The organism is Citrobacter sp. Cf132 (assembly GCF_030333885.1).
GTDB lineage: Bacteria > Pseudomonadota > Gammaproteobacteria > Enterobacterales > Enterobacteriaceae > Citrobacter > Citrobacter freundii.
In genome coordinates this window covers 57,672-171,336 of record NZ_JAOWFA010000031.1, presented here as the reverse complement: position 1 = coordinate 171,336, position 113,665 = coordinate 57,672, and the positions used below count along the sequence as shown (strand labels likewise).

Here is a 113,665-nt window from a genome sequence, read left to right as displayed (position 1 = left end):
GAATCCTCGTACAATAACTTCACAGGACAATCGCTTGAAGAACGAGGATATAAAATCAAAAAAATTGTCGAAAATAATAAGGAACTATCTGGAGCACTGTTATTTCTTAACATTCATCTTCATAATCAGATAATTGATACACTATCAACCACTGGTTGGTTAGGCGTAATATTGAATATCCTATTCTTAATCTCTATAATTACATTCATACACAAGAAAAATATACCGATGATGTATACTTATGTGGTGGCAATAGTATTATATGGATTAAGTGACATTTTGACATACGCAGTCCCAGTACCACTCGCATGGTTATTAACATTAACATTAATATGCTCACTAGTTAATAAAAAAGAAAAAATCTAACAAAAAAAGCCAGAATTATAAAATCCTGGCTTTTTATTATATAAAGCAACCAAGTAACACCCTAAACTTATATCGCCACAATAGCAATTTGGAAATTAAATAGTTTCTTTTTTTTACTTTAGTTTGGTTTTTTTTATTAATACGACTATTTTCCAGATGTGAGTTCAATGAGTTAACCAAGGGATGAGAAACTATATCACAAAAATAAATATCATTCATCACACCATTATCTAATAGAATTTTTCTATCATCGACCAAATAAAAGCCATGGGTGGAGAGTAATAATAAAGCTCGTTGACAGTATTGTCTATCAACAATATAACAGCACGTCCGCGTTACTTTGTGCTTCTTATATGTTGCCTTCCGAAAATTAACAGGTCCAATCTTTGAAACATTAAGTAAACTTAAACCAAAAAGCTGATGGTCAGAAGTTCCCTGTTGACCACCAAGTACATATGAGCAACCATTCTTAAGTATATCCGTTGATTGAGAAAGTGTGTGTACCACAGCAGCCAACCTGGAATCAAATGAGACATCATCTTCAAGTATAAGAGCCCACTTGAAATTGTTATCTAATATTTTTTGATACACACTGAGATGGCTTAATGTACAAGCCATTTCTGGTTCAGTCATCTCACCATATACTTTCCCTGAGTTAATAGGGACGTTCCTTTTTTTATCTTGAAATAATTCGCTCCGGTAATCAATTGCATCAAAGAATTCATAGCCAATATTTACATTGGCAAGAAGCCTCGAGATATTTTCTCTTCGCTCAACATCATTCTTAAGAGAAATGATAAAAATAGGAAAGTTATTATTCATAGGTATAGTATTCACTGCATTACAGCCTAATTAAAAATCTTAATTTTTTGATATAGAAACAATGAACATAAAGCTTTTATATAACTCCTTTGATATATATAGTGCTTATACTCTTCTTTATATTCAGGTTTCGTCTTTGCCTTCAAATACCTGTCATTTTTCCATGGTGTTAACTCATAAACAGTCCGGAAATAACTTGAGGCGTCATATGCTCCCCATTCATGCCATGGTTTCGTGACACCTGTATAATGAATAAAGACGGTTTTTTCTGTAATGTATTTTTTATAATTACTTTTATCTTTTTTTTCAAACTCAGACTTCAACGGATAAATTGAATTATATATTCTATCGAGATAGACCAACCGCCCGCGGAAAATTATATTTAATGCATCTTGATCAGGATATTTTAAATTATTCCCCTCATTTCTAATTAGAGAAAATATTTGATCTGAGATATTTTTTTCTTTCCACTGCTGCAAGTTAGCAAGAATAACACCTGAATTAAAATATTTACCTTGAAAATCAATATTCAATCGCTGCTGGTTCCGTTTCTGCGTAGATTCAATATCAGGGATAACAGCGGCAAACTTATCGCCTAAATACAACTCCTCTAACTCTGTCAGTTCATTTTTACAAATTACATCAGAATCAAGATAGAGGAGCGCATTCATACTTTGAGATAGATAATCAAATGCCAATAACCGGTAATATATTGACAATGGCCATATTGCACTTACTGGCAATTTACCGAGAACTCTCTCATCAATCGTATAAATATTAATGACGGCATCAAACTGCTCCGAAATTAACTTCAAGCGCCTAGCGTATTCTTCTGATATAGTATTAGTAAAAACATGGAAACAATAATTTCGTTTTCTTTTTTTATTATTTTCGAGAATAGATGCTATGGAAATTGCAGCTCCCATCTGGTAATTAGCATCTGTACCATATGCAATGTTAAAGTAACCATCTTGAACCCGTAATAGATTATTATTAGTAAATGAATACTCTTTCTTAATATATTGTGTTAATACATCCATATTTTCCACCCAAAAGAAATCAAGCAAATCGTTGGATTTGAGACTACCAAATTACTTGATGATTGCTTTTACTTTATAGGCATAGTATTTTCCCCAACAGAGAAATGCTTGAGTAAATTTTTTCTGTTTCAAAAAATGCTTAGCTGCATACCTACTTTGCACTGTATTTTGAGGTTCAAAAAGTTTTGTATTCTGCCACGGTGAAGCATCTTTTGCCTGATAGAAAAAACTTGAGACAGGATAATCTCCCCATGAATGCCAAGGCTTCGTTGGCCCGATATAGTGTACAAGCACAGTTGAATTTCGTACCGGGTTTACAGTAATGTCTTTCAATTCGTAGTTAATACTATATTGAGTATTAAATTTCCTATCTATAAATTTGATTTTACCCGTTAGCAAAATATTCAAAACATCCTGATCAAAATGTGTAATTTTGTTCGTTATTTCTTGATCATTCAACAGTTCAATAGCATTTGAGGATATTCTTTGAGCAGCCCAAACAGGTGGCTGAATTAAAAGAAAACCGGAATTAAAATACCCATCAACTAGACCCGGTGTTGATAAATGCTCTGCCCTCCGTTTCCACCATTTTTCATCGCCCTCAGCAACAACAGCAGCAATATCATCAGGATCAAAGTTGAAGTCAATTAACTCTTGAATGCTTCCTTTACAGACAATATCAGCATCAAGATACAGAATCCTATCAAGTTTATCAGAAAAATAATCAGCAATAATAAACCGAAAATAGATCGCATAAGACCAACTTCTTGTACTAGGGAGTGTTTTTAGCGTATCTCCGTTTATTAAGTATATAAAAATACGAGTTTTGTATTTTTTGGCCAACATTTCAAATTCTTCACGAAAATCCGTTGAAAAATAGTCCGTGAATACATGAAAAGCAAGTTTTTCTTGTGGATTATTAATCAAAATTGAGGCAATAGATACACCACATCCAAATAAGAAATTTTTGTCCAATCCATAACAGACATTAAAACATTCCGTCTCATCATATCCAGAATAATTATAATCTATTTGAGAAAGGATAAATCTATTATCATTTAAGCACATACGATTTACTTCTCACTTTTATGGACTACAGATAAGATGGTCTCATTCATATTTTTATAATATACAGAATCATAAAATTCAAACATTGATTCTTTGATTTCTTTCGCAGATATAGTAAGAGGTTCAGAAATAATTTTATTTAATAGCATAGTAAATTCAGTTAGGTTACCCGGTGAATATAAAAAACCATTTATACCATTCTTTATTATATCTTCAGGACCAGACTCACAATCAGAACTGATGCATGGTATGCCATATGACATAGCCTCTAGCAATGTCATAGGGAATCCTTCAAAGGATGATGTTAGTAATAATGCACTAACATATTTTATCTCATTTTTTACCAGAGCCCAGGGATCCGATTGCCAACCGTGCCAAGTAATATGATTATCAATTTTAAGCTCCTTAGCATAACTCTGGCACTTAATAAAATCTGAACCATCACCGATGACATGAAGCTTCCATTTTCCGTTCGCATTAGAAAGCCCATCAAGTAAATCTTTTATTCGCTTCTGTCCTTCAAATTTCATACGGCCGATATAGAGGAAGGTTGTTACATCTTCTTTACCTGGTGATGGAATTGTTTCTTCTTTCCTAGCGATTGGATTGTAAATGAGACTGACCGAGTCTTCTGGTACACCTCTCGCCATAATCTGCCGTTTAATACCAGAACTGATTGCCAGATGATGATCGGCATAGACTATGTTCTCAGCATACTTCTTATGATCAAGAGAAAAATGTGGCCATGAAAAAAGTTTAAAATTTACCCCTGACTTCAATCTGGCCTTATTTACTAGAAGACAGGATAAAACATCGATACAAATAACAGCATCAGGATTATTTTTTTTAAGCCATTTTTTAAAATCAGAAACTTGTTTCATCCGTCTTAAAAAGGAAATTTTTTGCCTGGAGAGAGAGTATTCGACATTAATTCCACGCAACCAATTTTTATCCATTTTATCATTTCGACAAAAAAAGAAAACACTGCACTCATCAGGCTGTGATTTGGTCTGAAGAGTACTGATGACATTTTTAATTACTGTCTCCATTCCACCGAATCCGGAAACAGCTTCACCGACGAATGTTATTTTCATAAAGTTAGTTTATTATATTTTAAAGAGATTTTCGTTGTGTACGTTCACGAATTTTTTCAGCTTTCATCTCTGTTTGGGTCAGCAATTTTTCTTCCCGAGAAAGAACATTTCTTAGAGATATGCCAAAGTAAGTTTTCATAAACCGGAAAATATCGCGCTGCGTCAAACCAATATTCATTGATGAAAAATAGAGCCCTATCAGGTCTTTATCTCGCCAGCGGCGAGGAACCTTACTGCGAATCTGAGCACGATGCAGGTCAATAATAGAAATCTTTAAATCATCCTCATAACCAGTGAAGGGTAAATGCAGTAGGAAATGACAAATATAGCAATCACGATGGTTAATCCCTCCTGCGTGCATCTTACGGACCATCGTGGCGACACGATTTATAATTATCCGCTTCACTTTGATATCAGGAGGATTCATCGCCCAATCGGCACAATAATCTTCCAGACTAATCGTTGGCGTCAGATCCTCTGTAATAATGAACGACGTTCTGGTCAGAGGATTCAACCCCTTTTCGCCAAAACCAACGCCATGCATCGTATCTACGCCTAAATTACTAAGCCGGTGAATAGCATTCCACTCTCGATCCGCACCTAAAACAGGCATGCGAAAAGAGAGCAGATTTTTCACGATCTCTTTAAGAGAAGTACCCCGATGCCATTTGAGGAAATAGCTTCTTTCAGCTAGTTCAAATCGCAAAGTTCGGCGAGTTTCCAGCTCTCTGAATACTTCACCCTGCAATGTTTTGACTTCCTCAAAAGCATCTTTGCCGCGCCAAAGTGTGGTCAACGGCTCTTTCAACTCAACCATTCAAACCACCTGTAATGAGGTCTGCCGCTTTTTCCGGCAAACTATACAAATCCTGTGTATCCGCATAATGCCGTGCATTTTCTGCCCACGCAGCACGCAATGAAGGTTGCGTCAGCGCTTCACATAAAACCTTGTTTAACATGTCCTGCCGGAAGGGCTCTTCAATTACCACACCACAATTTGCATCCTCAATATAGTGCGCATATCCACATACCGACGATGTCAAAACTGGCAACCCCGCAGTAATTGCCTCCAGAAGCACAATACCCGCAGCCTCCTGGTACGCTGGATGCAAGAGCAAATCGGCAGCAGCCATTAATTCTGCGACATCATTCCGCCCAGAGAAAAAATGGACATTAGCCTGAACTCCATGCTTTTCCGCCAACACTCCAAATTTTCGCGGTTTATCCTGCCCAACAATGAACAACAACGTATTATGCCGCAACATTTCGGGCAGGGATGCCAACGCCTCAATAGAACGGTCAACCCCTTTGCGGGTAAAATCAGACCCCACCTGCAGCAATAAATTCTGCTGCTCCGTTATGCCGTTTTTCTGGCGATAAACTTCACGGCTATTTGGGATCTGTTGGCTATATTTTCTGTCCGGATAAATTCCCGGAGGGAGAATATGAAAACGCCCAGCCTCGGTCTGATAATGCTTCTGGAAATCAGCAATCTGTTTGTCAGTTAGCATTAATAGCTGTGTCGGTTTACCCTGCGCAAACGTCGCGCGTTCAAAAGCAGCATAGTGACGATAACGTGACGTTAGACGGTAGAAAAAACCTTTTTCTTGTGCCACTTTCTCGGCATAGCAGACGTCTGCAGCATAGTAAACGTCCAGCCCCGGCATTTTATTAAACCCCACAACGCGATCGACAGGATGTTCACGTAAGTGCACTTGTACCCATGAATAATACTCAGCATTACGACCATGATTCGTTCGCGATTTAACCGGAACCCGAATCAATTCAAAAACATCAGGGCATTCCCCTTCCCAAAACTGAGTGTAGATCCGAACGTGGTGTCCGCGGGCGGCAACAGTTTGAGCAATTCGCATAAAATCCCGCTGCAAGCCACCAAACGGGAAATATTTATATAAACAGAAAGCGACGATCATAGCGGTACATCTCGGATGTCGGTTTGCACATTTTGCGGTAACATTTTTTCCGTAGCAGCAATCACATCTTCGGCGGGAATAACGGAAAGATATCTGTTATTCCGATCGAGCTCGTTTCTCTGTGGCATAGGTTGATAATTGCCTGCCCAAAACTGAATAATATCGTCAGTCCAGGGACGCCAGAAAATATGATCGGTGGCACCAAACAGGCAAATCACTGGCGTTTTTACCGCTGCAGCAATATGACCAGGCGCAGAATCGACGCCAATGAAGAGATCCGCATGGTCAATCAATGCTCCCAACTCGGGGAAAGTGGTTTTGCCAGCAAGTTCCGTAACGGGCCGGGTTTCGCATGCCTGTGCAATTTCTTCCACACAAGCCAGGTCATCTGCCGAAGGGCCTGACGTCAGAATAACCTTGTATCCACGACGATGTAGTGCATCAATTACACGAGAAAATTTGTCGTTATCCCAGCATTTAAATTGCTGTCTTGCGGTTGGCTGAATAACCACATAGCGCCCTTTAATTCCCAAGGTATCCAAATTTTTATGAATTTTCTGCCAGTGCTCGGGAGCATAGCTCATAGTAGTATCTTGATAAAAATCAGTGATACCTAAAGGCTCCAGCACAGATAAATTACGCTCAACAATATGAGCACCATGAATAGGTGCTAATTGTGTGAAACTATTTTTCCAAAAACCATGCTGTCGGTGGCCATAAAGCTGTGAGATTTTCACACGAGCAGAAAGACAACGAACAATGACTGCAACCATCCACTGATCGGTGAGATTGACGACAAGATCATACTGGTTGGCGCGCAAAGTTTTGATCAGCGAAAGGGCATTTTTAATCTTATCTGTGGTTTTTACCCCCTTATTACTGATCCCATAAAGTGCATTAATTTCAGGGTTTTCAGATAAAATTGGGATCGTATCCTGGTAAAGCAGCACATCGATTTTAGCGTCAGGATAATTCTGCTTTAGCGTACTAATAACAGGAGTTGTTAACAACATATCTCCGTGAAAACGCATTTTTATGACCAGGATTTTTCGAAATTGCTTTTCCACAAGCGACTCTTTTGTTGTGATTGTCTGGTTAAGTTAAGCAGAAAAAAGCACGCTACCGCCCCAGGCTCAACAGCTACCTGATTACTGATATCGCACTGATTTTTACGTGCTAGTGTATCACTTCTTTTGCCATGTTCCGACTCGAATAATCTTTGCACAAATAATGTTCTTTATTCTTTTAAATCAATATGTTGATATGTTACATGTTTTTGAGTTTTAGCACTATATCTCGACTAAACCTGAAAATTTCAACAGAAAACGTAAAGATGCAAAAGATGTTGTTCCCATTGGCAGTTCCCACAAAGGGCGCTATTTAATTTAAAAATAGGAAAAGTATTGGTAAAGCCACAGCTAAATACATAGAATCCCCAGCACATTCATAAGTCAGCTACCATTATGCTCGAATTGCTTTACACCGCCCTTTTCTACCTTATTCAGCCTTTGATCTGGATACGGCTTTGGGTGCGCGGACGTAAGGCTCCGGCCTACCGTAAACGCTGGGGCGAACGCTACGGCTTTTATCGCCGCCCGCTAAAACCCGGCGGGATCATGCTTCATTCGGTTTCTGTGGGCGAAACACTGGCTGCAATCCCATTAGTTCGCGCTCTGCGTCACCGTTATCCCGACTTGCCGATCACGGTCACCACTATGACGCCAACCGGTTCCGAGCGCGTACAATCTGCTTTTGGCACTGACGTTCAGCATATTTATCTGCCTTACGATTTACCGGATGCCCTGAACCGTTTTCTGAATAAAGTTGACCCCAAGCTGGTGTTAATTATGGAAACCGAGCTGTGGCCAAATCTGATCGCGGCACTCCATAAGCGTCACATTCCTCTGGTTATTGCCAACGCACGTCTTTCTGCTCGTTCAGCAGCTGGCTATGCGAAATTAGGTAAATTTGTTGGCAGACTACTGCGTCGAATTACGTTAATTGCCGCACAAAACGAAGAAGATGGCGCACGTTTTATTACACTTGGTGCCAGAAGCAATCAGGTCACCGTTACTGGCAGCCTGAAGTTTGATATATCCGTCACGCCACAACTGGCCGCAAAAGCGGTGACATTACGTCGTCAATGGGCTCCTCACCGTCCGGTATGGATTGCAACCAGCACCCACGACGGCGAAGAAAGCATCATCATTGCCGCCCATCAGGCGTTATTAAATCAGTTCCCGAATCTTTTACTAATTCTGGTTCCCAGACATCCTGAACGGTTCCCGGATGCAATTAACCTCGTACGCCAGGCTGGGCTAAGTTATACCACTCGTTCTTCGGGTGAAGTTCCGTCCTCAGGCACTCAGGTTGTGATCGGCGATACCATGGGTGAGCTGATGTTGCTGTATGGCATTGCCGACCTTGCTTTTGTCGGCGGTTCACTGGTTGAACGTGGTGGGCACAATCCACTGGAAGCCGCGGCACATGCTATTCCAGTGCTGATGGGACCACATACGTTTAATTTTAAAGACATTTGCGCCCGCCTCGAACAGGCAAGCGGATTGATCACCGTCACCGACGCACCTACGCTGGTAAAAGAAGTATCTTCTTTACTGACCGATGCAGATTATCGTAATTTTTATGGCCGTCACGCAGTTGAAGTTCTGTATCAAAATCAGGGCGCGTTACAGCGTCTGCTGCAGCTGCTGGAACCTTATCTGCCACCCAAAACGCATTGAGGCAAGTCATGCAAAAACGGGCGATTTATCCAGGAACCTTTGATCCCATAACTAACGGCCATCTTGATATCGTGACGCGTGCGACCAGCATGTTCGATCACGTGATCCTGGCGATTGCTGCAAGTCCCAGTAAAAAACCGATGTTTACCCTTGAAGAGCGCGTCGAGCTGGCGCAACAGGCAACGGCGCATCTCGGCAATGTGGAAGTTCTGGGATTCAGCGACTTAATGGCAAATTTTGCCCGTGATAATCAGGCTAACATTCTGATCCGAGGCCTACGCGCGGTAGCAGATTTTGAGTATGAAATGCAGCTGGCGCACATGAACCGCCACCTAATGCCGCAACTGGAAAGCGTCTTTCTGATGCCGTCTAAAGAGTGGTCATTTATCTCATCGTCACTGGTGAAAGAAGTCGCCCGCCATCAGGGTGATGTGACGCACTTTCTGCCGGAAAACGTCCATCAGGCGTTAATGAGTAAGTTGAAGTAATGTGCCTGGCCGGATGCTGCATCCGGCCAGCAATGACACTATTTCTGACAGCGACGGCAATAGAACGTTGTACGCTGGGCGTGTTTTGTCGCAACAATCGGTGCGCCACATGCACGGCAAGGTTCACCTTCTCTCCCATAGACCTGCAGCTCCTGGGCAAAATAGCCAGGCTTACCGTCACTTTGCAGAAAGTCTTTCAGCGTCGTCCCGCCCTGCTCGATAGAACGCAGCAAAACCGCCTTGATAACGCGTACCAGCAGTTCACACTCGTCCTGCGACAGCGATGACGCCAGACGGTCAGGATGGATACCAGCCGCAAATAGCGACTCACTGGCGTAGATATTACCCACCCCCACCACCAGCTTGTTATCCATCAGCCAGGGTTTAATCGCCGTTTTCTTCTTTGCACATTTCTGCTGTAGATAACCGGCGTTGAAATCGTCACTCAGCGGCTCAGGGCCAAGATGGGCGAGGACATTATGTCCATCCAGCTCTTTAGTCCACAGCCAGGCACCAAAGCGACGGGGATCGGTATAACGCAGAACTTTGCCATTGCTCATCACTAAGTCAACGTGGTCGTGCTTATCTGCCGGAAGCTCTTCAGGAAGGATACGCAAACTACCCGACATCCCCAGATGAATGATTACCCAGCCATCCGGCAGCTCCAGAAGCAGGTATTTTGCGCGCCGCTGTACGCTCAGGACAGGTTTATCGCTCAGGCGATAGATTTCCTCTGATACCGGCCAACGCAAACGACCGTTACGCACAGTCGCGTGCATAATCGTTGCCCCCACCAGATGCGGCTCAATCCCACGGCGACTGGTTTCGACTTCAGGTAATTCAGGCATAGTATCTCCGGCGGTGTATCAGGTCTCATTAATATGGGGACGGCCAGAAAACAAAAAACCCCGCCGAGGCGAGGTTTTTTGCTACATCAAAACTAAAATTATTTGATTTTAGCTTCTTTGTACAGTACGTGCTGGCGTACAACTGGATCGAATTTTTTCAGTTCCAGTTTTTCCGGCTTAGTACGTTTGTTCTTCGTAGTGGTATAGAAATGACCAGTACCAGCAGAAGAAACCAGCTTGATTTTCTCACGAATACCTTTAGCCATGATTTATTTCCTCTTAGTACTTAGTACTTTTCGCCACGGGCACGCAGTTCAGACAGAACTGTTTCGATGCCTTTCTTATCAATTACACGCATACCTTTAGCAGATACGCGCAGGGTGACAAAACGCTTCTCGCTCTCAACCCAGAAACGGTGAGAGTGCAGGTTCGGCAGGAAACGGCGTTTAGTCGCGTTCAGTGCGTGGGAACGGTTGTTACCGGTCACCGGACGCTTGCCAGTAACTTGGCAGACTCGGGACATGTCTATTCTCCAAAAATCAAATTAGCTCGAGCTTCGTATGGGGTATCGGCGCCTCGTCAGGCTTTACAGCCCGGTCATCGCATAGTTCTAAGTGAACTCTCGATTGCCAGGCCCAAATGCCAAACCCGAGATTCTCAAAGGTGGCGTAGTATACGCTGACCCGGCGTTATGCTCAAGTCCCGAACAGACAAAGATCCCGATGGATCGCGTAAAGTGCGTTAAATCCAACCGCGTTCCGCAAAAGAAACGTACTCTCCGCGCCCAATGACCAGATGATCAAGCACCCGGATATCCATGAACTGACAGCATTTCACAACACGCTCGGTGATGAGTTTATCTGCTTTACTCGGCTCTGCACACCCCGAAGGGTGATTATGCGCAAGGATCACGGCGGAAGCATTCATTTTTATCGCTTCGCGGACAATTTCTCGCGGATGTACCTCGACGTGGCTTAGTGTCCCGGAAAAAAGTTTGCTGTGTTTAATCACTTGATGTTGAGAATCCATAAAGATCACCAGAAAGATCTCGCGTTCCTCTTGCGAGAGCTGGCTTTGCAGAAATTCACGCGCCATTTCCGGGCTAAGTAGAGCACGCTCCTCTATCACTCGCACGTTGTAGTAGCGTCTTGCCAGCTCCGCAATACCCTTCAACTGTGCATACTTCGCGATACCGATTCCCGGAACATAGCTAAAATCCATGTAATCAGCAGACAACAAACCATACAACGACTCAAAATGCTGAAGCATCTCTTTCGCCAGCGTAAGCACATCTTTACCCTGAATGCCGGTACGTAAAAAAAGCGCCAGTAACTCAACATCGGTCAGCGAACTGGCCCCCTGTGCCAACAGCTTTTCCCTGGGCATCATACTTCCTGTATTGTCCATACTTTTCCCTCCTTTCGCGTCCGCATAGTGGCATAACACCGACGGTGAATCGACGCGCTGTTTTCACTTCTTCGTAGTGCCTCGCAAAGTAGAAGGCGGTCAAAAGCACGACAAATTGCGTATTGTGATAAAATATCCGCCTTCTGGTGAAACCCAACAGGAAAGATCATGATGAGCCTGGCCGGTAAAAAAATCGTACTTGGCGTCAGTGGCGGTATTGCTGCGTACAAAACCCCTGAGCTGGTGCGTCGTTTACGGGAACGCGGCGCTGACGTCCGCGTGGCAATGACCGAAGCGGCAAAAGCATTTATTACTCCCCTGAGTTTACAGGCAGTTTCAGGTTATCCCGTTTCCGACAGCCTGCTTGATCCCGCAGCCGAAGCTGCGATGGGCCACATTGAGCTGGGAAAATGGGCCGATTTGGTCATCCTGGCGCCCGCTACAGCAGACCTGATTGCTCGTGTCGCCGCAGGTATGGCCAACGACCTGGTGTCAACGATTTGTCTGGCAACGCCTGCTTCTGTTGCTGTACTGCCAGCCATGAACCAGCAGATGTATCGCGCTGCCGCGACCCAGCACAATCTGGGTATTCTTGCCTCACGCGGTTTGCTCATTTGGGGCCCAGACAGCGGTAGCCAGGCATGTGGCGATGTCGGTCCTGGACGTATGCTGGATCCGTTAACGATTGTGGATATGGCGGCAGAACATTTTTCGCCTGTCAACGATCTGCAACATCTCAACATCATGATTACGGCGGGTCCAACGCGTGAACCGCTTGATCCCGTGCGTTATATTTCCAACCATAGCTCCGGGAAGATGGGATTTGCTATCGCGGCCGCTGCAGCAAAGCGCGGGGCAAACGTCACACTGGTGTCGGGTCCGGTTTCGTTATCCACACCACCATTTGTTCAGCGGGTTGATGTGATGACCGCGTTGGAAATGGAAGCCGCTGTGCAGTCTACAGTGCAACAACAGCATATTTTTATCGGCTGCGCTGCAGTCGCTGATTATCGCGCTGAAACTGTCGCCCACGAAAAAATAAAAAAACAAGCGACGCAGGGTGATGAATTAACTATAAAAATGGTCAAAAACCCGGACATTATCGCCGGTGTTGCCGCACTGGATGCTAACCGTCCTTTTGTCGTTGGGTTTGCCGCCGAAACAAATAATGTGGAAGAATATGCCCGGCAAAAACGCATCCGCAAAAACCTTGATGTGATCTGTGCGAACGACGTTTCGCTGTCAACTCAAGGGTTTAACAGCGATAGCAACGCATTACACCTTTTTTGGCAGGATGGAGACAAAGTCTTACCGCTTGAGCGTAAAGAACTCCTGGGCCAATTATTACTCGACGAGATCGTGACCCGTTATGATGAAAAAAATCGACGTTAAGATTCTGGACCCGCGCGTAGGGCAACAATTTCCGCTCCCGACGTACGCCACTTCTGGTTCTGCCGGACTTGACCTGCGTGCTTGTCTTGATGACGCCGTAGAACTGGCACCGGGCGCAACAACGCTGGTGCCAACCGGGTTAGCTATCCACATTGCCGATCCTTCTCTGGCAGCGGTGATGCTCCCGCGCTCCGGATTGGGCCATAAGCACGGTATCGTGCTGGGCAATCTGGTTGGTTTGATTGATTCCGACTACCAGGGCCAACTGATGGTGTCCATCTGGAACCGTGGTCAGGACAGCTTCACTATTGAGCCGGGCGAACGTATCGCGCAGATGGTATTTGTACCGGTCGTGCAGGCTGAATTTAATCTGGTGGAAGAGTTTGAAGCCACCGATCGTGGCGAAGGTGGCTTCGGCCATTCCGGGCGCAAGTAACCCGCAGAAAAGTATCCCATAGCGTAATAACGCAATAACACACCGCAAACAACAGTTTGCGGTCGCTGTGTGGATGCCTGCCTGGCAAGAGCTTATTTTCAGGGGTATTTTGTAACATGGTAGAAAAGCAAACTGCGAAAAGGAATCGTCGCGAAGAAATACTTCAGTCTCTGGCACTGATGCTTGAGTCCAGCGATGGTAGCCAACGCATCACCACAGCAAAGCTGGCAGCCTCAGTTGGCGTATCCGAAGCGGCATTGTATCGCCATTTTCCCAGCAAGACTCGCATGTTCGATAGCCTGATTGAGTTTATCGAAGATAGTCTGATTACCCGTATCAATCTGATTTTGAAAGATGAAAAGGACACCAGCGCGCGTCTGCGTCTGATCGTTCTGCTGATTTTAGGGTTTGGTGAGCGTAATCCGGGCCTGACGCGAATTCTGACCGGACACGCGTTGATGTTCGAGCAAGACCGTCTGCAAGGTCGTATTAACCAACTTTTTGAGCGCATTGAAGCGCAGTTGCGCCAGGTTCTGCGAGAAAAAAGAATGCGTGAAGGTGAAGGCTACACCGTGGATGAAACGCTTCTGGCCAGTCAGTTACTGGCTTTCTGCGAAGGTATGCTATCCCGGTTTGTACGTAGCGAATTTAAATACCGCCCAACGGATGATTTTGACACCCGCTGGCCGTTGGTTGCCGCTCAATTGCAGTAGCGATTTCGTCTTGTCCGGCCTACGTAAACCGTAGGCCCGGTAAGTGCGTAGGCCGGATCAGCGCAGCGCTATCCTGCTGTCCTTATACACCGTATGCTTCGCGATAGGCTCGTACTGCCGCCAGGTGCTCCGCCATCTCCGGTTTCTCTTCCAGATACGCAATCAGGTCTTTCAGGGTGATAATAGAGATCACTTTGCAACCGTAATCACGTTCCACTTCCTGAATAGCGGAAATCTCGCCGCGACCGCGTTCCTGACGATCGAGAGAAATCAGTACCCCCGCCAGAGTGGCGCCATTCGCCTGGATAATTTCCATCGACTCACGAATCGCCGTACCTGCGGTGATAACATCATCCACCAGCATCACGCGCCCCTCAAGTGCACTACCGACCAGATTGCCACCTTCACCGTGGGTCTTCGCCTCTTTACGGTTAAAGCAGTACGGCAAATCTTTATCGTGGTGTTCAGCCAGCGCAACGGCCGTTGTAGTCGCAATCGGAATACCTTTGTACGCTGGGCCAAACAGCAAATCGAACTCAATACCGGAATCCACCAGCGCTTCGGCGTAAAAACGGCCTAACAGAGCCAGGTCGCGCCCGGTATTAAACAGTCCGGCGTTGAAGAAATAGGGGCTTTTACGCCCGGATTTCAGCGTAAACTCGCCAAACTTTAGTACCTGCTTGCTAAGCGCAAACTCAATAAACTGGCGCTGATACGGTTTCATGGATTCGCTCCTCATCTCACTTTATTACAGACAAAAAAAAGGCGACTCATCAGTCGCCTTTAAAATCAATTTTCTAACGCCGCCTTCTGCGTCGCTACAATGGATTCGATTCCCCCTCGGGCTAACGCCAGTAGGGTGAGAAGTTCTTCATGGCTGAATGGCTCACCTTCCGCCGTGCCCTGAACCTCTATAATGCGACCGTCTTCAGTCATCACTACGTTCATGTCGGTTTCTGCAGCAGAGTCTTCAACGTACTCGAGGTCACAGAGCGCTTCACCGTTAACAATGCCCACGGAAACCGCGGCGACCATCCCTTTCATCGGGTTAGTTTTCAGTTTACCGCTCGCGACCAGCTTGTTCAGCGCATCCGCCAACGCAACGCATGCGCCGGTAATTGATGCGGTGCGGGTACCGCCATCTGCCTGGATAACATCGCAGTCCAGCGTAATGGTGAACTCACCGAGCGTCTTCAGGTCAACGGCAGCGCGCAGCGCACGAGCGATCAGACGCTGGATTTCCATGGTACGACCGCCCTGCTTACCTTTCGCCGCTTCACGGGCGTTACGGGTGTGTGTGGCGCGTGGCAGCATGCCATATTCTGCGGTGATCCAACCTTGGCCCTGACCTTTCAGAAAACGCGGTACGCCTTCATCAATAGAAGCGGTACATAGCACTTTGGTATCACCAAATTCGACCAGCACGGAGCCTTCAGCGTGTTTTGTATAATTACGGGTCAGGGTGACGGGACGCACCTGATTGGCACTACGACCTGCTGGACGCATGATAAAATCTCCGGCTTGAAACGAATGTGGCTGCGCATTATACGGACTTCCGACTGTTATTCCTATCCTGACAAGACGTGGATGGCTATAATCCTCCCATCTCATCTTTAAAAACAGGAACGTCTATGATCCGCAGCATGACCGCTTACGCCCGGCGTGAAATCAAGGGTGAATGGGGTAGCGCTACCTGGGAAATGCGCTCGGTAAACCAGCGTTATCTGGAAACTTATTTTCGCCTGCCGGAGCAGTTCCGTAGTCTCGAACCCGTAGTTCGCGAACGTATTCGCACGCGTCTGACGCGCGGTAAAGTCGAATGTACGCTGCGTTTTGAGCCTGATGCCAGTGCACAAGGCGAGCTGATTCTGAATGAAAAACTCGCTAAACAGCTCGTTAGCGCTGCTAACTGGGTCAAAATGCAGAGTGATGAAGGTGAAATTAACCCGGTTGATATCCTGCGTTGGCCAGGCGTAATGGCAGCCCAGGAGCAAGATCTGGACGCCATTGCCGCCGAAATCCTCGCCGCGCTTGACGGTACGCTGGATGACTTTATCGTTGCGCGTGAAACCGAAGGTCAGGCACTGAAGGCGTTGATCGAGCAGCGTCTGGAAGGCGTCAGCGCTGAAGTCACAAAAGTGCGCGCACATATGCCGGAAATCCTGCAATGGCAGCGCGAGCGTCTGGTAGCCAAACTGGAAGATGCTCAGGTGCAGCTGGAAAATAACCGCCTTGAGCAAGAACTGGTGCTGATGGCACAGCGTATCGACGTGGCTGAAGAACTGGATCGCCTGGAAGCTCACGTCAAAGAAACCTACAACATTCTGAAGAAAAAAGAGGCGGTTGGCCGTCGTCTGGACTTCATGATGCAGGAATTCAACCGTGAGTCGAATACTCTGGCATCGAAGTCTATCAATGCCGAAGTGACTAACTCCGCAATTGAACTGAAGGTATTGATCGAGCAAATGCGCGAGCAAATTCAAAACATAGAGTAAAATTTCAGAAAAACTTTTTAAGTCTCACAACATCTCACCGACACCAACAAGCCTGTGTAATAACGGGCTTTTCTAATACCATAGAATCTCACACGATCTCAATACAGCGCACATTTATCGTGTACATAGTTGTGTATATACTCATGTTATGTACACGCACATCTATGTACACAGTAAGAACTTCATTGAGGACGAATTATGGCAAAGCTAACGGACATTCAGATCAAAGCATGGGTGAGGGCTGGGGAACGATTTAATGGTCGATCTGATGGCAATGGCTTGTATCTATGCTTTCCTAAAAACTACGCTATACCATTCTGGCGTTTCCGCTATCGGTTTGTCGGGAAACAGAGGGCAATGGTTATTGGAACCTACTCTGAATTTTCACTCGCTAAAGCGCGAGAAACGGCGAAAGAGCTTTCCGCACGTGTTGCCTTAGGCTATGACGTTGCAGGAGAAAAGCAGGAACGTAAGGCCGAGGCTATCAAAAAGATTGAAGAACAAAAAAATGCGTTGAAGGTTTCAGATCTGGCCCACGAGTACTTCGAACGCCAGATCTTAGGGAACTGGAAACATCCAGATATCCTGCGCCGTCGTATCGACAAAGACATCAATCCTAGTATTGGGCATCTTAAAATCGAAGATGTTCGCCCCCGCCATATTGATGATATGTTGCAGAAGATCATCGCACGAAACGCCCCTACAGTGGCTAATGATGTCCTCCGCTGGACCCGCCGCATTTTCAACTATGGTATCAAACGCCATATGCTGGAGAGTAACCCCACAACAGCGTTTGAGATCGCTGATGCTGGAGGTAAGGAGAAATCCCGTGAACGCTGGCTGAGCAGAGAAGAATTGATTAAATTCTTTCAGGCCATGCGGGTGACTCAAGGATTTTCCCGGCAAAACGAGCTGACTATGAAACTTCTGCTTGCACTCTGCTGTAGGAAAATGGAACTCTGCGCTGCTCAGTGGGCTGAATTTGATTTAAATAACTCAGTCTGGCATTTACCTGCCGAACGGGTAAAGAACGGTGATGCTATCGATATCCCCTTACCCGCGATAACCGTTGAATGGTTGAAGGAACTACACCAGATGTCCCTCAATAGCCAGTGGGTGCTACCTGCGCGTAAAATGCAACACAGAATGATCCCTCATATACAGGAAAGTACACTGCCCGTAGCACTGGCAAAAGTGCGCAGCAACCTTCCTGATATACCAAATTTCACCATCCATGATTTCCGACGTACAGGGCGCTCACACTTAGCTGCTTTAGGCGTTGACCCTGTTGTTGCAGAGCGTTGTTTAAACCACCGTATCAAGGGTGTAGAAGGCATCTATAACCGTTATGAATATTTTCAAGAACGTAAAGCAGCCTTAGAGCAGTGGGCAGCATTACTGGCCTCACTGGAACGCGGTGAGGATTACAATGTGATGCCGATAAAAAACAACAAAAAAATCAGTTAGCCTGTACGGCGATAAAATGTTTCATTGATTTGTTAGGGGATTAACAGACTGGAATGACCCCAGAGCAATAGGCAATTCCGGTCCTCACGACTAGTTCTGTGAGGAATCCCCCATACTGAGGTTGCTTGGGTAATTGTGTATCGTGCCAATATGGCTACTATCGTTAACAACTGGGTGCCTGTAAGAGTCGTTGCCGCTTTCTGCGCACAGATTTAGCAAGTAACCGATGAATTTTACTGGGGGGATATGCCTCTCCGTGAAATGACAAAATACTCATACAGGGCCAGAAACTATTTTTGATGACTCACAGGCTCGTCTGAAGGCCATTTTGGCGCGAACGTTCACCGATGAACAATGGTCATGATTCAGCGCCCTAAGTGCCCCTGTATGAGTAACAAGGGCATCTGGAGTATGTTTAACCAAATCGGCGTATTCTGTTGCTGTTGACCCACAACGGCGCGTTGCTTAACAGGCCGAGTTTAGCTACGCAACTGGGCCAAGCACACCATATTTCAGACTTATTCAGAAGATCATATTCATACATTCTGAACACATTCTCAAGACGCTTCGGCATTTTCCTGAGATTAACAGACTTCAAAAAGTCGTGTTTATTTTTCACCAGATTATGCCCCTTTTCATATTTAAAGCGACTCTCAGTGAGATACAGCGTTTCGTTCAAACCTTTCTGATAGATCTGTAGATCTTCATACGGGTTCTCTACTTTGCCTATATCAGCCAGAAGCAGAGCATTCTTACTCTGCTTTGAGTGAGGTATACTTTTTGGGCGAATTCTGGCCTCGATACGAAGGAAACCCGCGAACTGATCCACGCTGAGAGTGTTTTTGCCCTCGGCTTTTACTGTTTTAAAGGATGTCTCAGCATCAGACAGATCAATTTTCTCATATATAGACATCTGAATATGAGAATTTACTGTTCCCAGCGTTAATCCCCTAGTTTCCGTGCCAAGGTTCATTTTCCCTGTATAGCAGCGTTTCATCCCAAAAAAATAGTCCTCAAGGGTACACTTATACAAATCTAGAGCCACGTCTAAGCGTGTAATCCACGCTCTTTTTAAGAGTTTGAAAATAAACTCACCGAGGCCACTTTCAGCCATCCAAAGAATAAGGCTGTCCATGCCCTTTTCATCCAAATGCTGAGGGCGAAACTCCATTCTTATGTTGCCAACATTTCTTCTTACTGGTTTATATTCAAACCTCAGCAGCATGGTATTTCCAGAGTATATAACAAACCCCTTTTGATAGAGTTTTTTTCCATTCTTCGATATTGTCGCAGGTCTTAAAGAATAGGGCGTTGGATCTTCAAAAACACTCTCAACCCAACGTTTAATAAGTATTCTCTCATTCTTGTTTTCTGCCATGGTTACAATAGTAATCGCATCCACACGCATTCTCAGTGGGTGCCCATCTTTGCTTACCCCAATTTTTAATGACTTCTTCCCATTGTCGATATTATTCATGTTTATCTCCATGCCACCCACCATCGTGAGTGGCTATATCAGTTAATCCAATTACATGCTTCTCACTGGTTATATTCCCCAGTGGCAATATGGTTCTAAGTGGGCGCATATGTGGCTTATAGACGGGCTGAAAACACGCCCATAAGCCATCCACCTGCTACTTTCGCTGCCCTGTGGGTACCCTGGAGGCAATCCACGCCTCAACGTCGTGTTGCAACCATGCCACCGCACGCCCTCCTGTTAGCGATACCGGACGCGGGAATGTGCCTGCTGCAACCATTCGGTAGAGCGTTGCCCGGCTGACGGCGCAGCGCTCCAGTACGGCCTGACGTTTGATCAATTTGAGTTCGTTCATCGAAGTGCTCCTTCAGTTAATGAGGAGCAGGATTTACAAGATGCAATTTCTCTCATTTTTCGAAAAAGAAGCGTGACAGTTCGCCTTGAATTTGTGACAGTCACATAGTCAATGGCGAACTGTACATTTGTCGTAGGAGGTATGATGAGGAACCCGCAGGTAAAAAAGCGTGAGGCTGCCAAGATCAGGAAAAAAATTCAGCGTGATACGTTGGTTAAAAAATTTGGTAGGTTAATGGAAATTTATATCCATAAAGATATGGAGAAATGTCTTGAGGAAATTATCAGGGGAGGAGGGTTTCCCGCTTTAGATGTTGATATGTTGAAAACAACTGAAGGACGTTGTTTTGTTATAGCAGAATTGATTGGATTCACTTATTTGCAACAATGTTCTACCGTCAAAAATAAGAATGAAAAAATAATTCGTGAAATTCATCAAAAGGTATGCAAAGAGAGAGTTAGAAAAGATAAAACAGTCAAGGCCGTTGCGTTGGAATTGAATAATAATAGCGTTTTTTCAATAGGTAAAAAAGACGGTGATATTATAATAGATGACGGGGAGTGGACTGATGCCAAGGTTAAAAAAATGAGTGAATTTTCAACGGTAGCTAAGATTATTATTAATCTGGATAAAAATACATGATTAGTATTTGCGAATATACGTCATTGGATTGGGTATATATTTGGATGAGATATTTTATTATCTCATTTATCACATATTCAATATTTGCATACATCATTAAGAGAATATTATACCCGTTCAGAAAAGAGTTTTCTTCTCCTCCTATTGCAAGATGGCAGAATGGACATGAAAGCACATTTTTTATCAGTCCTGATTACTGGTGGGCATTTCGCTTCAAATCCCGACTAAAGGCAAACGTTACGGGTGAAAAAGTGAAGGAAGAGTTAAAAGATTATGTGGATATAAACAATAAGGTTAACTTTTGTATTAGTGTTATTATCATGGTGCTTAATTTTCTTGTTTATGAATATGCTCATGATTACTTTTATTCAAAAGCGTTAATGTGTATAGCTTTTATTCGATTTATTTCTAGAAGTTATGAGATCACATATGCTTTTGTTTGTGACATATTTCAGCAGCATGAATCCGTTACGGGGTTAAACAAACATGAACGTATTCGGTTAGCTCTATTTAGCTATTTAGAGATATTTTTTTATTCAGCGGCGGCATATATGCTATTACCGCAAATAAATTCTGTATATGATGCCGTTACAATGTCGTTGAGTGTTGGCACGCTAACGAATGTGGGGTATGCATTTAATTTTTGTGGGCAAAATACACCTTTCATTACAAACATTGTGTTTGTTCAGGTTTTTGCTACATTAAGTCTTGTAGTACTAAGTCTTGCAGTATATCTTTCTAGGAAGGATGGTGACACGTAATTACCTCTATTCAATATCTTAGGCGGAAAATATCATCACAAAAGTGAAGTATTAAAACTGAAATAAAACCACACGTCAGAAACATTATCGCTGCCGTATGGTTTTTTTATTTGAAAGGACGGTGTTCTACTTTATTAGATATTAAGTGCTTTAGCATCCTTTAAAATAACAAAGAAATATAGTTAGCATTAGTTCAGCCCTTTAGGTGCGTCTTCCCCGCCAGCATATCAATCATTACGAGATAAATTTTCTCGCACTGAGCCCCGCTATTCTGTACAGCGAACTTCCATCCTTCATCCATAGCCGCAGCAACCTCTGTTGTTGAGGCTATGGGCCAGTCGCTTACGGTGTCGTAGACTCTACCGATCGCCGTTTTCTTATCAACGCCTGTACGTTGCTGTAGACACATCCTGACCATCACTTCTGCGGCCTGAGCAGGCTGGCTTGCCGGGTAAGTTGCCAGCGCCGGGGCGGATGCTGTTGTGACGAGTAGCGCAGTAATAATACGCTTCTTCATTGTGTTACCCCTCACTGAATTGGAATACCCTGAACCGGGCTGTTTTCCCATTTCATCGGGCGGTCTTCCGGCTCGGTAGGGGCGGGTGCTAAAGCAGGGGATTCGGTTTGCGGCGAGTTCGTGGCTGAGATCTTTTCCTCAAGCTCATCGAACCGGTCAGTGAAATCTTTAAGCACTTTATTGCATACAATGGAGGCCTGATCCTGCTGACCAAGCATTCGTGCATTCAGTACGTCTATATCCGCTCGATTGTGATATTCCTGCTCCATTGCCGGGGTGATGCGGGTTGTGGTACCGGAGGCATCCTGGTATTCAAAGCGTTTGATGAGTTTATCAAGCCGCTTAAGTACTGCTGTATCGACAATATATCCCTCAGCTCTGCAAGTGTTCAAAAGACTGAACTGCTCCGTTAAGACGTTGTATGACTGGATCGGTAACACTTTGGCTTCTGCTGATAATGTAAGCAGTAGGATACTCGGTAGTGAGACCATCAATGTTTTTTTCATAATTTCCTGTCCTTAATACTTAAAAATCATGTAGTTGTCAGACTGGTTCTGGTTTGTGATATCAGAATCTGTCGGTTTTACTTCTTTACTTTCCCCCATAGCGCTGAGGCCAGATGGATTCAGGTGTGGTACCCAAAGCGTCTGCAATAATTTTTTCAGCCCGTGGATAATGACGTTCGAAGGCATTATTTAGTGTCCGTGAAGCCAGCCCATGCTGCCGTGAGAGGGAAGACAGAGAAAGCCCCTGTTTGTGCAGGGCCGCGATAATATCGGCCCGGTGCCAGTTAACAGCACTTCCCTTACTTCGCTTTTTTTGCGAATCTGTTGAGTTACTCAATGTATTCACTCCGGGTTGTTAGTACTGGAGATATTAAAAGCGAACAAAGGGAAGTTATCAAGTTCCCTTTTTGTGGTTATTTGCGCTCATTTAACTAACGCTTTGATCAGAGGTGAAATTTTTATGAGTAATGAACAGATGACTGGGCCCAGTGATATCGGTGCGATAGAAAGTGGAGAGTGGCTAACAGCAGAGCAGTTTGCCGGAATGGAAGGGATGCCGGGAACTGCGAAAGGGGCACGGCTACGTCTGGAAAAACTCACAGCTCTGCACCCGGAAATCCGCCGCAAACGCACGAGTGGGAAGGGATTTCTGTACCATATCAGCGCGGCAGGGATGGCGCTGAAAAGTGAGAGGGATGCGACAGATGCCTCAGCAGACGAGCAACTTAACCTGTGGATACAACTGTTTCGCACAATGAAACCGGCCTCCAGGGATAAACTTTTACAGCAGGCTCTGACTCAGGTTGCGAGGGACCTGGCTGAAGGAGACGTTAACCAGTAATAAGTGATGGAAGCCTTGACTGTGTTGGATAAGTGATAATAGGAATCATTTGAATTAACTGTTTGATTTTGCTATAATTAATATAGTGGCAGTCATTACGTACTCAGCCACTGTATTAACCCATCTTGGCTGGTTCACGGCCATCACCTATTCTGGAATCACTACAATGACACTTCCCCGAGACGTCCATGCGTCCCGTCAGGGCCAGCATGACTACTTGTGTGGCATCTACAGCCTGATTAACACCCTCAGTTATCTTTATGACGGCAGAGTTCGGCGAGAAAAATTGATGTACCACCTACTTAGCAGCTATAAACGACGATGGGATTTATTTGATCTACTGACGCTTGGCTTGGATGAAGAGCAAATGGACCACCTGATTGGTGATGTCCTGTTGAAAGGGCATTACGCCCGACATTATCCTCTCAATATTCATACCCCTTTCCGTTACCGCTCCCGACGTACCCGACAGATTCTCAGCGACATCAACGACTGGCTGGCACCATCGGAAAATCAGGCGCAGCGCGTGGTGATTCTGGGCACCACCTGGCACTGGTCTGTGGTTATTCGCACGGATTCCACCCGGCTGTTCTTGTTTGACAGCTTGGGGATACATAGTCAGCGCAGGGACACCTTCTCCATTCAGCCAGAGCTGAAACGGCATACGCTGCTGACGGATGCAATTTACTTTGTTGAACGTGAATTCTGACCTGTACGAGAAGGAGTTGAGCATGACATCTATCGCCAGTGATCGCAGCGGTTACAGACAGACAGTTAAATCATTTACCTGCATGGAGATTATCTCGACATTGATATGAATATTAATCAGTGGCATAGCTCTCAGGAATAAATTTTATTAATTGATCAATTTCTACCAATCAAGTAGATTACCTTCACTGAACTATTTCTCGAATATATTTTGTATTTTTATCTTTAAAGGATACTACGATGCTTGAGAAGTTAGAATTAACCAAAAATGCACAATTTTATATTTCCAAGGGAAATGAACCACTACCTCCAATAGAAGATGTATTTATCTTGGATATATTAAATGCTTCTGATGACAATATTGAACCTGATGCTCTATATATACTAAATGAATTTAGAACTCGAAGCCATTTAATTGATGAAGATATCCCTTATTTATATTCAGTCAGGATATTCCCCACGATCAGGCCAGTTTACTTCATTGGGAAAGATGAAGGTGAGCTTGGCCTATATGACAGAATTCATGCGTTTATTATTATTTTTGAATTTGAAAATCACATTAGTATAATCAAAAAAAGCTGCTCTAATATATCTGAAAAAATTGAGAAAAACTTTGACCTGATTACTAACACAATGATAGCTGAGACTTTCAATGATTCTGATGTTTCTTTCCAAAGAATATCCTTAAGAAACATGACGGTATCGGACAAAGCAATAAGGCAGCGATCTTATGAAGCTCCGGATTTAAAGGGCACTTTCTCTACTCATGCTGCTGGAAGATCAATACCGCTATTCTTGAAATTCAGACAAGGATCAACTGTAAGAACTATTTCAGGAACCGGGCGTTTAGTCGAGTCATCTAATAGAATTAACTTTGATAACTTAGCTCTTTGGGTTTACAATCAACTTTCTCTAATAAAAGATGGTGGGGGCGAAAAGGATTTTTTAGATGCATTTGCTAAGCAGAAGAAACTTCATGAAGTGCTTGAGCACTCAAAACCAAATGCAATTTTAATTGAAAGCTCATCTTTATATGACCAACTCATCGAAGATGATATTAAAATTAGATATGAAAACAAAAAAGGAATAGAGGTTGAACTAAAAACGAAGGAATTAGAGCGATTGATAAAGCATCTCGAAAGAGTTTACGCCATCGATTCAGAAGGAAAAATAACAACTAAATTTGGCCGGGCATTTATCAGAATAAATAATAAAACTTTAACCTTCGACTCCTCATTCTTGAGATCATTAAAAGTAAATGTATCAGGAAGTAATGTTACGCTACAAAGCTATATAATTAAAAATGGATTTTATAGTATAACTTTTGATGATCCCCGCTATATGTATTTTATTGGAAACTGTTTTCAAGATGATTCAGGCATCGCAGAAATAAATAGTATATTAGATATGTTAAGACCCGTGGAAAATATGGATTCCGTAACTAGTGAAAAAGGTAATTTCAGGAAAACCAGTGTCCAATTTTCGAAAGGGTCAATGTTTAATCTAGTTGAGAAGATACATAAAAATGATGACTATGTTTTTTGCGATGATTTAGGTAATGAATGGGCTGATCACATAACCTTTAATAAAGGTGACTCATGCATCAATTTCATTCATTCGAAGCATGGACCGGTTAGTACTTCCGCTAGTAACTTGCATGATGTTGTCGGACAAGCGGTAAAAAACTTAGGTTACATGAATTTTAGTAAAGCTGATTTTATGAAAAAATTCGAAGCTAAATTTGTAGAGAAATATAATTCAACTAAAGGTGAGACAAATATAAAAAGGACCAGAAAAGGCAACTCAAATGGTCTGGATGAATATATTTCTAATCTTTTAAAGGATTTTAAATTGCATAGAAAATGCATTCTGAGCTGTTCCTTTGTATCAAAGAATGAAATAAAGGATGAGTTTAATAAAATATCCAGAGGTGAGAAGGTGAATGGGCACATTACTCAATTGCTATGGATATTGTCATCTTTTTCTCATGCAGTAAAAGAAGTAAACGCAATCCCAATTATCTACTGCTCAGAGTGAGAGAGAAAGTTTAGGCCCTTAAATATTAAGGGCCATAGAGGACAATAAAACGTCAAAACTTGAATGGAACAACAATATCGTCATAGCCATCATCTATGTCAGGTACGTATTTAACACCTGATATATCTGCCAATAATTCTGGTTTGATTTTAATCTTTTCAGCTAACATGCCGAAAGATATACCCAGATGTTCTTTCAAAATAGTTAAACTTTCCTCAAGAACATGAGGTTCTTCTAACGGAATTTGATCGTCCAGTTTTTCTTTTTTTGTTTGTCGTGTTTGACTGAACCAAACATTAGCGCTTCTATATTGCTGGGCGTTAATAAATCCCAAGAAATGTGCTCTATAAATAATTGCTTTAGCACTAACTTTCCATCGAGCTTTTAAAGCATACACTTTTTTCCAGTCAATCATTCCGCCAACACCTAAGCAGGACGGAAATTCTCTGGCAAAAGACTTTCTAGGAAATAAGAAAGCACTAGCAAAAGCATCAGCCTCTCGCTCTGTTTTTTTACATCCAGTCTCAATACCATCATGCATTATTAAATGACCACATTCATGAGCCAAGTCAAAACGCATTCGGCAGGCACTTTCTTTCGCAGTGTTGCGAATTATTATAGGGAATTTTCTATTAACAGATAAAGCATCAACTTTTTCAGACACGCCATCAAAACAGGTAACAATTGCTCCCTGATTTTCAACAACATTAACCATATTATCTATAGGGGCATCAGGTGTTAGCCCCCAACGAATACGGGCCCCCTCAGCAATCTTTTCTATCAATGGAGGTGTTAATTCTACAATCTTACTATTATCAATCAAATTAAAACCGTTCTCGGGCATATCTAGGTGTTCATGCAGCTCAGCAACGAGTTGCTCAAGAATAGTACTGTATGCCTGAACCCGCTCTTTAACACCTGCAGGCGTTGTCTGTCTTTTGCGAAAATGGCATTGCTCTGGCTTAACGTCACCAGAAAGAGGTATCCCGAAGAAATCGGTGGAAACCTGAAGAAACTCTGCCAATGCATTCCGCACGTCATCAGCTGGTGCCCGAACGTCACTTTCGTACTGATGTATACTTTGCCGGGTCACGCAAACAGCATCACCAAGCTCTTGCAGAGTATACCCTTTTAACAAACGAGCGAGCCGAAGCCGCTCGCCATAAAATTCTATAGCCATAACTTACGAACCATTATTCGAGTCATCATTCTCGGCCTTTTTATCTTTCCTTTTAACAGAGATTGATGCTTTCTGAGTTTTGACTGGCTCAGGTAATTCGGTATCAATGGAGCTGAAAGCAGGAACCCTTTCATCCAAAGGAATTTCCCAGCATGAAACCTGCACGCCTTCTAAAAAGCCAGTAAAGGTTACACGCTCAACATAGCGGAAATCATCAACTTCAACAGCAAAAAACCAAATAACTGAAGCAGCGTTGCCTACTTCAACAGGCAATAAACTCATCTGACTCAGCGCTTCTACGCAAGGTATCAGCCTACGCTCTTCCGGGCGATTAGGGCCTCCCCGGTACAAACGGACTGGCACTGAATCAATAGAAAAGGTAAATTTCCCATCGTCTTTCACTATGCCAAGCCAGGGCCACTCTTCATATTGAGTTGCAGCACGAATTATCCTCGTTCGGCAACATTCATAGGCCCTCAACCCAGTTGAACGAGCAGAATCACCAAGCTCTTCATTATGTAAATCAATCACATCATCCCTGACATTTCGAATTAGGGATGCAAGTTGTTTAAGTCGCTCTATTGTTAGAGCTGGGTTTAGCTCCCACGGTTGCTTCATTATAAAAAAGACCTCATGCGTAGAGTTACGTAGCCCTTGATGGGATTTGGTGAAATACCTAGCAATAATCTTGCATTTTTCGATATTTGTCAAGTGACATTAAAAAAGTAACCGATTCGCAATCTTGTCAATACTGATGATAAACATATAATTAATAGCCGTTTTTATGTTTTAGTCAGAACAATACACACTCAGAAACTGAATTCGAGCAGAACCTGATACCGATATGACCAAAGCACTCATCGATCGAGTGCAAAACCATACGATTAGGTAAGAAAACGTTGACCAGTTAGTGCAGCACCTACAAAATCTCATGGTGCAAACTAAATTCGTTAAACACGATTCTGCTCTGAGAGCATTAAGCTACGTGCTAAGGAAGACATTTGGGAATCATAGATAAATCGACATATACACTAAAATGTCCGAATTGCGAGATTGTAGAAACTCTGGCAATACTAGATAAAGGTTCTAACTGGGGCGGCTCTCATTGGCAAAGTGGAGGCTCTTTCCAACATTTTCATACAGAATGGCAAGGAGGAGGCCTTACTGAGCCCTCTCTTAAAATTGCAAAATGTAAAGTATGCCAACAATCCGCACTTGTTACTTCATCTTACTGAACCGATTTCCCCAACTGCAATGAACACTTTCTTTTCTCGTGTACTTAAGAGTGTACTTAACGAAAAAATAGATTATTAAAAACATAATAAAATCAACGCAAACACACAATCACTCAATATTCAGATTCAATCGAGTAAGTCACCATCTCACGTAGCCCGTCAATAAACGGCGGCGCTACGTGCTTTTCCCGACGCTATCAGTTCTCATCTATGCGACAAGAATTATATTTTCTCATCATTTATTGTCACCACTCATATCACAAAGCGCATGCCATAACGTGTTTACAACAATTTCGCATTAGCTGTAGTAATTAAAATCACTTCACCTTAGAAAATCTCAATCGTGACAGTGCGCACAAATCGTTAACCTTAGCCCCCAGCAAATCAGGGGGAATACATGCTGTTACACGTTTTATACTTAATTGGTATTACTGCCGAAGCCATGACCGGTGCGCTTGCGGCTGGGCGTCGTCGTATGGATACGTTTGGCGTCATTATCATTGCCACCGCGACAGCAATTGGCGGTGGTTCAGTACGCGATATTCTTCTCGGCCATTATCCGCTCGGCTGGGTAAAGCACCCTGAATACGTTATTATCGTAGCCACTGCCGCGGTACTGACCACTATTATTGCTCCCGTGATGCCCTATCTGCGCAAAATATTCCTCGTACTGGATGCGCTGGGCCTGGTGGTCTTTTCTATTATCGGGGCTCAGGTGGCACTGGATATGGGCCATGGACCGATTATCGCCGTGGTCGCTGCGGTCACTACCGGGGTTTTCGGCGGCGTATTACGCGATATGTTCTGCAAACGCATCCCGCTGGTGTTCCAGAAAGAACTGTATGCCGGCGTATCATTTGCCGCTGCCGTGCTGTACATCGTGCTGCAGCATTATGTCTCCAGTCATGATGTAGTAGTTATCTCTACCCTGCTCTTCGGCTTTACCGCCCGACTACTGGCGCTGCGCCTGAAGTTAGGTCTGCCTGTATTTTACTATCGCCATGAAGGCCATTAAGGCATAAAGCCCGCGATCCGCTGAGCAGCTAACCAGTTGCTCAGCGCTGTGACCTCTCGATCCTCCAGCCACTGAATAACCTGCCGTGCCCGCTGCTCCCCCATGAAAGGAAGCTGCCGCCAGCTTTGTTCATCGCGTTCTTGCAATTGCTGCCACGAACCATCCCTGCTGGCATTCAGCGTTGCCTGTGTTAACGGTATTCCCATGGCAATCACCCAGCGCGTGAACGGAAGATCGCGTGACAGGTTGAATTGATGCCATAACTTCTCCCCTTTGCTTATACCAAATGTCGACTGTAGTTGTTCCTGAGTTAGCCCGAGCCAGGAAAAGATATGCTCAAAGCGATACACCTGGTGGAGCTCCCGCCATCCCGCCTCGCCGATGCCCTCCAGCCCCAGCACCTCATTGGCCCCCAGCCAGACCAGTCTGGCAACAAACTGTTCCTGGCACTCCGCTGTGGCATAAAAACAGGTTAATGAATTGAAGCGCCCCTCAGGTGGCACTGGCTTACTACGCTGGGTACTGCGCCAGACCACCTCATCTATACGGGGGATCCCTTGTCCGGCCAGGCTCACCAGAATCTGATCGCCAGGCGCGATATCCCATTCATTCCAGCGTCGAACGGAGCCAATATTGACGCGCTGTACGCGTTTATCATCCAGCATGACGGGAGTCAGCAATGCTACCACCGCAATTTTCCCGCTTTTACCAACGGAGAACTGAATACCGGTTACCTCAGATACCCTGGCCACGGGAGGATATTTCCACGCAGCCAGCCAGTCTCCCTGTCCGGGTAGCCAGTATCGCGCCTGCGGCTCTTTTCCTGTTCGCACGACCACGCCATCAGTGACAAAAGGTAATGCTGAAGTCCACCACTTTGCTCGCACTTGCTCTACGTCATCCGCACTCTTCACAGCCTTGGTAAAATGTTGCGTGAAACTGAACCCGGCAGCAGTGAGCTGCTCCAGTCTTTCAGACATGACCGCAGGACCATCGGGCCAGGCCCAGATAAAAATAGCCAGCGAGCCTAATAATTCCGGATTGCTCTGGCGCATCATCAATCCAGCAACCTTCGAGCGGGCGTTCATTCCCCCTCTCTGCTTCTGAATATGCCCCTCTTGCTGCAAAAAAATCTCACCCTGCAACGTACTGTTAGCGAGATTCCCCTTGGTGGAATGTGGTACGGAAGGGATCTGAAGAAACTTTTGCGTCCAGTCTTCGCCTTTCAGGCCATTACCACGGCTAATCGCCCGTACCAGATTGCCATTGCGATAGACTAACGTCACTGCCACGCCATCCACCTTCGGTTGCACCCAGAGATCGCTGCGCGCGTGCATCCATTGCTGTAGCGCTTGCTTATCGGCAAGTTTTCGAACTCCCGTGTGGGGAACGGGGTGCGATACTGTGCCACCCATTGGTGGCGCAGACAGATCTGGTGGAACTTCATCGCCAAAACAGCGCTGCCATTGAATTAGTTGCGCATTGAGCTGGTCGTAAACGCCGTCATCTACGGCACTTTCACCCTGTTTCCAGTAACTGTCATTCCACTGTGTTATCTGCTGCTGTAGTCGTGAAATTTCCTCGTTTGCCCTGGCAGGCGACCAGACGGGGCATACCGCCCATGCGGGTAGATACCCCATTAGCAAAACCAGCCCTATGCCTTTCCATAATCCCATGTTACCTCCGCTGAGCACTGCATTTCCTGGCAGGTATAGCGCGAAATAATAGGGAAACAGAGCGGCAAAAAAGCATCCTGCGAGCACCGTTCCTGACATTTGCACGTATTGCTGCAAATCATCGATAAAACAGGAAACTGATACGCAAAACGCAATAAACATGCGCAAAAAGTGTGACAAGGGCTACGTCACATAGCGGCTACGTGTATAATAAGCCCGTATGTAGGCTCTCTTTCGACAATCACATACATTAAGATACTCATGGCTCAAGGCACGCTTTATATTGTTTCTGCCCCCAGTGGCGCGGGTAAATCCAGCCTGATTCAGGCTTTATTAAAGACCCAACCGTTGTATGACACCCAGGTTTCTGTTTCGCACACCACGCGCGCACCGCGCCCGGGGGAAGTGCACGGTGAACACTATTTTTTTGTGAACCATGATGAATTCAGAACCATGATTGGCAGAGATGCGTTCCTGGAACACGCGGAGGTTTTCGGTAATTACTACGGCACCTCACGTGAAACCATTGAGCAAGTATTAGCATCCGGCGTAGACGTCTTTTTAGATATCGACTGGCAAGGTGCGCAGCAAATTCGCGAAAAAATGCCGCATGCGCGCAGTATTTTTATTTTGCCGCCATCTAAGATTGAGTTGGATCGCCGTCTGCGTGGCCGCGGTCAGGATAGCGAAGACGTGATCGCAAAACGTATGGCGCAAGCTGTTGCAGAAATGAGCCATTACGCCGAATATGATTATCTTATTGTGAACGATGATTTCGATACCGCCCTGGGCGATTTGAAAACCATCATTCGCGCCGAACGTCTGCGCATGAGCCGCCAAAAGCAGCGTCATGACGCTTTAATCAGCAAACTGTTGGCAGACTGAACCCACATTCAGTATCATGCCCAGTCATTTCTTCACCTGTGGAGCATTTTAAGTATGGCACGCGTAACTGTTCAGGACGCTGTAGAGAAAATTGGTAACCGTTTTGACCTGGTACTGGTCGCCGCGCGTCGCGCTCGTCAGATGCAGGTAGGCGGAAAGGATCCGCTCGTACCGGAAGAAAACGATAAAACTACCGTTATCGCGCTGCGCGAAATCGAAGAAGGTCTGATCAACAACCAGATCCTCGACGTGCGTGAGCGCCAGGAACAGCAAGAGCAGGAAGCCGCTGAATTACAAGCCGTTACCGCTATTGCTGAAGGTCGTCGTTAATCACAAAGCGGGTCGCCCTTGTATCTGTTTGAAAGCCTGAATCAACTGATTCAAAACTACCTGCCGGAAGACCAGATTAAGCGTCTTCGGCAGGCGTATCTCGTTGCACGTGACGCTCACGAGGGCCAGACACGTTCAAGCGGTGAACCCTATATCACGCACCCGGTAGCGGTAGCCTGTATTCTGGCCGAGATGAAACTCGACTACGAAACGCTGATGGCTGCACTGCTGCATGACGTGATTGAAGATACCCCAGCCACCTATCAGGACATGGAACAGCTTTTTGGTAAAAGCGTTGCAGAGCTGGTAGAAGGGGTATCGAAGCTTGATAAGCTTAAGTTTCGCGATAAGAAAGAGGCGCAAGCCGAAAACTTTCGCAAGATGATTATGGCGATGGTGCAGGATATCCGCGTCATTCTCATCAAACTTGCCGACCGTACCCACAATATGCGCACGCTGGGCTCATTACGCCCGGACAAGCGTCGCCGCATCGCCCGTGAAACCCTCGAAATCTATAGTCCGCTGGCACACCGTTTAGGTATTCATCACATTAAAACCGAGCTGGAAGAGCTGGGTTTTGAAGCGCTGTACCCGAACCGCTATCGCGTGATTAAAGAAGTGGTTAAAGCCGCTCGCGGCAACCGCAAAGAGATGATCCAAAAAATCCTCTCGGAAATCGAAGGACGTTTGCAGGAGGCAGGTATTCCGTGTCGCGTAAGCGGGCGTGAGAAGCACCTGTACTCTATTTACTGCAAAATGGTGCTCAAAGAGCAGCGTTTTCACTCCATCATGGATATCTACGCATTTCGCGTCATCGTTCATGATTCCGATACCTGCTATCGCGTACTCGGCCAGATGCACAGCCTGTACAAACCACGTCCTGGCCGCGTGAAAGACTATATTGCCATCCCAAAAGCGAACGGATATCAGTCTTTGCACACCTCAATGATCGGCCCTCATGGCGTCCCGGTTGAAGTACAGATTCGTACTGAAGACATGGACCAGATGGCAGAGATGGGTGTCGCAGCGCACTGGGCTTACAAAGAGCACGGCGGCGAAAGCAGCACCACTGCGCAAATCCGCGCTCAGCGCTGGATGCAAAGCCTGCTGGAACTGCAGCAGAGCGCCGGTAGCTCGTTTGAATTTATTGAAAGCGTTAAATCTGATCTCTTCCCGGATGAGATTTATGTTTTCACACCGGAAGGGCGCATTGTCGAACTGCCCGCCGGTGCAACGCCTGTCGACTTCGCCTACGCCGTGCATACCGATATCGGTCACGCTTGCGTCGGCGCGCGCGTCGACAGACAGCCTTACCCGCTTTCACAACCGCTCTTTAGCGGTCAGACAGTTGAGATTATTACCGCCCCGGGTGCGCGCCCGAATGCCGCGTGGCTCAACTTCGTCGTCAGTTCGAAAGCGCGCGCCAAGATTCGCCAACTGCTGAAAAACCTCAAGCGCGATGATTCCGTCAGTCTGGGCCGTCGACTGCTCAACCATGCCCTGGGCGGTAGCCGTAAACTGACTGAGATCCCGCCAGAGAGCATCCAGCGTGAGCTTGAGCGCATGAAGCTCGCCACTCTTGACGATCTGCTCGCAGAAATCGGTCTGGGTAACGCCATGAGCGTGGTGGTAGCGAAAAACCTCCAGCAGGGCGAAGCAACAGCGAACGTACCGGCACAATCTGGCCATGGTCATCTGCCGATCAAAGGTGCAGACGGCGTGCTGATCACCTTCGCGAAATGCTGCCGTCCAATTCCAGGCGATCCCATCATTGCCCACGTCAGTCCGGGTAAAGGTCTGGTGATTCACCATGAGTCCTGCCGTAATATTCGTGGCTACCAGAAAGAGCCAGAGAAATTTATGGCGGTGGAATGGGATAAAGAAACAGAGCAGGAATTCATCACTGAGATTAAGGTGGATATGTTTAACCACCAGGGTGCTTTGGCGAACCTGACGGCGGCAATCAACACGACCACCTCCAATATTCAAAGCCTGAATACGGAAGAGAAAGATGGTCGCGTCTATAGCGCCTTTATTCGCTTGACCGCTCGCGATCGCGTGCACCTGGCGAATATCATGCGCAAAATTCGCGTCATGCCGGACGTAATAAAAGTCACCCGTAACCGAAACTAGTCTTATGAATGAACAGCGCTATGCACGTATCCGCGAGATGCTCGCACGTCGTCAGCCCGATCTGACCGTCTGCATGGAAGAGGTCCACAAACCTCATAACGTTTCCGCTATCATTCGTACTGCAGATGCGGTCGGCGTGCATGAAGTCCACGCCGTCTGGCCGGGTAGTCGTATGCGCACCATGGCCTCTTCTGCCGCAGGCAGCAACAGTTGGGTGCAGGTGAAAACTCACCTTACTATTGGCGATGCGGTCTCACATTTAAAAAACCGCGGCATGCAGGTTCTGGCAACTCATCTGTCAGATAAAGCCGTGGATTTTCGCGATATTGATTACACGCGCCCCACCTGCATCCTGATGGGCCAGGAGAAAACCGGCATCACTCAGGAAGCGTTGGATCTCGCTGATCAGGACATCATCATTCCCATGACTGGCATGGTGCAGTCGCTGAACGTTTCGGTCGCCTCCGCGCTGATTCTGTACGAAGCACAACGCCAGCGGCAAAACGCTGGGATGTACCGACGAGAAAACAGCATGCTGCCACAAGACGAGCAGCAGCGCTTACTGTTTGAAGGCGGTTATCCGGTGCTGGCGAATGTCGCTAAGCGCAAAGGTCTTCCCTACCCTCACGTAAACACGCAGGGCGAAATTGAAGCCGATGCAACGTGGTGGGCCACTATGCAATCTGCGAGATAAACGCGATGAAAGGCCGTTTACTGGATGCCATCCCACTCAACTCTCTGACCGGCGTTGGCGCAGCGCAAAGCAGTAAACTGGCGAAAATTGGCCTGCACACCGTACAGGACCTCCTGCTACACCTCCCCCTGCGTTACGAAGACCGTACCCATCTGTACCCAATTGGCGAACTGCTGCCGGGCGTCTATGCCACCGTTGAAGGCGAAGTGCTGAACTGCAATATCACCTTCAGCGGTCGCCGGATGATGACCTGTCAGATCAGCGATGGCTCCGGCATTCTCACCATGCGCTTTTTCAACTTCAGCGCAGCAATGAAAAACAGCCTCGCCACCGGTCGCCGGGTGCTGGCCTACGGTGAAGCCAAACGCGGGAAATACGGCGCAGAGATGATCCACCCGGAATACCGTGTGCAGGGCGATCTCAGCACGCCGGAATTACAGGAAACGCTGACCCCTGTTTATCCGACTACCGAAGGCGTGAAGCAGGCCACGCTGCGCAAGCTGACCGATCAGGCACTGGATCTGCTCGATACTTGCGCCATTGCCGAACTGCTACCGCCAGAGCTGTTACAGGGCATGATGAGCCTGCCCGAAGCACTGCGCACGTTGCACCGCCCTCCACCGTCGCTGCAACTCAGCGATCTGGAAACAGGACAACATCCGGCGCAGCGACGTCTGATTCTCGAAGAACTGCTGGCGCATAATCTCAGCATGCTGGCATTACGCGCCGGGGCGCAGCGTTTTCATGCCCAGCCGCTGAGCGCAAACAATGCGCTGAAAGATAAGCTGTTGGCGGCGCTACCATTTAAACCGACTGGCGCACAGGCTCGCGTTACCGCTGAGATCGAACGTGATATGGCACTGGATGTCCCAATGATGCGCCTGGTACAGGGTGATGTCGGCTCCGGTAAAACGCTGGTTGCGGCGTTAGCCGCCCTGCGCGCTATCGCACATGGGAAGCAGGTTGCGCTGATGGCCCCCACCGAATTATTGGCTGAACAACATGCGAATAACTTCCGCAGCTGGTTCGCGCCGCTGGGCGTTGAAGTGGGCTGGCTGGCGGGCAAGCAGAAAGGCAAAGCGCGTCTGGCGCAACAGGAAGCCATCGCCAGCGGTCAGGTGCAGATGATTGTCGGTACCCATGCAATTTTCCAGGAACAGGTTCAGTTCAACGGTCTGGCACTGGTTATCATCGACGAACAGCACCGCTTCGGGGTGCATCAGCGTCTGGCGCTGTGGGAAAAAGGTCAGCAGCAGGGTTTCCACCCGCACCAGCTCATCATGACTGCCACGCCAATCCCGCGCACGCTGGCGATGACCGCCTATGCTGATCTCGACACCTCAGTAATTGATGAACTCCCACCGGGACGTACGCCGGTCACCACGGTCGCCATTCCGGATACCCGCCGCAGCGACATCATTGATCGCGTGCGCAACGCCTGTACCCACGAAGCGCGCCAGGCATACTGGGTTTGTACGCTGATTGAAGAGTCTGATCTGTTAGAAGCTCAGGCAGCAGAAGCAACGTGGGAAGAGCTTAAGATTGCGCTGCCAGAACTCAATATTGGCCTGGTACACGGCCGTATGAAGCCCGCCGAGAAGCAGTCAGTAATGGCGGCCTTTAAGCAGGGTGAACTGCATCTGTTGGTTGCCACCACGGTGATTGAAGTGGGCGTGGACGTGCCAAACGCCAGCCTGATGATTATTGAAAACCCGGAGCGCCTGGGCCTGGCCCAGCTGCATCAGCTGCGTGGCCGCGTAGGTCGTGGCGCGGTGGCCTCCCACTGCGTCCTGCTGTACAAATCACCGCTGTCTAAAACCGCGCAGAAACGCTTGCAGGTTCTGCGAGACAGCAACGACGGGTTCGTGATTGCGCAAAAAGATTTAGAGATTCGCGGCCCCGGCGAGCTGTTAGGTACTCGCCAGACCGGAACGGCAGAATTCAAGGTCGCAGATTTACTGCGTGATCAGGCGATTATCCCGGAAGTTCAGCGCATTGCTCGCCATATTCACGAACGCTATCCGCAACAGGCCGTGGCGCTAATAGAGCGCTGGATGCCGGAAACCGAACGCTACTCCAACGCATAGTCGATTCATAGCGGCGGCGGATGTTACCCCGCCGCACAGCCGTTATTGCGCAAAAATCGGTAACAGCAGATACAGCTTAATCACCAGCGCGTTGACGATATCGATAAAGAATGCCCCCACCATCGGCACCACCAGAAACGCCATATGGGATGGCCCAAAGCGTTCGGTAATCGCCTGCATGTTGGCAATCGCCGTCGGCGTCGCGCCGAGGCCAAAACCGCAGTGTCCGGCAGCCAGCACAGCGGCATCGTAGTTCTTACCCATCATGCGCCAGGTAACGAATATCGCATACAGCGCCATGAAAGTGGTCTGCACAACCAGGATTGCCAGCATCGGCAAGGCCAGAGAAGCCAGTTCCCATAGCTTCAGGCTCATCAGCGCCATCGCCAGGAACAGTGACAGACTAACGTTACCCAGCACAGAAACCGCACGTTCGAACACCCGGTAAAAGCCCAGTAGCGCCAGACCATTGCTGAGGATCACCCCAACAAACAGCACGCAAACGAAGGTCGGCAGTTCCAGCACCGTCCCAACCAGCATTTGCGCAACGATTTTACCCACCGTCAGACAGATAGCGATCAGCGCGATGGTTTCAATCAGCACCAGTGAGGTGATCATGCGTCCGACGTCCGGCTTTTCAAATGCGGTCGGCACAGCCTGATCGTCCGGCATACCGTCTGGCGTGGTGGAGTGTTTGACCAGATAGCGTGCCACCGGGCCACCAATCAGCCCACCCAATACCAGACCAAACGTTGCGCAAGCCATCGCCACTTCAGTCGCATTGGTGAAGCCATAACGTTCAATAAACAGCTTGCTCCATGCGGCCCCGGTTCCGTGTCCACCAGAGAGGGTGATCGAGCCAGCGATCAGACCCATCAGCGGGTCCAGACCCAGCAGGGTCGCCATACCAATACCGATGGCGTTTTGCATCAGCAACAGGCCAACAACCACAATCAGAAAAATACCCACCACGCGGCCGCCAGCACGCAAGCTGGCGATATTGGCGTTCAGACCGATAGTGGCGAAGAAGGCCAGCATCAACGGATCGCGCAGTGTCATGTCGAAGTTCACTTCCCAGCCCATGCTTTTTTTCAGCACCAGCAGCGCAATCGCCACCAGCAGGCCGCCCGCTACGGGTTCGGGAATGGTGTATTTTTTCAGGAAGGAAACAGACTGGACGAGCTTACGTCCCAGCAGCAACACAAGGGTTGCCGCAACCAGCGTTGATAACGTATCGAGATAAAACATTTACAGCTCCATTAGTGCGTTTAGCACAATCACGCACGATGCATTCCAGACCGATTTTTAGCTCTTATTGAGTTTTCGGGGTGGATTTTAAGCAGAAAATGATGAAAAGTTATATAAAAATGTTTGTTTATCCGTTTTAAATATTAAGAATACCTGCTAGCAAACGTTTGCTTTTCCGCCCTGGTCAGATAAAATCACCGCTTTTCCACCATGGGATTGCCTCTGATGTCCGTTAACGCCGTAGAGTCAACAAATGCGCAACCGGTTGCGCAGACTCACAACAGTGAACTGATTTACCGTCTTGAAGATCGCCCCCCGTTAGCCCAGACCTTGTTTGCCGCCTGTCAGCATCTGCTGGCCATGTTCGTCGCGGTAATTACTCCCGCTCTGTTAATTTGCCAGGCGCTTGGTTTACCGGCTCAGGATACTCAACACATTATCAGTATGTCGCTGTTCGCCTCCGGCGTAGCTTCTATCATTCAGATCAAAGCCTGGGGGCCGGTAGGCTCAGGGCTGCTATCCATTCAGGGCACCAGCTTTAACTTTGTTGCGCCACTGATTATGGGCGGTACGGCGCTAAAAACCGGTGGCGCAGATGTCCCAACCATGATGGCGGCGCTGTTCGGTACGTTGATGCTGGCAAGCTGCACCGAGATGGTTATCTCACGCGTACTGCATTTGGCGCGGCGGATCATTACCCCATTGGTCTCAGGCGTGGTGGTGATGATTATCGGCCTGTCGCTGATTCAGGTGGGTCTGACATCGATTGGTGGTGGCTATGCCGCAATGAGCGACAACACCTTTGGTGCACCGAAGAATTTACTGTTGGCAGGCGTGGTACTGGCACTAATCATCCTGCTTAACCGTCAACGCAACCCTTACCTGCGTGTTGCGTCATTGGTGATTGCGATGGCGGCAGGCTATCTGCTGGCCTGGTTTATGGACATGCTGCCGCAAAATACCGCACCGGTAAGTCAGGACCTGCTAATGGTGCCAACGCCGCTGTATTATGGCCTGGGTATCGACTGGAGTTTACTGCTGCCACTGATGCTGGTCTTTATGATCACCTCGCTGGAAACCATCGGCGATATTACGGCCACCTCTGATGTCTCCGAGCAGCCGGTTTCTGGTCCGCTGTATATGAAACGCCTGAAAGGCGGCGTGCTGGCGAACGGCCTGAACTCGTTTGTTTCCGCTGTGTTCAACACCTTCCCGAACTCCTGTTTTGGGCAGAACAACGGGGTTATTCAGTTAACGGGCGTTGCCAGCCGCTACGTCGGTTTTGTGGTGGCGTTGATGTTGATCGCGCTGGGCCTGTTCCCGGCGGTTAGCGGTTTTGTACAGCATATTCCTGAGCCAGTACTGGGCGGGGCAACGCTGGTAATGTTCGGTACTATCGCCGCATCCGGCGTGCGTATTGTGTCCCGCGAGCCACTGAACCGCCGCGCGATTCTGATTATCGCGTTGTCGCTGGCCGTCGGCCTGGGCGTCTCCCAGCAGCCGTTGATCCTGCAGTTCGCCCCGGACTGGGTGAAAAACCTGCTCTCTTCCGGCATTGCCGCAGGCGGTATTACCGCTATCGTTCTGAACCTGGTGTTCCCACCAGAAAAGCAATAAGCAAACTGCGGCGTTGATTCTGAATCAACGCCGCTGTAACGCTCTTTCACCATTCCCGCCTTGAGCATTGCGTCTAAATCGTGCATAACTTGACTATGTGCACTTCGCGGGATGGAAGACCATGAAATTTATTGGAAAGCTGCTTCTTTACGTGCTGATCGCCCTTGCAGTGGCGATCCTCGGCCTTTATTTTCTACTGCAAACCCGCTGGGGCGCAGAGCACGTCAGTGCCTGGGTTTCACAGAACAGCAGCTACCATCTGGCCTTTGATGCCATCGATCACCGGTTTTCTTCCCCTTCCCATATTCTGCTGGAAAACGTCACCTTTGGCCGGGATGGTCAGCCCGCCACGCTGGTCGCCAAAACGGTCGATATTGGACTCAGTAGCCGCCAAATCACCGACCCGCTGCACGTAGACACCATTTTGTTGCAAAACGGCACACTGAATCTTTCCCAGCAAACCGCGCCGTTACCGTTTCAGGCCGATCGTCTGCAATTGCAGGATATGGCGCTTAACAGCCCCGGTAGCGAGTGGAACCTCAGCGCCCAACGCGTTAACGGCGGCGTCATTCCCTGGAGCCCTGAGGCAGGTAAAATTCTCGGCAGCAAAGCGCAAATTCAGCTCAGCGCCAGTTCGTTGACGCTCAACGATGTCCCGACCACCAACGTCTTGATTGAAGGCAGCATTGACCATGACCGGGTGACGCTTAGCAATATTGGCGCAGACGTGGCGCGTGGAGCATTAACCGGCGTAGCGCAACGCAATGCCGACGGGAGCTGGGTAGTGGAGAATCTGCGCCTGAACGATATCCGGCTGCAAAGCGACAAATCGCTGGCCGACTTTTTTGCCCCGATAAGCACCATTCCTTCCCTGCAAATTGGTCGTCTGGAAGTAACGGATGCCCGTCTGCAAGGCCCCGACTGGGCGGTGACGGATCTCGATCTGAGCTTGCGCAACATGACCTTCAGCAAGGACGACTGGCAAACTCAGGAAGGAAAATTGTCGATGAACGCCAGCGAGTTTATCTACGGCTCTCTGCACTTCTTCGATCCGATTCTGAACGCCGAGTTCTCACCCCAGGGCATTGCGCTGCGCCAGTTCACCACCCGCTGGGAAGGCGGTATGGTCAGAACATCCGGAAACTGGCTACGCAGCAACAAAGCGATGGTCCTCGATGATGCCGCTATTGTCGGTCTGGAATACACGCTGCCGGAAAACTGGAAGCAGCAGTGGATGAAACCTCTGCCAACATGGCTAAACAGCCTGACGCTGAAGAAATTCAGCGCCAGCCGCAATCTGGTAATTGATATCGACCCGAGTTTCCCGTGGCAGCTCACCGCGCTTGACGGTTACGGCGCTAACCTCGGGCTGGTACAGAACAATCAGTGGGGGATCTGGAGCGGGAGCGCCACCCTCAACGCCGCTGCTGCTACCTTTAACCGCACGGATGTACGTCGTCCTTCGCTGGCGCTGACGGCGAACAACAGCACCATCAATATCAGCGAACTGAGCGCCTATACGGAAAAAGGGCTGCTGGAGGCCACCGCCAGCATTTCGCAGTTGCCTCAGCGTCAGGCTCAGATCAGCCTGAACGGACGCGGCGTGCCAATGACGATCCTGCAGCAGTGGGGCTGGCCCGCACTGCCGCTTTCCGGCGATGGTAATATTCAGCTTACCGCCAGCGGCAATATTCAGGCCGATGCGCCGCTCAAGCCAACGGTCAGCGGGCAACTGCATGCGGTGAACGTGGAGAAACAGCAGGTCACGCAGACTATGCAGGCGGGTGTGGTTTCAGGGAGTGAAGTCACAGCACCACCACCTGCGCAATAATTTATTGCCCGGTGGCGCTTCGCTTACCGGGCTTACTCACGCTCATAAACGAATATATTCACTGCACAACAGCCACTTCACCGGCTCATCCTCTTCAATCGCCGGGAAGCGACCGCCAGGTTCCAGAAAGTGGTTGTCATGCTGGTCGTCATTGACCATCGAGATTTCCCAGCCCAGCACGAACGCCTTCTCCGCCCAAAAGCGATGATACAAGCGCGGCGGCAGGCACACCCCCTGTCCCGGTTTCAATACCAGCGTCTCGCCAGCGTCAACGGTACGCCGCTGACCATCGACGCTAACTTCAACAATACGCCGTGCGTCATACCCGTCATCAGGCGTGGCCCATGCCAGCTGCATACATAAGTCACCGCCGCCGCGATTCACGATATCTTCCATTTTATGGCGATGAAAATGCCATGGCGTTTGCTGATCCTGCTGAATTTGCAGCATCTTTTCGGCGTACGGTTTGGGGTAATCCGCTGACCCCATCAGACCATTGCGCAACGTCAGTAACGTCAGTCCCGTTTGCGCAAAATCTCCACGCCCAAAGTCGGTAATATCCCAGCCCAGCTGGAGATCGCGCACTTCACGCCACAGAGATTGATCCTGTTGCCGCCAGGCATCGATCGTAAAATACGCAAAATCAGGCAGACAGACCCGAAAAGTCTCGGCGATGGCATGCGCTTTATCGACGGCATAATTAATATGTGAACGCTTCATTCCACTTTTCCTTGTTGCGAAAGAGGCGGGTCGCCCCGCCTGCATGCCGTTAGTAAAGTGATGCTTTGCCGGTTGAACCGAACAATTTCATTTTGTGGCGGATCACGTCCCGCGCGGCGCTAATGGCTTCTGGGTAGATTACGTTCGGGTCCCACCAGGTTTCTTTTGCCAGGATTTCGCGGACTTTCTGGAAGTAGGCATATTTCATATCGCTGGAAATGTTGATTTTGCCAACACCCAGCGTGACGGATTCGGCAATTTCCGCATCCGGGTTCGCGGAACCACCGTGCAGCACCAGCGGAATATCCACACGCCCGGCGATGTCGCGCAGGATATTCATTTGCAGCTCTGGCTGCATCCCTTTCGGGTAGATCCCGTGCGCGGTTCCAATCGCCACCGCCAGCGTGTCTGCACCGGTTCGGGCGATAAAATCCTCTGCCTGAGCAGGATCGGTATAAGTAACCTTCGACACGCCGCCTTCCACTGACGTCCCGGTCTGACCAATCGTACCCAACTCCCCTTCCACAGAAACACCTACCGCATGCGCCAGCTTGACCACTTCGCGGGTCAGCGCCACGTTCTCTTCATACGGCAGCAGCGAGCCATCAATCATCACCGAGGTAAACCCACACTGAATCGCCCGCAGCACATGCTCAACCGAAGCGCCGTGGTCCAGATGCAGAGTAAAGGGAACCGGGCTACGCAGAGTGATATCACGGACGTAGCTAAAAAACGCATCGCCGACAAAATCATGTTCACTGGGGTGAATAGAGATAATCGCCGGGGTATTGGTCGCTTCCGCTTCCTCCACTACTGCACGTACAAAGCAGCTGTCCGCCACGTTGAATGCGCCGATAGCAAAACCGTGCTGACGAGTAGGTTGCAGTAATTCTTTCATCGAAACTAACATGTTAATTCTCCAGTTTCAGGGTGTAGAAAGCCCTGCCAGTGCGTCATCGCAGAGGCATAGAAGGCGTTACAGAAAATGAATCAGGCTTTGCCGATAGCGCCGCTGGCCTGCAGGTACGGAATAATGGCTTCCTCGCAGGCCTGCTCCATCAGGGCCAGGGCATCAACGAGCTCACCGGATGTGTCACGACACAGGGTATGCAGTAGCGCAGCCTTTCCGGCTTCGAAAACCGCCGCACCAACGTTTATCTTGGCGACGCCAAACATCGGACAGCGCTGTAGCTGATCAAACGGCGTCCCGCTGCCGCCATGCAGCGCCAGAGGTACCGTTGATAACCGGGCAATTTCCTCCAGCCGCTGGAAATCAATGGCTGGCGTAACGCCCGGCGCGTACATGCCGTGCGCCGTACCCACCGACACCGCCAGCAAATCGATCCCGGTCTGTTGGATAAAGGGTTCCACGTCGGCGGCCTGAGTCATCAAATCAGCGTTAGCGGCATGGTCATAGCGCGGAGCATCGGCCAGATGGCCCAGCTCGCCTTCCACGCACAAAGAAACGCTGGCTGCGAGCTCAACCACTGCACGGGTCTGGCGAATATTCTCCTCCAGCGCAAAAGCGGAGGCATCGATCATTAACCCGCTGAATCCGGCGCGAAAAGCCTGACGAATGCGTACAGGATCCTTTCCATGATCCAGCGCCAGCGCGACCGGTACTGAGGCTTCCTCTGCCAGCGTTTTGACAACCGCAGCCGCTATCGGGGCCGGAAAATGCTCCAGATGCCCCTGATACAGATTCAGAATGATGGGCGCACGGTGTTTCTCTGCCACCCGAACCGCCGCGCGGGCGCTTTCCAGGTTCATGCAGTTAATGGCCAGCAGCGCGTACTGCTCGCGCCAGGCTTTCGTCACCATGCTTTTCATATCGGCAAACATACGGCCTCCGGTTATTCCAGGGTGAAGGTGATCTCTTCGTCTTTCAGTTTTTGATCGCTGAGTTCATCAAACTCTTCGTCACGCTCGGTCACCTGTTTCTTCCACAGCGACAACATGACACCGCAAATCACTGTGCCGATCCCCAGCGCCAGGCAAAACAGCAGCGGATGCGTAAAGAGCGGAACCACAAACATGCCGCCGTGCGGTACCGGGCTTTCGACACCCCACACCATAATCAGGCCGCCCGCAATCGCCGAGGCCACCACGCAGGAGCTCACCACACGCAACAGGTCGCGCGCCGCAATCGGAATGACCCCTTCGGTAATCATGCAGATCCCCATCGGGAATGCGGCCTTCAGCGCCTCACGTTCCGCACGGGTGTACTTGTGACGCGTCAGCAGGAAAGAGAGCGTAATGCCGAACGGAGGGATCATCGAGCCAACAAACTTCACCGCTTCCGGACCGTACACACCGCTGACCAGCATGCCGTCAGCAAACAGCGACATGGTTTTATTCACCGGTCCGCCGAAGTCGAATGTCGCCATCGCACCGAGGATAGCGCCCATCAGAAAGCGGGATCCGCCCTGCATGGACTCCAGCAGATGAATCAACGCGTCCTGCAGCCAGGCTATCGGCTTGCCAATCAGCGTCATCATCAACAGGCCGCCAATGACGGTACTCAGTACCGGCAACACCATGATGGGCATCAGCCCCTGCATCGACTGTGGCAAACGGATATAGCGCTTAAGTAGCAGTACGGTATAACCGACCAGGAACCCGCCCAGCATCCCGCCGATAAAACCGGTATGAATTTCGCCGCAAACAAAGCCGACAATCAGGCCCGGCGCAAATCCGGGACGATCGGCAATGGAGTACGCAATCGCCGCACTAATCAGCGGTACGATTAACCCCATCCCCCAGCCGCCAATCTGGTTGAGCATCCAGGGTATGGTTCCTGTTTTTTCACCCACGTTAGTGCCGCCAAGTATTTGCCCGAGAGCAATACAGATCCCGGCGGCGACAATTAACGGGATCATCCACGAAATCCCCGTTAATAAATGTCTTTTTATTTCCTGAGATAGCGGAATTTTATTTTCACTCATGTGAAACCCCTCCAGAATGAGGATCGCTACTGGTTATTATTAACTAATGATTTTTCGACCTTTTCAAGAAACTGAATGGGCGATTTTATGACGATTTCGGTTTTCACTCGCACGATGCGTTTATTTGAAAATCGTTCCTCTCCTTTTATTTTGACATCGACAGCAAGAATTACGACATCAGCTGCAGAAATATCCTCTGTCAGCAGTTCGTTCTCCGTGCCGATAGTTCCCTGGGTTTCAACTCTTATATTATGACCAAGCGCTTTAGCACCTTTAATTAGCTTCTCACGGGCAATATAGGTGTGCGCAATACCCGCCGTACAGGCGGCAACACAAACAATATTCATAACATGCTCCACTTTTTATTTAGCAGACATTGGATTCAGCATATTGGCTAAAAAGCTCAATAATTTTCTGTGGACTGCTTTCGACTAACAGTTGTTCAATAATGTCGTCATCCGCCAACGCGCCGGCAACCTGCGAAAGCAGACGAATATGTGTAGTGTTTTGATCTTCAAGACGTACGGCAAACAGAATGATGCAGCGCACGTTGCTACCATCCAGGGTTTCCCAAGGAATATCCTGGCGGGTACGCCCAATTGCCAGCGTGGTATTGACCACTGCCGAGGATTTCCCATGCGGGATCGCAATATGATTTTCGAAGCCGGTCGAGCCTTCTGATTCACGCTGCCAGACATCCTGAATAAACGTTTCCCGACAGCTAATTGCCCCATCTTTCTGCAGAATATCCGTCAGTTCCTCAATAGCCTCCGTTTTGTTTGTGGCCTTCATGTCCAAAATAACGCGATTTGTATTGAGTATTTTCGTGATGTCCATCAATCATACCTCATGGAGTTCAGACATTAATTTTCGACGACCAGCGACGTCGCCCGATGTAATTTTTCCGTAATAACCGTTTCTGTTACCCGCTTAATATCTGCATCATTGAAAAAGGCGGTGACATACACGACCGGCATAGCAACAGCAGGTAAATTTATCGTCGATACCACCAGTTCAATATCGTCAGTCATTACGGAGGGCAGGCTGCCTGCCGATACCACGCCGACGATAGTCCAGTCCGGAAAGGCGCGCAGAATACGGCTTTTGAGTAAGTGAGAGGTGCCAATACCGGTTGAGCAGACCAGCAGCACACGCTTACGCGCTATCTGCCGCTCCATTGCGGCTTGAAAATGCACGGTTAAATATCCCACCTCATCATCCGACACGGGCCGCTCGCCCCAACCGCTAAACACCCGATTCACCGCGCACTGGGTCAGACGCCACACGTCCTGCAACTCGCCTTTAATATCCTCCAGCAGCGGATTACGAATGCGGATCTGGTAGTTCAGGCGGTTAATCAGCGGCTTAATGTGGATCAGCAATCCGTCATACAGCGCCGTGTCCTGGCTAAGATCGCTGTCGACCATCTCGGCAAAGGAGGCAATCAACCGATGGGTAATCAAACGCGCTTCGTCGCTAGAGTGCATATGGCCAATCACGCTCACGTCGTTATGCTCTTCAATTACCACGCCGGAAGAGATAATGTATTGATAAATAAACCAGACTTCGTCTTCCGGCAGCGGGTGGGCAATGCGTTTTTCAATATGCTGAATCATCCGGCTGGCAATGGAAAAAATATTCTCGTCACATGAGGTGATATTTTCATCTTTTCTCGGCAGCGCATTGCCCCGCGTGATGCGGTACATCATGATCAAAATATGGGTAAAGATATTGACGTAATAAGGCTCGCCCAGAGACCAGCACAGGTCGTTCTCCATTTCCTGCAATAACGTCTGGACAAATAAAACATCTTCTTCGCCAAAGTAATGCACTAAGGCTTTATAACTGCCCGGGTCAAGGCGTGAATAAACCACGTTACCAGGTTCATTATGGTTAATCACGCCGTTAATCAGCGACGCCATCGCCTGGCGCACACCGCTCTCGCTGCCTTCGATATGCGTGCCGCTCTGACTGCGAATCAACGACAGGCCCAGTGGGGTAATCCAGGATTCAATTACTTTCAGATCATTAACAATCGATGCGCTACTAATGAAATAACGTTCGGATAATTTACTGATCGACGTTTCATGCGGCGTTTCGCTTAATAATTGTGAGGCTATCTTGACTCGCCGTGAATTATTCATCATGCCGTCAGTATCATCACCCTCCGATCCTAATAACTGGTCCATATATAAAAGGTCGGTAATATTATCGGAACTTAATATCACCCCAGCACCAGCACGTTTATCGATGGTTATTTTCCATTCTGATAACCATGGTTCCAGTAAGCGCAGATCGCGCTGCACAGTTTTCTCTGAAACAGATAAATACTCGGCAATTTTCAGCAGCGTGACATATTCCTTCTTAGACAGAAGAAATTTTAATAATCTGTTTTGTCGCGAGGTAATCATTTGCATTATTTACCCTTATCACACACCAGATTAAATAGCTAAAGAAGCGCTTATGCTCCACGTGTAATCCGTGATGATAAATATAAGAGGTCTACGATGCGCCAACAATACTAAATCGTGTCCAGTAATCCGGACAGAAATAAGACAAAAAGAGGAAATAGTGAGATATTTACGGCGCAGATCACATTTTTCGCGGGAATCAGAGTGATACCGCTCGCAAATATGCAGAGATAAAAATTTAATTCAGGATTTTTGGATTCTCAGATCTGGAATGCTGCTCGCAGCGTGGGCCGGATAAAACGCATCCGGCACCACGTCGACACATGCTTACAAGGTAATCGTCAGCTCACTGCCCTGTGGAGTAATAACTACACCCAGCTCGCTGCCCATATGCGACCCGCATTTAATGCCGCCAATTTTCTGAATATTTCGCAGGCACAGCGTCCAGTTACGTGCCTCACCGTTCCCTTTCACAGTGATGGTATTACCTACACGCGTCGCCTTCAGCGTGAAGATAACCGAGCCGTCCATCGCAGGCACTTCACACACCGCTTCCCGGCCCTCCTGCAGATGGAACAGCTGGAACGCGGTTCCTTCATGCCAGGCGTAGTCCGGCTTCTGGTTATTGCTGCCCAGCGCCAGCAGGGTGTTCTCACGCACGTAGACTGGCAGGCTCAGGAAGTCATGCTGCTGTTTATGCCAGCGGCTACCAGACACCTCGTCGTTACGCCACAGATGCGTCCAGCGTCCTTTCGGCAGGTAAAACTGTACATCGCCCGCCTCGCTAAACACCGGCGCAACCATCACGCTATCGCCCAGCATGTACTGGCGGTCGAGGTAATCACATGCCGGATCGTCCGGGAACTCCAGCATCATTGCGCGCATCATCGGCGTTCCGAGCTCATTGGCGCGCGCCGCTTCGCGATACAGGTACGGCATCATGCGGCATTTCTGCTCGGTGAAATGGCGCACCACATCGCAGGATTCGTCATCGTACGCCCACGGCACACGGTAGGATTTGCTCCCGTGCAGACGACTATGGCTGGAGAGCAGCCCGAACGCACACCAGCGCTTGTAGACGTGCGCTGGGGCGGTATTCTCAAAGCCGCCAATATCGTGACTCCAGAAGCCAAAGCCGGACAGACCAATGGACAACCCGCCGCGCAGGCTTTCGGCCATCGATTCATAGTTGGCATAGCAGTCGCCGCCCCAATGCACCGGAAACTGCTGCGCGCCGACCGAAGCTGAACGGGCAAACAGCACCGCCTCTTCTTCACCGACAGTCTCTTTCAGCACGTTCCACACCAGTTCGTTGTAGATGTACGCATAATGGTTGTGCATTTTCTGCGGATCGGCACCGTCAAACCACTGAACGTCAGTAGGAATGCGTTCACCAAAGTCAGTTTTGAAGCAGTCAACGCCGATATCCACCAGACCTTTCAGCTTGTTGGCATACCACTCACAGGCTTGCGGATTAGTGAAGTCATAAATCGCCAGGCCCGGCTGCCATTTATCCCATTGCCACAGGGAACCATCCGGCCGCTTGAGCAGATAGCCCTTCTCTTTCAGCTCGTTGAAAATCGGTGATTTTTGCCCGATATACGGGTTGATCCACACGCAAACCTTCAGCCCTTTCTCTTTCAGGCGGCGGATCATGCCTTCCGGGTCCGGGAAGGTCAGCGGATCCCACTCAAAGTCGCACCACTGGAAGGCTTTCATCCAGAAGCAGTCAAAGTGGAAAACGTGCAGCGGCAAGTTGCGCTCGGCCATCCCGTCAATAAAACTGTTGACCGTCGCTTCGTCATAATTGGTGGTGAACGACGTGGTCAGCCACAGGCCGAACGACCAGGCAGGCGGCAGCGCGGGACGGCCAGTGAATTGGGTATAACGGTTCAACACGTCCTTCGGCGTTGGGCCGTCAATAACGAAGTATTCCAGATACTCGCTTTCCACGCTGAACTGCACTTTCGACACTTTCTCAGAGCCGATTTCAAACGACACGCACTGCGGATGGTTCACCAGTACGCCGTAGCCGCGGTTAGTGATATAGAACGGGATGTTCTTGTAAGATTGCTCGGTGCTGGTGCCGCCGTCGCGGTTCCAGGTTTCTACCGTTTGCCCGTTACGCACCAGTGCGGTAAAGCGTTCGCCCAGACCATATACCGTTTCCCCGACACCGAGATCCAGGCGCTCAAACATATAGTTACGCCCGCTGTGAGTATCCTGCACGTAGCCGTTATTTTTCAGCTGACTGCCGGTAATACGTTCGCCGTTACGCAGGAAGTCCAGCGACCAGAACTCACCTTTAGTCACGCGCACGCTCAAGTTACCGCTCTTCAGCTCAGCAAATTCGGCGGTGTTGTGCATCTCGACCTTCACATCCTGCAGCACATTTAGCGGGTAATGCGGACCGGTATCCAACGCCCCCTGGAAGTGCTCCATACGCACACCCACCACGCCTTCCTGCGGTGAGAAAAAGCGCAGGGTGAAGAGTGGAGTATCCAGTTGCCAGGTACGTTCGCGCACATCGCGCGGCGCAACGTAGACAATCATCTCGTTACCCTGCTGTTCGACCTCGAATACCTGAATCGGGTTAATCACGTTCAGACCGGGCTGAATCAGCCAGTTTCCATCGCTAATTTTCATTGTCGGTTCCTTAGTTCTGTAATTCTTTCGTCGTAAAATCCTGCTGATTGCGGCGCGCACCCTGAGCCAATTGATTCATGATTTCAGTCAGATACGGCGTTTTCAGGGTATAGAAGCGTTTGGCAATCACGGCACTCAGCAGGTAGCAAATAGCCGGGACAATAGTGAACAGCCCGATGATGATGCTAATGGTGGCGCTGTTCTGGGTTTTCGCTGCGGCGTCGTAGCCCCCGCCTGCCAGCATCCAGCCGATCAGCGCCCCGCCGAGCGCCAGACCCAGCTTGAGCACGAACAGCGTGCCCGCAAAGCTGATCCCCGTCAGACGTTTTCCGTTGCACCACTCGCCGTAATCCACGGTGTCGGACATCATTACCCACTGAATTGGCGTCACGAGCTGATGCAGTACGCCAATCACGAAGATGAAGACGAACATAGTGATGTTGGCGTGCATCGGTACGAAGAACATCGCCAGACTGACGACCGCCAGCGCGGCGTTGGTCCACCAGAAGACGCTGACTTTGCATTTCCAGTCAGTCAGCGGTTTTGCCAGCGCAGAGCCGATCAGGTTGCCGACGCAATAGGTGGTGAGGAAGGCGACAAACACTTCTGGCGTGCCCAGAATCCAGGTGACGTAATACATCATCGCCCCGCCGCGTACGCAGACGGCCAGGATGTTGAGGATGGTCAGCATGCCGACGATGCGCCATTGATCGTTCTGCCAGATGTCGCGCAGGTCTTCACGCATCGAGGTGGTACTCGGCGGCGCTTCCACGCGTTCTTTGGTGGTGAAAAAGCAAAACGCCAGCATCAGGAAGGCCACAACCGAGAGCACGGCAATCCCGCCCTGAAAGCCGAACGCTTTATCCTCGCCGCCAATCAGATCCACCAGCGGCATCATCAGCACGGTGGAGAGCATGCCGCCCGCCGTCGCCAGCACAAAGCGCCATGATTGCAGGGAGATACGCTGCGTGGGGTCATTGGTGATCACGCCGCCCAGCGCACAGTAGGGAATATTCACCACGGTATAAAGCAGGGTCAGCAGCGTGTAGGTGATTGCGGCATAAATCATTTTGCCGTTCAGACTGAGATCTGGCGTACTGTAGGCCAGCACACACACCAGACCAAACGGCAGCGCGCCAAACAGCACCCACGGGCGGAATTTCCCCCAGCGCGAGCGGGTGCGGTCGGCCAGCAGCCCCATACAAGGGTCTGAGATGGCATCCAGCGCGCGGGCCAGCAGGAACATGGTGCCGACAAATCCGGCCGGAATACCAAAAATATCGGTATAGAAGAACATCATATATAACATGACGTTATCGAAGATAATGTGGCTCGCCGCATCGCCCATTCCGTAGCCAATCTTCTCTTTAACGGACAAAATCTCACTTTTCATTACGCATCCTTGTTAGCACTTTCACACACACTGATACCGGTTACAGTTCTTGTAAACCATCCCTGTGAGCGCGGGTATTCCGATATCTCGTTATCAAATTACGATTCTTGTTTTCTGTGATCAGAGTTGCGTCGAAAAATGTGATGAAATGTAACTACCGGATTTATTGAGGATTTATATGAAACCGATCATGGCAAGACAAAAGGGAAGTTAAAAAAGTGAGTGAGGGGGTGTGGAAACCCCAGGAAGTAGCTATAATGCGCCCCGCCTCCATGTAGCAATCGAGGCGCGGAAGATCGTCATCTCCGGTGAGGTGGCTGGACTTCAAATCCAGTTGGGGGCGCCAGCGTTCCCGGGCAGGTTCGACTCCTGTGATCTTCCGCCAAAATTCCTCCGTCACCATCCGAGAAAGTCTAAAAATCCTTTATTTTCAAAGCAAATAGTAAATCACTCATCCGTAACCGTCCGACAAGATCTCCCTGAATCCATGAAAAATATGTATAGTGATGTGTATAGATTTTTTATACACATTTTTGGCTTATACACATGGCACTTACAGATATACAAATCAAACGATCAAAGCCCCAAGACAAGCCATACACATTGAACGACGGGCAAGGCCTGTCATTGCTTATCAATCCCGATGGCTCGAAGGGATGGCGTTTCCGTTTCCGCTTTGCCGGAAAAGCGCGGTTAATGTCATTTGGTAGCTACGACCTTGTGAGCCTCGCAGAAGCACGAGAGAAACGAGATACGGCCCGTAAGCAAGTCGCAAATGGCATTGATCCGGTCGAAGAACGTAAAGCCCAAAAGCTGGCACAGCAACTCTCAACAGAGAACTCATTCGAAGCCATATGTCGAGAATGGCAGGCCAACAAAGCTGACCGCTGGACAGTGGCCTATCGCGAAGAAATCATTAAGACATTCGAGCAAGATGTGTTCCCGTTCATTGGTAAACGCCCAATCAGTGAAATCAAACCGTTAGAACTGCTTGAAGTATTGAGACGAATAGAGAAGCGTGGAGCACTAGAGAAGACCAGAAAAGTGCGCCAAAGATGCGGCGAGGTCTATCGCTATGCAATCATAACTGGTCGCGCAGAATATAATCCTGCTCCTGATTTGGCTATTGCTTTGGCCGTTCCGAAGCAAAAGCATCATCCATTTTTATCCGCTGAAGAGTTACCTTATTTTATTCGGGATCTTGAAGCGTATACCGGCAGCATCATCACTAAGAATGCGACAAAAATCGTCATGCTGACCGGTGTACGAACCCAAGAGATGCGCTTTGCTACATGGGATGAGGTTGATCTTGAGAAAAGTATATGGGAAATACCAGCAGAACGGATGAAAATGCGTAGGCCTCACATTGTTCCTTTATCTACTCAGGTAATTGAGCTATTTAAGCAGCTCAAACCTATTACCGGCCATTATCCCTACATTTTTATTGGTAGAAATAATCGTAGTAAACCGATCTCTAAAGAAAGTGTGTCGCAGGTTATTGAATTACTGGGCTACAAAGGACGTGCGACAGGTCACGGATTCAGACACACAATGTCAACGATCTTACACGAACAAGGATTTGCAAGTGCGTGGATTGAAATGCAGCTTGCACATGTAGATAAGAACAGCATTCGTGGAACATACAATCATGCACAATATATTGAAAATCGAAAAATGATGTTGCAATGGTATAGTGATCTCCTATTAACAACAGATATAATATAATTATTATATGCTAACATATTGCATCAGTATTTCACCGATGCAATATGCATATTATTTACTTAAGTTACCTTGTAATTCTGAAACAATTTCTTTCGAACATATTTCACCAAGTTCTAAGCTATCTCTTTCTAATTTCAATTTATCAAGCATAAATCTATTAGTGAGCTCGAAGCCATCAAAAATGGTATACCAGTTTTTAACGTAGCGCTTCATCCTAGGATCATCCCCAACTAATCCCATATCACCTTTTTGTATATGTGAATTCAATCTACTTTCTATTTCGAAACTATCTTTAGATATTTTACGACCTATAAGTATGAGTTCAAAATGCAAATTTTGACTACTAAACCCCGGATGTCTTTGAATTATTGCCGCATAATCATCAAGCTGTCTTAGATGTTTTATATTTAATGAAATACTTGGTCTTTTTATCTCAATGATAATGCATTTGTAATATGGGTTACCATTGGAATCAAGGGCTGGATACTTTCTGGCTAAAAATAGATCTGTCTGCCGTTTTGAACCAGCTAATTCTGCCTCATTCTCAACATCATCTTCATCAATATCGTTGATATGTTTAACACTATTCCTTAATTCTAATGCTATTTTGGTAAATGTATCTTCCTCAGCCCCGATAGTTTCATAGCGTTCACCGAACAACCATGTGTTGTTTTCAATTATTTTTTGAAGATCTGGAGTCTCTCTTATTTCCTTATAATGATGATCCATTAAATAACGAAGTTTGTCCACTACAAGCCTTCTTTTTTGTAGTTCTTCAATCGCGCTAATTATATTATCGAGTTTTGTAATTCTTAATTGATTAGAAAGTTTTGATAAACCCTCTTTACTCAAATCTAAAACGCTTTCAAGTATATTAAATAAATCCTCATTATTATTTGATGAAGATAGTTTATCTAATAGCCTTACAAAAACCTTTCTTTGTTTTGTATTCAAATTATCGAGCATGGCTGGCTCGGCTATATATATATCACGAACGATAGCCTTGATATTATTCAAGCGCCACTCAGCATATTTAGGATCTGAGTATTCGCTATAAGAAGGGAATACTCCCTCTTGTTGATAACGCTCTAAAGTTTCGTCAATTTTCTTTTGAAGGAAATCATCATATATCTTTTTTGATAATCCCCAAACAAATTTTATGACATCTTTCCAAACTTTTGAGTCAGCATTATACTTAGCATCTGAAAATATATCATCGCCTTTATTACTAAAATTATCAGCCCAGTCAGAACTGACGAATATAGAAAGGTAGAAATCTTTTTTCTGATTAAATTTACTTGGAACTTCGTGAACTTTTTTACCCTGCGAATTTACCAAATATACATACGATCTTTCTTTAGAGGGTTTTTCATCCCATCGGAGAGCCTTGATTGAAAATGGATTTCCATCAAATTCTTTTTCTAATGAGTGAGAATCATGTTCTGGTGCCGTTATAACAACTCCATTATAAGATAACGTTATCTGCTCGTTCAGTGCTAAGTGACAGCAAAACTCACTCTGTAATCTTTTTATTATTTCATTATCACTTGGTAAATCATTATGAAAATGATTCAACATGACACATGTGCCACTTTTTTGTCCGATTAATGTTGTATGCTGCTCTTGATACGGAATATTAATATAAGCTTGATAATTTTTAAGATCAGCATCATCAATTTCTATTTTAGCATTTATATCGTTATATTTAGTAAACCATATAGCTTGATGACTGAGCTTATGAAATGCAAGCCTTCCTCTTCCTTGTGAACCATGTAATTCAATATTATCTTTTTTTAGTGAATCATCAAATCTATTAAAGTTCAAATCAAAGTTATTAAAGTCTATACCATCACCATCATCAAGAATATAAACTGATGACAGGCCACCTAAATCAGTTCTACGCACCTCAATAGTGACATTCCGAGCTTTGGCATCAAATCCATTCCATGCTAGCTCAACAATACACTGAAATGGCTCGCAACTTTTAAATCTCTTTTTTATGCCAACATCATTTATATTAGTTTCGCCACTTATTATCTGCATGGTAATGTCCTTTTTTGCAATAATGCTGGTATCTGCTCATCTGGTTTATTCATTTCTAATGCAAACACTATATCTTTTACAACCATTTATACAATATACATGTTGCCCGACAAATGCGGTCAAAGTATACCTGCCACCAAGAAATGTACGAAACTAAAATTACCCAGCTTGCGCGCAATGCTCTCCCCGCCACGCCTGCCCGCTTTATAGGGTAGTTTTCATGCAGGTGCATGAACCGGCTCAGGCCGCACCGGTACTGGCGTGGTAGGGGAAATAAAATACGGGGATTTGCATGCAAAACCATGCACCTTATGGATGCATGGCTTTTTTCGGGAAAAATAGCGGAATTTTCGGGGTTTTTTTTTGCGTGCTACCGTGCGGCCAGTTCTGCACGTCGGCGGGTGTAAATCAGGTTCTGTGCCGGGGTGAATTTCTGGCGATTATCATCCCGCGAAGCCGCATCAGGCCTGAATCCGATGGCCGTTAAAATGTCGCTGTCCTGCGCGGAATAATTAATTTTTTCACCGGCGGCCAGCCACACCGACAGGGCTTCACGCAGATAATCAACCGAGTGCTGCATGGCGCTCTGTTTTACTGCGGGAAGCTGTTCGTGATATCCCATCAGCTCAGGTGCCAGCGTGGCGGCCAGCTCCGCGCCGTGCTGCTGCATAAAGTCATGGAGCCGGTTGCGGATGCTGATATGCTGCACCTCCTCATGTGAGCGGATATAGCGACCGGCGGCCTGATTAATCTCCCATTTTTTCACATCGATATTGTCGCGTAAATCCTGCATTCTGCGCAGAATTTGTTCGTCACCGGCAAAGAGCTTTTCACGGTATTCCCGTTCAAGGTCTGCCAGTTCGGCTTTACGTTTCAGCCAGGTGTTTTTGTTCGTCTGACAGGCCTCAAAGGCCTGCTGTATGGTCACAGTGGTCACGAGTCTCTCTCCTGATTAATGCCGGAACGGCGAGCTGTAGCAGCCCTGTACTTTACGCGGCGGCGGTGGCGTCACCGGGGCAGGGTCGGTTTTCTCCGGTGCGGCACGTATCACACCGTCAACCGACTCGATGGTGCGGAAAGTGGCCGAACATTCGATATTGGTACACTGGTGATAACGCTGTTTGACGTTTTCCGACAGATACCGGCTGGTACGGACGTGCGCGGTCTTTTTGCAGAACGGGCAGTGAAACATGATTCAGCCCTCTGCCTGTTCGTGGGATTTTTCGGCCAGTTCAGCGGCAAGCTTCATCCGTCTGGCCGGGCTTCTTAACAGCGCCATATCAACCCCGGTTATGACCGGGCGATTCATGCCGGTTACGGACAGGACCGGCTCCTGCTCCATATCAAAATGATACAGAGCTGACTGCAGATTCAGGGCATCACCCAGCTCACGAGTCACGGTCGCACGCGGCGAGGTTTCTCCGCTCATTTCCAGCGACCGTATACGCAACAGAAAGGCACGTAACAGTGCGGGGCTGATACCGGCCAGCGCCTTCTTCCACTCGCTGTTGGCGTAAGTGGTGAACGCTTTTTCATGGGCGCTGATATAAGCAGTACCGGAGGAGCATGCTCCAAGCATGGCGTGGCTTTTGTCTTTCTCCAGCTCGGTAATCAGACCGGTGAACTCATCAGCCAGTTCGCGGCTGGCGATACGTTTACTGTGTTCAGCTTTCAGTTCAGGAGTGAGGTTGCCGCGCAGAGTTCGAAAGCGGCTGCGCCAGTCCTGTTCGGCCTGTGCACTTTCACTGAGGGCGGTCTGTCGCTCCTGCTCACAACGCTGAATGGAAGCCTCAATGTCGCTGAGTTTACCCATGCTGGCCGTGTGTGCGTCTTTTGCTTCGTTAAGTGCGGCCAGCGCACCGGCAATACGTTGTTCCGCGCCTTCATCCTGTTTACTGATAACGGTCTGCATGGCTTTGATAATGAGTTCGGGTTTCATGTTCAGGTTCTCCGTGTGTTCAACCTGAAATGATTCTGACGCCTCCTGCACAACAACACGATTCATTGCCGTTGTCAGAGTGCTGGCACAAACAGACCTTAAAATCAGGCTGGCCAGAGAAAGGTTGCAGGAAGAGCTTACTCACCATTTGTTTTTTTTACTTATAACTATTCACCACTGTTCACCTCAAATAAAAAGATAAATAATACAGTAAGTTAAATGGTGAACAGTTGAGGCTCTGACTGTTCACCGTCTGTTCACCACTGTTCACCCTCTTGTTTTGCTCTGGCTATATCATCTAGACTTTATTTCGATTAAAAATGAAAAATATATAACTAAAAGAAATAGAAATTGCTGCATTGTAATGCAGTGATTTGCATATGTTTGCCAGCGTTTGCCTTTGTTTGCCATAGCGAAAAGTCAATGTTTGTTTCCCCGAAAATCTCACATGACCTGAGGGAAAATATAGACATAATAAGGAGCTACCCGAAGCCGGACGGACACGACCGGCACTGTATGGACTTTGTGAGGTAGCCCGATGCACACCGCTTTTTCTTCCCCGTCTTTTGCCCCTGCCGCACCGCTGATGCCGGTTTCTGATACCGTTCACGAGCGCTTTATCCGTCTGCCCGAAGTGATGCATCTGTGCGGCCTGTCCCGCTCGACCATTTACGACCTCATCAGCCGGGAAGCCTTCCCGAAACAAATCTCCCTCGGCGGAAAAAATGTGGCGTGGGCGCAGTCTGAAATCACTGCATGGATGGCGGATCGCATTGCCGAACGTAACCGGGGCTATGACGCATGATGATGACCGTTCAGCAAACAGCCCCTTTTTCTGGCTTGCTTCTTTTCGCCGTTTCCAGGTATAGTTTTCCCGCTGTCGCAAAATCGGCAGCCGGGCGTAGGAACCCGAGTTACTCAATGGCGACACCGGACGCGCCATGCGTCTTTTTTTACGTCGTTGCTCAGGCACACCCATTTTTCGGGCTGTGGTGTTTACACCTTAGCCCCTGTCAGATAATGGTGATCCGGGCGGGGCAGCCTTCGGGCTGGCCGGTATTCATTGAGGCCGGTATTCCTACCCCCGTTCGGGTCACCACCCATGAGCGTAGGAACTCCGGTGGTGGCAATAACCGCTACTCAATGGAGGTTGCCACTATGGCTACGACCCTCACCCCGTCACACCCGCAATTTGTCTTTGTGTTTGCTGCTGTTCGTCGCGCAGACCGTACCCCTCGTATTTGTATGCTCCGCACCGTTGCCGGTGATGAGCACGCCGCACGCCTTTCTCTCGTTCGCGATTACGTTCTCTCGTTTGCTGGCCGTCTGCCGGTTGCGGAGGTTCGCGCATGAGACACACCACCATTACCGCCCGTGACCTCGAATGTCTGGAGCATATGCGCAATGTTGGCCAGCTCGTCGGCGACCTGATGCAGGTGCACGATTGCGCCACCGTTCGTCGTGACCCGGCGCAGCAGTTACAGCTCACCTCTGTGATTTACCTCATGACCGCCCAGCTCGACGGCGTGGTCGAACGCTGCAATCAGCAGTGGCTGACCGGGGAGGGTAACGTATGAAACAGCCATTACCGCCCGTATTACGCGCCGCGCTGTATCGTCGCGCCGTGGCCTGTGAATGGCTGACCCTGTGCGAACGCCAGCACCGCTACCCGCACCTCACCCTCGACGCGCTGGAAAGCGCCATTGCCGCCGAGCTGGAGGGCTTTTACCTGCGCCAGCACGGCGAGGAAAAAGGTCGCCAGATTGCCTGTGCACTGCTGGAAGATTTAATGGAAGCCGGACCACTCAAAGCCGCGCCGTCGCTGTCCTTTTTCGGGCTGGCCGTGATGGATGAGCTTTGCGCCCGTCATATCACCGCACCGGTACTGCACTGAGGGAGAAAACAACGATGAAAATGAACGTAACAGAAACGGTAAAACAGGCGTGCGGCCACTGGCCGCGCATTCTCCCTGCGCTGGGTGTGAAAGTGATTAAAAACCGCCATCAGTCCTGCCCGGTATGCGGCGGCTCTGACCGTTTCCGCTTTGACGATAAAGAAGGGCGCGGGACGTGGTTCTGCAATCAATGCGGCGCGGGTGACGGGCTTAAGCTGGTAGAAAAAGTGTTTGGCGTGACTCCCTCAGAGGCCGCCGGGAAGGTGAACGCCGTGACCGGCAATCTGTCGCCGGTTGCCCCGGAAGTGATTGCGGCCGAAGAGGCCGAAACTGTGGCCGGCCGCAAAGCGGCGGCCGCGCTGGCCGTCAGGCTCATGGAGAAAACCCGACCGGCCACCGGCAACGCCTACCTCACCCGCAAGGGTTTCCCCGCTCTGGAATGTCTGACGCTCACCGTCATGCATAAAACCGGCGGCGTGACGTTCCGCGCCGGGGATGTGGTTGTCCCGCTGTATGAGGATACCGGCGCACTGGTTAACCTTCAGCTTATCAATGCTGACGGTCTCAAACGCACCCTGAAAGGCGGTCAGGTCAAAGGGGCATGTCATGTCATCGAAGGGAAAAAACAGGCCGGAAAACGCCTGTGGATTGCGGAGGGGTATGCGACCGCGCTCACTGTACATCACCTGACCGGGGAAACCGTCATGGTGGCGCTGTCCTCCGTGAACCTCCTTTCTCTGGCGAGCCTTGCCCGTCAGAAATATCCGGCCTGTCAGATTGTCCTCGCCGCCGACCGTGACCTTAACGGCGACGGCCAGAGTAAAGCCGCTGCGGCCGCAGACGCCTGTGAGGGCGTTGTTGCCCTGCCGCCGGTGTTCGGTGACTGGAATGATGCGTTTATACAGTACGGCGAGGAAGCCACGCGCAAAACTATTTATGACGCCATCCGGCCACCGGCGCAAAGTCCGTTCGACACCATGAGCGAGGCGGAATTTACCGCCATGAGCGCCAGCGACAAGGCTTTGCGGGTCCATGAGCATTACGGCGAAGCGCTGGCGGTGGATGCGAACGGCCAGCTCCTGTCCCGCTATGAAAACGGCATCTGGAAAAATATCCCTGCTGCCACTTTCTCACGAAATGTGGCTGACTTATTCCAGCGTCTGCGCGCCCCGTTCTCGTCGGGGAAAATTGCTTCGGTGGTAGAGACCCTGAAACTGATTATTCCGCAGCAGGACACACCGGCGCGCCGTCTGATTGGTTTTCGCAACGGGGTACTCGATACCCAAAGTGGCCTGTTCAGCCCGCACCACAAATCGCACTGGCTGCGCACGCTGTGCGATGTGGATTTTACCCCGTCGGTGGAAGGCGAAATGCTGGAAACCCACGCGCCGAACTTCTGGCGCTGGCTCGACCGGGCGGCCGGTAAAAATCCACAAAAGCGCGACGTGATTCTGGCTGCGCTGTTTATGGTGCTGGCGAACCGTTACGACTGGCAGCTCTTTCTCGAAGTCACCGGTCCGGGTGGCAGCGGCAAAAGTATACTGGCCGAAATCGCGACCCTGCTCGCCGGAGAGGATAACGCCACGTCAGCCGACATCGACACGCTGGAAGACCCGCGCAAGCGTGCCTCCCTGATTGGCTTCTCGCTTATCCGTCTGCCAGACCAGGAAAAATGGAGCGGTGACGGTGCAGGGCTTAAGGCCATCACCGGCGGTGATGCGGTCTCGGTTGACCCGAAATACCAGAATCCGTACTCAACGCATATTTCGGCGGTGATTCTGGCCGTGAACAATAACCCGATGCGCTTCACCGACCGCAGCGGCGGCGTCTCCCGTCGCCGGGTGATTATTCATTTCCCGGAGCAGATTGCCCCGGAGGAACGCGACCCGCAGCTCAGGGATAAAATTGCGCGTGAGCTGGCCGTGATTGTGCGCCAGCTTATGCAGAAATTCAGCGACCCGATGGCAGCGCGCGCACTGCTCCAGTCGCAGCAGAACTCCGACGAGGCGCTCAGCATCAAGCGTGATGCTGACCCGACGTTTGATTTTTGCGGCTATCTGGAAATGCTCCCACAGACCAACGGGATGTTTATGGGGAATGCCAGCATCATCCCGCGTAATTATCGTAAATATCTCTATCACGCTTATCTGGCCTATATGGAGGCTAACGGGTACAGGAACGTGCTCAGCCTGAAAATGTTCGGGCTGGGGCTGCCCATGATGCTGAAAGAGTACGGCCTGAATTATGAGAAACGACACACCAAGCAGGGGATACAGACCAACCTGTCGCTGAAAGAGGAAAGCTACGGCGACTGGCTGCCGAAGTGCGACGAACCCGCAGCAACATAACCTCACTCAGACCGGCAGCAGCCGGTCTTTTCCTTTCTGGCCATTGCCACAAGGTGAACAATCCACTGTTCACCCATCACCATCTGTTCATCACTTAACAGAATGAAATTATTACATAAAAACGAATGGTGAACAGAGTGAACAGTTAATGCGAAAAAAACTATTGTCCTTCATTCTACAAACTAACATTTATCGATCACTTACACAGTAAGAATGAAGTTACCGGAGAGAAGCGATTAATAGCTTAATTAGATTAACATTAATAAGGAGTGTAATAGTTTCCCTTGCATTTATTATGCAAAAACAAGCTAGCATTATATTGCTACGTCTGATATGTTGTATTCCATTCTTTATTAAGAATTTCATAAGAAGAATACAAAGAGAAATATTATGCTCAACTATGAAGAGGAATCGTTTGCCGTTCTATTTGGCTCTGTCGCAAGGGGTGATTACAATAAAAATAGCGATATAGATATATTGCTCTGTAACTATCCAGAAGACAAAGCAAAAAAAAATATAGCATCAATTAACCTTCCTCAACTTCCGGTAAATTTCGTTTTATATGACAGCAATATGCTCTGGAAATTTCATGAGGAAGGCAGTCTATTTCTTTATCACATTTTCAAGCAAGGAAAGCTAATTGATGGAGATGCTTTAAAATGGAGTGAAATTTGTCAATCATTCGTTGTAAAAAAATCTTTTCAGGAAGAGATAAATAAAATCCAAAAAGAGATTATACCTTATAAAAAACTTGATTTTTTAAATGGGTATTATTTATCGGCATTAGTCAACATTTACCCATTATTAAAAAACTATTGTATCTTTACTTTGGCAAACCAAGGAATCTATGAATTTAATAAAAAAGAATGCATAGTCCTAACTGCGGCCGATGAGAAAAAATCAGAACAGTTACTTATATTACAAGAATTCTATGATTATAGTGTTAGAGAATTAGACATTGCATTAGAAGTAAGCCCTAACTCTTCAAAAGCAAGAGATTTAATAAAATGCTCTTACGATTTCATAAGGAATGTTAATGATTATCAATGATGAGATGTATAAAAATCTTTCAGAATTATTTTATGCATTCGATAACTCACAAGAAAGCAATGTTTGCGACTTAAGAAAAAGATTTAAATTTTTCTATGAGAGCTTAGTTGAACAAACCTTTAGCCATGTATATGGTAAAGATTTCAGGAACTTAACAACCACATTAAGAACAATTAATGTGTCAAAATTTAAAATAGATAAAAAACACCAAAAAATAGTCAAAGCTCTTCGAGAAAGCCTGACTACGAAGTATCCATTGAGCAACAAAACCTATACAGATGACAATGGTGAAATTATAGATTTCGTTATAAACTTCATGATCCCTTTCATTCTTGAGATAATATCTCTCGATACAGTCAAGAATGCTAACAAGGAAGCATTAATGGATTTCTTAATAACTATAAAACATAACTGGGGTAATGATGAGTAACGAAAAAGACATACTTTTAAAAGCATGGGAATTGACTCAGTCAGTTGCTAAAAATAATGCGGAAACAGCATGGAAAGTTAGAATGTGGGGGATTACGATTTGGGGCGCGTTACTGAGTTATGCCTTTACAAATCATAGTACAATAATTATAGCAATAAGTATTGTAATTTTAATCCCTATATTTATTTTTGAATGTGGAATAAGAATAATTGAATATAAAATGATTGAGCGCTCACATGAAATAGAAAATAGCTTAAATACATTCTTAGAGGGCTCTGAGTTGCATTTACCCGATGAGGGAATAAAAATAAATATCACGGAAACTAGTTTCGTCGATTTTAGGAACGAAATCTTCCTCTGTAAAAGATGGTTGATATGGGGCCCGTACTGCTGCCTGGCTGTTGTGAGCCTTTTTGCGATTGTATTTTGACTAACTGCAAAGGTGTGCGATGAAAATGTATATAAATATGTATAACCTTATATATCAACAGCCATCAAAACCATATATATCATATGGTTAGATAAGAAAACGCACTCCTGTGATCTTCCGCCAAAATTCTCATATCATCCTCAAAGATTTTATTTCATTTCAATTGTCATAACCTTCAGAATTAAGGAAGAGACATGAGTTGGGCACTAGCTATCGCTACTATTTTTGCTACCCTTTTAAGTCCCTTGCTCGCAGTCAGAGTACAAAAGCTTATCGAGAAACATTCAGAAAAAAGAAACATAAAAGTTAATATATTCACCGAACTAATGGCAACAAGATCGGCCGCAGCTCGCCTTTCCAATGAGCACGTTAGAGCGCTGAATATGATCGACTTAGCATTCTATGGTGATTTAAAAGGAAGTATAAATAAAAGAACAAAATCCGAGAAAAAAGTCCTTGATGCCTGGAAAGAATATTTCACTCATTTATGTACTCACTGTCCAGAAAGTGAGAGTGGTAACACGTTGTGGAATCAAACTAGCGATAGACTATTTGTGAATTTACTTTCTGTTATGGCTGAAGATATAGGCTACGATTTTGATCGAGTTCATTTGCAGAACGCTATTTATATACCTGTAGCTCACGGACAAATGAATTTAGATAATCAAAAAATTCGTAAAGGCCTAGCTTCAATTTTCTCTGGTGAAACAGCATTAAAAATGGATGTAGTTTCTTTTCCCGAATCTTCTGACGCTCAAAATTCTCAATTGAACTAGCCTACATTTCTGGCTCAATACCTAATTTACGTAATTCATTTCTCCCCAAGGTTTTGAGCCAATTCCCCAAACTCATCCCCTCAGCCTTTGCCGCAGCCTCGAACTGCGCCTTTAACTCAGGTGTGATACGAATCTGGAAAGTTGGAGCCTTTCCGGATTTGGACTGATTTGGGTCGCGTTTAGCCGTTGACATGTACGTACCTACAAGCGCAAGATATCACCAATCAGGTACGTACCTTTACACCTAACGACCTGATTTATAAACGCCCTCGCCCGGTATTCGCAGTACCCGACGAGAGCTAACCTCACCAACTATCAAGGAGTTGATTATGGCTGATTCGCATTCTACCCCAGACAGCGACCAATTCGGAACCGAACGTTCGGTAATTGTGGGATATCGCCCGAATGTTTTCGACAAATCCACACCCAAAATTATTCTTTCCGGCAAGTGGCTACGCGAAGCGGGGTTTGATACCGGGCAACAGATTAGCGTAAAAGTGATGAACGGCTGTATCGTCCTGATGGTCTACGGCGAGCAGGAACAACGGTTGCAGGATGAGCTGCAAGAAGCAAATCAGAAGTTAAAAAGAATTGAGAGCACGTTGGCGACTCTCCAGTGAAGTACAGCTGAACCTGCAAGCAGTACTTACAGGTTCACTTGGTGCCGGATGGCGCTTGCGCTTATCCGGCCTACTCTCCTGGAAAATGAAGCCAAAGTGTAACGGGAACCCAAACAAATGAATCACCACGAAAAACCAGACACCATCTTTTCGATTGACGACGATGAAAAAGTCGAAGAAATAAAAATTCAGTTACTGAAAGCCAAGATTCAATGTGCACAATGTGATATTCATTCTGATAATATTGTTAACGGCGATAATTTCTTTGATGAATTAATGGAGCCTGATAAATGAAAAAAGCAATATAAACTTACGGGCAATAATCAATAATTATGATATTTGAAGCAGCAACTCATTATTCATGAATCAGAAACGCATTAGAAATGATTCAATCACTACACTAAAAATCATAATAAAAATACTATCCTGATGGCCTATGCCAAACGATAAACATGACAGCACAATAAACACCATATTATAATCCCGCTAAAAATACACAGGCATCCTTTTTCTTTAATCAGGAAGGGACAGCCTCGTTTCTAATAAATTAGATTATTGGGTTACATATGAAAAACGTATTCATGGCAATGGTTATCGCTCTCGTCACTATCACCGCATCATCCACTGTTTTCGCATGCCCGAAAGGAGAACACCCGCACGGAGGTACAGGCTCGCACCATAAAGGTGGATGGTGTTCATATGATCAGTAAAATTGCCATTCCTGTCTTGTTATTGCTCTGTTTTTCAACACCTGTGCTGGCAAAATCGACATTGAATATCGACGGCAACTCGCTTTATCACGGTTATCAGTTGTATGAGAAAGGTTTTGATTATTTGAATGTTCGGGATGAACAGACAGCAGTGATGTATATGTCTTTTGTTGCCGGTGTAGCGGGGACACTATCAAAAGAAAATATCATCTGTAATGAAAGCATAACCATTGGGCAGGAAGCTGATATTGTTGGTAATTACCTCAAGACCCATCCTAAAGAACGAACAAAATACAGCCCTTCTGAATTGGCTATGATTGCTTTAGGCAAAGAACTTGCTTGTAGCAAAAATAGTAATAGCTAGCGCTGCACACTGCTTTTATTGCCGGATTGCGCTGACGCTTATCCGGCCTACAATTCTCCCCAAAAAATAAAGCCGCTAACCATCAATCAGCGGCTTTTCCTTTACCTACAATCCTGTCAGAAATTGTATTTCACGCCGAGCATACCTCGGGTATCGCTGTAGCCTTTGTCGCCGATCTGTTGGGCCACGTTGCTCCACACATTGAGGCGCGGAGTGATTTGCCCTTCTACGCCGACTTTCAGTTCGCCGATGTTTTTGGTGCCGCGCATGTCGTTGCTCACATCATCCATCTTCACGCTGGTCGTCTGCGTGTTGTGGATCCAGTTGGCTTCGACAAACGGCTGGAACTCGCGTGATTTACCGTCGTCGATGGCGTTGTGACCGTTGATAAAGGCTTTCACACCCAGACGGGTCATCAGGTTGCCATCGGTGTTGTCTTTCACGCGGGTACCGTTCGCTTCGCGGTGACTGTCAGCCTGCACGTCCATCCATACCACCTGCGCTTTCGGTTGCAGCCAGTAGCTGTTGCGCTCGTTTTCACCCAGTTTGAAGCTGTAACCGGCTTCTACCGAAGCGGTTATCCCGCTGGATTTGTATTTCTCTGTCGCCTGCTCCTGGCCCATCACCTTGTTATCAAACCAGTTGTACAGCATCCAGGTGTCCACGTAGGTGCCGGTTTTGTCTGCGTCATTGGCATACCATGTGCCGTACAGCCCTACGCTGTAACCGGTGACCTGACCACGTGAATAGTAGCCGGTCAGGCTGGACTGCGTGCGGTTCTGGCTGTTGGCGTAACCTGCCATTGCGCCGATGTGCCAACGGTCGAGACCGTCGCTACTCCACTGCGCCAGATCGCCGCCTAACTGCAACACATAGCTGTTGCTTTGGGTTTTCAACTGCCCGCTACCGTCTTTGAAGCGGGTATGCGCCCCGACGTTACGCATCCACATACTGGTGACTTTTTTCTCGCCCGTCAGCATGTCGATGTACTGCGTCTCTCCCAGACGATCGTGCAGTCGGGTCATAAACAGCGTGTTAGCGGCATAGTTGTTCGCCAGATAACTGCCTGCTTCCGGACGGTATTGCTGCTCAGTAACAGGAGGCGCAACAGGTTCTTCCGGCTCAGGGATGATCGGGTCTACAGGATCGACCGGGTCTGGATCAATGGGGTCAACCGGGTCCGGGTCAACGGGGTCTGGGTCGATGGGATCTACCGGGTCCGGGTCTTCCGGATCCGGCGGAGCAGGAATAAAGCTGGTCAGATACCAGTTGCTGCCCTTTTGCACCACGTTATAGTCGTACGCACCGGCAACAATACGACCTGCTTTCTCAAAAGTACCGTCAGAATTACCGGCTACTTCGATGATCTCAATACCTTCAACGGTCTGCGCCCCGGTTCCGCCAATGTTGTTCACCGCCACAAACGCATTACCCGCGGTGTTGCCGAGCACTTTCAGCTTGTCGGTTTCGGAGGTGTCGTCATTCAGGACGGTATTGAAAACCAGTTTGCCGCCGTTGCCGGTGAAATCTTCATTAATGGTAAGCGTCTGCCACGGTTCGCCGTCAGTATGCCCAAAATTCACCACTGACCCGCCGTTCAGCGTCAGGTCGGTGAGCGTTGAGCTGTTGGTCATGTTCCAGGTCGCATCGCTCATTTGCAGCGAGATAACCCCCGTTCCGGCCGTGACGCTGGTGATGTATGACGCCCCACTCCACAACGAGTTGTCGGTCATATTGAGCGTAATGGTACTGTTTTGCTGCGGCAGGCTGCTGCTCGCGGCAGTCGCGCCGGCGGCGTGAAGATCGCCGTCGATAAGGAAGCGCCCACCTGCGGAGCCATCTACGGAGCCGCCCGTTTCGGTGCTGATGGCATAACTTTCATTGCTGTGATTGCCCGCCATGGTAATGGCAGCGCCGCCCGCCAGGTTTATCGCACCGCGTGAAGCCGCATACAGGCCGCGTGGCGCTTTGCTGTATGACGCCGCTTTGGCCGAATTGTTTACGTTGATCGTCGCGTTTTCGCCGAGATTCACGGTCGCATTGGTGGAATAAACCGCATGTGCGCTAACGCCGTTGACCGTAATCGTAGCATTGTTGCCCAGTTCCGTTTTGGAAGATGAGGCGGCATAGATCCCTGTCGAGGAAGCGCCCGATGTCTCGATAGTGGCGTCATCACCAAGGCGGATCGAGGACCCGCTCTGCCCGGTGCGGAGACCTTCTGAACTGTCACCTATCGTCACAATGTGTGCCCGGTCGCCGACGACAATCGTATTTTTGGCCTGCGTAGCGTCTTTCATTGCGTTTGCAGTGATACCACGCCCCTGATAACCGGTGGTTTGAATATACAGATCGTCGCCGACATATATGTTGGCTGAACCTTTCCAACCCTGGCTATAGGAGTTGTAACCGGCGTTAATACCGTCACCATCCTGACCGTCCACATAAATGCTGGTGCGATCTCCGGTGATGATAAAGACCGGGTTATCCGGCGTATTAGCCCCGTGCGTGCGAATACCATCAACATCCTTACCATTATTAGCGGCATTCTTCGACTGTGTGCGGATCGTCAGGTCATCACCAAAAATAACACCCGGGCTACCCGTCGCACTGTTCTGAATAACGGTAATGGAGTGTTCGAAGGCTTCTGCTCCCGGCCCATTCAGCGTTAATCCATGACCAAAAACGGGAATGGTGCCGGCACTCCACTGATAAACATAATTCGGCGTAGCGCTGGTTTTAGCGAAACTGGCATTCGCCTGTGCAGGAAATAAAGCCTGCAACTCCGGAGGCAGACTACTAACCAGACCGCTGGAAGGAAGACTATCAACATCAATCCAGGCTGCATGGGCCGAAAATACCATAGAAGTTAATGCGGCTGAAACCGCGATGGCAATACGAGAGTAAGATTTGGGATTTGGCATATTAGCCTCCTGCTATTAGGCGTAGAGCGTCCACCACATCGCAAGGATGTGAAATAATAAAAATCAGAAATGCGTTATAAAATATTCGATAGTATTTTATGAATACTATGGCCCAACTTATCTTCAAGCCGGAGCTTATAGACATATATTTTCTTAATATCAATATTATCTATTTGGGTAATTTGCTGAATACTTTTTCCTGAGACAAATCGCTTCAGTAATATCATTTCTGTATAGTTGAGTGTGCGCCCACGTTTACTGTTAGCGAGATGACCGGTAAATAATCGTCTCATTTTCTGATGCTGTACGTCATCATCATCATCAGAATATATAATTCCTTGTATTTTATTGCTTTTCGACAGCCAGTAGTTGGCTAACGGCGCCAGGTTCCGGTCCGCTATTAAAACAATATGCATGCCGCTATAAGCCAGACGATCAACCCATTGCGGGTCGGCAAACAGGCGCAGGTTCGGGAAAGAGAAGTCCACAAAAATAAACCCGCGCGACAAATGGTTTTGATTATTAAGCAGAAGTTTTTCAATAATTCCTTTTTGCAGAAAGCCATTTCCCTCAGGCCAGATAGCAAAAGCGGCACGGTGACAGTAACTGGCGCGAACCGCAGCATCCGGAAATAATTGACAGGATAATTCACAGCTTATGCAACGAACACTCTGTGATGGTGATCTCTTCATCAAAATGACTCCTGTTATTTTTCCATAAATATTTCATTGGTAAATAAATGTGTCAATCCGACACGTACGACATTCCTTGTCAGTTAATAACAGTGGCGCTAATAAAATGTAATAAACTCCTGATGCGCTAATAAGTATGGACTGTGATTAATACGATTGCGCTAAGCTTTTTTGTGCCTTATCTCAGAATAACAGCCTGGGCATTAGGAATTTTATGCATAAATTAAAACCATAGGATAAATCCCAAAAAAGCACTATTTGCTAAAAAACAACCGATGTAAACGATACTCATTAATTACACAATACTGATAACTCAATCACCCTTGAAGTGCTGTGGATAAATATAATGATAATTCAGATAAACCTGTAATGAATTCTCATTATTTAACATTAGTTAATTTTACCTAAGAACTTACTCAGCTAACACATTGTATGTAAAGAATATTTAACTCTTAAATGAAATTCTTATCTGCGATCACGTACAAAGAGTGAGGCATATTATCGATTTGGATGTAAAATTTAAGGTAAGTGTTGGCACATGCGGTGATACGTTTTGGTTACTGAGGGCTGGGCAATTGTACCTTATCAATCAGTTGGTCGAATTTAATCCTGATAACAAAAGCCTGGTCAATCGACAGACAGGGCGAGCAATACAACTTCAGCTCCCAGCCTCGCTCTGTTTTCTCTATTTAATTACTCACGCAAGTGACATTGTTTCTCAGAACACGTTGATTAAAGTGGGCTGGGGTGAGAGAAATAATGTGACCACCACCAACACATTTTACCAGGCTATTCTGACGCTACGTAATGCTCTGGCGGATGTGGGTCTGCCGAGAGATACGGTGAAAACAATTTCCCGGCGCGGGCTTACATTAAATGAAAATACGCAGATTGAGGCGATAACACATCCTCAAAGTGAAGTTTACCAGCCACCGGTTATTGAGGATTACGCGCCCCCAAAGATAATTGCTCCCGCGCCTCAACAAACGACGCGGGGACCCTGGTGGTACATTATATTTAGCACGGGCATCGTTATTGCCACCCTGATTATCTGGCTGGTGTGGTATCAGACGCGCCCTGTTACGCCGTTTAGTAAATTCGTGTCTGTTTCTATGCAAGTTCCCTCTCGGCAAAACTGTAAAATTTATTACTCACCGAATGAGCACGACCAGGAGAATTATTTCAATCTGATGCAACTGCATCCCTATCTCTGTGAAAACAACAAGCATGTCTTCCTTTCCGGCTACCGCAAAGCGGAGAGGATCGTGGCATTTGTCTGTGATAAAGATGCGCGGATAGATGCTAACGCGTTTTGTGCTACCCACTATTACTGGATGCGCGGGTAATGAAAAAAATACATCACCTTATTTTGCTGGTAATCGGTCTGGCGACGTTGCTCGGTTCAGGCGGGTGGCTATGGTATTCACGCTTTGCCGAAAAGCCGCTGAGTTGCATCGGCAACATGGAATGGAATATTGGCAGCAATCGCTTTGCCGGTACGTTATCGTTTCGGATGTACGATAATGCAGGTTTGGCCACCATTACCGGAAAACTTTATGGACGTAATACCTCAGACATCAGCAGGAACATTTATTTCAACTACACCAGACAGCACGAAGCCCGGGTGCTACAGGCGATGCAGGTGGTCAAAACCTTCGCAGACAGCGCCGATGAAACGGATATTAACAACACCTTACCCGGTTTTTACCGCCAAAGCGGACAAACCCTGAGTCTGGTCATCGAAGAGTATAAGGGCGCATGGATCTTTGCCAGCTCCAATGTACCCTCGCTGTATTGCCGCAAGAGGTAACGTCATATCCGGAAACAAAAAGCGCGCCCCCTCAATGGAATTCATATTTGCCATCATCGACTTACGCGACATGGGTCACTGAATCCTCTAATAACCCATTGCTATTCTTCATCCCGAATCAGGAAACATCCTGAATATCACGATATCCATTGCGTAATAATTAAGCGAAATGGGCGTTTTATTTTGCCCAGAAGACTTCAATCTACGGATGGATATTCGGAGAAGGCGTGGGCAGGGGCGTTTATCTCTCTCGCGAGCAATGTCTGAGGGTTCAGACGTTATCGCATTTAAGGAAACGGTATGTTTCCGGTGTATTTTTGGCGTACATATGAGGGATACGTAATGTTTACTTTTAAAAAGTGCCTGATTGCACTTTCTATAAATTTGGCCGTTGTTTCATCAGGTTTTGCTTGTACGACCCTGCTGGTCGGTAACGAAGCATCAGCGGACGGCTCGAAGCTGGTTGCCCGTAGCGCTGACAGCGATGCCCTGAAAGCGCAACATTTTGTCATTCACCCGGCAAAACAGAATCAGACCGGGGTATACAGCACCAAAGCACATAACGGTGCGAATGACTTTACCTGGCCGCTACCCAAAAACTCTCTGCGCTATACCACGGTTCCAAACTGGAAAACCCAGTTGCACGGCGCGACCGGATTTAACGAGCTGGGCGTTGGCGTGAGCGGCACAGAATCTATTTTTGCCTCACCAAAAGCGCTGGCCGCCGATCCGTACGTTGAGGATAAAGGGATCACCGAAGACGATATTCCGGATATTCTGCTGTCGCAGAGTAAAACCGCGCGTGAAGCCGTGGCGCTACTGGGCCATATCGTTGAGACCGTCGGCGCAGGCGAAGGCTTTGGCGTTGCCGTCGTCGACGATAACGAGATCTGGTATCTGGAAACCGGCAGCGGCCATCAGTGGATGGCGCAGCGTCTGCCAAATAACCAGTATTTTGCCACCGGTAACCAGGGCCGCTTACAGGATTACGATCCGAAAAACCCGGACATGATGGCGTCAAAAAACCTGATTCAATTTGCGACCGAAAAGGGTCTGTACGAACCGGCGAAAGATGGCAAATTCAACTTCTCCAAAGCCTATACCCGTGATGACGAGCGTGACCGCACGTATAACGACCCTCGCGTTTGGACCATCCAGAAAGAGTTCAATCCTTCCGTAAACCAGGATATGGCCAAAGGACGTGAATTCCCGGTCTTCATGACGCCAGAGAAGAAAATGACGCTGGACGATGTGAAGGCCGTACTGCGTAACCATTATGAAGGCACCAGCCATGACCCCTACACCAACGGCCTGAACGGCAAAGAGCCATGGCGTCCGGTCAGCGTCTTCCGCACCTATGAAGCGCATGTTATGCAGGTCCGTCCGTGGTTGCCAAAAGAGATCGGTGAAACGACCTACATTGGTTTGGGCATGGCCGATCTCACCGCCTTTGTTCCGTACTACAGCGGCCTGAAAGCGTATCCGGCTAACTATACGATGGGTACCGATAAAGCGGACGATCAGTCTATCTACTGGAAATATCGTAAATTACAAACGCTGACGATGACCGATTATCCGAAGCTCGCGCCAATCGTCAAAAAAGCCTACAAAGCGTGGGAAGACAAAGTGGCCAAGGAGCAAAAAGAGGTTGAAGCAGAGTATCTGAAGATGGCGAAAACTGATAAACCAGCCGCCGATAAGATGCTGAATGACTTCAACCTGCGCATCATGGCCGACGCCGAGAAGCTGACGGAAGATCTGACTAATCAGCTATTTACCATCCGCACCAAAGACATTCAGTCTGATATCTTCTTTGCAAACGCTGCGAAAAAAGACTGAGTAACGACGCGATAGTATTCTGGCGTAAAGCGCTTACTAGCTTTGCGCCAGCATTTCACACCGCGCCTTCACCGCGTCGTGCAGCAGACGGACCGCCGTTGAAAGCTGCTTCCGATGCGGGCAAATCATATTCAGCGGGACTTTCTCCCCCTGATAATCCGGTATCAGCAGTTGTAATCGACCGTCACGCACATCTTCGCTGACATCCAGCCACGACTTGTACGCCACACCTTCCCCGGCAATTGCCAGCCGTCGGATCACTTCCGCATCGTCGCTCATAATGGTGCCGTTAACCTGCACACTACTGACCTCGCCGTTGCGCATAAACGTCCAGCGATCGTGCAGACGGCCGCGTAATACGAAGGTCATGGCGTTGAGCTGTGTTAAATCATCCGGGGTTTGCGGCGCGCCGTTTTGCGCAACCCATTCCGGTGATGCCACCAGCACGCGTCGATTACTCGGTGCAACGGGCAGCGCAATGTATGAAGCGTCTTCGGTATTGCCATAGCGAAACGCAACATCGACGGGGTCTTTAAAGACATCCGTCACCTGATCGGAGAAAAAAATCCGCAGGCGCAGCGCGGGATAGCGGCGTCGAAACGACTGAAAGACCGGCAGCAGCAGGTTACGGCCAAGATCGGAAGGCACGGCGATTTGCAGCGTGCCAGAAACTTCATCTTCTGGGGTCTGAATTTTTTGCAGCCCGGCATGCATCACGTCCAGCATCTGGCGGGCATAGGGTAGCCAGACCTCGCCCTCCGGCGTCAGGCGTAGGCTTCGCGTGGAGCGGGCGAACAAGCGGATAGCCAACGTAGACTCCAGTCGCTTGATAGCTGAACTGACCTGAGCAGGCTGAACGCCGACTTCGCGTGCAGCATCGCTAAAACTATTCAGCGCCGCGGCGCGGACAAACAACGTGAGATCTTCAAGCCGGAACATTTTCACTCCCCGAGTATAAGTCCTGTCGCCGTAGGGCTATTTTTCCCGTTCTGCTACCGGTTTACCATCGAATTATTCAACTGATTCCTGTGACAGGAGAGACCATGAAAGCCATCGCTATTACTCGCGCCGCGACCGACGGCAATAACATTGAATTTTTACAAGAGATTGACCTGCCCATGCCAGTCGCTACCGGGCACGATCTGCTGGTTGAAGTGAAAGCCATTTCCGTCAATCCCGTTGATACCAAGGTTCGCGAAGGTTTTAACGCCGATGTGCCGCGCGTTCTGGGCTGGGACGCCGTTGGCGTGGTGAAGTCCGTGGGTGAAACCGTCACCCTGTTCACACCTGGCGATGAAGTCTGGTACGCCGGAGCGCTGGGCCGCGCTGGCAGTAACAGTGAATTTCAGCTGGTTGATGAACGTATTACCGCGCTGAAGCCAAAAACACTGGATAATGCTTCTGCTGCGGCGCTGCCGCTGACCGCCATCACCGCCTGGGAAATGCTGTTCGACCGTCTGGGCGTTGAGGAGAATAGCAATGAAGATGATGTGTTATTGATCGTTGGCGCGGCTGGCGGCGTCGGTTCTATTCTGACGCAACTGGCCAGTAAGCTGACCAAAATGACCGTCATCGGTACGGCATCACGTCCTCAGAGCCAGAAATGGGTTCGTGAAGCGGGCGCTCATCATGTGATTGACCACAGCAAGCCTTTGACGGAAGAGCTGGCACGGATAGGCATTAAAGAGGTGACGCACGTTGCCAGCCTGAACAATACCGAGCAGCACTATTCGCAAATTATTGCCGCCCTGGCACCGCAGGGCAAACTGGCGTTGATTGACGATCCGCACACTCTCGATGCGCGTCCGCTGAAGGCCAAAAGCATTTCGCTGCACTGGGAGTTTATGTTTACCCGTTCGATGTTTACCACCCACGACATCATTGCGCAGCATCAGTTACTGACCCGCGTGGCACAGCTGATCGACAGCAACACCCTCCGCACCACGCTGGGCGAACATTTTGGCGCGATCACCGCGGCAAATCTGCAAAAAGCCCACGCGCAAATTGAAACCGGTCGTTCGGTCGGCAAGATTGTGCTGGAGGGGTTTTAACATGTCCGATTCAGAAGTGATTTCAATTATTGCGATACTGAAAGCCAAACCAGGGAAAATCGATGCACTGAAACAGGCACTACAGGCTCTGTTACTGCCTACTCGCCGGGAGCCGGGCAATATTGAATATGCCCTGTTCCAGTTACGCGACACGCCGGATGTGTTTTACGTGCGCGAATCCTGGCGCGGACAGGCCGGTCTGGACGAACATATCGCTCTGCCACATTTCCAGGCGTTCATTCTACAAATGAACGATCTGCTAGCCGAACCGCTACGGCTGGATTATCTGACGCCGATTGCGCCATAAAATAACTACCGAAGCCCCCTGCCGCGTGGGGGGCTACACCAGTCATGTCTCACTCGCTTCGCTATCTCTGCTATGATGCCTGCACACAAATAAAACAAAACAACATGCCGAGGGAAAGATGAGTTCCACCAGAAGAGGGATGATGAACGTCCTGATTGCCGCCGTATTGTGGGGAAGTTCAGGCGTTTGCGCGCAGTACATCATGGAGCAAAGTCAGATGTCGTCGCAGTTTCTGACCATGACACGTCTGATTTTCGCCGGGCTGATTCTGCTGATGCTCTCTTTCGTTCACGGCGACAAAGTGTTCTCCATTATCAAAAACCGCAAAGACGCCATCAGCCTGCTGATTTTTTCCGTAGTTGGAGCGCTCACCGTACAGCTAACCTTTCTGCTGACCATTGAAAAATCCAACGCCGCCACCGCGACGGTGCTGCAATTTTTGTCACCGACCATTATCGTGGCGTGGTTTTCCGTGGTGCGCAAAGCTAGACCGGGGATTTTAGTGCTGACCGCAATCTTCACCTCGCTCATCGGCACTTTCTTACTGGTCACCCACGGTAACCCAACGTCGCTGTCTATCTCACCTGCCGCGCTGTTCTGGGGAATTGCCTCGGCGTTTGCCGCCGCATTCTACACCACCTACCCCTCAACGCTTATCGCGCGCTACGGCACGCTGCCGGTCGTCGGCTGGAGTATGTTAATCGGCGGCATGATCCTGCTGCCGTTTTATGCCGGACAGGGCACTAATTTCGTGGTGAATGGCAGTTTGATTCTGGCGTTTTTCTATCTGGTGGTCATCGGCACGTCGCTGACGTTTAGCCTGTACCTGAAAGGCGCGCAGATGATTGGCGGACCGAAAGCGAGCATTTTAAGCTGCGCAGAACCGTTGAGCAGCGCGTTGCTGTCACTACTGTTGTTAGGTATTACGTTTACCCTGCCAGACTGGCTGGGCACGCTTTTAATCCTCTCATCGGTAGTACTGATCTCAATGGACTCACGTCGCCGCGCCAGAGCGGTTTAACCCCAACCGGCGCGGCAACGGGTCACGATTACCAACCCGGAACCGCGCCGCCGTTAAAGATAGTTTCTGCCGCCTTTGCCACTTCCGGTGACTGATAAGATTGCAGGAATTCTTTCACATTCTCGGCATCTTTGTTGTCTTCTCGCGCCACCAGGATGTTCACGTACGGTGAGTTTTTGTCTTCGATAAATACGCTGTCATGTACCGGGGAAAGACCGGTTTGCTGGATGTAGGTGGTACTGATAATCGCTACATCCACTTTCTGATCGTCCAATACGCGCGGCAACTGCGCGCCTTCCAGTTCCATAATTTTCAGATGCCGCGGATTATCAGTGATATCCAACGCTGTTGGCAGCAGGCCGGTATCCGCTTTCAGCGTAATTAACTTCTCTTTTTGCAGCAGCAACAGCGCCCGCCCGAGGTTGGTTGGATCGTTAGGTATCGCAATCGTTGAACCGTCTTTAAGTTCAGCGACGGTTTTGATTTTCTTCGAATACCCTGCCATCGGGAACACAAAGGTATTGCCCACAGCAACCAGATTATAGTCGTGTGCTTTATTATCTTGTTCGAGGAACGGACGATGCTGGAAGACATTGGCATCCAGCTCACCATGATTAGTGGCATCGTTAGGCAGCAGAGAACCGCTAAAACCCACCAGCTCCACCTCAAGGCCATATTTTTCTTTAGCGACTTTCTTCGCGACCTCCGCCACATCCTGCTCGGCACCGTTAATCACACCCACTTTAATATGCTTTGCATCACTGCTCTGCTGATCGCATCCTGCCAGCAATAATCCCGCCAGTAATACCGCCGCCCCAGCCCCGAAATAAGGTATTTTCAGTTTCACGTTTTATCCTTTTGCAATAACCGCCTGATGAGTAATGAAATGACTATAGCGGCAAGGCCGCTGCGGTTTAAAAAACGAAAAAGCATCAGCAAGAAGAAAAAAGCATAATGGGAAAAAGTAAAATTAGTCGGAATCTGTTGTTAATTCATCGATGGAGAGCCCGGTAATAATCAGCACCAGTTCACGATCGAGCCCCTTCTCAAGCATGGCATGGGCTATCCGCAACGCTTCGTCTTGTTTGCCTTCGCGTTTGCCTTCTAGCAACCCCGTTCTTCGCCCCGACTCACGTAAACATTCTGCAATCGTCATTAATCTCTCCTTGTGTTGGGGAACGCGTAAAGCCACCTCGCGAATAAACGCCTCGAAACGCGGGGCGCTGCCAGACTGCATCAGATAATTAAATAGCGTTTCTACTTGGCTGTCATTAGCGTATCCCTTAACCAGCAGAGCAACCAGGTTATCCACCAGCACCATCAAATCGCGCTCGCGTATATGCTTCTGGACAAGCTCCAGTAGCGCCATCCGCCGATGCTGCATAACCTCATCATCAGACACCACCGTGATGTCTACCAGCGGGAAGGCCGCACCATAAAGCTGCCGCGCAGTTTCTGGATCGTCAAATTCATCCAGCCAACACAGCGAGTACGGATACGGGCTATCGACGCCATGATAAAAAAGTATCGGCACCACCAGCGGCAGCGTTTTGTGTCCTGCATCAAGGTGTTTCTGCATCGCAGCAATGGCATAACGCATCATCCGGAATGCCATATGAGCATCCGGTGAACTCTGGTGTTCAATCAACGCGTAGATATAGCCTTTACCGGTTCTCGTTTTTAGCGACCACAGAATATCGGAATAACTGGCACGCAGGTCTTCCTCAATAAAACTCCCGGATTCCAGCTTCAGTGTATCCAGATCGCAAAGCTCATGTAATGACGAAGGAAGATAGGTATCAAGAAAATCCCGTGCCGTTTCTGGATGGCTTAAGAATTTTTTAAATACGGCATCATGCGGCGTAGAGGTTGTTGGTTTTTGCATGGCGATCCGTCACCAGAAGAACAAGATGACGGGACATTACTCGCCAGTGCTACAGACGACATCAGGGAAATTACCCCTTTGCGAGGCGTTTTCGAGGATAAATAGATGCTGCTGCAATGCATTCATTTTCCATGAATGATGTTCGCAAAAATGCCCGGTAGGCGAGATCACCTTCGGGCATTTTTTGTGTGCCATCCGGCGATAGCAACATCACACCAGGGCTTTGACTATCTCCATCAACCTGATGATATCTGCAGGCCGGGTATTACCGGTCTGTGGGTCGATAATCGAGCTGTAAACATGCGGCATGACGCGCGGTACTCCTGCTTCCAGACAGGATTGCAGGATAATGCCGAAGTTATCGAGATCGATACCGCCGGTCGGCTCAATCAACGTCATGCCGTTGCGTGCCGCTGTCGTCGCCAGTGCGTACAACTCAGGCAGGGACTGCTCACCGCCCATTGGGAAGAACTTCGCCGCATGCGCGCCAGAGTCCAGCATCATACGTACCGCTGCATCACAGGAAACGTGGGCTGGCGTGCCCTGGCTGCTGCTGACGCCAGTGGAGATCAACACTTCCCCCGGCGTGCCCGTGGGACTGACTAACGCGTTGATATGGGTCTGTTCACCGCCCGTTGCCGCCAAGGCGCCTGCCGCAAACCCACAACCGGTAAAGGTCTGGTTGACGTGTGCCGGATGGACCTGTGAGGCAATTATTGCCGCTTTGTAATACTGCGCCGGGTCGCCCGCCCCCAGCCCCACGGAAATCGACGGCACGTCGACCATCCAGCGTTTTACTTCCTTAACCCCTTCCTCAACCGAGGAGAACTGCGCCGAAAGAATGCCGATCACCGCGTGACCTTCGGCAGCGTCATAGATTTCCCGGGCGTTGGCGATATCCTTCGCCAGCACGTTAATAGCCACTTTATTGCGATAAAAATTAATGTGCTGCATGGTCTGCAATCCCCTTTAGTCGGGCCACGATCAGTGCCATTTCCCCTTCTGCAACCGTACGCGGGTCAAGACTAAAGACGCCCTGATGAAGGTTGTAACGGCGAGCGTAAATCGCGATATCACCCTCTCGCAGCTGCGCTTCTACGGCGTAAGCATCCATCCCCAGCTCTTGTGCATTCACCCGAATACGAATCCGCCAGATGGCGCGCCCGGCTTCGTCCTGCTCAATATCCGCATCCAGTCCGCGAATCGCTGAAATCGCCTGCGCCACGGGGCGAAGCTCTTCGGCGGTGACCACGGTTTGCCCCTGATGATAGTTTTCCAGGGCATACACCAGCCCGACCATATTCTCTTTGCCGATCTTCATCGCCCGGGCAATTCCGTGGTGCTGCGCTTTACACGCGGCAATCCACTGTTTCTTCCCGGTGATAAACCCGGAGGTCGGCGCGTTAAAGGCTTTTGCTCCGCTGTAGACCACCATATCCGCCCCGCTCGCCACCCAGGCGTGTAAGTCTTCCTCGGCGGCGGCATCGACAATCAGCGGCAGGTTATGAACCTGCGCAACCCGTACGAAGTCTGCAATGCTCAACATGCCTTTCTGCACGCAGTGGTGCGATTTCACGTACAGCAGCGCGGCGGTGTTATCGGTAATCGCGCTCTCCAACTGCCAGCGGGCCGCCAGATTACTTGAGCCAACCTCCACCACCCGTCCTCCCCCTAAGCGGATCGCGCTGGTGATGGGCGCCCCGTAGTCAACGTTATGCCCGCGCAGCATGACCACTTCATTGGCCATACCCGCGCTGTCCGGCATCAGCGTGACACTAGCCTGGTCACCGCGGGTAATGGCGGCGGCAACGGCAATCGCAATACCCGCCGAGGCGCACGAAGTAACATAGCTGTCCTCCGCGCCGGTGTAGCGGGAAACCAATTCACCGGTACGGTCCACCAGCCGGTCAATTTCAACAAAGGCCGAAGCTGCCCGCGCGGTGGCTTGCATCACCTCCGGCGCGACGCTGGAAACGCCCAGAATCGTCATCTTGCCGCAGGCGTTAATCACCTGTTTTAGCCCCAATTGTTGGTAGATATTCTGTGTCATGGCTTACAGCACTCCCAGCAGTGAGCAGACCACGCTGAGTGCGACAATCGACAGCAAAATCGTGGTGTAACGCGGCCCTTTCTTCACCAGATAGAAATAAATGGCGAACACCGCCGCCAGCGGCAACAGACCGGGGGCAATAGAGTCGAGGATTTGCTGAACCACCACTTCAGAGCCTTTCAGGGCGCTGAGTTTTAACGGCGTGGTGATCTTGACGTAGCTCGCAGAAAGCGCGCCCATCATGATCAGGCCCAGCACGTTCGCGCCGTAGATCAGTTCCTTAATTCGCCCTCCCTGCAGCAGACCGATAATCGAGTCACGTCCCAGCGTATAGCCTTTGTGCACCATACCGTAGCTGATTGCCAACGTAATGGCCGGGTAGAGGATTAACGGTACAATTCCGCCCATCGCGCTGCCATTGGCGGCGAACGGGATAAAAATAGCAATTAACAGCGGCATCACGGCTGCCCAGATGATGGAGTCCCCCATCCCAGCCAGCGGTCCCATTAGCCCGGTTTTAATCCCGGTAATTGAGGCATCGCTGATCGGCTCGCCGCGGGTTTTCTGTTCCTCCATCGCAATGGAGATCCCCTGAATCACCGCCCCGAACGTCTGCTCTGAGTTGAAGAAGTTCAGATGTCGTTTCAGCGCTTCTACCTGTTCCTCTTTTTGCGGGTAGAGCTTTTTGATGATCGGCGTCATCGAGGCGCAGAAAATCAGGCTCTGCAAACGCTCATAGGAGCTGGAAACTTCCGCGCCCAGCCAGTAGATAAACCAGGCTTTGGTGATGTCTGCTTTGGTCAGCGTGCCGCTTTCACGCGCACGCTCCACCAGTTCATGTTGCATTACGTCGCTGCTCATCATGCTGCTCCTTCATTTTTCGCCAGACCTTTAATCAGGAAAGCCACGCAGGTACCAAAGATTGCCATCGCCATGATGTCCACCTTCAGGTACAGCACTGCGAAGAATCCGCCGATAAACCACGGCAGCAGGCTCTTTTTACCGATCACCATAATGGTGATGGCGAAGCCCAACGCTGGCAGAATGCCGCCCATAATTTCAAAGGAGTGCGTCAGCCAGTGCGGCATCAGCTTGAGGAAGCTTTCCACCACGTCCTGACCAAAATAGTTGGCGGCGAAAACCACCGGGAAACGCAGTACAAGGCCAAGCAACGCCGGGTAGAGGAATGCACAGCGCATGATGCCCGCCATGTTGGCCGTTTCCGCATGTTTGTCGGCCATATGCACCCATGCCGCGTTTAACGTGCGGCGCAGCTGGTCGAGGAACACGCCGATGACGCCAAACGGGATCGCCAGCGCGATAGCCAGGTTCGGGTCCATTCCGGCCTTCACAGCGATAGGAATTGAAATACAGGCGGCCAGCGCCGGATCCGACGGGACGTTACCGCCTGGCGTAGAGGTCACGCCGAGATAAACCAGCTGCATACCGGCACCGATGATCATCGCCGTTTCCATGTTGCCTAACAGCAGGCCAACGAATACGGCAATCACGACTGGTTGCAGCAGCATAGCGGAGAAGGTGTAGCCAAGGCGTAAACGGGCAAACCAGTAATACAGCCCCATCAGGCTTGCAAAGACTAAAGTATCCATAGTTAAGTACCCTGTTATCAAAGAATTAGAATTTTTTCAGGATATCGTCCAGCGACTGAGGCTTATCTTCCGGGATAGTCTGGAAGAACACCTGAATCCCACGATTTTTCAGGTCGCTCAGAATGCCGACGTCTTTTTCATCCAGCGTAATGTTCTGGAATACCGCTTTGCGGTTTGGCCCACCGCCCAGCCCACCGACCTGAATGGTAGTGACGTCAAACCCCAACTGGACCGCTTCCTGAACCGCCGCCAGAGAAGGGAACAGCACCAGCACTTTGCCGTCACCAAGCTGGTTTTCTTTCCAGGCGGCCGCAAAACTTTGGTTACCAAAGCAATCCACTTTGATGCTTGGCGGCGCGGCCATCAGGTAGATGTTTTTCATAAACGGATCGGCATCCAGCTCATCGCTAACCACCGCAATCCGGTTGGCCTGAGATTGCCCAACCCATTTGGTCACCACTTGTCCATGAATCAGACGGCTATCGATACGACATAAGACGATGTTTGCCATGATGTTTATTCCTTATTGTGATTGTTGTAATTGACGCACGTGGGCGACAACGTCCAGGCAACTGCTACGCCCGGCGTCGACCAGTTCAGCCACGCAGGTGGTCAACTGGCCATGCTCGCGTTTGTCGAGCGCCTCCAGCAGCAAAGAGGCGTTGAGCCCGGAAATAACAGCCACCGGGTAATCGGCGCTCAGCCGCGCCGCCACGTTGGAGGTGGTGCCGCCAATAAAATCGGTCAGGATCAGTGAGCCTTCCGGCATGGTTTTCACTACGGCTTCAACGCGCTGATAAAACTCGCCGAGCGTATCAACGGGCATCAGCGCAATTTCCGTCACGCCTTTGATTTCACCCATCACCATGCGCAGGCTGTTGCAAAGCTGTTGCCCCCAGCCGCCATGGGTCAGCAGCAGGATCTGGGGCAAGGATTCAGTGGTAGTCAAAATGGCCTCCTGGCTCGATTACATAGACATAGGTAAACAGAGCAAAGGCTGTGCCAGAATTTGTGTCACGCGGGGAGGAGAGGAGCGCTGGCGAGGCAGAAAGCCGCGCCAGTAAAGGGATTAGCTATATAGCAGTTCGTAGATATAAAAATATTCCGCGTCCGATAAGCGAATGGCATAGGCCTCTTCGATCGGCAGGAAAGCGGATTTAATGACACTAAACGCGCGATTATCCAGATCCGGCTTGTTCTCCAGCGCCATCTGTAACGGTTTGCGGTTAATCACGATACGCTCGACCATACAGCAGCAGTGGATCAGGAAGCGCAGTGTCACCTGACGGCTCGGTTTGAGCGAAAGCGCGGTGGTCAGATGATTCAGCACGCCTTCCATCTCTTTGAGAATACGCTGCGGGTTGAGCACCGAAATATGGTTAATGATGCTCTCCATAGTCAACGCGCTGATAAAGCGCATCGCGCTGCGCTCCATCTCCAGACGGCGTTCGCTGCTGGAGAGATCTGGCGTCAGCAGGCTGAGTACCAGCTCGGGGCCTTGCTCAGAGAACAGCTCCTCGAGCGAGATAAACGGAATATCCGGCAGTCCTGGCTGGAAAGTGCCCACTATTCCCGCCAGGCGTTCACTGGCGTTAATCGCCTGCTGAACACGCTCCAGGCTGCGAACTTCGTTGTAATCGAGGATCACCATCCGTGTATCCTGCGACATCAACTCACCGAAGCTCTCTTCCAGCACCTTTTTGATTTTTTCTGCCGTTCCCATCCCAGTGATGCAGGAGATAACCAGCACTTTACCGCTATTTTCCTGCTGCGGCGTACAGAGCTGACAGGGAATATTTTTGCTCTGCATCAACGCCGCCAGTTGCGGTAAGTCACTGGTTTCGTAGCTTAAATCCAGCCCGATTTCCAGCAGGCTGGTGAGCGTGATATTGGGCATCAGCAGAACGTCTATCTGGAATAATTTGCTGATCGTACTGCCAAAATGGACCAGCGAGCCAATATCCACCATCAGGATCAATCGGCGATATTGCCGGGTCTGGATCATCTGCGTAAGGGCTTCCAGCGTGTCATGCACCGACTGCTCAAAAGGCATATCGATAGCGCTGAACACCTCGCGCTCCAGCACGCGATTCACGTACTGCGCCTGACTTGTGGCGGTCGTCGCACCGTGGGCAATCAAAATCACCCCGCAGTCAGGACTGGCGTCAATCCGTTGGCGGTAATGGCGACACTCTTTGAGGAACAGGCACAGCCAGACCACCTCCGTCGCCGGACATTGAATATGCAGTAGCTCATTGATTTTTCGGCATAACAGCGTAGCGTTTTCGTATTCATCTTTGCAGCGATCGAGGATCAGGCTGGAAGAATAAAGTTGCGGAATAAGGCCGCGCTGCACATAGCCAATCAGCGCCAGGAAGTGTTTGCGCAGCGGGTTAACCAGATTCTCCGGCAGCGTAAAACCAAGCACCTGCTCAACGCAACCGATCAGCAGCGTGACTCGCTCTTCAATCTGATCGCCATAGCGCGGAGGATGCGCCACGCTGTCGCGGCTGTAGAGACCATATTCAAATATCGAACTGAGCTTGTTTTTGAGGATTGCCAGCGTTTCGGCTGGCGGCACGTTGCTGTTACGCAGGTTGATATATTCGCGGGTCAGGAAGCTGTAGAAGAGATCGCTCTCTTCAATTTCGGCTCCGGTGGCCAGCGAATTTTTCAGCGCAGGCAGCGTGCGGGCATCGATGCTCAGGTGTTCTTTGCCTTCGAACAGTGCGCCAACCAGCAGACGCTGTTCAGGCGTAGCGTTAAACGAAATCTCCGCCAGACGTTTATCCAGCTGTAGCGTGTCGCTGTGCTCGGTCATCCCTGAGGCCCAGGCCTGGGCGCAGAGAAACTGAATGTCGCTCTTAAGCTGACCAATGTTGCCTTCCAGCGGCTTGTTCAACAGCCAGAGCAGCAAGGTACGGTCGATGCTTATCGTACGCTCGATTTTGCGGCTCTCACGCTGTAAGAAGCCAACGATCAGTTCAACCTGCTCTTCCACCGAACGCTGGCGGATGCCGGGGAGATCGATACATACCTGAATACGTCGCTGGAAAGTGCGCAGCAACGCCGAACTTACCGGTTCGGTGGTCGCACATATCAGACGAACCGAGATTGACCGCGCCACGGCGCTGGAACCCAGCGGCCGGTATTCGCCTTTGTCGAGAATAGAAAATAGCTTTTCCTGACCTTCATACGGCAAACGATGCACTTCGTCGAGCAGCAGATAGCCGCCGTCGGCTTGCTCGACCAGACCGGGTTTATTTTCATTTGCGCCGGTAAATGCCCCCTGTCGATGACCAAACAGGTGCGAAGAAAGCAACTCCGGGTTATGGGCGTATTCCGCGCAGTTAAAGTAAACCAGCGGCGGCAACGCTCCCACTGCGCGTTCGCAGGCGAAACGATGCATCAGTTCGGCAAAAAAGGTTTTGCCGACACCGGAGGAACCGGTCAGCAGAACGTGCAGCCCGTGGGGATACAGCACCGCCGCGCGGCCTTTTTCCACCGCGTCGCGCAGGCTGCGATCGTAACCAATCAGGCCAGAAAAGGGATCGTCTGTCGCCTGGTTTTCCTGAACAGGCAACAGGTCGGCAACGGTTTGCACTTCACGCTCGGACTCATCCAGTTTGCGCCCCAGCAGCGTTTCAATCGCCTGACGATGCAGAAAGAATACCGGGCGTCCTCGGCTTTTAATCGCCAGGCCGTCGTTCCAGAGCTGATTGAGATCTTTACTGACCGAGTTGCGCGCCAGTCCGAGGTTAAAGCCGATAGCTTCTGCTGTGAACGCCGTTTCCTGCGCCAGATGGGCAAGATTCAGTCCTCGCGTCAGCCGTTCCAGCTCCCCCAGTATTATCTCAATCCGTCTCATCTCTTTACCGCTTAAGAAATAAATGATTGTTCAGAACATACACTATTCTGCTGCGCAAGAAAGTGAGGCGCCGTCCAGAGCTTCCGGTCATCAAAACGTTTTCGACAAATAATGCCGCGCGGAGCCGGTTTCCGGAAAGTTATCGAGGGTCATTTGCAGCTGATAGCCGTTTTTCTGATAAAACGGCAGCGCCTGGAAACTCATGGTATCCACCAGCGCATGCAGGCATCCTCTCTCACGCGCTGTCTGTTCGGCAGCCTGCATCAATTTTGTGCCGTAACCGCCTTTGCGCAGCGAATCATGCATCCACAGGAAATCAATACACAGCCATTCGCCTTTGATTTTGCCAATCAGCCCGCCCAGAATTTCATTGCTTTCATCGCGCCAGTACACCGCCAGGTCGCCAAAATTGGTGGTTCTCAGGAACTGGCGGTTGTAGGCGCGCAATCCGGCAAGCAGGGCATTTTGATCGTCTTCGGTAATGGTATCTGTAATCTGTATTTGCATCCTATCCTCCTGAAAAAATACAACTTCTGGCTGATTATTTGTTTAGAAATTAACACAGGCTGATGAGTGAGACGCATGCCGTCTACACTTACTCTTGAGATGATGCGCATCGACAACAAGGATTATTATCATGAAACGAGCCGCTTTACCGCTTATTGCCATTCTTTTCACGCTGTCGGGTTTAGCGCAGGCCGATTCGGCTTACGGCTCTCTACAGTCCGTTCATGAAAAAAATACTGTATTGAAGGACTTACGCAAGATTTGTACCCCACAGGGATCACCCTCCGATGACGTGTGGGAAAAAACGATTATGTCTGATACACGTAATCAGCAGCATATCCGCGAGGCTATTCTGGCAATACAAAGAAATAACCAGAACAACTACTGGGAAGCACTTGGCAAAGTTGAATGCCCGGATTTATAAACATCTTGTTGTAAAATGAGCACTGTAACCGGTTTCTGTGTCGCAAAAAAACGTATTGTTGCCAGAACGTATAAATAGCAATGGAGCAATAACAATGCGATACCGTTTTCCAGAAAACTTCTGGTGGGGCAGTGCCTGCTCGGCACTGCAAACCGAAGGGGATAGCCTGAACGGCGGCAAAAGCCAGACCACGTGGGACGTGTGGTTCGACCGCCAGCCAGGTCGTTTCCATCAGGGGGTTGGTCCGGCGGACACCTCAACGTTTTATCAGCACTGGAAACAGGATATCGCACTGCTCAAACAGTTGAAGCACAACAGCTTCCGTACGTCGCTGAGCTGGTCACGCCTGATCCCGGACGGTACCGGCGATGTTAATCCGGAAGCCGTCGAATTCTATAACAACGTCATCGACGAGCTGCTGGCGCAAGGCATTACGCCATTTATCACCCTGTTCCACTTTGACATGCCAATGGTGATGCAGGAGAAAGGCGGCTGGGAAAACCGTGAGGTGGTTGAGGCGTTTGGCCGCTACGCGCAGACCTGTTTTAACTTATTCGGTAACCGGGTTAAGCACTGGTTCACCTTTAACGAGCCGATTGTCCCGGTGGAAGGCGGCTATCTGTATGACTTCCATTACCCTAACGTGGTGGATTTCAAACGCGCGGCCACCGTGGCGTATCACACTGTACTGGCGCATTCCACAGCGGTACGGGCGTATCGCGCCGGAAACTACGGCGGTGAGATCGGTGTGATCCTAAATCTGACGCCCTCTTATCCACGCTCTCAGCACCCGGCGGATGTGAAGGCCTCGCACCATGCGGATCTGCTGTTTAACCGCAGCTTCCTTGACCCGGTACTAAAAGGGGAATATCCGGCGGATCTGGTCGAATTGCTGAAAGAGTACGATCAGCTACCAACCTGTCAGCCAGGCGACAATCAGCTCATCGCCGAGGGGAAAATCGACCTGCTCGGTATCAATTATTATCAGCCGCGTCGCGTGAAATGTCGTGATACTGCGGTCAATCCAAATGCGCCGTTTATGCCGGAGTGGCTGTTTGATTATTACGAAATGCCGGGGCGTAAAATGAACCCTTACCGTGGCTGGGAAATTTATGAGCCTGGTATTTACGATATTATTACTAATCTTCGTGATAATTACGGCAACCCGCGCTGCTTTATTTCTGAAAACGGTATGGGTGTGGAAAATGAGCAGCGTTTCGTTGAGCATGACCAGATCAACGACAGCTACCGCATTGAATTTGTTTCTGAGCATCTTAAATGGCTACATAAAGGCATCAGCGAAGGTTGTAATTGTCTTGGCTACCATATGTGGACTTTTATTGATAACTGGTCCTGGCTCAACGGATATAAAAACCGCTACGGTTTTGTTCAGTTAGATTTAGAAACGCAAAAACGTACGGTGAAAAAGAGCGGCGAATGGTTTGCCCATACTGCCGAAAACAATGGTTTTAATTAAAAATAACCAGGATGCCGGATAGCGATCCGGCATACCGAGCTTTAGTTTATTACATACCCTTTATGCGAACTTTTGCTGCCACCAGAAGCGCCGTCAGCAGCATCAGACTGCCGGAAAGCATCAGGGGTGACAGCAATCCGAGAGTATCGAGCGCATAGCCTCCCACCGCAGCCCCACAGGTATTGGCAAGCTGGATCACGGCGACCTGCACCGATCCGGCTTTTTCTGCCTGATCGGCAAGCGAGCGCGTGATCCACGTCGACCAGCCGACCGGTACCAGCGCAAACAACAGTCCCCAGATAATCGCAATACCCGCCGCCACCACTTTGTCACTGCCCCACAGAATCAGGACCAGTGCACTGAGCGCCAGCACCAGTGGCGCACCGGCTAACGCCAGTTTGACCGAACGCTTCAAAATCATCGACGAAAGCGACGTACCAACAAAGCTGGCAATACCGAAGCTCAGCAGCACCAGCGTCAGGCCATCAACGTCAAAGCCCGCCAGATTCATATAGATCGGGCGAATATAGGTAAAGAAGGCGAACTGCCCGGCAAAGGACATGAAGATGGCAATCATCCCGGCCATCACCCCCGGTCGCTGCAACAGGCTGAACATGTTTTGTTTCTGATGCGAAGGCTCGCCAGGCAGCGAAGGCAACGCTCTCACCACCCAAATTGTGCACAGCACGCCCATCACCGCCGCCGCATTAAACACATTACGCCAGCCGATAATGCCGCCTAAAAAGCTCCCCAACGGCGCGGCAATCACCAGCGCGATTGAGACTGCGCCAAAAATAACCGACAGCGCTTTCGGTACCGTACGTGCGGGAACCAGACGCATGGTCAGCGACGCCGACATCGCCCAGAAACCGCCAAGTGCCAGACCGAGGCAGGCGCGGCCAACGAGCAGCAGCGAAAAAGAATTGGCAAAGGATACCAGCAGACAGGAAAGCGTCAGCAGCACCGAAAACAGGATCACCACATAACGACGATCGGTCGCCTGAATAATTTGCGTCACAAACAGGCTGGCGAACATGGCGACAAATGCCGTCACGGTCACCGATTGCCCCGCCACACCTTCAGAAATCCCCAGATCCTGCGCCATCGGCGTTAACAGGCTCACGGGCAGAAACTCAACGGTTATCAGGCAGGCAACGCAGAACGCCACGGCAAATACCGCCGACCAGTTAGGTCGGGAATTTGCCTCAGCGCGGGATTTTTGTTCAACAGCTTCACTCATTTTGTTACCTGCGTGGGGTTATTGTAGAAAAGTTACGCAGTGTAACATTAAATTTGTGACGTATTTAACGTTTCAGCAACTCTACCGTTTTGCATTGTCACTTGCGTAGAGGCTCGCACATTCCGAACGTGGCTGATTTTTCCCCTTTTTACAGCTAACTAAAAGCATAGTATATCACCAGGTGCTATATTTATGGTTACAGGATGTCAACCCGATGCGAGTGTTCAAAACCAAATGGTTTACCAGGGAAGCGAAATCTCATGCGATTAATGACGATGAATTATGTGAAGCAATAGCCGCCACTCTTCAGGGAAGAGCAGACAATCTCGGCGGAGGAGTTTATAAAAAGCGGCTTAATCAAAATCGCGATCGCGCCATCATCCTTGCTAAAGGCGGAGAGCATTGGTTTTATACGTTCTTGTACGCCAAGCAGAACATAGCAAATATTAACAGTAGCGAGTTAAGCGGCTTTCGTGAACTGGCGAAGCATTATGCAAGCCTCGGTGATATGAAAATAGCAGCACTGATTCAGAGTAAAGAACTGGTAGAGGTCTGTCATGACAGCAAAGAATAAATTCAAAAGCCCTGCCTTTGAAGCCATCCATAGCGCAGCTTCTGGATTATTTAGCGTTGGTGCAATTCCACAGGAAACGATGCGCGATTTTGACAAAGCCAGTCTTAGTCACGTGGAAGATCTTCAACCGACTGAGATTAAAGCATTGCGTGAAAAGCTAAATGTAAGCCAACCCGTTTTTGCCCGTTATCTGAACACCAGCGTATCGACAGTGCAAAAATGGGAGAGCGGAGCTAAACGACCTGGTGGGATGTCATTAAAACTACTCAGCATCGTGCAAAAACATGGCCTGGACGTTCTGATGTAATTAGCCACTGCCAGATAGCGACACGTTTTGTCGACCTGAGAACCGTAACGCCATCAGGCATGACTATCAATGCAACCAATGCACACCATCTTCGGGCTGGAAAAAGGCGTTATAGCGCATTTGAAACGCATTAAGCTCCTGCATATCCGGCTCCATTTCGCGCAAAAAACCGAGCGCCAGACGCACCTGCGCGTCGGTAATCGGCGCGGCCAGCCGAGCTTTTTGCAGCCAACGGTGCCACTGCAGCAGATTCGGCTCACTGCCGTCGACAATCACGATTTGCCAGATCAACAGCACCTGGGCCGCATTTTGCAGATGTGATTCATCAGGGCGGTGGAGGTACTGTAAAAAAGCCTCACCCTGTATTTTTCCCATCTGATCGATCATCGATTCTACTGGCACGACATCAATGTTCAGTCGCTCGCTCAGACGGCGAATTGCCCGCCGCGACCCGGACGTTAGCACCCGAAATCCCACCACAAAAACAACCACCAGGGTGGCCAACATTATCCAAATCATGCGCACATCCATTACCAGACAGGATGTCCATCATAGCGGCAAATTTATCGCTGTCGATGGATGAACGCCACGGCATAAAAAAGCCCGCCATTAAGGCGGGCAAAAGTTACCAATGCACACTTAACTTAAGCGACTTTCAGTTGTTGAATCTTTTTCTCGCGGCGAATTTTACGTTCTTCAAACACGGCCACGATGGCCATCAGACAGATACAACCGATGGCGGCGGTGTCCAGCGCGGCGAAGGTTCCTGCCCAGCCGGTGAGGCCGAAAATCGGCGTGCCGTCTGCAATCATCCCCAGACCAAGCTTGGCGAAGCTGTCACCAATCAGATAAGCAAAGGTACCTTTAATCCCATCGGCTGCGCCGATCGCTTTTTTCGGTACAAATCCGACTGCCGCAACGCCGATTAACAACTGCGGACCAAATACCAGGAAGCCCAGTGCAAACAGCGAAGCCAGATAAACGTACTGGTTGCTGGCGTGCTGATAAACGCCCAGGGTGGCGATAATCAACGCCAGCGCCACGCAGGCCACCAGCGCACGGCGACCATTCGCCAGGTCAGAGAGCCAACCCCACAGCAGCGTGCCGACCAGCGCGCCCACTTCAAACAGGGTAAAGCCCTGAATCGCCACTTCTTTGGAGAGCTTTAGCTCCTGGAAAGCGTAGACAGTGGACCACTGGTCAATACCGATACGCACCACGTACAGGAAGATGTTCGAGAAACATAACAGCCAGATCACTTTGTTTTTCAGCACGTACTCAACAAAGATCTGCCATTTCGTCATCTCGTTTTCTTCGGTCTCTTTGTCTTCTTCGCTGATCTCCTCACCGAACAACTCTTCAGCTTTACCAAGACCATAAGATTCCGGGGAGTCACTGCCGTAGCGCAGGCCGATAAAACCAACAATCAGCGCGATAATCGACGGGAAGATAAACATCCCGATGACGTGACCGTCGAACAGATAGTTAGCGCCAAACAGCGCCACGCCTGCCGCACCCGCACCGCCGAGGTTGTGGGAGATGTTCCACATACCGAGGTAAGAACCCCGCTTGCGACGCGGCGTCCATTTGGTGATGGTGGAATAGCTACACGAGCCGCCGGTACTCTGGAAGAAACCACTCAGCGCATAGAAGGCGATCATCAGAAACAGGCTGGTTGAACCCGCGCCCATGCTGGCGCTGAAGCCGAGCATACAGATGGCAGAGAGGATCAGCATAAACGGCAGGAACTGCTTGGTGTTTTTGCCGTCCGCGTAGTAGGAAACCAGCGTTTTTCCCACGCCGTAGGTGATGGAGAAGCCCAGGCCAATCATCCCCAATTGCGTCATGCTCAGCCCGTAGGTGGAGATCATGTCGTTCTGCGCGATGTTGAAGTTTTTGCGGATCAGGTACATGGTCAGGTAGCCGATAAAGACCACCAGATAGGACTGCATGAACGGTTTGAACCACATTTTGCGCCGCACATCGAGCGGCAGATCCAGGGTCGGCTTGCGCACCTGGTTGAGAAAGGCCAGCATTTGACACTCCCGAGCTAATTTTTATACCTGCGAATAGCAGGCATTGTAAAAATCAGCCGGGAGACGTGCCTGAGACAGCGTCCAGGTGAAACCGGGAAAATTTCTTAGTTTTGCCCCACTCAGGGCAAAAAGGTGAGGTGCATCACGCTTCGTTGAGATCGCGCGGAGCCTGGGCGTTTAAAAACGGCAGCAGCAGCAGCGCGGAAATCCCCGCTGCAATGGCGATCACCACAAAAAACCCGGTCCAGTGCCAGACCTCCATCACCTTCGCCAGGGGCCAGCCGGAGAGCGATGCCCCCAGATAGGCAAACAGCCCAACAAAACCGGTTGCTGCACCTGCTGCCTCTTTGTGCGAACACTCCGCTGCCGCCATGCCGATCAGCATCTGCGGGCCGAAGACGAAGAATCCGGTGGTGAAAAAGCACGCTGCCTGCATCACGTAGCTGGCGAACGGCATCAGCCACAGCGAACCAACGGAGAGCAAAATTCCGGCGGCAAAAATCAGGTTCATTGGACCGCGGTTGCCGTTAAACAGCTTGTCCGAGCCCCACCCCGCCACCAGCGCACCGACAAATCCACCCAGTTCGAACATGGTCACGGCGGTATTGGCAGTCACCAGATCCACACCGAGCGTCTCAGACATGTACAGATTGCCCCAGTCATTAATCGCTGCACGGACCACGTACACCAGCACATAACACAGTGACAGCAGCCAGATATAAGGATTCAGCAGCACATAGCGGGTGAGGATCTCTTTGCGGCTCAGCCCTGCACCTTCCTGCTGCTGAGCAATTTCCAGCTCATCATGTCGCCAGTCGCCAATCGGCGGCAGACCAATCGCCTGCGGTCTGTCGCGCAGCCGCCAGCAGAGGAAAACCCCCACCACAATAGCCAGCAGCCCAGCGATCATCATCCCGGCACGCCAGCCGTAGTGCAGCGCTGTCGCCGCCATCACGATAGGGATCAGCGCCCCGCCGACGTTGTGCGCGGTATTCCACAGCGCCCACCAGCCGCCGCGCTCGGTACGCGAATACCACGCGGTCAATAAACGCGCGCAGACCGGCGACCCCCAGCCCTGGAAAAAGGCGTTCAGCGCCCACAGCACCGCAAAGGCCCACAGTGAGGTAGAGAATCCAAACAGAATGTTCACCACGCCGGTGGCGATCAGCCCGATTCCCATAAAATAGCGGGCGTTGGAGCGGTCGCTGACGATACCGGAAACAAACTTCGACAGGCCGTAGGTGATGTAAAACAGCGTCGCCAGTAGCCCAATATCGCTGCGGGTCAATACGGCGCTGGCGAGAATTTCCGGTACTGCGGCGTTGAAACTTTTGCGGGTGAAGTAAAACAGCGCGTAACCAAGCCAGATGGTCAGCAGGATATGCCGCCGCCAATAGCGATAGCGGGCATCCACTTCCTGCTTGTCGGTGATGAGCGGCGCATTGGCCGGGGCTTTTAAAAACGCAAACATGGCCGCTCCTTACACATAACGTTGAGGCAGTGACACGCTGACCCGCGTGCCGTGCGTACAGGAAATCGACAGCGATCCTCCGAGGGCGCTAATCCGTTCACGCATCCCGGTGAGGCCAAATCCATGCTGATTCGACCCTGGCGGCAGGCCGCTGCCGTCGTCCTCAATCACCAGCATCAGTCGTTCATCCTGTTGCCAGCCCTGAAGCGTCACCGCGCTGGCGTTAGCGTGCTTGACGATGTTGTTCAGTCCTTCCTGACAGACGCGAAACAGCGTCACTCGCTGGCTTTCGCTGAGTGCAGATTCGTCAATTCGCCAGTCAAGATGGCTGACGATGCCGCGGCTTTCCAGCTCCATTTCGCGCATCAATGAGCGGATGGCCTGTTCCAGCGTGAGATCGTCCAACTGGCGTGGTCGCAGGCGGCCTAACAGGCGACGCACCGAATCGTACACGCCGAGAGAAAGTTGTTCGATGTGTGCCCCGCTACGCTTCACCCCTGCGTTTTCCGGCGCCAGGCGCTGGACAATACCCGCCTGGGTACGAATGGCGGTGATGGTTTGGCCGATATCATCATGCAGTTCGCGCGCCACGTCCCGACGCACGCTCTCTTCGGTCTCCAGCAGGCGTTCAGCCAGACGATGGTTGCGCGCTAATTCGTTTTGCAGCGACTGGTTAAGCTCACGCAGACGCTGAATGCCCGCGCCGAGCAGCAGCCCGGTCAGGCTTTGCACCAGCAGCGAGAGCAACAGGTCGACGGGATGATCGTGCCAGGTCTGGCTGGCAATCAGCGCGATGGCGTTCATCAGCGTCGCAATCAGCGCCCCCTGCCAGCCGTAGTGCCAGGCCAGCGCAATGATCGGCAACGCGAGGCAAAACGGTGTGAAGCGCGAAAGCTCGGCGGGTAAACCGAGCTGTAGCCACAGGCTGACGCTAAACAGCAGCAGGTACCAGACCAGATGCCGCCCACGCCAGTTCACTGGCTGCGACACCACCGCAGGGCCCAGCGGCAGCCAGGTGGTGCTGGTCAGATAGTGCCAGAACACCAGACAGATCGGCGCCAGCGTTAATCCGCCGGTGAGCGTCAGCAGCAGCGCGTTCCATGCCTCTTCACCCTGCCCAAGCCAGGGCAGCGATTGCAGCAATGCCGCCGCCGTAAGCGCCGCGCCCTGCAACAGCAGCGTACGCCAGTCACGCTGATGGCGGTATCGCGATATCAGCATCACCGGGAGTAACGTGAGGAAGCTGCCGATCATCAAAAGTGGCAAATGGGCCAGCACCACTTCCTGTGCCAACCAGAAAAGAAGCAGCCATTCCGCGCCCAACAACACCGGCCAGTAGCCACGTGGACATTGCAGCATCAGCCCCAGACGCAGGCCAAACGGAAACAGCAGTACTGCCAGCTCCGGGCGCTCAACCAGATGCAGGCTGATGCTCCACAGGCAAAACCACGCGGCAGAGAAGATAAAGAAGCAGGCAACAACGGTGATTAACCGGGAACAGAGCGTGTTCATTGCCAGCCGTCAAACATCCGGCGGGCCAGTTCGACGTCGTTGCTGACGCCCAGCTTTTCCATCAGGTTGGCGCGATGCACGTGCACCGTTTTCGGCGACAGGCCCAGTTCAGCAGCAATCTCTTTGACCGCCATACCTTGTGCCAGTTTTTCCGCCACCTGACGTTCGCGTTTGGTGAGCGGATCCTGGCGACCAGCCGCCAGTTTGACGGCGATGTCCGGCGTCAGGTAACAGCCGCCGGTCGCAACGGTATGCACCGCTGCGATCAGCTCATCCGGGCTACAGCGTTTAGAAAGGAAACCACGCGCGCCCGCGTTGAGCGCCTGCTCCACCAGCGCCGGGCTGTCGTGGACGGAGAGCATGATAATCGCCATTCCTTTTGGCAACTGGCTTAACAGTTCAAGACCGGAGATATCTGGCATCGAGATATCACAGATACAGACCTGCACGCCGCGCCCCGGTAATCCCGCCAGCGCCTCACTGCCTGAGCCAAACTCAGCCACCACCTGCAAATCAGGTTCCAGCCCCAGCAGTTGGGCAAAGCCGGAGCGGACGATAAGGTGGTCGTCAATAAGGGCAACGGTAATCATGGATTCATCCTGGCGCTAAGACATGCCTGATGGCGCTGCGCTTATCAGGCCTACGGGCGGGTGCCGTTGTAGGCCGGATAAGGCATTAATACCGCCATCCAGCAAAAGCGCTTACCTTAACGATAAGCGCGTTGCTGTTCAAGCCTTGAGCGATCATGCTATGCCCGTTGTGACGGTAAATGTGCGGGTGTGTTTCGGTTCTATCTGAATCAACGTCCCGTTTCGCTCCGCTGCCAGGAAGCCTTCAGGGCGACAAGTCGCGGGTAGGGCGAAGGCTGCCACCTGCTGATCGCCGTTATAGAGGATCCAACGGGTGACATAATTCAGCTCCGCGCTGGAGAAACGCGTCACGAACGTGGTGCCATCAGGTGCGATCATGCTAAATTCAGGCTTATCTGTGTATCTATCCAGTTGGTCAGCGAAGAAAACGATTTCCGGATCGTAAAAATCGGGTTCATTAAGGCGCATCAGCGAAGTCTCACCCTGAATAATCCGCTGATTAAACGCCAGCCACTGCTCGGTAGGCTTAACATGTGCGGGTACCGATTCACGCAGCGTTATGGCTTCATCCGGGATATTCTGGCTGAAGGTCGCTTCCGGGACGTAGGCATAGTTCATATGGCACATGTACTGCAAAGGCATTGCCACTGAAGCGAGGTTAGTGACCGACATCTGAATATCAAACAGCGCGCTCGCCTTGCGCATGACCACCGCAGGATACGCCTGATAATGATGACCGAACCCCATCACATACTCGTAGCGTCCGCTCACGCGCAAATTCTCGCCTTCCAGCTCCAGCCAGGCCTCATCCATCGCAGCACAGGCCATTTCACCATGCAGCGGGTGAGAATCTTCCGGCGACGGGCAGCCATTAGCCAATAGCCCCGAGTGGAAAGCAAAGCAGCCGTAGGTCGCGACCACTTCTGCAGCCGGTTTTGGCTGACTGAACATGTTGCGCATGGTCAGATCATGCCCGTCAAACTGCGCATCCCAGATCATCTGCCCCATCCAGGGCAGAATAACCAGATGTCCACGACTGTTTTCTATCTTCAGCCCTTCCACACCGCTGGCATAACGAAACGCGGTAACCATGAAATCGCTATTTTTCAGTAAGATTCGCGGATGCTCTGCAAAGAGTTCCCGCCACAGCGTGATACGTGTTGTCATGATCGTTCTCCTCAGGAAACCGTCGCTTCAGCCAGATTGTTGCGTACTTTGCTTTCACGCCAGAAGTAGATACCGACGTACACGAAGCACAGCATGGAGACCAGGAACGAAAGTTGCAGCGAGTGGAACATATCAGCCACATAGCCCTGAATTGCCGGAACTACCGCAGCACCGACAATCGCCATGACAATGACAGCTCCCGCCATTTCAGTATGCTCGTTATCCACAGTATCCAGCGTACCGGCGTAGATTGTCGCCCAGCAGGGTCCAAACAGGACGCTCACCAGCACGGCGACGTACACGGCACTGAAGCTTGGCGCCAGCGCAACATAGACGAGGAACAGCGCGCCAATAATGGAGTATAGGATCAGCACTTTTTCCGGATTGAAGCGCGTCATCAATATGTTGGCGATAAACTTGCCGATAAAGAAGCAGGCAAAGCTATAGACCATGAAGGTTGAGGCGTCACGCTCGTTAATATCACCTAATTCCAGCGCCAGACGGATGGTGAATGACCATACCGCGACCTGCATCCCCACGTACAGGAACTGCGCCACAATTCCACGACGGAAACGGGCATTGCTGGCCAGATAACGCAGCGTGTCCATCGCTGACGGACGCTTATGACTCGCCGTTTGCGCGACTTTGCAGGTCGGGAAGCGGGTCAGCAGGAACAACACCATCACCACAACCAGTACCATAATCATGTACTTGTAAGGCTCAAGGGTATTTTCCAGCATCAACACTTTAAAGTTGTGGATCTGTTCCGCGTTCATCCCAGCCATCTGTTTTTCCAGACTCTCGCCTTCAGAGAAGACCAGATATTTGCCCAGCAGAATACCGGCAGCTGCGCCAATGGGGTAAAAGGTCTGGCTGATGTTCAGGCGTAAAGTGGCATACGCTTTTGGGCCAATCATGGAGCTGTAGGTATTAGCTGCCGTTTCCAGGAAGCTCAGGCCAATCGCAATCGCAAAAATTGCCGCGAGGAACATGGTGTAAGTGGCCATGTGCGATGCCGGGAAAAAGAGCGTACAGCCAACAATATAAAGCGTCAGTCCCATTAAGATGGCGATTTTATAGCTGGTCTTTTTAATCACCAATGATGCTGGAATCGCAATTAAAAAATAACCGCCATAAAAGGCACTCTGCACTAATGCCGAAGCAAAGTTGCTGAGTGAAAATACGCTTTTGAATTGCGTAATCAGAATATCATTTAATGCGGCTGCGCATCCCCATAATGGGAATAAACAGGATAACAAAATAAACTGGAACAGAGGCGTCTTATTCAGATAGCCGTCGGGCATCTGAATGATGTTTTTATCGTTCATAGTGCTACCTTTTACAATGCAGGAGTATTATTCGTTTAAGGTAAGAAACTCATTAAATTGTTCGATGCTTGGATAAGATGATTGAGTGCCTTTCCCGGTAACGCTAAATGCAGCGAAGAGAACGGCTTTTTTCATGGCGGCTTCGACATCACCGCTTTGAACGTAATAATGGGCAAAACAACCGATGAAAGCGTCGCCTGCGCCACTGGTATCGACAGCGTTCACTTTAAACGCCGGAACATGGACTTCCTGGTCACGCGTCATCCACAACGCACCTTTCTCACCCATGGTGACGATAATATTGTTCAGACCTTTATCAACCAGAGAACGTGCCGCTGCGCGAATATGGTCATAAGTATCCACTGGCATACCGGTTAATATTTCCAGCTCGGTTTCGTTCGGCACAAAAAAATCACATTTACAGGCATAAGACATATCTAATTCCCGTAATGCAGGGGCGGGATTTAGTAACACTTCAATACCGTGTTTTTTGCCAAATTCAATCGCGTGATAAACGGTTTCCAGCTGCACTTCCAGTTGCAGGACAATAAGCTGACATTTTTTCAGATCTTCCGCCGCACGATCGATATCTTCCGGGGAGAGAAATTTGTTCGCTCCTTTAATAATCAGAATACTGTTGCTGGAGTTCGCATTAACAAAGATCGGTGCGACACCGCTGCTGGTGCAGGGTACCTTTTCGACATAGGTGGTATTAATCCCCCAGGATTCGAGATTGCGAATAGTGTTATCCGCAAAAATATCATCACCGACTTTTGTCAGCATCAGTACTTTGGAATTGAGCTTAGCAGCCGCAACGGCCTGATTTGCGCCTTTGCCCCCGCAGCCAATTTTGAACGCCGGCGCTTCCAGCGTTTCCCCTTCTTTGGGCATCTGGTTGATGTAGGTGATGAGATCCACCATGTTGGAGCCAATAACCGCGATATCCATTTTACTACCTCTCAGAAACAATCACACTACAATGATATTAAAATAACATTATCATGTTACTTTCGTATCATTTGTGACTAGGATCGCGATTGGAAGATCATTTTATTGTTTATTTATTACGCTAAATGTTGCGCCCCCATCACACTACAAATAATGAAGTTGCTTACAATTGACTGAAAGTTAATGGATATAATCAATAAAACGTGAAAAAACACGCTTTTATTTCCGAATAGTCAGACGTATAGTAATGCGGCAATGCCATGTTCTCAGAAACACAAAAATGTTACTGAAGGAACATGGGAACATGATTCGTGGAGAAGCACATGGAAACTAAGCAAAAAGAACGTATTCGACGTCTGATGGAATTGTTGAAGAAGACCGACCGAATCCATCTGAAAGAGGCGGCACGAATGCTGGAAGTTTCCGTGATGACTATTCGTCGGGATCTCAGTCAGGATGACGAGCCGTTACCGCTTACGCTGCTCGGTGGTTACATTGTGATGGTGAACAAGCCCGCCGCCATCGTTAATGCCCCAGTGCCTGCGCAAAAACAGTATCACCGCGACGATTTACCGGTTGCCATTCTGGCCGCGGGACTGGTAAGTGAAAATGATCTGGTCTTTTTTGATAATGGTGCGGAAATGCCGTTGGTGGTCAGCATGATCCCGGATGATATTTCCTTTACCGGAATTTGCTACTCGCACCGGGTATTCGTGGCGCTAAATGAAAAACCCAACGCCACGGTGATTCTTTGCGGAGGCACCTATCGGGCGAAAAGTGACGCCTTTTACGATACCAGCACCCCCTCTCCGCTGGATGCGCTCAACCCACGAAAAGTATTCATCTCCGCCAGCGGCGTCCATGAGCATTTCGGCGTTAGCTGGTTCAATCCGGACGATCTAGCCACAAAACGCAAAGCAATGGAACGCGGATTACGCAAAATTCTGCTGACGCGCCACGCCCTGTTCGATGAGGTCGCCCCCGCCAGCATTGGTCCACTCTCCACCTTTGACGTACTGATAAGCGACCGTCCGTTACCGGCAGATTACGCAACCCACTGCCGGAACGGCTCTGTCAAAGTGATCACCCCGGATTCAGACGGCGACTAACTCACTCAAAGAACACGGTGATTTTGTTAAACATCGACGGATCGGACTGATTGCGGGCCACTTTCACCACATCTTCAAGCTTGTCGATCTGGCTTATCATCTGCTCAAGACGTTGATCGTCGTTGACCAGTAGCCAGATGCGGCTCTTATCGCTGTCCTGAATCGGTAGACAGAGGATGCCTTCTACGTTGAACGCACGACGGGCGAACAGGCCGCAAACGTGAGTCATTACGCCCGGATGGTTACGTACGGTGAGTTCCAGGATTACGTTGTCATGAGTCTGCTGTTGCATGGCTTATTCCCCCACCATTTCTGTGTTTGCCGCACCCGGCGGCACCATCGGGTACACTTTTTCTTCGGCATCGATGCGCACGTGGATCAGCGCAGGTCCAGGGCGATTAATAATCTCCTGCAACGCTGCCTGTGGGTCCGCTTCGTTATTCAGATCGCAGGTTTCGAGACCAAACCCGGCAGCTATCTGCATAAAGTTAATCATCCCCGGATAGGTCGCGGCAAAAACACCCTGCTTATAGAACAGACTCTGCTGTTGATATACAAGACCTAACGCTTCGTTATTCATCAGAATGATTTTAATATCCAGCTGATTTTCGCTGGCGGTGGCCATTTCCTGAATATTCATCATCAGGCTGCCATCGCCGGAGAAGCACAGCACTTTTTTGTCTGGGTTAGCCAGGGCCGCACCAATCGCCGCAGGCAGGCCAAAGCCCATGGTGCCCAGGCCGCCGGAGGTCAGCCACTGGCGTGGACGATTCAGCGGGTAAGCCTGTGCCGCCCACATCTGATGCTGGCCTACGTCGGTGGTGATAATGGCGCTGTCGTCTACGCAGGCAGCCACGGCGTTGATCAATCCATAGTGGCTGAGCGGATTTTTTTCCTGGGGGATCGTGCACGGAAATTCTTGCTGCAGGTCAGACACCAGTTGATGCCACTCTTCACGCGGCTGCGCTTCAATCTGCGGGAGCAATTGTGCCAGAACCTCATCGACATCTGCCTGGATCGCCACATGCGGCTGTTTGATTTTACCCAGCTCCGCGCGGTCAATATCCACGTGGATGATTTTGGCATTCGGGCAGAACTGTTCGGTTTTACCAATCGCCCGGTCATCAAAACGTGCGCCCAGAACAATCAGTAAATCCGCTTCTTGCAGAATAAAGTTGGTGCTGCGTGCGCCATGCATGCCCAGCATGCCTAACGACAGCGGATGCGCTTTTGGCAGCATACCGAGCGCCATCAAGGTCATGGTGGTAGGCAGTTTTGCTTTTTCGGCCAGCTCACGAACACGTTCCGGCGCGTTAATTACGCCGCCGCCGAGGTACAGCACCGGGCGTTTGGCGGCGTTAATCATAGCTGCAGCATCGCGAATGCTGTCCTGGCTGAACGCTGGTGCCGCCATTTTCTGCGCGGGCTCCGGCATCTCTTCAATGTCAAAAACAGCGGTTTGAATATCCTTAGGAATGTCTATCCACACCGGGCCTGGACGTCCGGACTGCGCAATGCGGAACGCATCGCTCATGACCTGCGGTAATTCACTGATATGGCGGACCAGATAGTTATGCTTAGTGATGGGGATAGAGATGCCGTAGGTGTCGACTTCCTGGAAAGCGTCGGTGCCGATCATTGAGGCCGGAACCTGCCCGGTGATACACACCAGCGGGATGGAATCCAGACGCGCATCGGCAATGGCGGTTACCAGGTTGGTTGCGCCCGGTCCGCTACAGGCCATACAGACAGCGGGTTTGCCATCGGTTCTCGCCATTCCCTGCGCGATAAACCCCGCGCCCTGCTCGTGGCGCGCCAGGATATGACGGATTTGCGTGCTTTGGCTTAAAGCGTCATAGACGGGAAGAATCGAGCCACCTGGAATACCGGTGACGACCTGAATCCCCTGACGTTCCAGGAAATGAACGATGAATTCTGCGCCCGTAAAACGCGTACGCTTGGATGTTATGCCCGAAATTGCCATGCTCCAGTCCTTTTATTCTGGGCCTTTGCTCCGGGCAGGTCTCTGAAACGAAAAACCCCGCCCGGTTTGCGCCGGCGGGGTTTTGGAATCGTGTGTTGATTCGGACCCTACGGCGCATTGCCGACGACCACCACCACACGCACGACGAACGCTGCGCGAGATGGCGCAGTTTTTAGTAGGGTCGCAGTCAGCATGGAAGGGTTCATTAGGGACCTGTCTGTTTGTTGATTAACTGGATTTATACAAACACAGGTTTTTCAGCGTGACAATGGAAAAATTTTCATCTGCACAAAAATGCTTCAACGATCACATTTCATTGTATGTCGTGCAAAAACAAAAAACCCCGCCGGAGCGAGGTTTTTTCAGCGTTGTGCGGTTGGTAGCCGCCGAACACACTGTGTTATGTCAACGAAAAAAGTATACGCGTTCTACGAAGAACACGCAATTTCGGCACGAATTTTGATGTTTTTGAGTATGGAACATGAATAGCGTAACGTCCATAAAATACTGTTAATTTATACAGTATTTATCTATAATGTCTCGGTACGCAATGTGTTATGCGGGGGCCGCATCGTAAACCGGCGCATCAAAGTCCTGGCTGAAACGGGTGGTGCCGTCAGCGCCTTAACCCCCGCGTGAGCACACTGTGTTATGTCAACAAAGGTGCTGGCAACAGGCAGCGGCGAGGTACGTCAGCACCGTGCTCCTTGTACCAAAAGGAGAGCGTATGAGCCTCGTGGATATCGCTATTCTTATCCTCAAACTCATTGTTGCAGCACTGCAACTCCTTGATGCCGTTCTGAAATACATTAAGTAATTCAGATTCAAGTCGCACCTAAGGGGGGCGGATAACACTCCGCTCCCCTTTCACCTTCTCCCTGGTGCTTGTATCGCGTCAATATGTTACGTTTTTATGACATCCTCAGGGAAGAATTACGCCATGACGCTTTCTGTTTTCTGCATTTTGCTGTTCGCCGCACTGCTGCATGCCAGCTGGAATGCCATCGTAAAAGCGGGAAACGACAAGCTGTACTCGGCGATCAGCGTCAGCGGAACCGCTGCGATTATGGCGCTGATTTGTTTACCCTTTGCGCCGCAACCCTCTGCCGCCAGCCTGCCGTTTTTAGCTGTCTCAACCGCATTACAGGTGGTCTATACCGTCCTGGTCGCTAAAACCTATCAGGTTTCGGATATGAGCCAGACCTATCCTCTGATGCGCGGCACAGCGCCACTGCTGGTCGCGATTATCAGCGTCCTGTTTCTTGGTGATAGCCTCTCGCTACTCGCCTGGGTGGGGATTGCCACCATCTGTCTGGCTATTCTCGGGATGGCATTTAACGGACGCAGCGGTTCGCAACGCGGGATTATCCTGGCGCTCATTAACGCCTGCTTTATCGCCGGTTATACGCTGGTTGATGGCACCGGCGTACGTTTATCAGAAACCGCGCTGGGTTATACGCTGTGGACCTTCTTTCTGAACGGCTCCTGCCTGCTGGGCTGGGCGATGATCGCCAGACGCCGGGAAGCGTCGCGCTATCTGGTACAGCAGTGGAAGAAAGGTATTCTTGGTGGCATTGGCACAATGGGTTCTTACGGCCTGGCGCTGTGGGCCATGACCCAGGCTCCGTTGGCTGTAGTCGCGGCGCTGCGTGAAACCTCTATCCTGTTTGGCGCGCTGCTCGCGTGGCTGCTACTGAAAGAGAAGGTTGCCGGAATACGTCTTGTCGCGGCTGCAGGTATTGCCGTAGGCGCAGTTTTACTACGCTTATCATGATCGCGTTGTAAACCCGATGCAATCCGGCAACATTTGTTGCCGCTTTTTGTTTACATTTCCTGCCGTCTATCACATAAACATTCCAGCCCACTATCTGGCCTTCTTTTTCTGTTGTGGTAGATTCCACGCGCATTTACGGGAAAGTGCAGCACCTTATTCTTCTTTTTTCTCTTTTTTAAAAGTAATCAGCGAAATGAAAAGGCATAGAAGCGTCAATTTGTTGTTGATGTTGGTATTACTGGTGGCGGTAGGTCAGATGGCGCAAACCATTTATATCCCCGCGATTGCTGATATGGCGCGTGAACTGAACGTTCGCGAAGGGGCGGTGCAAAGCGTAATGGCCGCCTATCTGTTGACCTATGGTCTATCACAACTGGTTTATGGTCCCCTTTCAGACCGCGTTGGCCGCCGCCCGGTTATCCTCGCCGGGATGTCTATTTTTATGCTGGCCACGCTGGTCGCGATTACCACGCATAGCCTGACGGTACTGATTATCGCCAGTGCCATCCAGGGGATGGGAACGGGCGTCGGCGGTGTGATGGCGCGAACGTTACCGCGCGATCTGTACGAAGGCACGCAACTGCGCCACGCCAATAGTCTGTTAAACATGGGGATTCTGGTCAGTCCGCTGTTAGCTCCGCTGATTGGCGGTGTGCTGGATACAGTGTGGAACTGGCGTGCCTGCTATATTTTTCTGTTGATTCTGTGTGCGGGCGTGACGTTTAGCATGGCACGCTGGATGCCGGAAACGCGCCCTGCAGGTGCGCCGCGTCCACGGCTGATCGCCAGCTACAAAACCCTGTTTGGTAATAGCGCTTTCACCTGTTACGTGCTGATGTTGATCGGTGGTCTGGCGGGCGTTGCGGTCTTTGAGGCCTGCTCCGGAGTATTATTGGGCGCACGTCTCGGTCTAAGCAGCATGGTGGTCAGTATCCTGTTTATCCTGCCCATCCCGGCGGCGTTTTTCGGCGCATGGTTCGCCGGTCGCCCGAATAAACGTTTCTCGACGCTAATGTGGCAGTCGGTGACCTGCTGTCTGGTAGCGGGTTTAATGATGTGGATCCCAGGGCTGTTTGACGTGATGAACGTCTGGACGCTGCTGGTTCCTGCCGCACTATTTTTCTTCGGCGCCGGAATGTTGTTTCCGCTGGCAACCAGCGGTGCAATGGAGCCTTTCCCGTTCCTGGCAGGCACTGCTGGCGCGCTGGTTGGGGGATTACAGAACATTGGTTCCGGCGTGCTGGCGTGGTTCTCTGCCATGCTGCCGCAGACCGGGCAAGCCAGTCTGGGCCTGCTGATGACCCTTATGGGGCTGTTGATTTTTGTTTGCTGGCTTCCGCTAGCATCACGCGTGTCGCATCAGGGACAAGCGGTTTAAGCGTATGATGGCCCGGCTTATCGCCGGGCTTTTCGCATTCTGGCGCGATAATCGTCGTCAGTAACGGCTCCAGCGCCGGACGCCAGGCCCCCTCCTCACCATCATAGAACTGCGTATCCGCATTGATAGCATAGGGAATTTTCGCTTTTTTCAGCTCGCACGCCATAAAGCGGGCAAACGCCATTTGCGAGGCAGAAGGCGCGTTTTTGACGGTTTCTCCCGGCGACCAGCCCCCTACCCAACTGACATGCCCGGTTTTCTGCTGCCAATGAATGGCGGTATTTATACGGGCGCGAATGGCGGCCTTTTCTGCCGCAGTCCCTGAGGTCCACGGATATTTGCCGTTATTTTTCAGCGGTCCCCACGGAAAAATATGCCATTGGGCCAGCACCGTATTCTGACTTTGCGGCGGCAGCTTTAGGTTGGCCAAATCTTCCGGAGCGGCATGCAGTTTCGGCGCGATAAAAATCATTCGCTGTGGATCGATGGCATGGATGATTCGAATGGCTTTGTCATACACGCGATTGAGCGACGACTGATTATGGTTGAGCTTATCAGAGGGGTCGTAGATCAGGTCGAACCCCAGCAACGGCGAGCGTTGACCAAAGTAATGCGCCACCGCCACCCACCAGTTAACCACCTCTTTTTCGTTCCCGGCGCTGGGGTCTTTTTTATATTCGTCTGCCTGATAGGCAATGATCGGGATCACGCCATACTGCTCGCAGGCTTCCACCAGCTTGCGCAGATGAATCAGCCGCGCCTCCGTAGGCTCTCCCGCTACGCGAATGCGTACGTGGGCCAACCCTTTCGCCTTGTAGTCCCGCACTACCAGCGGATCGAATTCACGGATACCCCGATCGGTGCGCGCCCAATCTACGTCCATCCCAACGCCAAGCTGCTGCGCATACTGCGCCGCCGTCAGCGCAGGTTGCGCGGCACATACGGTGGCGCTGGCCAACAGTAAAAGGGAAACAATCGGCTTTAACACGGTCGTCCTTACGCAAATCATCAGGAGTGATATCACGTATTTAGCACGCTTTTTCACTTTCCGTGTAGAGAGAAAGCGTAAAAAATATTCGCGGTCCGCTTATTTTACCTGTTCCTGAAGCCAGCTAATAAACGCCTCGATTTTCGGCCACTGCCTGCCGGGCAGCGTGGTGATGTAGTAATGCTGATGGCATTTCAGCGCCATATCGCCAAAAGGCGCGACCAGTTCTCCGCTGTCGAGACGTTTTTGCACCAGCCGCTTTCGGCCCATCGCCACGCCGATATGGTTCATGGCGGCAATTACCGCTAAATCAGAACGATCGAAACCAATCCCCGATGATGTCGGCAAATTCGCCGAAAAATGCTGCGCCCAGCTGTGCCATTCATCGGTTCCTGAGTCGTTACTCCATGCCTGTCTGTCGTGCAGCAAGGTGCAGTGCGGCAAATTCACTAACGAACCGGTAAGGTCATGGCGGCGAGCGTAGTCCGGGCTGCATACCGGCAGGATCTCTTCATCCATCAGGAAGTGGTGCGTAAGCTGCGCGGAGGGCGCATCGTCAAAATAGATAGCCAGATCGACCCCGGCACGCTGCAGATTGACGTTGTCGTTTCCGGTCAGGATGGTCAGTGAAATTGACGGGTAGCGACGGGTAAAGTCACCGAGCGCCGGAACCAGCCAGCACTGGGCGATAGAAGGTCGAGAGTAGACGGTGAGCGTCCCGGACAGCTCCTGGTTTTTAATATCGAGGATTTCCTGATTCAGCGTATCCAGCGACGATTTCAGCGCCCAGAATACCCGCTTACCCTCGTGGGTGAGTTCCACTTTACGGTGCGAACGGACAAACAGCTGAATGCCCAGTTCATCTTCCAGTTGATTAATGCGATGGCTGACGGCGCTGGGGCTTAACGACAGCTCATCTGCCGCCAGCGCAAACGACTGATGCCGGGCCGCCACTTCAAAAGTATACAGCTTTGACAGCTGCCAGCCATTGAGCAGCCGGTTTCTGACCTCGCGTAGGGGATCCAAACTCACCTCCTGTCCTCCTGATTCATTCGCCGGAGTGTAAAAAACTTCGCTGCAAAAATCAGCATAAAGATGAATCAAGGTGAACCATATCGCATAAACATAGCGTAATTAGACATAAATCACTCACTTGATGCAATCTAGCTCATGTGAAAGGAGATTTATATCGTTTGTCAGACGGTGCCTTATTTTTGTCCAATAACCTTATATTAATCACAGGGCAAGGTGAGCTATGCACTCTCAAATCTGGGTTGTGAGCACGCTGCTGATAAGCATCGTGTTAATCGTTTTGACCATCGTGAAGTTCAAATTCCACCCGTTTCTGGCGCTGCTGTTAGCCAGTTTCTTCGTGGGTACGATGATGGGGATGGGGCCGCTGGATATGGTCAATGCCATTGAGAGCGGCATCGGCGGTACGCTGGGCTTCCTCGCGGCGGTTATTGGCCTTGGGACCATTCTGGGCAAAATGATGGAAGTGTCCGGCGCGGCCGAACGCATCGGTCTGACGCTGCAGCGCTGCCGCTGGCTTTCCGCCGACGTCATTATGGTGCTGGTCGGGCTGATTTGCGGGATCACGCTGTTCGTTGAGGTCGGCGTGGTGCTGTTGATTCCACTGGCCTTTTCGATTGCTAAAAAAACCAATACCTCATTACTGAAGCTGGCGATTCCGCTGTGTACGGCGCTGATGGCGGTACACTGCGTCGTACCTCCGCATCCGGCCGCCCTGTTCGTGGCGAATAAGCTGGGCGCAGACATTGGCACCGTGATTGTCTACGGCTTACTGGTGGGTTTAATGGCCTCGCTTGTCGGCGGGCCGCTGTACCTGAAATTCCTCGGTAACCGTCTGCCATTTAAACCGGTACCGGCTGAGTTTTCCGACCTGAAAGTGCGCGACGAAAGTACGCTGCCATCGCTGGGTGCGACGCTGTTTACTGTACTTCTGCCGATTGGCCTGATGCTGGTCAAAACCGTCGCTGAGCTGAACATGGCGAAAGGCAGTACGCTGTATACGCTGTTGGAGTTTATTGGTAACCCGATCACCGCGATGTTTATCGCCGTTTTCGTAGCCTATTACATTCTCGGTCTGCGTCAGCACATCGGTATGGGTGCGCTGCTGACCCACACCGAAAACGGTTTTGGCTCGATTGCTAACATTTTGCTGATTATCGGCGCAGGCGGCGCATTCAACGCTATTCTCAAGAGCAGCGGGCTGGCGGATACTCTGGCGCTGATCCTCTCAAACATGCATATGCACCCGATTCTACTGGCGTGGCTGGTCGCTCTTATTCTGCATGCGGCGGTAGGCTCTGCCACGGTGGCGATGATGGGCGCAACGGCAATCGTGGCACCGATGCTGCCACTCTACCCTAACGTAAGCCCGGAGATCATCGCCATTGCCATCGGTTCCGGCGCTATTGGCTGCACGATCGTCACCGATTCCCTGTTCTGGCTGGTGAAGCAGTATTGCGGCGCCACCCTGAATGAAACGTTCAAATACTATACGACCGCGACATTTATCGCGTCCGTTATTGCACTGGCTTGCACATTCCTGCTTTCCTTTATTATCTAAGCGCGAAGAGACTGACTATGGAAAACATTCAAACACTTATCGCCCAGCATCCTTTAGTGGAAGATCTGGTGGCTCTGAAAGAGACAACCTGGTTTAACCCTGGCACCACCTCTCTTGCGGAAGGTTTACCGTATGTTGGCCTGACAGCACACGACATTGAGGATGCCCACGCGCGTCTGACGCGCTTTGCACCGTATCTGGCGCAGGCCTTCCCGGAAACCGCCGCCACCGGGGGCATTATCGAATCTGAGCTGGCCGCAATCCCTGCCATGCAAAAACGGTTGGAAAAAGAGTTCGGGCAACACATTAACGGCGAAGTCCTGCTGAAGAAAGACAGTCATTTGCCGATTTCAGGCTCGATTAAAGCCCGTGGCGGCATTTATGAAGTACTGACCCATGCGGAAAAACTGGCGCTGGAAGCCGGTCTGCTGACCACCAAAGACGATTACCGCGTTCTGCTTTCGCTGGAGTTCAAACAGTTTTTCAGCCAGTACAGCATCGCGGTTGGCTCCACCGGCAACCTCGGCATGTCGATTGGCATCATGAGCGCCCGTATCGGCTTCAACGTTACGGTCCATATGTCTGCTGATGCCCGCGCGTGGAAAAAAGCCAAGCTGCGCAGCCACGGCGTGACGGTAGTGGAGTACGAAGAAGATTACGGCGTGGCGGTTGAACAAGGTCGTAAGGCGGCAGAGTCCGATCCGAACTGTTTCTTTATCGATGATGAAAATTCCCGCACGCTGTTCTTAGGCTATGCGGTCGCCGGTCAGCGTCTGAAAGCGCAGTTTGCCCAGCAGGGGCGCGTGGTGGATGCCGATCATCCTCTGTTTGTCTACCTACCGTGCGGTGTCGGTGGCGGCCCTGGCGGCGTGGCATTTGGCCTGAAGCTGGCATTCGGCGATAACGTGCACTGCTTCTTCGCTGAACCGACTCATTCACCGTGCATGCTGCTGGGGATTTACACCGGGCTGCACGATACCATTTCCGTACAGGACATCGGCATCGATAACCTGACAGCAGCGGATGGACTGGCGGTGGGTCGCGCATCGGGCTTTGTTGGCCGGGCGATGGAACGTCTGCTCGACGGTCTGTACACCCTGGACGATCAGACAATGTACGATATGCTGGGCTGGCTGGCGCAGGAAGAAGGCATTCGTCTTGAGCCGTCGGCGCTGGCAGGCATGGCTGGCCCTCAGCACGTTTGCGCCTCCACGGATTACCAGCAGATGCATGGCTTCAGCGCGGATCAGCTCAATAACGCCACCCATCTGGTGTGGGCAACCGGCGGCGGCATGGTGCCGGAAACCGAGATGGCGCAATACCTGGCGAAAGGGCGCTAATCTCAGCGCAGCATCGCCATCAGCTCCATCGGTGAGCGATGCTGCTTAAGCAGGTCACGCATCACGCGCATATGCGGTGCGGTATGGTTGAAGAAAGCCTGATATCCTGCACACAGCACGCCCTTTCCATTTTCCTCGCAGTACGCAGGACAATCACCATGGTAATATTGAAACAATGAGCATGTTTGGCAACGCGTATTCATTGATGACATGGTCTGTCGTTCAATCTGTGCTGCCAGACCACACCACTGGCGGAGCGTTTTGTCGAAAAGCTGGATAGATATCTGATTAATATCTTCACGTACCCAGATATCAAATATCGTAATTAAAAATCGGCCCCACGCCTCAGACGTAACCGATTCGTCTGTCAGATGACCTGAGCCATCGTGCTTAACCAGCGGAATAAACTGTACCAGGCGAACATTTCCTTGTTGCAAACCACGGTACACTTCAACTGGTTGTAAACACTTCTGGTGGTCAATCACCACGTTTAAAACATCATCACTAACATCCATGTTCTCACATCCTGTCATGCAAAATTCCCGATAAATACGATAAGTTGGCGAACATGCGTTACAGCAAACAGTATTGCGAGGGATAACACCGCGAGGGAGATCATAAATTTGTCACGCACCGCGCGAGATTCAGAAAAATCGCTATGTGTAACATCCATCAGATTACGGCTGCGTGTATAGCGCCAAAGTACGATTCCCACCATCGCCAGCACCACAATTGAAACCCAAAACAGGAAGCCCGCCTGATGCCAGTTGTGCTTCAGCGCCAGCGCCATTAACGCACCATAACCCAGCAGGGTACGAAACCAGGCCAGCGATGTTCGCTCCGGTTGTAACCCCGGGTCGGCGATACGTCGCGATTTGCGGCTATCCGGCATACAGCACCAGCGTCATGACAATCACTGCCACAATAGTCAGCATAACGCTGATAATCAGCAGGCTGTGGGTGTAGGGCAAGTCCTCTTTCAGTCGCATTGCCTTTTCGTTACGTAGCCAGCGCAGGTAGCCGTAGATCGCCAGACCGCCGGCAAACAGACACAGCAACAAAGCAAGCGCCTCACGGATGACCGGCGTGGCAAAATCCGGGGCCAGTTGATCAAGGCCAACCCCCGCAGCCAGAAATCCGAGCGCGGTGCGGATCCACGCCAGAAAGGTACGTTCATTTGCCAGCGAGAAGCGATAGTCCGGTGCTTCCCCAAGGCGAGAAATCTTCATGACAGCTCCTTAAATATTGTTGTCTGGTCGTTATACCGGAACAGTTAAGGAGTATGAACCTGATTCTCAAACGAAAGGGCGAGTCGGGTGATGAGACAATGGAAAAGAGAGAGGGTGTTTGTAATGCCGGATGGCGAGTTGCGTTTTATCCGGCCTACAGGAGATGCAGGCCGGATAAGTCAGTTTTAACCTAATCCCCAAAAGAGCACCGCCAGCAGTTGCGGGGTGATAATCCTCAGGAACATGACCAGCGGATAAACGGTGGCGTAGGAGAGCGCAGCCGCCCCGCTGGTGGCATGCAGGTTGTTAGCAAACGCCAGCGCAGGAGGATCGGTCATTGAGCCGGCCAGCATGCCGCACAGCGTCAGATAGTTCATTTTGGCGAAGATCCGCGCCAGCAAGCCCACGGTAATGAGCGGAATCGCGGTAATGAAAATACCGTAGCCCACCCAGCTCAAGCCATCGCCTTGCGTCAGGGTATGAACAAAATCACCGCCTGACTTCAGACCAACCACCGCGAGAAACAGTACGATACCCAACTCTCGCAGCGCCAGGTTAGCGCTGGGAGGCATAAACCAGTACAGCTTACCGATGCTGCCAATACGTCCAAGAATCAAAGCCATAATCAGCGGCCCACCGGCCAGCCCCAGCTTCAATGCCACCGGGAAACCCGGGATAAACAGCGGGATTGACCCCAGCAGAACACCCAGTCCGATACCGATAAATACCGGCAGCATCTGCACCTGCTGCAGTTTTTGCTGCGCGTTACCAACAACATTGGCAACGGCGTCAATCGACGAAGGGCGCCCAACCAGATTGAGGATGTCCCCGAATTGCAGGCTGGCGTCGCTGCTGGCTACCAGCTCAACCCCCGCACGGTTCAGGCGGGAAATCACCACGTCGTAACGTTCTTTAAAGTGCAGATCGCGGATACGTTTACCCAGCACTTGTTCGTTGGTCACCACCACGCGCTCAACGCGTAAATCAGTCCCGCGCGTCGACAACGATGTGTCCACCTCCTGACCAATCACCACCTGCGCGTTGTGCAGATCGGCTGGCTGCCCGACCAGGTGTAGCAGGTCGCCCATCTGGATAACTGTCCCTG

At 49.9% G+C, this 113,665-nt stretch carries 117 protein-coding genes and 1 tRNA gene (2 of these 118 only partly in view); 51 read left to right on the top strand and 67 right to left on the bottom strand.

Translation table 11 applies throughout. The annotated features are described in order from the left end of the window. On the top strand, positions 1–366 hold the 3' end of the coding sequence (locus OGV85_RS02435; RefSeq protein WP_061547434.1) for an O-antigen ligase family protein. The gene continues 879 nt to the left of window position 1, outside the view; 366 of the gene's 1,245 nt are visible here — the last part of the coding sequence; its start codon lies off the left edge, out of view; the stop codon is at positions 364–366. A 36-nt stretch (positions 367–402) separates the two neighbouring features. On the opposite strand, the gene OGV85_RS02430 is transcribed toward OGV85_RS02435, so the two are convergent. Genes OGV85_RS02430 through rfaQ form a run of 7 tightly spaced genes read right to left on the bottom strand, consistent with a single transcriptional unit; the run spans position 403 to position 7,391 of the window. Continuing rightward, the gene (locus OGV85_RS02430; protein WP_181522683.1) at positions 403–1,188 is read right to left on the bottom strand and encodes a glycosyltransferase family 25 protein; all 786 of its coding nucleotides are present in this window, start codon (positions 1,186–1,188) and stop codon (positions 403–405) included. Between the two features lie 26 nt (positions 1,189–1,214). Beyond that, positions 1,215–2,228, bottom strand: coding sequence for a glycosyltransferase family 8 protein (locus OGV85_RS02425; RefSeq protein WP_061547432.1), 1,014 nt, complete (start codon positions 2,226–2,228; stop codon positions 1,215–1,217). Positions 2,229–2,279: 51 nt separating this feature from the next. Then, positions 2,280–3,296 carry a lipopolysaccharide 3-alpha-galactosyltransferase gene (gene waaO / locus OGV85_RS02420; RefSeq protein WP_003024113.1) on the bottom strand — a complete coding sequence of 339 codons (1,017 nt, stop codon included), beginning with the start codon at positions 3,294–3,296 and terminating at the stop codon, positions 2,280–2,282. A gap of 5 nt (positions 3,297–3,301) precedes the next feature. After that, positions 3,302–4,390, bottom strand: a complete 1,089-nt coding sequence (gene waaB, locus OGV85_RS02415) for a lipopolysaccharide 1,6-galactosyltransferase (protein ID WP_032932753.1) — start codon at positions 4,388–4,390, stop codon at positions 3,302–3,304. A 19-nt stretch (positions 4,391–4,409) separates the two neighbouring features. Further along, a complete protein-coding gene (gene rfaP, locus OGV85_RS02410) occupies positions 4,410–5,207 on the bottom strand; it encodes a lipopolysaccharide core heptose(I) kinase RfaP (protein WP_003024109.1) in 798 nt (265 codons plus the stop codon). Then, entirely contained in the window at positions 5,200–6,324 is a 1,125-nt protein-coding gene (locus tag OGV85_RS02405) for a glycosyltransferase family 4 protein (protein WP_061547431.1), read from the bottom strand. Before OGV85_RS02405 ends, rfaP begins: the two co-directional genes overlap by 8 nt. Next, positions 6,321–7,391: a lipopolysaccharide core heptosyltransferase RfaQ gene (rfaQ, locus tag OGV85_RS02400; RefSeq protein ID WP_008321754.1), complete on the bottom strand. Its 1,071-nt coding sequence runs from the start codon at positions 7,389–7,391 to the stop codon at positions 6,321–6,323. Before rfaQ ends, OGV85_RS02405 begins: the two co-directional genes overlap by 4 nt. 396 nt (positions 7,392–7,787) lie before the next feature. Between rfaQ and waaA the strand changes: the two genes are divergently transcribed. Both waaA and coaD read left to right on the top strand, forming a co-directional pair. Then, entirely contained in the window at positions 7,788–9,065 is a 1,278-nt protein-coding gene (gene waaA, locus OGV85_RS02395) for a lipid IV(A) 3-deoxy-D-manno-octulosonic acid transferase (protein ID WP_003837609.1), read from the top strand. Positions 9,066–9,073: 8 nt separating this feature from the next. Then, the gene (gene coaD / locus OGV85_RS02390; RefSeq protein ID WP_003024099.1) at positions 9,074–9,553 is read left to right on the top strand and encodes a pantetheine-phosphate adenylyltransferase; all 480 of its coding nucleotides are present in this window, start codon (positions 9,074–9,076) and stop codon (positions 9,551–9,553) included. Positions 9,554–9,591: 38 nt separating this feature from the next. Here the strand turns inward: coaD and mutM are convergent, their stop codons facing one another. The 4 genes from mutM to radC form a co-directional block, all read right to left on the bottom strand. Then, positions 9,592–10,401: a bifunctional DNA-formamidopyrimidine glycosylase/DNA-(apurinic or apyrimidinic site) lyase gene (gene mutM, locus OGV85_RS02385; protein ID WP_003024097.1), complete on the bottom strand. Its 810-nt coding sequence runs from the start codon at positions 10,399–10,401 to the stop codon at positions 9,592–9,594. Between the two features lie 98 nt (positions 10,402–10,499). Beyond that, the gene (gene rpmG, locus OGV85_RS02380; protein WP_003024094.1) at positions 10,500–10,667 is read right to left on the bottom strand and encodes a 50S ribosomal protein L33; all 168 of its coding nucleotides are present in this window, start codon (positions 10,665–10,667) and stop codon (positions 10,500–10,502) included. A 20-nt stretch (positions 10,668–10,687) separates the two neighbouring features. Beyond that, positions 10,688–10,924 (bottom strand): 50S ribosomal protein L28, encoded by a 237-nt coding sequence (rpmB, locus tag OGV85_RS02375; protein ID WP_003024071.1) that lies wholly within the window; start codon positions 10,922–10,924, stop codon positions 10,688–10,690. A gap of 218 nt (positions 10,925–11,142) precedes the next feature. Continuing rightward, complete coding sequence (gene radC / locus OGV85_RS02370) at positions 11,143–11,808, bottom strand: RadC family protein (protein WP_003837605.1); 666 nt, start codon at positions 11,806–11,808, stop codon at positions 11,143–11,145. A gap of 171 nt (positions 11,809–11,979) precedes the next feature. On the opposite strand from radC, the gene coaBC reads away from it, so the two are divergent. From coaBC to slmA, 3 genes are all read left to right on the top strand, one after another. After that, a complete protein-coding gene (gene coaBC / locus OGV85_RS02365) occupies positions 11,980–13,200 on the top strand; it encodes a bifunctional phosphopantothenoylcysteine decarboxylase/phosphopantothenate--cysteine ligase CoaBC (protein WP_156485336.1) in 1,221 nt (406 codons plus the stop codon). Next, positions 13,178–13,636 (top strand): dUTP diphosphatase, encoded by a 459-nt coding sequence (gene dut / locus OGV85_RS02360; protein WP_006687626.1) that lies wholly within the window; start codon positions 13,178–13,180, stop codon positions 13,634–13,636. Before coaBC ends, dut begins: the two co-directional genes overlap by 23 nt. Positions 13,637–13,752: 116 nt before the next feature. Further along, a complete protein-coding gene (slmA, locus tag OGV85_RS02355) occupies positions 13,753–14,349 on the top strand; it encodes a nucleoid occlusion factor SlmA (RefSeq protein ID WP_003024060.1) in 597 nt (198 codons plus the stop codon). Positions 14,350–14,431: 82 nt separating this feature from the next. Here the strand turns inward: slmA and pyrE are convergent, their stop codons facing one another. Both pyrE and rph read right to left on the bottom strand, forming a co-directional pair. Then, on the bottom strand, positions 14,432–15,073 hold the full coding sequence (gene pyrE, locus OGV85_RS02350; RefSeq protein ID WP_003024058.1) for an orotate phosphoribosyltransferase: 642 nt from the start codon (positions 15,071–15,073) through the stop codon (positions 14,432–14,434). A 65-nt stretch (positions 15,074–15,138) separates the two neighbouring features. Then, complete coding sequence (gene rph, locus OGV85_RS02345) at positions 15,139–15,855, bottom strand: ribonuclease PH (RefSeq protein WP_003024054.1); 717 nt, start codon at positions 15,853–15,855, stop codon at positions 15,139–15,141. A 125-nt stretch (positions 15,856–15,980) separates the two neighbouring features. On the opposite strand from rph, the gene OGV85_RS02340 reads away from it, so the two are divergent. Together OGV85_RS02340 and OGV85_RS02335 are read left to right on the top strand one after the other, a co-directional pair. Beyond that, positions 15,981–16,844 (top strand): YicC/YloC family endoribonuclease, encoded by an 864-nt coding sequence (locus OGV85_RS02340; protein ID WP_003024052.1) that lies wholly within the window; start codon positions 15,981–15,983, stop codon positions 16,842–16,844. A gap of 198 nt (positions 16,845–17,042) precedes the next feature. After that, positions 17,043–18,311, top strand: a complete 1,269-nt coding sequence (locus OGV85_RS02335) for a tyrosine-type recombinase/integrase (protein ID WP_045426541.1) — start codon at positions 17,043–17,045, stop codon at positions 18,309–18,311. Between the two features lie 415 nt (positions 18,312–18,726). Here OGV85_RS02335 and OGV85_RS02330 read toward each other — a convergent pair whose 3' ends face one another. Beyond that, positions 18,727–19,788, bottom strand: coding sequence for a hypothetical protein (locus OGV85_RS02330; RefSeq protein WP_139156526.1), 1,062 nt, complete (start codon positions 19,786–19,788; stop codon positions 18,727–18,729). A gap of 157 nt (positions 19,789–19,945) precedes the next feature. Continuing rightward, positions 19,946–20,143 (bottom strand): helix-turn-helix transcriptional regulator, encoded by a 198-nt coding sequence (locus OGV85_RS02325; protein ID WP_032175739.1) that lies wholly within the window; start codon positions 20,141–20,143, stop codon positions 19,946–19,948. 141 nt (positions 20,144–20,284) lie between these two features. On the opposite strand from OGV85_RS02325, the gene OGV85_RS02320 reads away from it, so the two are divergent. Together OGV85_RS02320 and OGV85_RS02315 are read left to right on the top strand one after the other, a co-directional pair. Next, positions 20,285–20,785 carry a hypothetical protein gene (locus OGV85_RS02320; RefSeq protein ID WP_149010916.1) on the top strand — a complete coding sequence of 167 codons (501 nt, stop codon included), beginning with the start codon at positions 20,285–20,287 and terminating at the stop codon, positions 20,783–20,785. Continuing rightward, on the top strand, positions 20,782–21,546 hold the full coding sequence (locus tag OGV85_RS02315) for a hypothetical protein (RefSeq protein ID WP_053263757.1): 765 nt from the start codon (positions 20,782–20,784) through the stop codon (positions 21,544–21,546). The genes OGV85_RS02320 and OGV85_RS02315 overlap by 4 nt, the downstream gene beginning before the upstream one ends. Before the next feature lie 193 nt (positions 21,547–21,739). Here the strand turns inward: OGV85_RS02315 and OGV85_RS02310 are convergent, their stop codons facing one another. From OGV85_RS02310 to OGV85_RS02300, 3 genes are all read right to left on the bottom strand, one after another. Further along, complete coding sequence (locus OGV85_RS02310; RefSeq protein ID WP_032175742.1) at positions 21,740–22,063, bottom strand: hypothetical protein; 324 nt, start codon at positions 22,061–22,063, stop codon at positions 21,740–21,742. Positions 22,064–22,074: 11 nt separating this feature from the next. After that, positions 22,075–22,569: a hypothetical protein gene (locus OGV85_RS02305; protein WP_053263756.1), complete on the bottom strand. Its 495-nt coding sequence runs from the start codon at positions 22,567–22,569 to the stop codon at positions 22,075–22,077. An 85-nt stretch (positions 22,570–22,654) separates the two neighbouring features. Next, positions 22,655–22,906 carry a helix-turn-helix domain-containing protein gene (locus tag OGV85_RS02300; protein ID WP_032175744.1) on the bottom strand — a complete coding sequence of 84 codons (252 nt, stop codon included), beginning with the start codon at positions 22,904–22,906 and terminating at the stop codon, positions 22,655–22,657. A 123-nt stretch (positions 22,907–23,029) separates the two neighbouring features. On the opposite strand from OGV85_RS02300, the gene OGV85_RS02295 reads away from it, so the two are divergent. From OGV85_RS02295 to OGV85_RS02285, 3 genes are all read left to right on the top strand, one after another. Further along, on the top strand, positions 23,030–23,410 hold the full coding sequence (locus OGV85_RS02295) for a hypothetical protein (RefSeq protein ID WP_050487627.1): 381 nt from the start codon (positions 23,030–23,032) through the stop codon (positions 23,408–23,410). 166 nt (positions 23,411–23,576) lie between these two features. Beyond that, entirely contained in the window at positions 23,577–24,119 is a 543-nt protein-coding gene (locus OGV85_RS02290; RefSeq protein WP_045426554.1) for a hypothetical protein, read from the top strand. Positions 24,120–24,358: 239 nt separating this feature from the next. Beyond that, the gene (locus OGV85_RS02285; protein WP_053263784.1) at positions 24,359–26,155 is read left to right on the top strand and encodes a hypothetical protein; all 1,797 of its coding nucleotides are present in this window, start codon (positions 24,359–24,361) and stop codon (positions 26,153–26,155) included. 52 nt (positions 26,156–26,207) lie between these two features. On the opposite strand, the gene OGV85_RS02280 is transcribed toward OGV85_RS02285, so the two are convergent. Together OGV85_RS02280 and OGV85_RS02275 are read right to left on the bottom strand one after the other, a co-directional pair. Next, on the bottom strand, positions 26,208–27,335 hold the full coding sequence (locus OGV85_RS02280) for a helix-turn-helix domain-containing protein (protein ID WP_032175747.1): 1,128 nt from the start codon (positions 27,333–27,335) through the stop codon (positions 26,208–26,210). Positions 27,336–27,338: 3 nt separating this feature from the next. After that, a complete protein-coding gene (locus tag OGV85_RS02275; protein WP_223862641.1) occupies positions 27,339–27,953 on the bottom strand; it encodes a hypothetical protein in 615 nt (204 codons plus the stop codon). Between the two features lie 1,014 nt (positions 27,954–28,967). Here OGV85_RS02275 and OGV85_RS02270 point away from each other — a divergent pair. After that, positions 28,968–29,585, top strand: a complete 618-nt coding sequence (locus OGV85_RS02270) for a trimeric intracellular cation channel family protein (RefSeq protein ID WP_003024049.1) — start codon at positions 28,968–28,970, stop codon at positions 29,583–29,585. On the opposite strand, the gene ligB is transcribed toward OGV85_RS02270, so the two are convergent. Next, the gene (gene ligB, locus OGV85_RS02265) at positions 29,582–31,261 is read right to left on the bottom strand and encodes an NAD-dependent DNA ligase LigB (protein WP_061547486.1); all 1,680 of its coding nucleotides are present in this window, start codon (positions 31,259–31,261) and stop codon (positions 29,582–29,584) included. The genes OGV85_RS02270 and ligB overlap by 4 nt on opposite strands. Positions 31,262–31,522: 261 nt before the next feature. Between ligB and gmk the strand changes: the two genes are divergently transcribed. Genes gmk through recG form a run of 5 tightly spaced genes read left to right on the top strand, consistent with a single transcriptional unit; the run spans position 31,523 to position 37,390 of the window. Next, positions 31,523–32,146, top strand: a complete 624-nt coding sequence (gmk, locus tag OGV85_RS02260; RefSeq protein WP_003024042.1) for a guanylate kinase — start codon at positions 31,523–31,525, stop codon at positions 32,144–32,146. Positions 32,147–32,200: 54 nt separating this feature from the next. Next, positions 32,201–32,476 (top strand): DNA-directed RNA polymerase subunit omega, encoded by a 276-nt coding sequence (gene rpoZ / locus OGV85_RS02255; RefSeq protein WP_000135058.1) that lies wholly within the window; start codon positions 32,201–32,203, stop codon positions 32,474–32,476. Positions 32,477–32,494: 18 nt separating this feature from the next. Then, positions 32,495–34,609: a bifunctional GTP diphosphokinase/guanosine-3',5'-bis pyrophosphate 3'-pyrophosphohydrolase gene (spoT, locus tag OGV85_RS02250; protein ID WP_048218843.1), complete on the top strand. Its 2,115-nt coding sequence runs from the start codon at positions 32,495–32,497 to the stop codon at positions 34,607–34,609. A 4-nt stretch (positions 34,610–34,613) separates the two neighbouring features. After that, positions 34,614–35,303 carry a tRNA (guanosine(18)-2'-O)-methyltransferase TrmH gene (gene trmH, locus OGV85_RS02245; protein ID WP_057064216.1) on the top strand — a complete coding sequence of 230 codons (690 nt, stop codon included), beginning with the start codon at positions 34,614–34,616 and terminating at the stop codon, positions 35,301–35,303. Positions 35,304–35,308: 5 nt separating this feature from the next. After that, positions 35,309–37,390: an ATP-dependent DNA helicase RecG gene (recG, locus tag OGV85_RS02240; RefSeq protein WP_061547428.1), complete on the top strand. Its 2,082-nt coding sequence runs from the start codon at positions 35,309–35,311 to the stop codon at positions 37,388–37,390. Between the two features lie 42 nt (positions 37,391–37,432). On the opposite strand, the gene gltS is transcribed toward recG, so the two are convergent. Continuing rightward, complete coding sequence (gene gltS, locus OGV85_RS02235) at positions 37,433–38,638, bottom strand: sodium/glutamate symporter (protein ID WP_061547427.1); 1,206 nt, start codon at positions 38,636–38,638, stop codon at positions 37,433–37,435. Between the two features lie 225 nt (positions 38,639–38,863). On the opposite strand from gltS, the gene xanP reads away from it, so the two are divergent. Continuing rightward, complete coding sequence (xanP, locus tag OGV85_RS02230; protein WP_003024026.1) at positions 38,864–40,255, top strand: xanthine/proton symporter XanP; 1,392 nt, start codon at positions 38,864–38,866, stop codon at positions 40,253–40,255. Between the two features lie 121 nt (positions 40,256–40,376). Continuing rightward, the gene (locus OGV85_RS02225; protein ID WP_061547426.1) at positions 40,377–42,086 is read left to right on the top strand and encodes an AsmA family protein; all 1,710 of its coding nucleotides are present in this window, start codon (positions 40,377–40,379) and stop codon (positions 42,084–42,086) included. Between the two features lie 42 nt (positions 42,087–42,128). Here OGV85_RS02225 and OGV85_RS02220 read toward each other — a convergent pair whose 3' ends face one another. From OGV85_RS02220 to OGV85_RS02180, 9 genes are all read right to left on the bottom strand, one after another. Then, positions 42,129–42,806 carry a D-lyxose/D-mannose family sugar isomerase gene (locus OGV85_RS02220; RefSeq protein ID WP_032937161.1) on the bottom strand — a complete coding sequence of 226 codons (678 nt, stop codon included), beginning with the start codon at positions 42,804–42,806 and terminating at the stop codon, positions 42,129–42,131. Positions 42,807–42,855: 49 nt separating this feature from the next. Then, positions 42,856–43,716 (bottom strand): ketose-bisphosphate aldolase, encoded by an 861-nt coding sequence (locus tag OGV85_RS02215; protein ID WP_003024018.1) that lies wholly within the window; start codon positions 43,714–43,716, stop codon positions 42,856–42,858. 80 nt (positions 43,717–43,796) lie between these two features. Next, positions 43,797–44,648, bottom strand: a complete 852-nt coding sequence (locus OGV85_RS02210; RefSeq protein WP_061547425.1) for a class II fructose-bisphosphate aldolase — start codon at positions 44,646–44,648, stop codon at positions 43,797–43,799. An 11-nt stretch (positions 44,649–44,659) separates the two neighbouring features. After that, positions 44,660–45,751: a PTS fructose transporter subunit IIC gene (locus OGV85_RS02205; RefSeq protein WP_061547424.1), complete on the bottom strand. Its 1,092-nt coding sequence runs from the start codon at positions 45,749–45,751 to the stop codon at positions 44,660–44,662. Positions 45,752–45,777: 26 nt separating this feature from the next. Continuing rightward, complete coding sequence (locus OGV85_RS02200) at positions 45,778–46,098, bottom strand: PTS fructose transporter subunit IIB (protein WP_003844521.1); 321 nt, start codon at positions 46,096–46,098, stop codon at positions 45,778–45,780. 19 nt (positions 46,099–46,117) lie between these two features. Beyond that, complete coding sequence (locus OGV85_RS02195) at positions 46,118–46,588, bottom strand: PTS sugar transporter subunit IIA (RefSeq protein ID WP_003024008.1); 471 nt, start codon at positions 46,586–46,588, stop codon at positions 46,118–46,120. Between the two features lie 26 nt (positions 46,589–46,614). Beyond that, a complete protein-coding gene (locus OGV85_RS02190) occupies positions 46,615–48,168 on the bottom strand; it encodes a BglG family transcription antiterminator (protein ID WP_048218846.1) in 1,554 nt (517 codons plus the stop codon). 321 nt (positions 48,169–48,489) lie between these two features. Then, positions 48,490–50,808 (bottom strand): alpha-xylosidase, encoded by a 2,319-nt coding sequence (gene yicI / locus OGV85_RS02185; protein WP_061548505.1) that lies wholly within the window; start codon positions 50,806–50,808, stop codon positions 48,490–48,492. Positions 50,809–50,818: 10 nt separating this feature from the next. Further along, positions 50,819–52,201 (bottom strand): glycoside-pentoside-hexuronide family transporter, encoded by a 1,383-nt coding sequence (locus OGV85_RS02180; protein WP_048218848.1) that lies wholly within the window; start codon positions 52,199–52,201, stop codon positions 50,819–50,821. 290 nt (positions 52,202–52,491) lie between these two features. On the opposite strand from OGV85_RS02180, the gene OGV85_RS02175 reads away from it, so the two are divergent. Together OGV85_RS02175 and OGV85_RS02170 are read left to right on the top strand one after the other, a co-directional pair. Beyond that, positions 52,492–52,586 (top strand) — tRNA-Sec (locus OGV85_RS02175). 161 nt (positions 52,587–52,747) lie between these two features. After that, positions 52,748–53,926, top strand: a complete 1,179-nt coding sequence (locus OGV85_RS02170) for a tyrosine-type recombinase/integrase (protein ID WP_061548507.1) — start codon at positions 52,748–52,750, stop codon at positions 53,924–53,926. Positions 53,927–53,977: 51 nt separating this feature from the next. Here OGV85_RS02170 and OGV85_RS02165 read toward each other — a convergent pair whose 3' ends face one another. The 4 genes from OGV85_RS02165 to sid all read right to left on the bottom strand — a co-directional run bounded on the left by OGV85_RS02165 (position 53,978) and on the right by sid (position 57,908). After that, positions 53,978–55,969: an ATP-binding protein gene (locus tag OGV85_RS02165; protein WP_247754239.1), complete on the bottom strand. Its 1,992-nt coding sequence runs from the start codon at positions 55,967–55,969 to the stop codon at positions 53,978–53,980. Positions 55,970–56,339: 370 nt separating this feature from the next. Then, positions 56,340–56,906, bottom strand: a complete 567-nt coding sequence (locus tag OGV85_RS02160) for a phage polarity suppression protein (protein WP_061548433.1) — start codon at positions 56,904–56,906, stop codon at positions 56,340–56,342. Between the two features lie 15 nt (positions 56,907–56,921). Further along, positions 56,922–57,161 carry an STY4826 family bacteriophage gene regulatory protein gene (locus OGV85_RS02155; protein WP_000468231.1) on the bottom strand — a complete coding sequence of 80 codons (240 nt, stop codon included), beginning with the start codon at positions 57,159–57,161 and terminating at the stop codon, positions 56,922–56,924. 3 nt (positions 57,162–57,164) lie between these two features. Beyond that, positions 57,165–57,908 carry a capsid size-determining scaffold Sid gene (sid, locus tag OGV85_RS02150; protein WP_061548439.1) on the bottom strand — a complete coding sequence of 248 codons (744 nt, stop codon included), beginning with the start codon at positions 57,906–57,908 and terminating at the stop codon, positions 57,165–57,167. Between the two features lie 538 nt (positions 57,909–58,446). Between sid and OGV85_RS02145 the strand changes: the two genes are divergently transcribed. The 9 genes from OGV85_RS02145 (at position 58,447) to OGV85_RS02105 (ending at position 64,836) form a co-directional block, all read left to right on the top strand. Beyond that, complete coding sequence (locus tag OGV85_RS02145; RefSeq protein ID WP_061548434.1) at positions 58,447–58,713, top strand: helix-turn-helix transcriptional regulator; 267 nt, start codon at positions 58,447–58,449, stop codon at positions 58,711–58,713. Further along, the gene (locus OGV85_RS02140; RefSeq protein ID WP_023251666.1) at positions 58,710–59,261 is read left to right on the top strand and encodes a host cell division inhibitor Icd-like protein; all 552 of its coding nucleotides are present in this window, start codon (positions 58,710–58,712) and stop codon (positions 59,259–59,261) included. Before OGV85_RS02145 ends, OGV85_RS02140 begins: the two co-directional genes overlap by 4 nt. Beyond that, positions 59,258–59,485 (top strand): hypothetical protein, encoded by a 228-nt coding sequence (locus OGV85_RS02135; RefSeq protein WP_061548435.1) that lies wholly within the window; start codon positions 59,258–59,260, stop codon positions 59,483–59,485. The genes OGV85_RS02140 and OGV85_RS02135 overlap by 4 nt, the downstream gene beginning before the upstream one ends. Beyond that, positions 59,482–59,802 (top strand): DUF5375 domain-containing protein, encoded by a 321-nt coding sequence (locus OGV85_RS02130; protein ID WP_061548436.1) that lies wholly within the window; start codon positions 59,482–59,484, stop codon positions 59,800–59,802. The genes OGV85_RS02135 and OGV85_RS02130 overlap by 4 nt, the downstream gene beginning before the upstream one ends. A 14-nt stretch (positions 59,803–59,816) precedes the next feature. After that, positions 59,817–62,150, top strand: coding sequence for a primase-helicase zinc-binding domain-containing protein (locus OGV85_RS02125; RefSeq protein ID WP_061548437.1), 2,334 nt, complete (start codon positions 59,817–59,819; stop codon positions 62,148–62,150). A 390-nt stretch (positions 62,151–62,540) separates the two neighbouring features. Beyond that, on the top strand, positions 62,541–63,200 hold the full coding sequence (locus tag OGV85_RS02120) for a nucleotidyltransferase domain-containing protein (protein WP_116315250.1): 660 nt from the start codon (positions 62,541–62,543) through the stop codon (positions 63,198–63,200). Beyond that, positions 63,187–63,630: a hypothetical protein gene (locus tag OGV85_RS02115; protein ID WP_116315251.1), complete on the top strand. Its 444-nt coding sequence runs from the start codon at positions 63,187–63,189 to the stop codon at positions 63,628–63,630. Before OGV85_RS02120 ends, OGV85_RS02115 begins: the two co-directional genes overlap by 14 nt. Continuing rightward, a complete protein-coding gene (locus tag OGV85_RS02110) occupies positions 63,623–64,060 on the top strand; it encodes a hypothetical protein (protein ID WP_116315252.1) in 438 nt (145 codons plus the stop codon). Before OGV85_RS02115 ends, OGV85_RS02110 begins: the two co-directional genes overlap by 8 nt. A 194-nt stretch (positions 64,061–64,254) precedes the next feature. Next, positions 64,255–64,836, top strand: coding sequence for a DUF6680 family protein (locus tag OGV85_RS02105; RefSeq protein WP_048218849.1), 582 nt, complete (start codon positions 64,255–64,257; stop codon positions 64,834–64,836). 1 nt (position 64,837) lies between these two features. Here OGV85_RS02105 and OGV85_RS02100 read toward each other — a convergent pair whose 3' ends face one another. After that, positions 64,838–65,029, bottom strand: a complete 192-nt coding sequence (locus OGV85_RS02100; protein WP_003844491.1) for a toxin-antitoxin system HicB family antitoxin — start codon at positions 65,027–65,029, stop codon at positions 64,838–64,840. Between the two features lie 136 nt (positions 65,030–65,165). Between OGV85_RS02100 and OGV85_RS02095 the strand changes: the two genes are divergently transcribed. The 3 genes from OGV85_RS02095 to OGV85_RS02085 all read left to right on the top strand — a co-directional run bounded on the left by OGV85_RS02095 (position 65,166) and on the right by OGV85_RS02085 (position 66,530). Then, positions 65,166–65,456 carry a SymE family type I addiction module toxin gene (locus tag OGV85_RS02095; RefSeq protein WP_181522681.1) on the top strand — a complete coding sequence of 97 codons (291 nt, stop codon included), beginning with the start codon at positions 65,166–65,168 and terminating at the stop codon, positions 65,454–65,456. A 117-nt stretch (positions 65,457–65,573) separates the two neighbouring features. Continuing rightward, complete coding sequence (locus OGV85_RS02090; RefSeq protein ID WP_044700470.1) at positions 65,574–65,750, top strand: hypothetical protein; 177 nt, start codon at positions 65,574–65,576, stop codon at positions 65,748–65,750. 405 nt (positions 65,751–66,155) lie between these two features. Then, on the top strand, positions 66,156–66,530 hold the full coding sequence (locus tag OGV85_RS02085) for a Rap1a/Tai family immunity protein (RefSeq protein ID WP_110248800.1): 375 nt from the start codon (positions 66,156–66,158) through the stop codon (positions 66,528–66,530). Positions 66,531–66,646: 116 nt separating this feature from the next. Here the strand turns inward: OGV85_RS02085 and misL are convergent, their stop codons facing one another. After that, positions 66,647–69,451 carry an intestinal colonization autotransporter adhesin MisL gene (gene misL, locus OGV85_RS02080; protein ID WP_110248801.1) on the bottom strand — a complete coding sequence of 935 codons (2,805 nt, stop codon included), beginning with the start codon at positions 69,449–69,451 and terminating at the stop codon, positions 66,647–66,649. Positions 69,452–69,525: 74 nt separating this feature from the next. Then, positions 69,526–70,143, bottom strand: coding sequence for a helix-turn-helix transcriptional regulator (locus tag OGV85_RS02075; RefSeq protein ID WP_003023988.1), 618 nt, complete (start codon positions 70,141–70,143; stop codon positions 69,526–69,528). Positions 70,144–70,718: 575 nt separating this feature from the next. On the opposite strand from OGV85_RS02075, the gene OGV85_RS02070 reads away from it, so the two are divergent. The 3 genes from OGV85_RS02070 to OGV85_RS02060 all read left to right on the top strand — a co-directional run bounded on the left by OGV85_RS02070 (position 70,719) and on the right by OGV85_RS02060 (position 73,792). After that, a complete protein-coding gene (locus OGV85_RS02070) occupies positions 70,719–71,489 on the top strand; it encodes a winged helix-turn-helix domain-containing protein (RefSeq protein ID WP_048218934.1) in 771 nt (256 codons plus the stop codon). After that, positions 71,489–71,953 carry a hypothetical protein gene (locus tag OGV85_RS02065; RefSeq protein ID WP_061547787.1) on the top strand — a complete coding sequence of 155 codons (465 nt, stop codon included), beginning with the start codon at positions 71,489–71,491 and terminating at the stop codon, positions 71,951–71,953. The genes OGV85_RS02070 and OGV85_RS02065 overlap by 1 nt, the downstream gene beginning before the upstream one ends. A 342-nt stretch (positions 71,954–72,295) precedes the next feature. Continuing rightward, on the top strand, positions 72,296–73,792 hold the full coding sequence (locus OGV85_RS02060; protein WP_061547789.1) for a C69 family dipeptidase: 1,497 nt from the start codon (positions 72,296–72,298) through the stop codon (positions 73,790–73,792). Positions 73,793–73,828: 36 nt separating this feature from the next. On the opposite strand, the gene OGV85_RS02055 is transcribed toward OGV85_RS02060, so the two are convergent. Further along, positions 73,829–74,731 (bottom strand): LysR family transcriptional regulator, encoded by a 903-nt coding sequence (locus tag OGV85_RS02055; RefSeq protein ID WP_061547786.1) that lies wholly within the window; start codon positions 74,729–74,731, stop codon positions 73,829–73,831. Between the two features lie 104 nt (positions 74,732–74,835). On the opposite strand from OGV85_RS02055, the gene OGV85_RS02050 reads away from it, so the two are divergent. The 3 genes from OGV85_RS02050 (at position 74,836) to OGV85_RS02040 (ending at position 77,171) form a co-directional block, all read left to right on the top strand. Next, positions 74,836–75,843, top strand: coding sequence for a zinc-binding alcohol dehydrogenase family protein (locus tag OGV85_RS02050; RefSeq protein WP_032950556.1), 1,008 nt, complete (start codon positions 74,836–74,838; stop codon positions 75,841–75,843). Position 75,844: 1 nt separating this feature from the next. Then, the gene (locus OGV85_RS02045; protein WP_048218854.1) at positions 75,845–76,150 is read left to right on the top strand and encodes a putative quinol monooxygenase; all 306 of its coding nucleotides are present in this window, start codon (positions 75,845–75,847) and stop codon (positions 76,148–76,150) included. A gap of 118 nt (positions 76,151–76,268) precedes the next feature. Beyond that, positions 76,269–77,171, top strand: a complete 903-nt coding sequence (locus OGV85_RS02040) for a carboxylate/amino acid/amine transporter (RefSeq protein WP_003023973.1) — start codon at positions 76,269–76,271, stop codon at positions 77,169–77,171. Positions 77,172–77,199: 28 nt separating this feature from the next. Here OGV85_RS02040 and nlpA read toward each other — a convergent pair whose 3' ends face one another. From nlpA to OGV85_RS01990, 10 genes are all read right to left on the bottom strand, one after another. Further along, positions 77,200–78,018 carry a lipoprotein NlpA gene (nlpA, locus tag OGV85_RS02035; RefSeq protein WP_061547785.1) on the bottom strand — a complete coding sequence of 273 codons (819 nt, stop codon included), beginning with the start codon at positions 78,016–78,018 and terminating at the stop codon, positions 77,200–77,202. A gap of 123 nt (positions 78,019–78,141) precedes the next feature. Continuing rightward, entirely contained in the window at positions 78,142–79,056 is a 915-nt protein-coding gene (locus tag OGV85_RS02030; protein ID WP_061547784.1) for an Rpn family recombination-promoting nuclease/putative transposase, read from the bottom strand. Between the two features lie 210 nt (positions 79,057–79,266). Then, on the bottom strand, positions 79,267–80,010 hold the full coding sequence (gene dagF / locus OGV85_RS02025) for a 2-dehydro-3-deoxy-phosphogluconate aldolase (RefSeq protein ID WP_061547783.1): 744 nt from the start codon (positions 80,008–80,010) through the stop codon (positions 79,267–79,269). Then, positions 79,997–81,106, bottom strand: coding sequence for a D-glucosaminate-6-phosphate ammonia lyase (dgaE, locus tag OGV85_RS02020; protein WP_061547782.1), 1,110 nt, complete (start codon positions 81,104–81,106; stop codon positions 79,997–79,999). Before dgaE ends, dagF begins: the two co-directional genes overlap by 14 nt. A 3-nt stretch (positions 81,107–81,109) precedes the next feature. Further along, the gene (locus tag OGV85_RS02015) at positions 81,110–81,970 is read right to left on the bottom strand and encodes a PTS system mannose/fructose/sorbose family transporter subunit IID (protein WP_005121522.1); all 861 of its coding nucleotides are present in this window, start codon (positions 81,968–81,970) and stop codon (positions 81,110–81,112) included. Continuing rightward, entirely contained in the window at positions 81,967–82,716 is a 750-nt protein-coding gene (locus OGV85_RS02010) for a PTS mannose/fructose/sorbose/N-acetylgalactosamine transporter subunit IIC (protein WP_003023960.1), read from the bottom strand. The genes OGV85_RS02015 and OGV85_RS02010 overlap by 4 nt, the downstream gene beginning before the upstream one ends. Before the next feature lie 25 nt (positions 82,717–82,741). Continuing rightward, positions 82,742–83,227: a PTS sugar transporter subunit IIB gene (locus OGV85_RS02005; RefSeq protein WP_061547781.1), complete on the bottom strand. Its 486-nt coding sequence runs from the start codon at positions 83,225–83,227 to the stop codon at positions 82,742–82,744. A 12-nt stretch (positions 83,228–83,239) separates the two neighbouring features. Beyond that, the gene (locus OGV85_RS02000; protein ID WP_003023957.1) at positions 83,240–83,665 is read right to left on the bottom strand and encodes a PTS sugar transporter subunit IIA; all 426 of its coding nucleotides are present in this window, start codon (positions 83,663–83,665) and stop codon (positions 83,240–83,242) included. A gap of 120 nt (positions 83,666–83,785) precedes the next feature. After that, the gene (gene dagR, locus OGV85_RS01995) at positions 83,786–86,584 is read right to left on the bottom strand and encodes a transcriptional regulator DagR (protein WP_061547780.1); all 2,799 of its coding nucleotides are present in this window, start codon (positions 86,582–86,584) and stop codon (positions 83,786–83,788) included. 90 nt (positions 86,585–86,674) lie between these two features. Beyond that, positions 86,675–87,091, bottom strand: a complete 417-nt coding sequence (locus OGV85_RS01990; RefSeq protein WP_003023951.1) for a GNAT family N-acetyltransferase — start codon at positions 87,089–87,091, stop codon at positions 86,675–86,677. A 130-nt stretch (positions 87,092–87,221) separates the two neighbouring features. Here OGV85_RS01990 and OGV85_RS01985 point away from each other — a divergent pair, with 130 nt between their 5' ends. Further along, a complete protein-coding gene (locus OGV85_RS01985; RefSeq protein WP_008323809.1) occupies positions 87,222–87,515 on the top strand; it encodes a YicS family protein in 294 nt (97 codons plus the stop codon). A gap of 94 nt (positions 87,516–87,609) precedes the next feature. Beyond that, entirely contained in the window at positions 87,610–88,992 is a 1,383-nt protein-coding gene (gmuD, locus tag OGV85_RS01980; protein WP_061547779.1) for a 6-phospho-beta-glucosidase GmuD, read from the top strand. A 49-nt stretch (positions 88,993–89,041) separates the two neighbouring features. Here the strand turns inward: gmuD and nepI are convergent, their stop codons facing one another. After that, positions 89,042–90,232, bottom strand: a complete 1,191-nt coding sequence (gene nepI / locus OGV85_RS01975) for a purine ribonucleoside efflux pump NepI (protein WP_032937137.1) — start codon at positions 90,230–90,232, stop codon at positions 89,042–89,044. Between the two features lie 214 nt (positions 90,233–90,446). Between nepI and OGV85_RS01970 the strand changes: the two genes are divergently transcribed. Continuing rightward, the gene (locus OGV85_RS01970) at positions 90,447–90,806 is read left to right on the top strand and encodes a type II toxin-antitoxin system RelE/ParE family toxin (RefSeq protein ID WP_061547778.1); all 360 of its coding nucleotides are present in this window, start codon (positions 90,447–90,449) and stop codon (positions 90,804–90,806) included. Next, positions 90,790–91,113 carry a helix-turn-helix domain-containing protein gene (locus OGV85_RS01965; RefSeq protein WP_003023937.1) on the top strand — a complete coding sequence of 108 codons (324 nt, stop codon included), beginning with the start codon at positions 90,790–90,792 and terminating at the stop codon, positions 91,111–91,113. Before OGV85_RS01970 ends, OGV85_RS01965 begins: the two co-directional genes overlap by 17 nt. 66 nt (positions 91,114–91,179) lie before the next feature. On the opposite strand, the gene OGV85_RS01960 is transcribed toward OGV85_RS01965, so the two are convergent. The 8 genes from OGV85_RS01960 to rbsK all read right to left on the bottom strand — a co-directional run bounded on the left by OGV85_RS01960 (position 91,180) and on the right by rbsK (position 100,165). Then, positions 91,180–91,632 carry a DUF1198 family protein gene (locus OGV85_RS01960; RefSeq protein WP_061547777.1) on the bottom strand — a complete coding sequence of 151 codons (453 nt, stop codon included), beginning with the start codon at positions 91,630–91,632 and terminating at the stop codon, positions 91,180–91,182. Between the two features lie 125 nt (positions 91,633–91,757). After that, entirely contained in the window at positions 91,758–93,149 is a 1,392-nt protein-coding gene (gene uhpT / locus OGV85_RS01955; RefSeq protein ID WP_003023929.1) for a hexose-6-phosphate:phosphate antiporter UhpT, read from the bottom strand. Between the two features lie 142 nt (positions 93,150–93,291). Further along, positions 93,292–94,620: an MFS transporter gene (locus OGV85_RS01950; RefSeq protein ID WP_061547776.1), complete on the bottom strand. Its 1,329-nt coding sequence runs from the start codon at positions 94,618–94,620 to the stop codon at positions 93,292–93,294. A 9-nt stretch (positions 94,621–94,629) separates the two neighbouring features. Further along, the gene (gene uhpB, locus OGV85_RS01945) at positions 94,630–96,132 is read right to left on the bottom strand and encodes a signal transduction histidine-protein kinase/phosphatase UhpB (RefSeq protein ID WP_061547775.1); all 1,503 of its coding nucleotides are present in this window, start codon (positions 96,130–96,132) and stop codon (positions 94,630–94,632) included. After that, complete coding sequence (gene uhpA / locus OGV85_RS01940) at positions 96,129–96,722, bottom strand: response regulator transcription factor UhpA (RefSeq protein ID WP_003023923.1); 594 nt, start codon at positions 96,720–96,722, stop codon at positions 96,129–96,131. Before uhpA ends, uhpB begins: the two co-directional genes overlap by 4 nt. Before the next feature lie 153 nt (positions 96,723–96,875). Beyond that, positions 96,876–97,889 (bottom strand): aldose 1-epimerase family protein, encoded by a 1,014-nt coding sequence (locus OGV85_RS01935; protein WP_008323784.1) that lies wholly within the window; start codon positions 97,887–97,889, stop codon positions 96,876–96,878. 11 nt (positions 97,890–97,900) lie between these two features. Then, positions 97,901–99,217, bottom strand: coding sequence for an L-fucose:H+ symporter permease (fucP, locus tag OGV85_RS01930; RefSeq protein ID WP_003023919.1), 1,317 nt, complete (start codon positions 99,215–99,217; stop codon positions 97,901–97,903). Positions 99,218–99,244: 27 nt separating this feature from the next. Beyond that, complete coding sequence (rbsK, locus tag OGV85_RS01925) at positions 99,245–100,165, bottom strand: ribokinase (RefSeq protein ID WP_003844463.1); 921 nt, start codon at positions 100,163–100,165, stop codon at positions 99,245–99,247. Positions 100,166–100,488: 323 nt separating this feature from the next. Between rbsK and OGV85_RS01920 the strand changes: the two genes are divergently transcribed. After that, a complete protein-coding gene (locus OGV85_RS01920; protein WP_003023916.1) occupies positions 100,489–101,274 on the top strand; it encodes a DeoR family transcriptional regulator in 786 nt (261 codons plus the stop codon). Position 101,275: 1 nt separating this feature from the next. On the opposite strand, the gene ilvN is transcribed toward OGV85_RS01920, so the two are convergent. The 3 genes from ilvN to ivbL all read right to left on the bottom strand — a co-directional run bounded on the left by ilvN (position 101,276) and on the right by ivbL (position 103,464). Then, on the bottom strand, positions 101,276–101,566 hold the full coding sequence (ilvN, locus tag OGV85_RS01915; protein ID WP_003023914.1) for an acetolactate synthase small subunit: 291 nt from the start codon (positions 101,564–101,566) through the stop codon (positions 101,276–101,278). A gap of 3 nt (positions 101,567–101,569) precedes the next feature. Next, a complete protein-coding gene (ilvB, locus tag OGV85_RS01910) occupies positions 101,570–103,258 on the bottom strand; it encodes an acetolactate synthase large subunit (protein WP_003023911.1) in 1,689 nt (562 codons plus the stop codon). A gap of 107 nt (positions 103,259–103,365) precedes the next feature. Further along, complete coding sequence (ivbL, locus tag OGV85_RS01905) at positions 103,366–103,464, bottom strand: ilvB operon leader peptide IvbL (protein WP_072291303.1); 99 nt, start codon at positions 103,462–103,464, stop codon at positions 103,366–103,368. 521 nt (positions 103,465–103,985) lie between these two features. On the opposite strand from ivbL, the gene tisB reads away from it, so the two are divergent. From tisB to emrD, 3 genes are all read left to right on the top strand, one after another. Next, complete coding sequence (gene tisB, locus OGV85_RS01900; RefSeq protein ID WP_003840643.1) at positions 103,986–104,075, top strand: type I toxin-antitoxin system toxin TisB; 90 nt, start codon at positions 103,986–103,988, stop codon at positions 104,073–104,075. Positions 104,076–104,198: 123 nt separating this feature from the next. Then, on the top strand, positions 104,199–105,032 hold the full coding sequence (locus OGV85_RS01895; RefSeq protein WP_003840641.1) for an EamA family transporter: 834 nt from the start codon (positions 104,199–104,201) through the stop codon (positions 105,030–105,032). Positions 105,033–105,225: 193 nt separating this feature from the next. Then, complete coding sequence (emrD, locus tag OGV85_RS01890; RefSeq protein ID WP_003023905.1) at positions 105,226–106,410, top strand: multidrug efflux MFS transporter EmrD; 1,185 nt, start codon at positions 105,226–105,228, stop codon at positions 106,408–106,410. Here the strand turns inward: emrD and OGV85_RS01885 are convergent. Together OGV85_RS01885 and dsdC are read right to left on the bottom strand one after the other, a co-directional pair. After that, positions 106,337–107,419: a cellulase family glycosylhydrolase gene (locus OGV85_RS01885; protein WP_061547788.1), complete on the bottom strand. Its 1,083-nt coding sequence runs from the start codon at positions 107,417–107,419 to the stop codon at positions 106,337–106,339. The two genes, emrD and OGV85_RS01885, sit on opposite strands and share 74 nt — an antisense overlap. 78 nt (positions 107,420–107,497) lie before the next feature. After that, positions 107,498–108,424 (bottom strand): DNA-binding transcriptional regulator DsdC, encoded by a 927-nt coding sequence (dsdC, locus tag OGV85_RS01880; protein WP_003023900.1) that lies wholly within the window; start codon positions 108,422–108,424, stop codon positions 107,498–107,500. 229 nt (positions 108,425–108,653) lie between these two features. On the opposite strand from dsdC, the gene dsdX reads away from it, so the two are divergent. Together dsdX and dsdA are read left to right on the top strand one after the other, a co-directional pair. Beyond that, a complete protein-coding gene (gene dsdX / locus OGV85_RS01875; protein WP_003844455.1) occupies positions 108,654–109,991 on the top strand; it encodes a D-serine transporter DsdX in 1,338 nt (445 codons plus the stop codon). A gap of 17 nt (positions 109,992–110,008) precedes the next feature. Next, positions 110,009–111,331 (top strand): D-serine ammonia-lyase, encoded by a 1,323-nt coding sequence (dsdA, locus tag OGV85_RS01870; RefSeq protein WP_061547774.1) that lies wholly within the window; start codon positions 110,009–110,011, stop codon positions 111,329–111,331. A 2-nt stretch (positions 111,332–111,333) separates the two neighbouring features. On the opposite strand, the gene OGV85_RS01865 is transcribed toward dsdA, so the two are convergent. From OGV85_RS01865 to OGV85_RS01850, 4 genes are all read right to left on the bottom strand, one after another. Continuing rightward, entirely contained in the window at positions 111,334–111,846 is a 513-nt protein-coding gene (locus tag OGV85_RS01865) for a radical SAM protein (RefSeq protein WP_003023893.1), read from the bottom strand. 14 nt (positions 111,847–111,860) lie between these two features. Then, positions 111,861–112,223 carry a DUF202 domain-containing protein gene (locus OGV85_RS01860; protein ID WP_003023890.1) on the bottom strand — a complete coding sequence of 121 codons (363 nt, stop codon included), beginning with the start codon at positions 112,221–112,223 and terminating at the stop codon, positions 111,861–111,863. Next, positions 112,213–112,560 carry a YidH family protein gene (locus tag OGV85_RS01855; protein WP_003023888.1) on the bottom strand — a complete coding sequence of 116 codons (348 nt, stop codon included), beginning with the start codon at positions 112,558–112,560 and terminating at the stop codon, positions 112,213–112,215. Before OGV85_RS01855 ends, OGV85_RS01860 begins: the two co-directional genes overlap by 11 nt. Positions 112,561–112,745: 185 nt before the next feature. Then, positions 112,746–113,665, bottom strand: partial view of a putative transporter gene (locus OGV85_RS01850; RefSeq protein WP_003023886.1) — the 3' portion only. Its footprint extends 742 nt past the window's final position; the window shows 920 of its 1,662 coding nt (coding positions 743–1,662); its start codon lies off the right edge, out of view; it ends in the stop codon at positions 112,746–112,748.

What these genes read in the sequence shown, in the direction of transcription:
- rpmB (WP_003024071.1), bottom strand. Translation starts at nt 10,924, where the DNA reads ATGTCCCGAGTCTGCCAAGTTACTGGCAAGCGTCCGGTGACCGGTAAC.
- OGV85_RS01855 (WP_003023888.1), bottom strand. Translation starts at nt 112,560, where the DNA reads ATGAAGATTTCTCGCCTTGGGGAAGCACCGGACTATCGCTTCTCGCTG.
- ligB (WP_061547486.1), bottom strand. Translation starts at nt 31,261, where the DNA reads ATGGGATTATGGAAAGGCATAGGGCTGGTTTTGCTAATGGGGTATCTA.
- rpoZ (WP_000135058.1), top strand. Translation starts at nt 32,201, where the DNA reads ATGGCACGCGTAACTGTTCAGGACGCTGTAGAGAAAATTGGTAACCGT.
- OGV85_RS02155 (WP_000468231.1), bottom strand. Translation starts at nt 57,161, where the DNA reads ATGTTTCACTGCCCGTTCTGCAAAAAGACCGCGCACGTCCGTACCAGC.
- OGV85_RS02125 (WP_061548437.1), top strand. Translation starts at nt 59,817, where the DNA reads ATGAAAATGAACGTAACAGAAACGGTAAAACAGGCGTGCGGCCACTGG.
- OGV85_RS02130 (WP_061548436.1), top strand. Translation starts at nt 59,482, where the DNA reads ATGAAACAGCCATTACCGCCCGTATTACGCGCCGCGCTGTATCGTCGC.
- coaD (WP_003024099.1), top strand. Translation starts at nt 9,074, where the DNA reads ATGCAAAAACGGGCGATTTATCCAGGAACCTTTGATCCCATAACTAAC.
- gmuD (WP_061547779.1), top strand. Translation starts at nt 87,610, where the DNA reads ATGCGATACCGTTTTCCAGAAAACTTCTGGTGGGGCAGTGCCTGCTCG.
- mutM (WP_003024097.1), bottom strand. Translation starts at nt 10,401, where the DNA reads ATGCCTGAATTACCTGAAGTCGAAACCAGTCGCCGTGGGATTGAGCCG.
- OGV85_RS02120 (WP_116315250.1), top strand. Translation starts at nt 62,541, where the DNA reads ATGCTCAACTATGAAGAGGAATCGTTTGCCGTTCTATTTGGCTCTGTC.
- OGV85_RS02050 (WP_032950556.1), top strand. Translation starts at nt 74,836, where the DNA reads ATGAAAGCCATCGCTATTACTCGCGCCGCGACCGACGGCAATAACATT.
- xanP (WP_003024026.1), top strand. Translation starts at nt 38,864, where the DNA reads ATGTCCGTTAACGCCGTAGAGTCAACAAATGCGCAACCGGTTGCGCAG.
- OGV85_RS02055 (WP_061547786.1), bottom strand. Translation starts at nt 74,731, where the DNA reads ATGTTCCGGCTTGAAGATCTCACGTTGTTTGTCCGCGCCGCGGCGCTG.
- OGV85_RS02135 (WP_061548435.1), top strand. Translation starts at nt 59,258, where the DNA reads ATGAGACACACCACCATTACCGCCCGTGACCTCGAATGTCTGGAGCAT.
- OGV85_RS02110 (WP_116315252.1), top strand. Translation starts at nt 63,623, where the DNA reads ATGAGTAACGAAAAAGACATACTTTTAAAAGCATGGGAATTGACTCAG.
- ilvB (WP_003023911.1), bottom strand. Translation starts at nt 103,258, where the DNA reads ATGGCAATTTCGGGCATAACATCCAAGCGTACGCGTTTTACGGGCGCA.
- OGV85_RS01970 (WP_061547778.1), top strand. Translation starts at nt 90,447, where the DNA reads ATGCGAGTGTTCAAAACCAAATGGTTTACCAGGGAAGCGAAATCTCAT.
- rph (WP_003024054.1), bottom strand. Translation starts at nt 15,855, where the DNA reads ATGCGTCCAGCAGGTCGTAGTGCCAATCAGGTGCGTCCCGTCACCCTG.
- OGV85_RS02205 (WP_061547424.1), bottom strand. Translation starts at nt 45,751, where the DNA reads ATGAGTGAAAATAAAATTCCGCTATCTCAGGAAATAAAAAGACATTTA.
- OGV85_RS02030 (WP_061547784.1), bottom strand. Translation starts at nt 79,056, where the DNA reads ATGCAAAAACCAACAACCTCTACGCCGCATGATGCCGTATTTAAAAAA.
- OGV85_RS02425 (WP_061547432.1), bottom strand. Translation starts at nt 2,228, where the DNA reads ATGGATGTATTAACACAATATATTAAGAAAGAGTATTCATTTACTAAT.
- dagR (WP_061547780.1), bottom strand. Translation starts at nt 86,584, where the DNA reads ATGAGACGGATTGAGATAATACTGGGGGAGCTGGAACGGCTGACGCGA.
- OGV85_RS02335 (WP_045426541.1), top strand. Translation starts at nt 17,043, where the DNA reads ATGGCAAAGCTAACGGACATTCAGATCAAAGCATGGGTGAGGGCTGGG.
- OGV85_RS02270 (WP_003024049.1), top strand. Translation starts at nt 28,968, where the DNA reads ATGCTGTTACACGTTTTATACTTAATTGGTATTACTGCCGAAGCCATG.
- dagF (WP_061547783.1), bottom strand. Translation starts at nt 80,010, where the DNA reads ATGCAGCACATTAATTTTTATCGCAATAAAGTGGCTATTAACGTGCTG.
- OGV85_RS02430 (WP_181522683.1), bottom strand. Translation starts at nt 1,188, where the DNA reads ATGAATAATAACTTTCCTATTTTTATCATTTCTCTTAAGAATGATGTT.
- pyrE (WP_003024058.1), bottom strand. Translation starts at nt 15,073, where the DNA reads ATGAAACCGTATCAGCGCCAGTTTATTGAGTTTGCGCTTAGCAAGCAG.
- waaB (WP_032932753.1), bottom strand. Translation starts at nt 4,390, where the DNA reads ATGAAAATAACATTCGTCGGTGAAGCTGTTTCCGGATTCGGTGGAATG.
- OGV85_RS02320 (WP_149010916.1), top strand. Translation starts at nt 20,285, where the DNA reads ATGATGAGGAACCCGCAGGTAAAAAAGCGTGAGGCTGCCAAGATCAGG.
- coaBC (WP_156485336.1), top strand. Translation starts at nt 11,980, where the DNA reads ATGAGCCTGGCCGGTAAAAAAATCGTACTTGGCGTCAGTGGCGGTATT.
- OGV85_RS02285 (WP_053263784.1), top strand. Translation starts at nt 24,359, where the DNA reads ATGCTTGAGAAGTTAGAATTAACCAAAAATGCACAATTTTATATTTCC.
- ilvN (WP_003023914.1), bottom strand. Translation starts at nt 101,566, where the DNA reads ATGCAACAGCAGACTCATGACAACGTAATCCTGGAACTCACCGTACGT.
- dsdA (WP_061547774.1), top strand. Translation starts at nt 110,009, where the DNA reads ATGGAAAACATTCAAACACTTATCGCCCAGCATCCTTTAGTGGAAGAT.
- OGV85_RS02190 (WP_048218846.1), bottom strand. Translation starts at nt 48,168, where the DNA reads ATGCAAATGATTACCTCGCGACAAAACAGATTATTAAAATTTCTTCTG.
- radC (WP_003837605.1), bottom strand. Translation starts at nt 11,808, where the DNA reads ATGGACAATACAGGAAGTATGATGCCCAGGGAAAAGCTGTTGGCACAG.
- rpmG (WP_003024094.1), bottom strand. Translation starts at nt 10,667, where the DNA reads ATGGCTAAAGGTATTCGTGAGAAAATCAAGCTGGTTTCTTCTGCTGGT.
- OGV85_RS02115 (WP_116315251.1), top strand. Translation starts at nt 63,187, where the DNA reads ATGATTATCAATGATGAGATGTATAAAAATCTTTCAGAATTATTTTAT.
- OGV85_RS02085 (WP_110248800.1), top strand. Translation starts at nt 66,156, where the DNA reads ATGATCAGTAAAATTGCCATTCCTGTCTTGTTATTGCTCTGTTTTTCA.
- ivbL (WP_072291303.1), bottom strand. Translation starts at nt 103,464, where the DNA reads ATGAACCCTTCCATGCTGACTGCGACCCTACTAAAAACTGCGCCATCT.
- OGV85_RS02090 (WP_044700470.1), top strand. Translation starts at nt 65,574, where the DNA reads ATGAATCACCACGAAAAACCAGACACCATCTTTTCGATTGACGACGAT.
- gltS (WP_061547427.1), bottom strand. Translation starts at nt 38,638, where the DNA reads ATGTTTTATCTCGATACGTTATCAACGCTGGTTGCGGCAACCCTTGTG.
- uhpB (WP_061547775.1), bottom strand. Translation starts at nt 96,132, where the DNA reads ATGAACACGCTCTGTTCCCGGTTAATCACCGTTGTTGCCTGCTTCTTT.
- dut (WP_006687626.1), top strand. Translation starts at nt 13,178, where the DNA reads ATGATGAAAAAAATCGACGTTAAGATTCTGGACCCGCGCGTAGGGCAA.
- misL (WP_110248801.1), bottom strand. Translation starts at nt 69,451, where the DNA reads ATGCCAAATCCCAAATCTTACTCTCGTATTGCCATCGCGGTTTCAGCC.
- OGV85_RS02095 (WP_181522681.1), top strand. Translation starts at nt 65,166, where the DNA reads ATGGCTGATTCGCATTCTACCCCAGACAGCGACCAATTCGGAACCGAA.
- OGV85_RS01865 (WP_003023893.1), bottom strand. Translation starts at nt 111,846, where the DNA reads ATGGATGTTAGTGATGATGTTTTAAACGTGGTGATTGACCACCAGAAG.
- OGV85_RS02340 (WP_003024052.1), top strand. Translation starts at nt 15,981, where the DNA reads ATGATCCGCAGCATGACCGCTTACGCCCGGCGTGAAATCAAGGGTGAA.
- OGV85_RS02065 (WP_061547787.1), top strand. Translation starts at nt 71,489, where the DNA reads ATGAAAAAAATACATCACCTTATTTTGCTGGTAATCGGTCTGGCGACG.
- OGV85_RS02310 (WP_032175742.1), bottom strand. Translation starts at nt 22,063, where the DNA reads ATGAAGAAGCGTATTATTACTGCGCTACTCGTCACAACAGCATCCGCC.
- tisB (WP_003840643.1), top strand. Translation starts at nt 103,986, where the DNA reads ATGAGCCTCGTGGATATCGCTATTCTTATCCTCAAACTCATTGTTGCA.
- waaO (WP_003024113.1), bottom strand. Translation starts at nt 3,296, where the DNA reads ATGTGCTTAAATGATAATAGATTTATCCTTTCTCAAATAGATTATAAT.
- recG (WP_061547428.1), top strand. Translation starts at nt 35,309, where the DNA reads ATGAAAGGCCGTTTACTGGATGCCATCCCACTCAACTCTCTGACCGGC.
- OGV85_RS02145 (WP_061548434.1), top strand. Translation starts at nt 58,447, where the DNA reads ATGCACACCGCTTTTTCTTCCCCGTCTTTTGCCCCTGCCGCACCGCTG.
- OGV85_RS02225 (WP_061547426.1), top strand. Translation starts at nt 40,377, where the DNA reads ATGAAATTTATTGGAAAGCTGCTTCTTTACGTGCTGATCGCCCTTGCA.
- uhpA (WP_003023923.1), bottom strand. Translation starts at nt 96,722, where the DNA reads ATGATTACCGTTGCCCTTATTGACGACCACCTTATCGTCCGCTCCGGC.
- OGV85_RS01990 (WP_003023951.1), bottom strand. Translation starts at nt 87,091, where the DNA reads ATGCAAATACAGATTACAGATACCATTACCGAAGACGATCAAAATGCC.
- OGV85_RS01885 (WP_061547788.1), bottom strand. Translation starts at nt 107,419, where the DNA reads ATGATTTGCGTAAGGACGACCGTGTTAAAGCCGATTGTTTCCCTTTTA.
- nepI (WP_032937137.1), bottom strand. Translation starts at nt 90,232, where the DNA reads ATGAGTGAAGCTGTTGAACAAAAATCCCGCGCTGAGGCAAATTCCCGA.
- OGV85_RS02045 (WP_048218854.1), top strand. Translation starts at nt 75,845, where the DNA reads ATGTCCGATTCAGAAGTGATTTCAATTATTGCGATACTGAAAGCCAAA.
- OGV85_RS02010 (WP_003023960.1), bottom strand. Translation starts at nt 82,716, where the DNA reads ATGGATACTTTAGTCTTTGCAAGCCTGATGGGGCTGTATTACTGGTTT.
- OGV85_RS02165 (WP_247754239.1), bottom strand. Translation starts at nt 55,969, where the DNA reads ATGCAGATAATAAGTGGCGAAACTAATATAAATGATGTTGGCATAAAA.
- OGV85_RS02315 (WP_053263757.1), top strand. Translation starts at nt 20,782, where the DNA reads ATGATTAGTATTTGCGAATATACGTCATTGGATTGGGTATATATTTGG.
- OGV85_RS02290 (WP_045426554.1), top strand. Translation starts at nt 23,577, where the DNA reads ATGACACTTCCCCGAGACGTCCATGCGTCCCGTCAGGGCCAGCATGAC.
- OGV85_RS02295 (WP_050487627.1), top strand. Translation starts at nt 23,030, where the DNA reads ATGAGTAATGAACAGATGACTGGGCCCAGTGATATCGGTGCGATAGAA.
- OGV85_RS02195 (WP_003024008.1), bottom strand. Translation starts at nt 46,588, where the DNA reads ATGGACATCACGAAAATACTCAATACAAATCGCGTTATTTTGGACATG.
- OGV85_RS02305 (WP_053263756.1), bottom strand. Translation starts at nt 22,569, where the DNA reads ATGAAAAAAACATTGATGGTCTCACTACCGAGTATCCTACTGCTTACA.
- emrD (WP_003023905.1), top strand. Translation starts at nt 105,226, where the DNA reads ATGAAAAGGCATAGAAGCGTCAATTTGTTGTTGATGTTGGTATTACTG.
- OGV85_RS01960 (WP_061547777.1), bottom strand. Translation starts at nt 91,632, where the DNA reads ATGATTTGGATAATGTTGGCCACCCTGGTGGTTGTTTTTGTGGTGGGA.
- OGV85_RS02105 (WP_048218849.1), top strand. Translation starts at nt 64,255, where the DNA reads ATGAGTTGGGCACTAGCTATCGCTACTATTTTTGCTACCCTTTTAAGT.
- OGV85_RS01950 (WP_061547776.1), bottom strand. Translation starts at nt 94,620, where the DNA reads ATGTTTGCGTTTTTAAAAGCCCCGGCCAATGCGCCGCTCATCACCGAC.
- OGV85_RS01935 (WP_008323784.1), bottom strand. Translation starts at nt 97,889, where the DNA reads ATGACAACACGTATCACGCTGTGGCGGGAACTCTTTGCAGAGCATCCG.
- trmH (WP_057064216.1), top strand. Translation starts at nt 34,614, where the DNA reads ATGAATGAACAGCGCTATGCACGTATCCGCGAGATGCTCGCACGTCGT.
- OGV85_RS01895 (WP_003840641.1), top strand. Translation starts at nt 104,199, where the DNA reads ATGACGCTTTCTGTTTTCTGCATTTTGCTGTTCGCCGCACTGCTGCAT.
- sid (WP_061548439.1), bottom strand. Translation starts at nt 57,908, where the DNA reads ATGAAACCCGAACTCATTATCAAAGCCATGCAGACCGTTATCAGTAAA.
- OGV85_RS02015 (WP_005121522.1), bottom strand. Translation starts at nt 81,970, where the DNA reads ATGATGAGCAGCGACGTAATGCAACATGAACTGGTGGAGCGTGCGCGT.
- gmk (WP_003024042.1), top strand. Translation starts at nt 31,523, where the DNA reads ATGGCTCAAGGCACGCTTTATATTGTTTCTGCCCCCAGTGGCGCGGGT.
- OGV85_RS01920 (WP_003023916.1), top strand. Translation starts at nt 100,489, where the DNA reads ATGGAAACTAAGCAAAAAGAACGTATTCGACGTCTGATGGAATTGTTG.
- OGV85_RS02210 (WP_061547425.1), bottom strand. Translation starts at nt 44,648, where the DNA reads ATGTTTGCCGATATGAAAAGCATGGTGACGAAAGCCTGGCGCGAGCAG.
- waaA (WP_003837609.1), top strand. Translation starts at nt 7,788, where the DNA reads ATGCTCGAATTGCTTTACACCGCCCTTTTCTACCTTATTCAGCCTTTG.
- OGV85_RS02405 (WP_061547431.1), bottom strand. Translation starts at nt 6,324, where the DNA reads ATGATCGTCGCTTTCTGTTTATATAAATATTTCCCGTTTGGTGGCTTG.
- OGV85_RS02325 (WP_032175739.1), bottom strand. Translation starts at nt 20,143, where the DNA reads ATGAACGAACTCAAATTGATCAAACGTCAGGCCGTACTGGAGCGCTGC.
- OGV85_RS02170 (WP_061548507.1), top strand. Translation starts at nt 52,748, where the DNA reads ATGGCACTTACAGATATACAAATCAAACGATCAAAGCCCCAAGACAAG.
- OGV85_RS02215 (WP_003024018.1), bottom strand. Translation starts at nt 43,716, where the DNA reads ATGTTAGTTTCGATGAAAGAATTACTGCAACCTACTCGTCAGCACGGT.
- rfaP (WP_003024109.1), bottom strand. Translation starts at nt 5,207, where the DNA reads ATGGTTGAGTTGAAAGAGCCGTTGACCACACTTTGGCGCGGCAAAGAT.
- OGV85_RS02040 (WP_003023973.1), top strand. Translation starts at nt 76,269, where the DNA reads ATGAGTTCCACCAGAAGAGGGATGATGAACGTCCTGATTGCCGCCGTA.
- OGV85_RS02330 (WP_139156526.1), bottom strand. Translation starts at nt 19,788, where the DNA reads ATGAATAATATCGACAATGGGAAGAAGTCATTAAAAATTGGGGTAAGC.
- OGV85_RS02275 (WP_223862641.1), bottom strand. Translation starts at nt 27,953, where the DNA reads ATGAAGCAACCGTGGGAGCTAAACCCAGCTCTAACAATAGAGCGACTT.
- OGV85_RS02060 (WP_061547789.1), top strand. Translation starts at nt 72,296, where the DNA reads ATGTTTACTTTTAAAAAGTGCCTGATTGCACTTTCTATAAATTTGGCC.
- OGV85_RS01860 (WP_003023890.1), bottom strand. Translation starts at nt 112,223, where the DNA reads ATGCCGGATAGCCGCAAATCGCGACGTATCGCCGACCCGGGGTTACAA.
- OGV85_RS02280 (WP_032175747.1), bottom strand. Translation starts at nt 27,335, where the DNA reads ATGGCTATAGAATTTTATGGCGAGCGGCTTCGGCTCGCTCGTTTGTTA.
- OGV85_RS02005 (WP_061547781.1), bottom strand. Translation starts at nt 83,227, where the DNA reads ATGGCAAACATCGTCTTATGTCGTATCGATAGCCGTCTGATTCATGGA.
- dsdX (WP_003844455.1), top strand. Translation starts at nt 108,654, where the DNA reads ATGCACTCTCAAATCTGGGTTGTGAGCACGCTGCTGATAAGCATCGTG.
- OGV85_RS02200 (WP_003844521.1), bottom strand. Translation starts at nt 46,098, where the DNA reads ATGAATATTGTTTGTGTTGCCGCCTGTACGGCGGGTATTGCGCACACC.
- slmA (WP_003024060.1), top strand. Translation starts at nt 13,753, where the DNA reads ATGGTAGAAAAGCAAACTGCGAAAAGGAATCGTCGCGAAGAAATACTT.
- OGV85_RS02180 (WP_048218848.1), bottom strand. Translation starts at nt 52,201, where the DNA reads ATGAAAAGTGAGATTTTGTCCGTTAAAGAGAAGATTGGCTACGGAATG.
- OGV85_RS02100 (WP_003844491.1), bottom strand. Translation starts at nt 65,029, where the DNA reads ATGTCAACGGCTAAACGCGACCCAAATCAGTCCAAATCCGGAAAGGCT.
- OGV85_RS02140 (WP_023251666.1), top strand. Translation starts at nt 58,710, where the DNA reads ATGATGATGACCGTTCAGCAAACAGCCCCTTTTTCTGGCTTGCTTCTT.
- OGV85_RS02075 (WP_003023988.1), bottom strand. Translation starts at nt 70,143, where the DNA reads ATGAAGAGATCACCATCACAGAGTGTTCGTTGCATAAGCTGTGAATTA.
- rbsK (WP_003844463.1), bottom strand. Translation starts at nt 100,165, where the DNA reads ATGGATATCGCGGTTATTGGCTCCAACATGGTGGATCTCATCACCTAC.
- dgaE (WP_061547782.1), bottom strand. Translation starts at nt 81,106, where the DNA reads ATGACACAGAATATCTACCAACAATTGGGGCTAAAACAGGTGATTAAC.
- OGV85_RS01985 (WP_008323809.1), top strand. Translation starts at nt 87,222, where the DNA reads ATGAAACGAGCCGCTTTACCGCTTATTGCCATTCTTTTCACGCTGTCG.
- OGV85_RS02220 (WP_032937161.1), bottom strand. Translation starts at nt 42,806, where the DNA reads ATGAAGCGTTCACATATTAATTATGCCGTCGATAAAGCGCATGCCATC.
- uhpT (WP_003023929.1), bottom strand. Translation starts at nt 93,149, where the DNA reads ATGCTGGCCTTTCTCAACCAGGTGCGCAAGCCGACCCTGGATCTGCCG.
- OGV85_RS01965 (WP_003023937.1), top strand. Translation starts at nt 90,790, where the DNA reads ATGACAGCAAAGAATAAATTCAAAAGCCCTGCCTTTGAAGCCATCCAT.
- fucP (WP_003023919.1), bottom strand. Translation starts at nt 99,217, where the DNA reads ATGAACGATAAAAACATCATTCAGATGCCCGACGGCTATCTGAATAAG.
- yicI (WP_061548505.1), bottom strand. Translation starts at nt 50,808, where the DNA reads ATGAAAATTAGCGATGGAAACTGGCTGATTCAGCCCGGTCTGAACGTG.